This is a genomic window from Curtobacterium sp. MCLR17_040 (assembly GCF_003234735.1).
Taxonomy (GTDB): domain Bacteria; phylum Actinomycetota; class Actinomycetes; order Actinomycetales; family Microbacteriaceae; genus Curtobacterium; species Curtobacterium flaccumfaciens.
This window is the reverse complement of the sequence record NZ_QKTE01000003.1, coordinates 1-113,537: the sequence shown is the minus strand read 5'-3', so window position 1 is coordinate 113,537 and position 113,537 is coordinate 1. Positions and strand designations below refer to the sequence as shown.

Here is a 113,537-nt window from a genome sequence, read left to right as displayed (position 1 = left end):
CGGTGACGCCCGCCAGGCCGTCCGCCGCCTCGGCGGCGCGGTCGACGGCCTCGCCGTCGGGGAACGCCGGGCGGTACGCGCCCAGGATCGCGGCGATCTCGAGGGTGGTGTCGGCCGCCTGCCGGAGGTCGGCCGTGTCGCCGGAGCGGAGCCGGGCCTCCTGGCCGAGCAGCGCGACGCGCAGCTTGCGCACCCGCTTCGCCAGGATGCGTGCGGTCGTGCCCTTGGCCGGCTTCTCCTCGGTCTGGAGGCGCGGTGCCGGTGCTCCTGCCAGCCCGCGTGCCAGCTTGGACGCGACGGCGGCGGGGCCGGCGCCGACGGCCGCGAAGCGTCCGTCGAGGGCCGCGAACAGCTCGTGGGCGATCTGCGGGTCGACGCCGTGGACGGTCTCGACCTCGACCTCGCGCCAGGTGCGCGGGGTCTCGGGGGCGTCGTCGTCGAGACGCTGTGCGGTGACCTGGTCGTCGGCGAGCTCGGCGATCTGGTCGCCGTCCTCGTCGAGCAGTCGGGTGACGGTGCGGGTGGTGGTGATCCGGACGACGGGACGCAGCCCGCGACCGCGACGCTCCGTGAAGAGCGCGGCGAGGACCTCGTCGGGCACCGTGTCGGCGTCGTCGGTCAGGGGGAACTGCTGCTCGTGGCGGACCGTGTCCGACTCCGAGCGCTTGATGTGCCAGCCGGCGTCGGGGCCGCCCGTGCGGCGGCGGACGGTCACCCGCGCGGCCACCAGGTCGTACCGCTCGGTGTCCCAGTAGGTCGCGTCCAGTTCGAACGGCTCCTGGTGCTCGGTGCGGAGGATGCCGCCCGCGCCGACGAGGTCGGGGAGGGCACCGCCCTCGGGCAGGTCGTAGGTGCGCTCGATCTCGAGGTGCGTGTGGCTCACACGCTCTTGTCTACCAGGCACTGCGGGGTTTCCCCGCACCCGGGGTTAGCCTGCAGGGATGAGCGACACGATCACCCGCGAGCAGTTCACGCCCGAAGCCGGCGGCGTCACGATGTTCACCACCACGTGGTGCGGCTACTGCGCCCGGCTGAAGAACCAGATGTCGAAGGCCGGGGTGCCCTTCACCGAGGTCGACATCGAGCAGACCCCCGGTACCGCCGAACTCGTCGCCGAGGTCAACGGCGGCAACCAGACCGTGCCGACGCTGGTGTTCCCCGACGGCTCGACGGCGACGAACCCGTCCCTGGCCGAGGTGCAGTCCCGCATCTGAGCAGGTTCCCCTCGCAAAACACCGGTGTTCACGCTCCGAACACGCGCATGACGCGGTTCAGAGTGCGAACACCGGTGTTTTGCTGTCAGCGCCGGACGCGCCGGCGCTAGCCGCCGAGCGCCTCGGTCAGCAGCGCAGCCATCGCGTCGAGCTGGATGTCACCGGAGTCGACGACCTCTTCGTCCGAGCCGTCGAGCGCGCGGGCGGCCAGGGACGCCTTCGAGTCGATGAGCTCGGCGATCTTGGTGTCGATCGTCTGCGCGGCGATGATGCGCCACGCGGTGACGGGCTCTTCCTGCCCGATGCGGTGCACGCGGTCGATCGCCTGGGTCTGCTCGGCGCTCGTCCACGACAGCTCGGCGAGCACGACGTTCGACGACACCTGCAGGTTCAGCCCGACCCCGGCCGCGGTCAGCGAGCAGACGATGACGGCGACGTCGGGGTCGTTCACGAACGAGTCGATCTCGGCCGTGCGCTGCGTCGGCGTCTGGTCGCCGCGGATCGTGGCGGTGCGCAGCCCGCGACGGGCGAACACCTCTTCCGCCTGGTCCATCACGTCGAGGTGCTTCGCGAAGAACACGACCTTGCCGACGTTCGAGGCGAGCTGCGCCGCGTAGTCGGCCGCGAGCTGGGCCTTGGCCCGGCCGATGCGGCGGACCATCGAGAACACGTTCTCGCCGGTCGACGAGGCGTCCTGGTCCTCGAGCTCCCAGCGTGCGACCTGGCGGACCAGCTTGTGGTCGATGCCGACGACCGGGTCCTGCCCGGTGCGGGCGTCGAGCGCCTGGTGGTAGCGGCGGACGAGCTTCGCGGTGAGCTCGCGCTCGGCGTCGCGGATGGAGCGACCCTCGTCACCGTCGAGCTCGACGGGGATGTCGGCGATCCGGCGGGCCGGGATGTCCGCGGCGACGTCGACCTTGCGGCGTCGGACGATGCCCTGGTCGATGACGGCACGGCGGGCCTCGACGAAGAACCCGGGGTCGGCCGGCGTCAGGCCGATCTCCTCGAGCTCGTTCATGAGCTTCGCGCGCGGCTTCTTGTCGTCGATCCAGCCGAGGTACTCCCAGATGGTGCGGAAGTCCTCGACCGAGTTGATCAGCGGGGTACCGGTCAGCGCCATGAGCAGCGGTGCGGCGGTGCGCTGCCGGATGCGCTCGGCGATCTGCAGCACGAACCGGGCGCGCTGCGAGTCCCTGTTCTTGATGAAGTGCGCCTCGTCGACGACCATCCCCTTGAACCCGAAGTTGCCGAGCCACCCGGCGTGCCGGTCGAGGATCTCGTAGTTCACGATGACGATGTCGGCGAACCCGTCGAGGTCGTTGCCGTCCCCGTGGATCACCGTGGCGCGGTGGTTCGGCACCCAGCGCTCGGCTTCACGCGCCCAGTTCGTCTTGACGACGTTCGGCACGACGACGAGCAACGGGAACGCGTTCGCGGCGTCGGCGGCGAGCAGCGACTGTGCGGTCTTGCCGAGGCCGGGCTCGTCGGCGAGCAGGAAGGTGCGGTGCCCCTGCGACGCGGCGGCGACGAGTTCCGCCTGGTGCTTCATGAGCGTGGTGCCCGAGCGCGAGTGCAGCGTCGTGGGCTCCGGCAGCGGCATCGTCGCCGCTCCCCCGCCCGCGCCGTACTCGAACGACTTGAACAGCGGCCCGAACAGTTCCCAGTTCGCCAGGCGACGCGGGTGCGCGACGGGCTGGTCGGCGAGGGCGAAGTCCGGTGGCATGAAGGGGTTCGCCAGCTGGCGCTGCACGACCGCCTGCGGCACGACGGCCCGCACCGGGGTCTCGACCACCGCGGCGGGCTCGGACGCGATGACGAGGTCCTCCGGCTGCAGTTCCATGCCGCCCGCGATCATCATGTCTCGCTTGACCGCACGCGTCGCCTCGGACACCTGCACCTCTTCGGCGAGGAGCTGGATGACGCTGGTGTCGCGCGCCGCCGTCTTCGCCAGGATCGTGGCCACGCCGTCGAGCCGCTTGAGCTGCTCGGCGCGCTGCGCGTCGGTGAGCTCCGTGTCGGCCTTCACCCGCGCGCGCTCTTCGCGCATGAGCAGGGCGACCGCCTGGAACTTCGTCCGGTTCGATGCCTTGAGCGGTCCGCGCTGCGCCGCGGCCTCGACCTCGCGCACAGCGCGGGCGAGGACGGGGATGACGCCGTCGTTGTCCAGCGGCCTGGTGCGACGTGACGCGGTCCGCGTCCCGCCGGCAGCACGCCGGGTGCCTGATCGAGCCAACGCTCCTCCTGTTCCGCCCACACGTCGGGGCGATCCGCCCGTGGGGCGGGAAGTCCTGCACCGGTGCCTGGCGCGGCTCCGGTTCAGCTGCGGGCCACCGTGGCCCACCGCATCGCCGGTCCCCGCATCGGGACGTCCGGTGGACTCCCGCGAGCCGTTCCACACGAGCACCTGCCGGGAGCAGGTTCGGACGGTCCGCGCCGGGATCCGGCGTCGTCACACGCACGTGATGCCCTCTCGGGGCGGTCACGGCCCGGTCCCCGCGTCGATCAAGTGATCGACGGCTGCGTCCGGAATCGACGCGGCACGCGGGAACGCGGTGCGTGCGCGCTCAGTTTACTCCCGGACCACCGACGGAGGCGACCGGCGCGTTGCCCGCGCGCGTCGCGACGGCGGACGGGAGGCCCGTGGCGGGCCCGACCCGCGCCTCCAGTCCGTCCTCCGGTCGTGTTCACCCCACCGAAGCGACACGTCTCCGGTTCCCTGCCCCGGTGACCCCGCGAAAGCGACAGGACGCCGCGGATGTTCCGCGCAGAACTGTCGCTTTCGCGACAGCGGCTTCGCTTCTCAGACCTGCGGTGCGGACCGCGGGCGGGTCGAACCACCGGTCGGGAGGCTCGGGGCCGCGTCCGCCAGGGCGGCCTGCGTCGCGGCGAGGAGCTGCTGGGCCGTCTGGATCCCGTTGGCGGAGCCGGTGGTCGCCTGGCCGCCGGCGTGGGCGAGCAGCTGGGCGCCGATGGCGGGTCCGATGCGGACGGCCTCGCGCGGGTTGCGCGCGACCCAGTCGCGGGCGATCGCGTCGGCGAGGCGCTCGGCGGCGGCGCCGCGCTCGGCGTCGCCTCGGGACCGGTGCCAGAGCCCGGTGACCACGAGGTGGGCGACGACGGCACCGACGTCACGGACCGGGAAGCCCCAGCCCGCGGTGTCGATGTCGAGCAGGCCGGAGATGCGCCACGGCTCGTCCTCGTCGACGAAGACCTGCTCCAGGTGCAGGTCGCCGTGCACGACCTGCTTGGTCGAGCTCGACCAGCCGATGGAGCGGCGGCCGATGGCGTCGTACAGGCGGTCGATCTCCTCGGCGTCACGCGGCAGGGCGGCGATGAGCGTGCGACGGTGCCAGTCGGCGTGGTCCATCGCGTCGGCGCGCGCCTGCTGGGTCATCGGGACGGTGGCGACCCGGCCGCTCAGCGCGGCGAGCGACGCCACGAAGCGGGGGTCGTCGGCGATGTCGAGGATGCGGCTGCCGGCGGGCACGCCGCGGATGCGCTCGAGCACGAGCAGGCCGTCGCCACGGCTGGACAGCACACGCGGCACCGGCAGACCGGCCGCGACGAACTGCTCGTGCGACTGCACGATCGGTGCGACCCGGTGGGGACGGACGATCTTCAGGAACAGGGTGCGCTCGGGGGCGTCCACGCGCACGACCGCGCGCTTGCCGGGCCGGTACGCCGCCACGGTGAGCACCGGGTCGGTGACGGGCATGCCGAGCGTGGTCAGCAACTCGGCGACGGCGTCGCGGTACGTGACCTGCGGCAGCACGGGCAGGCCGGGGTCGTTCGGGTACGCCCACACCGACACCGGTTCGCCCGTCGCCGGGTCGGTGACGATCGCGCTGTTCTGGTCGTGGGTGCCGCCGGTGTCGACGTAGGTCAGGACCGTGGCGCGCTGGCCGTTGCGGTCCACCGTGTCGACCTCGTAGCCGTACAGGTACCCGTTGCCGGAGGGCTCGACGGAGTGCGCCCGCGCGGCCACCACGGAGGTCCCGGAGCCGGCGAAGGCCTGCGGGATGACGCGCTCATGGTTGGGCCACACGACATCAGTCAACCGTGTCGCGCGGGTTTCGTCGCGTTCGTGCACGGCTCGGCGCGCGGCCGGTGGCTACCGTGGTCGGTGTGAACCCGGTCGCGCGTCTCCGCAGCTCCAGTCGCACGCCGTTCCTGCAGGTCGTGAAGACCGCCGTCGCGGTGGTCGCCGCCGTGCTCCTCTGCCGCCTGGTCATCCAGGGGCCGTTCCCCACCTTCGCCGCGATCGCCGCGCTGCTCGTGGTGCAGCCGAGCATCAACCAGTCGTTCGTGAAGGGGCTCGAGCGGAGCGCGGGCGTCGTGATCGGCGTCGTGCTGGCCACCGGGTTCCACCTGCTGCTCGGCGACGGCGTGTTCGTCGTGCTGCTCGTCATCGTGCTCGCGATCCTCATCGCGTGGGCGCTCCGGCTCACCCCGACCTCGGCCACCCAGGTCGGGATCAGCGGGATGCTCGTGCTCACCGCCGGGGTCGTGACGCCGAACTACTCCGCCGACCGGATCCTCGAGACCGTGATCGGTGCGATCGTCGCCCTGGTCGTGAACGCGCTCATCGTGCCGCCCGTGCTGCTCGAACCGGCGCACCTCGCCGTCGCCCGGCTCGCCCGTGACACCGCGGTGGCGTTCGAGCGGATCGCGATCGGCCTGACCGAGGGGTGGGACCGCGAGCGCTGGGACGAGGCGCTCGTCGCGGCCCGCGCACTGCGGCAGCAGCACGCCAAGGCCGAGGCGTCCCTGGGGTCGGCGCGCGAGTCCCTGACGATGAACCCGCGCAGTGGCCGGCACCGGACGATCCTCGACCGCGACGTGGTGACCACCGACCACCTGCGCGTCCTGGTGACCCGGGTCACCGGGATGACCCGGGCGATCCGCGACAACACCGCACCGGACCTGCGCGACGACCCGGTGGTGCACGGCATCGCGACCGAGGTGGCACGGATCGGTGCGGACGTCCGGGCGCTGAGCGCTCGGGTGGAATCGACACGGCTCGACCCGGTGGACGGGGTCGGCGGAGCGGACACTGCTGCCTCCGGGCCGGACGTCGGACCGTGGGCGGAGGCCTCCGAGCCGGCGCTCACCGCGCCGCTCGAGGTGGTCCGGCCGAACTCCCGGCACTGGGTGCTCATCGGGGCGCTGCTCGAGGACATCCGACGGGTGCGTGGCGAGCTGCTCGGGGAGGACGACTAGTCAGTCCGCGTCAGCGCACTGCGCAGGCCGCTCGGTCTGCTTCAGCGCGCTGCGCAGGCCGCTTCCGACGCCGTCCGCACGACGTCCGACCAGATCACCGCGGTCGGCACGACGTCGGTCGCGGTCGCACCCGGGATGCCGGCGTCGGCGTACCGGCTGATCTCCGCGACGACGGCCTCGGTGCCGACCTCGCGTGCAGCACGGCTCGCCACGTCCGGCACGGCCGTCCGCAGTTCCGCGACCACGCGGTCGCGCGGTGCGTCCTCGAGTTGCGCGAGCGCGCCGATGCCCTTCCACGCGGCGTCCAGTTCGGCGCGCAGGCGCACGATGGCCGGGTGGTCGATCGAGTCGTTCATGATCCCCCAGTGCGGGCGGCGCATCGGGTCGCGCTGTCCGCTGCCGGAGCCTAGCAACGAAGCAAGCGGGGCTCACGTCCCTAGAACGTGGGACAGACCGTTCTGCCTTGTCCTGTGACGAGATTCAGCGAGTCGGACCCGCAGAACGGCCGTCCGCGCCGGTTCGATGCCACGATGGGTCCGAGGAGGTCCACTATGCGGCTGTTGGTGGTCGAGGACGACGACGAGATGCGTGCCCTGATGGAACGCGGACTCGCGGCCGAGGGGTACCGGGTCACGGCCGTCGAGAACGGTGTCGAGGCGCTCATCGCCCTCGGCGAGCAGGCGTTCGACCTTGCGGTCGTGGACGTGATGATGCCCGGCATGTCCGGCTTCGAGCTCGCCCGGCGGATCCGTGAGCGCGAGGACCCCGTGCGGATCCTGCTCGTGACCGCGCGCGACGCCGTCGACGACCGCGTGTTCGGGCTCGACGCGGGCGCGGACGACTACCTCACCAAGCCCTTCGCCTTCGCCGAGCTCACCGCTCGGCTGCGTGCGCTCGGCCGTCGTGAGTCCGCCGGGGCACCCCGCACGATCGAGGTCGGGGACGTCTCCATCGACTCCGAGGCCCGCCGCATCTCGATCAAGGGCCAGCGCGTCGCCGTGAGCCCCACCGAGTTCGCCCTGCTCCGACTGCTCGCCCGGTCCGCCGGCAGTGTCGTCGACCGCCCGAAGATCCTCGAAGAGGTCTGGGACGGTTCGCAGCACGTCGACCCGAACGTGGTCGAGCAGTACATCTCGTACCTCCGCAAGAAGCTCACCGCGCACGAGGCCACCGTCGCCATCGCCACGGTCCGCGGTCGCGGGTACCGCCTGGATCTGCTCGGGGCGTGAGCGGGGCCGACGACGCCCCACGATCGGACCGCCGACGCGGCGGTCCGATCCGGCCGCTGCGTCTGCTGTCGCTGCGTGCCCGGATCACGATCGGGTCGACGGCGATCGCCGCGATCGTCATCCTGCTGCTCGTCCTGGTGATGCGGTTCCAGGTGGTGAGCGTCGTCGCGAGTGCGACCCGCACCCTGCTCGACGCCGATGCCGACCCGTACGTCGCCACGCTCGAGGTCGACAGCGACCCCGACCTCTCGCCGCCGGGCAACGCGCAGCTCGTCGCCGTCGTGTCCCCGTCCGGCGAGATCGTGCTGTCGACGATGCCCGATCGTGTCGAGCAGGCGCTCGGCAGTCTGCGATCCACCCCCGCCGGCACCTCGATCATCACGGCATCCGGCTCGGAGTACCGCGTCGTGGTGGAGCACCCCGTCAACGAGGCCGGCCGCTGGACCGTCGTCGCCGCCCGCAACTCGCAGGCCGAGGCCATCGTGGTCGACGACCTCACGACGACGCTGTCGCTGACCGGCCTGGCCATCCTGCTCGCGTTCGGCGTGGCGTCCTGGGTGCTCGCGACCACCGCGCTGCGCCCGGTGAACCGGATGCGCCGCGAGGCCGAACGGCTCTCCGTGGCCCCGGAGCGTGCCGAGCTGCCGGTGGGCCCCGCCCAGGACGAGCTGGCGTCCCTGGCGACCACGCTCAACGCCTTCCTCGCCCGGACCCGGCAGGCGACCGAGCGCGAACGCCAGATGGTGTCGGACGCCAGCCACGAGCTCCGGACGCCCCTGGCCATCCTGACGACCCAGCTCGACCTCGCCTCGCTCGACGGCAACGACGCCGCCGCCCTCGCCGCCCACATCGAACGCGCCAAGCACAGCGTCGCGCGGTTGTCGCGGCTGGCGAACGACCTGCTCGCCCTGTCGCGGATCGAGGAGTCGGAGCGCCGTGAACAGGACGGCGACCGGCGCCCCGAGACCGCGTGGTCGGACCTCGGCGACGAGGTGATGGCCGCGGTCGACCGCGTCCGACTCATCGCGTCGGCGAAGGACGTCACCGTCGACTTCGACCTCGAGCCGCCCGTCGCCGTCGGCGGTTCCGGCCCGGGCATCGGCGGCGGCACCGTCGAACCGCGGTACCGGATCGACACCGGAGGGATGGCCCAGCTCGTCACGAACATCGCGGGCAACGCCGTGGCCGCACTCCCCCGCGGCGGCGGCATCTTCGTGTCCTGGCGGAGCACCGGCGGCGAGGGCGTGCTGCAGATCACCGACGACGGCCCCGGCGTGCCCGAGTCCTTCATCCCGGTGGCGTTCGACCGATTCACCCGTCCGGACGAGGCCCGGACGTCCCGCCCGAACCCGGACCCGTCGACCGGTGCCGGCGCCCTGCCCGGCGGCTCCGGGCTGGGACTCGCGATCGTGCGTGCGGTGGCGGAACGGGCGGGAGGCACGGCGTCGCTCCGCAACGTGCCCGCCGGTGGGCTCGAGGTCACGATCCGCCTGCCCGAGGTGCGCTGAGCACGACCGCTCACTGGAAGTCCCGCGAGCGGGTGCGGACGGACAGCGACAGGTGCTCGATGCGGTCCGCCACCAGGTTGACCACCCCGTCGGGCGAGCGCTCGAGGATGCCCCGGACGATCACCGCCGGGGACTCCCGCGCCACCCGGCGGAAGCGCCCCCAGACCCCGACGCTGCAGATGACGTTGACCAGCCCGGTCTCGTCCTCGACGTTCAGGAACGTGATGCCGGAGGCCGTCGCCGGACGCTGTCGGTGCGTCACGATCCCGCCGACCTCGACCCGTCGTCCGGTCTCGGCGGTCGCGGTGTCCTGCACGCTGAGCACCCGGCGGGCTGCGAGCCGGTCGCGCACGTGCCGGACGGGGTGGTCGTCGGTCGTCATGCCCGTCGACCACATGTCGGCGATGAGCACGTCCCCGCTCGTCATCTGCCCGAACAGCGGCGGCTGCACGAACACCTGCGTGTCCGGCAACTGGTCCGGACGCTCGGCGGCCGCCTGGGCAGCCGACCACATCGCACCGCGGCGGTCGATGTCGAACGGGGCGAAGGCGTCGGCGGCGGCGAGGGCCTCGAGCTGCGGCGTGGTGAGCCCGACCCGCCGGGCCAGGTCCGACATGTCGCGGAAGGGACCGTTGGCGTCCCGCTCCGCGACGATCTTCTCGGCGCTCTTCCGGCTGAGCGACGCGACCTCGGCGAGCCCGAGCCGCACGGCGAAGGCCCCGTCGCGTCGGTGGCTCGCGGTGTCGTCGGGGAGCGCCTTGTCGAAGGGCAGCACCGGTGGCTGCTCGGTGGCCAGGCACGCGTCGTCACCGGCAGGGGCGTCCCCGTCCGGCAGCGGTTCGAGCGTGGCGTCGACCCCGGACCGCAGGATGTCCGGTCGCAGTACGCGGACGCCGTGCCGCCGGGCGTCGGCGACCAGGGTCTGCGGTGAGTAGAACCCCATCGGCTGCGCCCGGAGCAGTGCCGCCAGGAACGCCCCCGGGTAGTGCAGCCGCATCCACGCACTCGCGTAGACGATGAGGGCGAAGCTGATCGAGTGGCTCTCCGCGAAGCCGAAGTTCGCGAACGCCTGGATCTTCGCGTAGATCGCGTCGGCATCTGCACCGTGGATGCCGTTGTCCGCCATCCCCGTGTAGAGCTTGTCGCGCAGCCGGTCGATCTTCTCGTGCCCGCGCTTCGACCCCATCGCCCGTCGCAGCAGGTCGGCGTCGTCACCGGAGCAGTTGCCGACCGCGATCGCCATCTGCATCAGCTGTTCCTGGAACAGCGGGACCCCGAGGGTGCGTTCGAGCACGGGTTCGAGCGCCGGGTGCATGTAGGTGATCGGTTCCTCGCCCGTGCGCCGGCGGATGTACGGGTGCACCGCGCCGCCCTGGATCGGCCCGGGTCGGACGAGTGCGACCTCGATCACCAGGTCGTAGAACCGCCGCGGGAGCAGTCGGGGCAGGGTGCCCATCTGCGCGCGGGACTCCACCTGGAACACCCCGATCGTGTCCGCGCGGCAGAGCTGGTCGTAGACCCCCTGTTCCTCCTTCGGGATGGAGTGCATCTCCCAGCGCTCCCCGCAGTGCTCTGCCGCCAGGTCGAACGAGTACTGCAGGGCCGCGAGCATGCCGAGCCCGAGCATGTCGAACTTCACGAGCCCCATGTAGGCGCAGTCGTCCTTGTCCCACTGCAGCACGGTGCGGCCGTCCATCCGGGCGTGCTCGATCGGCACGACCTCGCCCACCGGGCGGTCGGTCAGCACCATGCCGCCGGAGTGGATGCCGAGGTGCCGCGGGAACCCGAGGACGTCGCTCGCGAGCCCGACGACCGCCGGCGGGATGTCGTGGTCCTGGCTCTCGGTCACCGACCCCCACCGCTCGACCTGCTTCGACCAGGCGTCCTGCTGCCCGGGGCTGTGGCCGAGCGCCTTCGCCATGTCGCGCACCGCGCCCTTGGGGCGGTAGGTGATGACGTTCGCGACCTGGGCGGCGTTGTGCCGGCCGTACTTGGCGTACACGTACTGGATCACCTCTTCGCGTCGGTCCGAGTCGAAGTCGACGTCGATGTCGGGTTCCTCGTCGCGCATCGCCGACAGGAACCGCTCGAACGGCAGCCCGTACCGGATCGAGTCCACCGCGGTGATCTCGAGCAGGTAGCAGACCGCCGAGTTCGCCGCCGAGCCCCGCCCCTGGCAGAGGATGCCCCGACCGCGGGCGTACTGCACCATGTCGCGCACGATCAGGAAGTACCCCGGGAAGTTCTTCTCCTCGATCACGGACAGCTCACGCTCGATGCGCTCCCGCTTGCGGGGGTCGACGCCGTCGGCGCTGCCGGGGTAGAACCGCCGGGCACCCGTCCACGTGAGCTCGCGGAGCCACGACATCGCGGTGTGCCCGTCCGGGACGTCGAGGTCGGGCAGCCCGGGCTGCACGGTCTTCAGCCGGAACCCGAGCTCGTCGGCGAGCTCCACGGTCCCCTCGATCGCGCCGGGGTAGCGCCCGAACCGTCTGGCCATCTCGGCGCCGGAGCGCAGGTGGGCGGTGTCGGCGGCCGGCAGCCAGCCGTCGATCTCGTCGAGGCTGCGGCGGGCGCGCACCGCCGCCAGCGCGGTCGCCACCGGGAACCGGTCGGGGGTGGCGTAGTGCACGTTGCCGGTGGCGACCAGGGGCAGCGCGTGCTTCGCGGCGAGGGTGGCCAGGGCGTCGTTGCGGGCGCTGTCGAGCGGGTCGCCGTGGTCGAGCAGCTCCACGACGACGTTGCGGCTGCCGAACCGGTCGAGCAGCACCCGGAGCGCGGTCTCGGCGGCCGACTCGCCACCCTGCTCGAGGGCCTGCCGTACGGAGCCCTTGCGGCAGCCGGTGAGGACCCGCCAGTGCCCGTCCGCCCGCGCGGCGAGGTCGTCGAGGTCGTACTGCGGGCTGCCCTTCTCGGACCCGGCGGCGAGGTGTGCGCTCGTCACCGCGCCGGCGAGCCGGTGGTAGCCGTCCTGGCCGTCGGCGAGCAGGAGCAGGTGCGAGCCCTCGGGGTCGGGCACACCGTTCTGCGGTTCGGTCAGTCCCAGAGACAGCTCAGTGCCGAACACGGTGCCGACCTGCGGGTACGACTCGGCGACCTCGGCCATCCGTGCGGCCCCGTAGAAGCCGTCGTGGTCGGTGAGCGCGAGGGCGTGCAGTCGGAGCCGAGCGGCTTCTTCGAACAGGTGCTCGGGTTGGCTGGCGCCGTCGAGGAAGCTGAAGGCCGAATGTGCGTGCAGTTCGGCGTACGGCACCACGGGCCCGCCGCCGGTGTCGAGCGGCGACGGGACGTACGGCTCGCGCTTCCGCGACCATGCCGGGCTGTCGCCGCCGTCGCCGTCGTGCGCCGTGCCCGGGCTCCGCTTGTCGGACAGCGCGCGCTCGAACTGCGACCACGGGATGGGTGGGTTGCTGTAGCCCATCAGGTCACGCTCCTGTCGGTGGTGGTGGTCGGGGTCACGTCGCGATCGCCTCTGCCCACCAGCGGTGGTCCGCCAGCACCAGGTACCAGGCACGCCCCTCGGCGTCGACGAGCTGCAGCCGGTGCAGGCGTCGGCCGCCGGACTCCCACCACCGGACGACGAGCGGCCACGGACCCGCCCATGCCGTCACGGCGGAGAACCCGCCGCCCCGGTCGCCCTCGGCACGGAACCGGTCGGGTGCGCCGGACAGCACGCCGCGCTCGTCGACGTCGACGCTCGCACCGCCGGCGGCGACGACGTCGACCGGTCGGGGGCGCTCGAGCACGGTGGCGGGGGGCGGGCCAGGCAGCTTGCCGGGCCACGGGCGGTCGCGGACGGTCGCCAGGGCTCGCTCACCGCCGGCGGGTGCGTCGCCCCACGGCACGAGCACCACGCGCTCGGACAGGGTGCGGCCCCCACCGATGCGCGGACTCACCACACCGTCGTGGCCGACCATGCCCTGGATCCGGGCGAGGCCGTGGTGCACGCGCTCGTCCGGGCCGGAGCCCCACAGCCCGCGCTCGTGGTTCGCCATGTCGTCGACGGCGACCGGCTCGAGCACGACCGAGGTGACCGGCGCCTCGAGCCCGCTGGGGTCCACCCCGCCGGCGAGCTGCCACCGCACCCGGTCGACCACGTCGGCGGCGTCGAACCAGCGCGGGTGCGCCCAGGTCCGTTCGAGCAGGATGTCGCGCTCGTCGACGATCCCCACGCGGATGGTCGTCGCCACGAGCCCCGCGGCCCGGAGTCGCTCGGCGAAGTCGTCGGCGGAACGCCGGAACGCGAACGCGATCTGGTCGGCACGGTCCAGCGGGGGCTCGAACGACGCCTCGACCCGGAGTTCCGGCGGGATCTCACGCGCCGCGATCTCGCGGGGGTCGCGGCCCCCGGCCAACCGGTGCAGGAACGCCCCGGCCACGCCGAAGCGGTCCCGCACCTGTTCGTCGCCGAGTGCCGCGAAGTCGCCGAGCGTGGTGATGCCGAGCCGGTCGAGCACCGTCGTGAGGTCGGGGTCGCCGAGCACGCCGAGCGGCAGGTGCGCGAGGAAGTCCGCCGATCCCCCGACGGGCACGAGCCGCACCCGTTCGCCGGGACGCACCGGACGGGCCCGGGCGGCCTGGTCCGCCGCGAACGGGGTGTCGGCCACCCCGGCCCGCACCGCGGGGGCGCCGTGGTCGGCGGCGATGCCGGCGAGGGTCGCCGCCGCCGCGCGCTCACCGCCGTAGTACCGGGCCGGCCCGCGGGCGCGGAGCGCGAGGGTGCCCGGCCGCAGCACCTCGACCCCGGGGACCGCCGCCTCGACCGCACGGATGACGGGCTCGAAGGCGCGGTGGTCGAGGGCGTCGTCGTAGGGCTGCACGAGGAGCTCGGGGCACCGCGCCTGCGCCTCACGCACGCGGAGCCCCCGCACGACACCCTGCTCACGCGCGGACGCAGAGCTCGCGAACACGAGCCCCTTCGCGGTCAGGGCGAGGGGCTGCTCCGGCGGGGTGCCACCGGCCCGAGCCGCCGCGATGACCGGCCAGTCCGGGCACCAGAGCACGATCGTCCGGGTCGGGGGTGGTTCGGGCAGTGCCGCCCCACGCGTGATCGCGTCGGTCCGGACGCGCCCGGAGGCGATCACGACGCCACCGCCACGGGCCGCAGGACGCGGGTGTCCCCGGAGCCCACCGTCGGCACCGCTGTGGCGGCCCGGACCGCACCGTCGGCCGCGGGCAGGAGCAGCTCGGCGGTCGCCGGACGCACCGCGCCGGCACGCCCGGTCGCGGTCACGGTGGCCCGGCGCTCCGTCAGGTGGCCGTGGCCCTGACCGATGCCGCTCCACGTCGAGGACGTGACCCGCAGCGTGACGTCCGCCCCGGGCCAGGAGCCGAGCGCGACGAGTGCGCCACCGCGCTGTCGCAGGCGGGCCGACAGCCGTGCCACGTCGCCCGGCACGACCCGGCCGAGCGGTCGGGTGAGGACGATCTGAGCGACGTCGGCCATCGCCGCCGTCACGGCGAGCCACTGGTCACCCGGATCGGGGACGAGCACGAGCCGTTCGAGGTCGATCCCCGCGGCGGCGGCGGCTTCGATCCCGAAGGACGGCACCCCGACGACCGCACACCACGCCCCGGCCGCCGAGGCCGCCTGCAGCATCGTGATCGCGAGCAGCACCGACTCGGGGACGGCGTAGGTGCCACCGACCCGGATCGCGCCACCGGGCAGCAGGGGTTCGAGCGCCGGGGCCGTGGGCAGCCCGGCGGTGTCGACCCGGGTGGACTCCATGTCGGCCACCCGCGACCGCAGGGACGTGATGCGGTCGAGCGCGGCCCGGGCATCGCTCAGGTGGTCCGGCCCACGGCGCGCACCGCCACCGCCCGCACCGCTGCCGCCGCGTGCAGCACCGCTCCGCCCGCCCCGGTCCGGGGTGGGCGACCGGAGTGCCGCCGCCGTCTGCATGCCCTCATATTCGAACATGTGTTCGATGATGTCAATCGCGTCCGACATCCGTGGATAGTCCTGGTCGAACACGTGTTCGGATCAGGGCAGCAGCTCACCAGCTGGCGACCGCCCCGACTCCGCCGAGCACCGACCGCGTCTTGGTCTCGACCTCGTCCGCCTCGTCCGCGGGCACCGACGACCAGGTCACCGCTCCCCCGGCTCCGAGGGTCCGGGATCGCACCGCCCCCGACTCGTCGAGCACGGTCACGAGGCTACGGATCGCCACCGACAGGTCGACCGCCCCGCTCGCCGAGAAGTACCCGATCGCGCCCGAGTACACCCCGCGCGGCGCCCCCTCGAGCCGGTCCGCGATCGCCGTGGCACTGCTCTTCGGCGCGCCGGTCATCGACCCCGGCGGGAACGCCGCGTGCACCACGTCGGCCCGCGACGTCCCCGGCGGCAGCAGCGCCCCGATCGTCGAGACCAGCTGGTGCACGCTGGCGTACGTCTCGACGGCACACAGCCGCTCGACGTGCACCGACCCGGGCACCGCGGTCCGCAGCAGGTCGTTCCGCAGCAGGTCGACGATCATCACGTTCTCGGCTCGGTCCTTCGGGCTCGCCGCCAGGTCGTCCCGCGCAGCCGCGTCCGCCACCGCGTCGGCGAGCCGCCGCCGCGTGCCCTTGATCGGCTCCGCGAGCACCGCTCCGGCAGCGTCGATCCGCAGGAACCGCTCCGGTGACCGGCTCGCCACGCGCAGCGGGCCGAGCCGCAGGAACGCGCCGAACGGCACCGGGTCGGCCGCCCGCATCCGCAGGTACTCGCCCAGGTGCGGGTCCGTACCGGGGCCGCCACGGGCCTCCAGTCCGACCGCGAAGGCGGTGGTGAGGCAGACCTGGAACGCGTTCCCCTCGCGGATCTCCGCGCGGCACGCGTCGACCGCCCGCTCGTAGGCGGCGCGCGTGACGCGCCCGGTCGCCGTGGACACCCCGGCCGGGAGGCCCGCGGCCGCGTCCACGACGCCGACCGACGTCGCGGGGGTGGGCACCTCCTCGAGCCACGCGCGGTTCCGCGCACTGGCCGCCGGTTCCGCGTCGGCGACGAGCGCGAGCACCCAGGCGCCACCGGTGTGGTCGACGACGACGGCTCGGTCGACGAACCGCAGGTCGGCGTCGGCGTGCCCGTCGGCGGTGCGGTCCGGGCCGCCGGACTCGCGGCCGAGCTCGTAGCCGAGGAACCCGACCCAGCCCAGCGCGAACCCGCACCCGACGACCGGCTCGGGCAGGCGGGGCGTGCGTCGGAGCAGGTCAGCCAGCACCGCGAAGGCCGGACGCTCCTCGGACCGGGCGGGCCCGAACCACCCCTCGGCGGGCGCGGCGACCGTCAGGTGCGCGCGACGGTCCTGGTGCCGGAACCGGGCGGCGAACGGCCCGTCCGTCCACGCCAGCACGGAGAAGCGCGCCCGGGGCCGAGCCGTGGCGGGAGCACCGTCGGGCAGGCCGGAGTCGAGCCACACCAGGTCTCCGGCGACCTGCGCCGCCAGGGCCGCGAGGTCGGGGACCGGGTCGAGTCGGCGGACCTCGACGCGGACGCCGGGGTCGGGGGTGCTCAGATCGCGGCGATCGTCCATGCGGCGGCGTGCGAGGCACCGGACACGAGCACCACGAGGCCACGGTCCTCGCCGTCGTTGAAGGCGTCGGGGGCGCACGTCATCGGCTCGACGGCGAGACCGGCGCGGTGGTACTCGGGGACGACGTGGTCGGCGGTGTGCACCTGGGCCCAGCCGCACTCCGGCCCGAAGGCCGCACGGACCCCGCGACCGTCCGCCGCCGTGACCGCGATGGTGGCGAGGCCGGCGGCATCACGGTCGAAGCCGGTGAAGGCGTGGTCGATGAACCGGTCGCCGATCAGCGTGGGCGTGCGCAGGTCGAACTCGTCGTGCACGGGGACCAGGTCGGTCGGGATGAGCCGGTCCGGCGTCACCTCGAGCACCTGGGCGGCGGGGAGCGTCAGGGTCCAGTCGTCGACGGTGCCGGTACCCGCGACGAGGTACGGGTGCGGGCCGGTCCCCCACGGTGCGTCCTCGGCCCCGGTGTTCGTCCCGGTGATCGTCGTGTGCAGCCCCTCGGCGTCGAGCCGGTACTCCACGGTGACCTCGACGCGGTACGGGTAGCCCTGCTGTGCCTGGACGGTCGTGGCGAGCACCACGCGGTCGTCCGCCTGCTCCTGCACGCGGAAGTCCGCCCACGCGACGAGTCCGTGCAGGGCGTGGTGCCGTGCGGGCTCGGTGAGGGCCAGCTCGTGGTCGACGCCGCCGAAGGAGTACTCGCCGTCGACGATCCGGTTCGGCCACGGGGCCAGGACGGCACCGCGGAAGACCGGACGGACCTCGTCGGCGTCGAACGGGACGACCAGGTCTCGGCCCTCGTGCCGCAGGGTCCGCAGTGTCGCTCCGACGGTGGCGATGTCGGCCGTGTACCCGGCGGAGGCGATCGTCAGCGGGGACCCGGACAGCGGCGCGTCGTTGCTCATGCGCTCAGCGTATCGGGCCGCCGAGGCCCGCCGGGTGCACGAAAAACCCCGCCGTTCCGAGGAACGACGGGGTTGAGGGTGGATCTGAGGGGACTCGAACCCCTGACCCCCTGCATGCCATGCAGGTGCGCTACCAGCTGCGCCACAGACCCAGATCGTGCTGCTTCCGTACCAACCGGTTCCCCGGAGGCACCATAGAAGCGTACACCATGCGAACGCCGGGCAACGAAATCGAAGCCGTCACCCGGGCGCGTCGCTGATCAGGCGGTGTGGTCCACCGGGAGCTCGAGCGGGATCGTCGGGCAGTCGGCCCAGAGACGCTCGAGCGAGTAGTACTGGCGGTCTTCGTCGTGGAAGACGTGCACGATGATCTCGCCGAAGTCGATGAGGACCCAGCGGCCCTCGGTACGGCCTTCGCGGCGGAGCGTCTTGGCACCGAGCTCGAGGAGGCGTTCCTCGACGGCATCGGCGATGGACTGCACGTTGCGCTCGTTCCGACCGGTTGCGAGCAGGAACACGTCCGTGAGCTGCAACGGCCCGGTCACGTCGAGAGCGACGAGGTCCTCGGCCTGCTTGGCGTCGGCCGCGAGTGCTGCGGCCTGCACGAGTTCCAGTGCGCGAGTGGAGGCGGTCACGGATTCCTTCCGGTCGTCGAACCGACGGACAGCCGGTTCGCTTGATGGGTCACGATCATAAGCCACCCCGCCGACAGCGGCCAGGCCAGGGTCGGCGGGGTGGTGGAGAACGGACGTCGAGGACGGCAGCGGTCAGCCGCCGAACGCGTGGGTGGTGAGCAGTGCGGTGATGATGACGCCGGCCGCGGCCAGCCCGACCGCACCGACCGTCACACCGAGGATCAGCGGCGTGCGCGACTCCTTCGGCTTGGCGGCGGCGAGCACGACCTGACGGGTCGAGGTGTGGCTGGACACCGCGCGGCTGGCCCGCACCGGGCTGGCGTCGGTCTCGGGCTGCTCGTCCTGCTGCTCGAGCAGGCGGTCGACCTCGGCGCCGTCGATCGGCCGGTGCGACCCCGTCGACGACAGCGACGCCGGCAGGTCGATCGATCCGGTCAGGATCACCTCGCCCGTCGCGTTGAGCGCCCCGGTGGGGTCGGCCAGGGCCGAGTTCGGCAGGATGATCGCGTTCGTGTTCGTCACCGCGACGCGGCGGGTGCCCGTCTCGGCGTCGTGCACCTCGGAGTCGTTCGAGTCGTGCGCCTGCTGCGACCAGTGGCCGGCGGGCGGCGCGAAGGCCGTGGTCACCGGCTTCGGCTCGGTCGGGCGCTGGAACGCGGCGGGGACCTTCGGGGCCTCGGTCGCGGGCTCCGGCAGCGGCACCTCGTTGGTGTCGTCGTCCTCGGCGTCGAGCGAGAGCGGGAACACCGCGGGGGTCGCTGCTGCGGCGTTCGTCGGGATCGGCACCGGCGTGACGGCGGCCTGCGACCCGGCAGCGGGAGCGTCGTCGGCAGACCGGGCCGGAGCGTCCTCGGACGACTCGTCCGCCGGTGCGACGTCGGTCGTCTCCTCCGCAAGGGCGTCGGTCGTCTCCTCCGCAAGGGCGTCGGAAGCCGGGGCGCCGGTCTCCGGCGCATCGGACTCGGGGACGTCGGTCGCGGACGCGTCGGACTCGGTGACGTCGGCGGGCGGCGACCACGTCGACCGGTGGCGGCGGGGCTCCTCGGCGTGCGCGGCGGCCTCGTCGAGGGGCTCGAGCGCGTCCGGGGACCCGTCGGCCTCGGTGGCCTGGGCGACCGCGGCCTGGTCGAGGACCGTCGGGGCAGCGGGCTGCTCGTCGTGCGCGGCCTCGGCGTCCAGAGCGCTCTGCGGCGCGGCGGAGGGGTCGATCGTGTCCACCGACCCGAGGACGTCCTCGACGGTGCGGTCGGACGACTGGGGCGTGGGGTTCTGCAGCGGGACCGGCAGGACCGCCTGGCGCTCGGCGGCACGGAGCTGACGGATCTGCCGACGGGTGAGCCCACCGCTGCCGGGGACGATCTCGGTCGCGGAGGCCGGCGGGAACGGCGGCACACCGCCCGCGGGTGCCGACACCGGGACGGACGCGGCGGATCCGGGGTCGGTCTGCGCCGATGCCGGCGCGGACGACTGGGCGGGGCCACCGGGGGCCGGGGCGACGTGCGACCCCGGACGGCGACGGGACTCGGGGGTCTCGGCGGCGGGTGCGGCGACGGTCGGGGGCGGCGTCGCGGGCTGCGAACCGGCCGCGGCGGCACGCTCCCGCTCGCGCGCCTGGCGCCGCGACAGGGGCGGCTGCGCGTCGGACGAACTCATGCAACGCTCCGATACAGATGGTGCTTGGAGATGTACTGGACGACACCGTCGGGAACCAAGTACCAGACGGGGAACCCCCGTCGAACCCGGTCACGGCAATCCGTCGAGGATATGGCCAGTGCAGGGACTTCAAGCAAGCTTACGTCCCGCTCGGGCAATCCGGTGAGGCTCAAGGCGTGTCCCGGACGCGTCACGGCCACGAAGTGCGCGAGGTCCCAGAGACCATCATGGTCTTTCCAGTCGACGATCTGCTGAACGGCGTCTGCGCCCGAGATGAAGACGAGCTGGGCATCCGGTCGTTGTTCGTGCAGGTCCCGCAGGGTGTCGACGGTGTACGTCGGCCCCGGGCGGTCGATGTCCACGCGGCTGACGGTGAACATCGGATTCGACGCGGTGGCGATCACGGTCATCAGGTACCGGTGCTCGGCGTCGGTGACGTCGGACTTCATGTACGGCTGTCCGGTGGGGACGAAGACGACCTCGTCGAGGTCGAACGCCCGCGCCACCTCGGACGCCGCGACCAGGTGCCCGTGGTGGATGGGGTCGAACGTGCCACCCATCACGCCGATGCGTGGCCGTCCGGTGGTCTCGAGCATCGAGTGGTCGGTCAGATCTTGGTGTGACCGAACTCGTCGACACCCGTCTCGTGGTGGCGGGTGGCCTCGAACTTCTGGGAGTGGCGGTAGGCCACGTCGCGGAAGCTCCAGGTCACGAAGCCGAGGAAGATGAAGAAGAGGGCGCCGACCATAGGGAACACGAACGCGGGCGCCCCGGAGGCGTGCTCAGCAGCTTCTGCGAGGAGGGTCATCGTTCGTGCTCCGTTCGGTCGGGGAAAGACGCCGTTCAGTCTAGCCGCGGATCTGCCCGGACCCGCGCACGATCCACTTCGTGCTCGTGAGCTCCGGCAGGCCCATCGGACCGCGCGCGTGCAGCTTCTGCGTCGAGATGCCGACCTCGGCACCGAAACCGAACTCGCCGCCGTCGGTGAACCGGGTGGAGGCGTTCACCATCACGACCGCCGAGTCGACGGTCGCCAGGAACCGTTCGGCGGTGTCGACGTCGTTCGTCACGATCGACTCCGTGTGGTGCGTCGACCACCGGGCGATGTGTGCCATCGCCGCATCGACGTCGGGCACGACGCGGATCGACAGGTCGAGGTCCATCGACTCGGTCGCCCAGTCGTCGTCGGTGGCGCGGAGCACCCCGGGCACGATCGCCCGCGTGGCGTCGTCACCGCGCAGCGTGACACCGGACGCCCGCAGCCGGTCGGCCAGCAGCGGCAGGAGCCGTTCGGCCGCGGCCTCGTGCACCAGGAGGGTCTCGAGGGCGTTGCACACGCTCGGCCGCTGCACCTTGCTGTTCAGGACGATGTCGACCGCACGCTGCTCGGGTGCGGACGCGTCGAGGAACACGTGCACGACGCCCGCACCGGTCTCGATGACCGGCACCTGCGACTCGGTGACGACGGTCTGGATGAGCGCGGCGCTCCCCCGCGGGATCAGCACGTCGACCAGGCCACGTGCCCGCATGAGCTCGGTGGCACCGGCGCGGCCGAACTCGTCGATGGTCTGCACCAGGTCGCGGGGCAGCCCCACCGACTCGACCGCGTCCTGGATCCGAGCGACGAGCACGGCGTTCGTGTGCTGGGCCGCCGACCCTCCGCGGAGCACGACGGCGTTGCCCGACTTGAGCGCGAGCGAGGCGATGTCGACGGTGACGTTCGGGCGTGCCTCGTAGATGGCCCCGACGACACCGAACGGCACGCGCACCTGGGTGAGCTGGAGTCCGTTCGGCAGCTGCGACCCGCGCACGTGCTCCCCCACGGGGTCGGTCAGCCCGACGACGTGTTCGACCGCGGCGGCGAGGGCCTCGATCCGGACGGGGTCGAGTCGCAACCGGTCGAGCAGCCCGGACGAGAGCCCGCCGTCCTCGCCGGCGACCAGGTCGTCGTGGTTCGCGGCGACGATCTCGTCGGTCGCGGCACGCACCGCCGAGGCGATCGCACCGAGGGCGGCGTCCTTGACGGCGGTCGTCGCGGTCGCGAGCGCCGACGAGGCGGCCCGTGCCGCCACGAGCTTGTCGGTGAGGGTCGGGGCGGGCGCGATCGACGACATGGACCGATTGTAGGTCCGCCCCTCGGTTCGTGACGGGCTTGCCGGACGCTCGCCGTGCCTCCAGGCCCGGTCCGCCGCTCCAGCGGGCACGACACGTCGTCACCCGCCTGCCGAGCGGTCACAGATCGTCGCTCCGCGCCGCCCATACCGACGGTTCCCGACCGTTCGACGGCGTCCCGACGGGGAGTCGTGACCGCCTGGAGGCCCGGCACCGGTCTCCGGACCCGCACCGGGCCTCCAGGCGGTCGCGTCCACCCCGCCGACCGGTCACGACACGTCGTCCTGCGCCACGCGAGCGGTCACAGACCGTCGCTCCGCGACGCCCCCACCGACGGCCTCCGACCAGTCGGCGCCGTCCCGACGGGGAGTCGTGACCGCTCGCTGCCGCCGGCGCGACGGGGCGCGGCGCACTGCGGACTGCGTCAGGGACGCGGCGCGGCGTGGAACCAGGTACCGAGGTGTTCGCCCGCCAGCGCGCGGTCGACCAGCGCCGTGTCGGTCACGAGCACCGCGGTGCCCGCCTCGGCCGCGAGTCGCGCGGCGGCGACCTTGGTCCCCGCTCCCCCGGTGCCGACGCCGGCGGTGCCGATCGAGCCGAAGGTGACCCCGGCGAGCTCGTCGCCGAACGGCACCTCGTCGATGCGGGTCGCGCCGGGCTGCTCCGGGGGTGCCGTGTAGAGCGCCTCGACGTCGGACAGCAGCACGAGGGCATCGGCTCCGAGCAGCCGGGCCACCAGGGCCGCGAGCCGGTCGTTGTCGCCGAAGCGGATCTCGTGCGTGGCGACGGTGTCGTTCTCGTTCACGATCGGGAGCACGCGCAGGGCGAGCAAGCGGTCGATGGCGCGCTGGGCGTTCACCCGGTGCGTGGGGTTCTGCAGGTCACCGGCGGTGAGCAGGATCTGCGCCGCGACGACACCGTGCCGGTCGAGTTCCTTCTGGTACCGGAACATCAGGACGTTCTGCCCGGTGGCGGCCGCCGCCTGCTGCGTGGCGAGGTCGTCCGGCCGGCCCTCGAGTCCGAGGAACGGGAACCCGGTCGCGATCGCACCGGACGACACGAGCACGACCTCGGTCCCCCGGCCGTAGGCGGCGGCCAGCGCGTCCACCAGGGGGCCGATCTGGCCGGCGGCGTCACCGCTGACCGAGGACGAGCCGACCTTGACCACGATCCGCCGCGCACGCGGGATGTCCTCGCGCCGTGTGACGGGTCCGAGGTCGGTGCGGGCGGTCGTGTCGGTCATGCCGCGGTCAGTCCTTCTGGTCGCTGGTCTCGACCTGGTCGGCGTCGAACTGGTCGCCGGTGCCGAGCTGGTCGCTGGTCACCACCTCGTCGTCCACCCAGAGCCCGGAGACGCGCTCCTGCTCGAGCTCGGCACGGGCGGCCGCCTTGGCGTCCATCCGCTCGAAGTACTCCTCGCGCCGCTCGTTGCGGGTCGGACGCGACGTCGCACCGATGCGGGCGTCGGTGCCACGGGCGCTCGTGATGAGCTCCGCGGTCGACGTGAGCGTGGGCTCCCAGTCGAACACCATGCCGCCGTCGCCACCGATGACGACGGTGGAGCCGGCGACGGCTCCGGCCTTGAACAGGCCGTCCTCGACGCCGAGCTTCGCGAGCCGGTCGGCCAGGTAGCCGATCGCCTCTTCGTTCGTGAAGTCGGTCTGCTGGACCCAGCGCTCCGGCTTGGCGCCGCGGACGCGGTAGAAGCGGTGCTCCTCGCCGCCCTCGGCGCGCACGGTGAACGGCTTCTCGTTGACCGAGCGGGGGCGGAGCACGATGCGCTCCGGGACCGGCTCGGCCGCACGGGCGGCGCGGGCCTGCTCGACGATGTCGGCGAGGGCGAACGTCAGCTCGCGGAGCCCCTTGCGGGACGCCGTGGAGATCGAGAAGACGCGGTAGCCGCGGCCCTCGAGCTCGGCGGTGACGAACTCGGCCAGCTCCTGCGCCTCGGGCACGTCGATCTTGTTCAGGGCGATGAGCTGCGGGCGCTCGAGCAGCGGCACCTGGCCCTCGGGGACCGGGTAGCGATCGAGCTCGCCGAGGATGACGTCGAGGTCGCTGATCGGGTCGCGGCCCGGGTCGAGCGTGGCGCAGTCGATGACGTGGAGCAGCGCCTCGCACCGCTCGACGTGGCGCAGGAACTCGAGCCCCAGGCCCTTGCCCTCGGACGCGCCCTCGATCAGACCGGGGACGTCGGCGACGGTGAAGCGGGTGTCACCGGACTCGACGACGCCGAGGTTCGGGGTGAGGGTCGTGAACGGGTAGTCCGCGATCTTCGGCTTGGCGGCGGAGACGGCCGCGATCAGCGAGGACTTGCCGGCGCTCGGGAACCCGACCAGGGCCACGTCGGCGATGGTCTTCAGCTCGAGGCTGATGTCCCCCGCCCAGCCCTCGGTGCCGAGCAGCGCGAAGCCAGGGGCCTTGCGCTTCGTCGTGGAGAGCGCCGCGTTGCCGAGGCCGCCCTGTCCACCGGGGGCCACGACGACGCGCATGCCGGGCTCGGTGAGGTCGGCGATGACCTCGCCGGACTCGTCGTACACCACGGTGCCGACGGGCATCGGGAGCTCGAGGACCTCGCCGCTGACACCGCTGCGGTGGTCACCCATGCCGGGCTGCCCGTTCTTCGACGAGCGGTGCGGCGAACGGTGGTAGCCGAGCAGCGTCGTCACCTGCGGGTCGGCCACGAGCACGATGTCGCCGCCGTCACCGCCGTTGCCGCCGTCGGGCCCGGCGAGGGGCTTGAACTTCTCACGGCGGACCGACACGCAGCCGTTGCCGCCGTGCCCCGCGCTGAGGTGCAGGGTCACGCGGTCGACGAAGGTCGCCATGGGTCCACTCCAGGTGTTTCGTTGTGCCGACGGGATCGTCGGCGGGAAAAGCGAAGGAGGGGCGGGCACTCGGCCCGCCCCTCCAGCTGCAGTCGTTCGAACGACTACGCGTTGACGATGTTGATGACCTTGCGGCCACCCTTGGTGCCGAACTCGACCGAACCGGACGAGAGGGCGAACAGCGTGTCGTCGCCACCGCGGCCGACGTTGGCGCCCGGGTGGAAGTGCGTGCCGCGCTGGCGGACGATGATCTCGCCGGCGTTGACGACCTCGCCACCGAAGCGCTTCACGCCGAGGCGCTGTGCGTTCGAGTCACGACCGTTGCGAGTGGAACTCGCACCCTTCTTGTGTGCCATGAGTTGACTCCCTTACGCGATCTTGGTGATCTTGACGCGGGTCAGCTCAGCGCGGAAACCCTGGCGCTTCTTGTACCCGGTCTTGTTCTTGAACTTCTGGATGATGACCTTGGGACCACGGAGGTCGTCGAGCACCTCGGCGGTGACGGTCACGTTCGCGAGCTCGGAAGCCGCCGACGTGATCTTGTCACCGTCCACGAGGAGCACGGGGGCGAGGTCGATGTTGCCCTTGTCGTCCGCCTTGGCACGGTCGATGGTCAGGATGGTGCCGACCTCGACCTTCTCCTGACGGCCGCCGGCGCGCACTACTGCGTAAACCACGTGGAAATCCTTACGTAACTCTGCTTGAGGGAAGTCTCGGGTGCCCACTTCTGCACGAGCGGCTCCCGGAAGGCCGGGCCCGATCGGCGACGCAGGCAGAACGGCCCGCTGACACCAGGGACCGAGAATACTCGATCACCCTGGGTCCGGTCAAACGGCGACACCCGTACGATTGCACGGTGACCGTGTTGATCGACCCACCGACGTGGCCCGCCCACGACACACTGTGGTCGCACCTCGTCAGTGATGAATCCTACGCGGAACTCCACGCGTTCGCTGCGCGGGCCGGTGTGCCGCGCCGTGCGTTCGACCACGACCACTACGACGTCCCGCTCTCGCGGTACGACGAACTGGTGGCCGCTGGCGCCTCGGCCGTGACCGGACGCGAGCTCGTGCTGCGGTTGATCCGCAGTGGGCTGCGCGTGGCGCAGCGGGACAAGCGCGGTCTCTGACCGACCGTCCGGACGCCCGGGAGGCGCGGTGCTGGCCCGCCCCGCCCGGCACCGCCCACGGTGCGCCGCCGGCTCGCAGGGCCGCGCGAACGGGCTCAGCGGGGCGCTGGACCGCCCCAGGGGTTCGCCGGGGGCTGCTGCTGGTCTGGGCGTGGCCCGGCGCCGTACTGGCCGCCGTACTGGCCGTGGGGGTCGGGCTGCACGCGCCCCTGCCCGTACGGTGCCGGCGGCTGCTGCTGTGGCTGCTGTGGTGCCTGCGGCTGGATCGTCGAGGGCGGGACCGCGTCGGCGGGTCGGACGGTCCCCGGCATCCCCGGGGTCGTCGACGTGCCTCGTCCGCGGCGCGGCCGACCGAGCCAGAGCCAAGCCGCCGTGGCGGTCGCCAGGAGCATCACGGTGAACGGCAGACCGTTCTGCAGCGGTCGTGTGAGCACGTCGATGACGAGCTGGGAACCGCCGGCGGTGGCCGCTCCGAACGAGCCGGTGAAGACCCCGACGAGCATCAGGGCCACCGTGCCCGCGGCGCCGGCGAGCACCACGCGGAGCAGGAGCCTCGGCAGCGGGCTGCGGCGGTCGATCGGCGTCAGGAACGCCAGGGCCAGGAACGCGCCGACGTAGTACGGGAACGGAGCCACGAAGACCCCGGTCGTGAAGCTGCCGAGCAGGCTCGTGCCGGCGCCGTAGTGCCGGAACGGACTGACCACGAGCGAGGTGCCGAGCAGCCCGAAGAGCCCGGACACGAACTCGACGAGCACCAGGGCCACCACGGCGATGAGCGCACCGGCCGTGTTCGTCACCGAGGCGCCGGGCGCGAAGGCCCGGCGGGGGTCGGCCGGGGCACGGGGCGGCCGCGGCGGGGCGTACGGCGCGCCGGCACCGGGCTGACGCCCGTACTGCGGCACACCGCCCTGCTGCGGCGGCACCGGGCCGCCGGGCTGCTGGGCACCCGGGCCGGGCGGTGCGGGCTGGGACCAGCCCGCACCGTAGTACCCACGCTGCTGCTGCGGGTCGCCCGGGTTCGTCACGTCAGTTCCCCAGGATCACTGCGCCGTCGGAGCCGTCGGCGTCGTCGGTCGACTCCTCCGTCGGCGTGGCGGGAGCGCTGATGCTCGGCGACGAGACCCGGCGGGAGCGCGAGCGCCCCTGTCCGGGCTGCTTCGGCTCCGGGAGCGCCTGGAGCACCGAGTCGAGCAGGGACTCGGCGTCCGGGGCGACCGCGCGGGGCTCGCGCTTGGGCGCCGCGGCGATCGGGATGTCCAGGATCGCCACGGTGTTGTCGGTCGGCGTCACGGTGGCGCTCGAGCTCACGCGACGGCGGGCCGGGGCCTTCGCCTTCGGTGCGGCTGCGGGCTCGGTGACGGCCGGAGCAGCGACCTTCGGCGCGCGAGCCTCGGACTCGACGATCACGGCGGGCTCAGCGGTGACCGACGACCCCGGCGCGTCCGACTGCTCGGCAGCGGGTGCCTGCGGTGCATCGGTGGCCCGAGCGTCGGCAGCGGCCTGCTGGTCGCCGCTCTGCTGGTCTCCGCTCTGCTGCTCTGCCCCGCGGCCGCCACGGCCACGGCGACGACGCTTCGAACCGGTCGGCTGCTCGCCACCCGTGCTGTCCGGGCCGGTCGACGCGTCGGCCGACGACGGTGCCGTGGCCTCCGTCGCGGTCACGGCAGCCGCTGCGGCCTCCTGCTCGTCGTGCGACAGGGTCGATGCGGCGATCCGCGACAGCGCGTTCTTCACGTCGTCGGTGATCTGGTGCGCCTGGCCGGAGGCACCGTTCGACTGCCCCGAGGAACCGGAGTTCCCCTTGCCGCCGTTGCCGTTGCCGTTGTCGGATCGGCCGTTCTCGTTGCCGTTCCCGCCGCGGCCCTTGCGACGGCCCTTGCTCGGGCCCGGGTCGGCGTTGTTGTCGTTGATCTTGGCGTTGACCTCGTCGAGGGACTCGCGCAGGCCGACACCGATCTTCTTGCGGGTCATCTGCACGAGGCCGAGCGAGGTGATCTCGGCGACCTGGTGCTTCGTGCGGTCGCGGCTCAGGCACTCGACCAGGCGGCGGAGCACGAGGTCGCGGTTCTCCTCGAGCACCATGTCGATGAAGTCGACGACGATGATGCCGCCGATGTCGCGCAGGCGGAGCTGGCGGACGAGCTCCTCGGCGGCCTCGAGGTTGTTCTTCGTGACCGTCTCTTCGAGGTTGCCGCCGGAGCCGACGAACTTGCCGGTGTTGACGTCGACGACCGTCATGGCCTCGGTGCGGTCGATGACGAGCGAGCCACCGGAGGGCAGCCAGACCTTGCGGTCGAGCGCCTTGTCGATCTGCTCGTTGAGGCGGAACTCCTCGAAGGAGTCCGGGCCCTCGTAGCGGACGACGCGGTCCTTGAGGTCCGGGGCGACGGCCGACAGGTACTCGTCGATGGTGCCACCGGCGGCCTCGCCGTCGATGATCAGCTTCGTGAAGTCCTCGTTGAAGACGTCACGCACGATCTTGATGAGCAGGTCCGGCTCGGAGTGCAGCATGACCGGGGCGTGGCCACCGGCGACCTTCTTCTGGATGGCCTCCCACTGGCTGGTCAGGCGCTGCACGTCGCGGGTGAGCTGCTCCTCGGTCGCGCCCTCGGCAGCGGTGCGCACGATGACGCCCGCGTGCTCCGGCAGGACCTCCTTCAGGATCTTCTTCAGTCGGGCACGCTCGGTGTCCGGCAGCTTGCGCGAGATCCCGTTCATCGAGCCGTTCGGCACGTAGACCAGGTAGCGACCCGGCAGCGAGATCTGGCTGGTGAGGCGGGCACCCTTGTGGCCGACCGGGTCCTTCGTGACCTGCACGAGGACCTTGTCGCCCGGCTTGAGCGCTGCTTCGATGCGGCGACCGTGGTTGCCGGTCTCGACGGAGTTCCAGTCGACCTCACCGGCGTAGAGCACGGCGTTGCGACCGCGACCGATGTCGACGAACGCCGCCTCCATCGAGGGCAGGACGTTCTGCACCTTGCCGAGGTAGACGTTGCCAATGAGCGACACGTTCTCGGACTTGGTGATGTAGTGCTCGGCGAGGATGCCGTCCTCGAGCACGCCGATCTCGATCGTCGACGAGCTGGAGCGGACGATCATCTGGCGGTCGACGCTCTCGCGGCGAGCGAGGAACTCGTCCTCGCTGACCACCTGACGGCGGCGTCCGGCATCGCGGCCGTCACGACGGCGCTGCTTCTTCGCCTCGAGTCGGGTCGAGCCCTTGATGCGCTGCGGCTCGGTGATGAGCTCCGGCTCGCGGCGGCGCGGCTCCTGGTGATCGCGCGGCTCGCGGGCCTCGCGGTCGGCGCTCGAACCACGGCGACGCGAGCGACGGCGCGAGCCGCCCTGGTCGTCGCGGTCGTCGCGGTCGCGGTCGAAGCGGTCCTCGCGGTCGTAGCGGTCGTCCTCGTCGCGGTCGTGGTCGCGGTCGCGGTCGCGGTCACGATCGCGCTCGAACCGGGGCGCGCGCTGCGGCAGCTCCGGCAGCACCGGCGCGTGGAAGATCAGGCTGAGCGTGCTCGTGGCCTTCGGCACGAACGGCTCGTCGGCGGGTGCGGCGTCGCCGCTCACCTCGGCCGTCGGTGCGGCGTCGGCCGGACGGGAGGCGCGGTCCGCGTCCGCCCCGTCGGTCGCGGTGGCCGACCGGTCGCCCGTCACGACCGGCAGGTCGCCGGTCAGCGTGCTCACGTCGTGCGGCTCGGCACCGCTGTCGGCGACCGCCTCGACCGCGACGGAGACCGCCCCGGTGTCGGTCGGCTCGACGGGCGACGCCGGCGATGCCGGGGAGTCGGGCGAGTCCGGCGAACCGGGAGAGTCCGGCGAACCGGCCGACGCGACGCTGGCCGCGGGACGGGCGTCAGCGCCGCCCGTCAGCGCGAGGGTCTCGTCGGCGTGGGGTGCCTGCTCGGCGCCCCCACGGGCCTCCTGGCCGGACGACCGGGCGCGGCGACCGCCGAACAGGCGGCTCCGGCGCTTCGGCGCGTTCTCGTCGTTGGTCGTGTTGTCGTTGTTCTGCTCCACCATGGACTGGTGCACTCCTCGGCCCCACTCGCACCCTTTCGGGTGGCGGGAATTCTGTGTCGTGGCGGGCGGCGTCGACGCCCCCGCGCTCGCTGTCTCGTGATCGGTCCGCGTCAACTTCTCGTTGCGTCCGCGCCCGTTCCGGTCCGGGCACCCGGCCCGTTCCGGCTCGGCATCGGAGTGACGCTGCCCGACCACAGTGCGCTCTCACCGCACCGGATCGTCCGGGTTCGGCCCGGTGGGGCGTCACTCGGAAAGCTCTCTTCGGTGTGCGGTTGGCCGCACGACCTCCAGGCATTATCGCATGCCGCACCCGGAAAGCACCGGAACCCGCATGCGATGATGACCGCGTGACCGCGTCTGCACCTGCCCCCCGTCGTCCGATCGCGATGGCGGTCTTCCTGCTCGTCACCGGGATCGTCGGCCTGTTCGGCTCGTTCCGGCTCGTCCTCGACGAGTTCACGAAGTACGAGAACCCGAAGGCCGTCCTGAGCTGTGACGTGAACCCGTTCATCAACTGCTCCGACGTGATGGCCAGCTGGCAGGGGCACCTGTTCGGGTTCCCGAACCCGCTGCTCGGCGTCATGGGGTTCGTCGCCCCGATCGCGGTCGCCGTGCTGCTGCTCGCCGGGTTCCGGAACGGTTCGCGCTGGTTCTGGATCGTCTTCAACGCCGGGGTCTTCCTGGCGTGGGTGTTCGTGACCTGGCTGTTCACGCAGACCGTCTTCGTCATCGGCGCCCTGTGCCCGTGGTGCATGCTCGTCTGGTCGATGACGATCCCGATGTTCTGGGTGTTCACGATCTGGAACGCCGCCCAGGGGCGCTTCGGCGCCGGGGCACAGCGTGTCGGGCGGTCGCTCCTGCCCTTCAGCTGGGCGTTCGTGCTGGCGAACTACCTGGTCATCATCGTCACGATCATCATCAAGTTCCCCGCGGTCCTCACCAGCTTCTGAGCCGTCCCCGCCGCCCCTACGCTCGGGATCGATGAGCGAGCACGAGAGCAGCAGGGCGCGCCGCGACGCCGCACGGGAACGCGCGCGAGCGGCACGGGCGGCGGAGCAGTCGCGCCGTCGTCGCCTCCGCACACTCGGCATCAGCGGGATCATCGTCGGGGGCCTCGCGGTGGTCGCGGTGGTCGTCCTGGTCATCGCGAACTCCGTGCAGCCCGCCGGGCCGGGTCCGCGGAACGCGGCGAGCGACGGTGTCCTGCTCACCGGGGTGCACGGCAGGATCGTGCCCGTCGAGACGCGAGCGGTGCCCGACGGCGGGACCCCGACGCCGACCGAGCAGGACGGCTCGAAGACCGCGATCACGATCTACGCGGACTACATGTGCCCCTACTGCAACCAGTTCGAGACGGCCCAGATGCCCCGGATCCGGCAGTGGGTGGAGGACGGCACCGCCACCCTCGAGCTGCATCCGCTCGGGCTGCTCGACCGCGTGTCGCTCGGATCGCGGTACTCGACCCGCTCCGCTGCGGCTGCCGCGTGCGTCGCGGACCACGACCCGGACGCGTTCCTGGCCTTCAACAGCTCGCTCTACGACCACCAGCCCTCGGAGAGCACGCGCGGACTCACGAACGACGAGCTGGCGTCGCTCGCGCGCGAAGCCGGAGCGACGGACCCGGCCGTGACACCGTGCATCACCCGGCAGGACTTCGCCGCGTGGGTCGCCGACGCCACGAACCGGGCGATGAACGACCCGGTGCCGAACTCGGCGCTCGACGGGATCACGAGCACGCCGACGATCATCGTCGACGGCGAGCAGTACAACGCGGACGGTGCGGCATCCCTCGCCGACGTCGACGCGTTCGCGGCCTTCGTCCGGGAGCACGGCGGGGCGTCCTAGCCTTCTCCGCGCACGACGAACGGCCCCCGCTCCCGGATGGGAGCGAGGGCCGTCGGTCGTTCGGGGAGTGCTACTTCGCCGCGGCGTCGATCGCGGTGATGACGGTGCTCAGGTCGTCCAGGCGCTTGCCGTCGACGACGATCGTCGGCGTGCCGAAGCCCTGCGTGCCCGCGAGCGCCTCGTTCGTGGTGACGGCCTGCGTCGACTTCGTCACCCAGCCCTTGAACTGCTCGGACGACAGGCACTGGGACAGGTCCGAACCGGTCGCGCCGCCCGCCTTGACGAGCTTCGCGATCTCGGAGTTGGTCAGGCCCTTGGTGCCCTCGGCCGGCTGGTTCTCGAAGAACTGCGTCTGCACGTCGAGGAACTTGTCCGGCGCGTAGTTCGCCACGCACATGGCGGCGTTCGCGGCACGGCTGGCGTAGCGGGAGCCCGCGTAGCTGCGGTCCAGGATCGACACCGGCTGGATCGCCAGGGTCGCGTCGCCCGACTTCACCTTGTCGAGGATCTGGTCGGAGTAGGCCGCCTCGAACTGCTTGCAGACCGGGCAGGCCCAGTCGACGTACTCGGTGACCGTCACGGCACCGTCGCTGTTGGCCGTCGGGACCGGCGAGGCCGAGCCCGTCGCGGACACGGCCGGCGTGGTCACCGGGGTGACCTTGCCGTCCTGGCCGGTGAACTGGATCGCGCCGGTGGCCATGTTCTTCGGCCCGGCTGCGGACACCACGGGCGCGTTGTTCACGTTCACCGCGACGATCGCGATGATCGCAGCGATCGCCAGGATGCCCAGGCCGATGCCGCCCTGCAGGAACCACTTGTTGCGGCGCTTGCGGCGCTTCTCGGCGTCGGCGCGCTGCCGTGCGACCTCTCGGGCGTGCTGACGCCGCTCGTTCTTGGTGGGTCGGTCGTTGTTCGTCACGTCGTCCCCGTCGCTCAGGCGAACCAGAGCGCGAGCTCGCGCGCGGCCGACTCGGGGCTGTCCGAACCGTGGACCAGGTTCTGCTGCACCTTGAGGCCCCAGTCGCGGCCGAGGTCACCACGGATGGTGCCGGGCGCGGCCGAGGTCGGGTCGGTGGTGCCGGCGAGCGAGCGGAAGCCCGCGATCGCACCGTTGCCGGCGACGCGCACGGCGACGACGGGACCGGACTGCATGAACTCGACGAGCGGCTCGAAGAACGGCTTGCCCTGGTGCTCCTCGTAGTGCGCGTCGAGCAGGTCACGCGGCGCGGTGAGCATCTTCAGGTCGACGAGCTCGTAGCCCTTCGCCTCGATCCGGCGGAGGATCTCACCGGTCAGCTGGCGGGCGACGCCGTCGGGCTTGACGAGGACGAGGGTCTCTTCGAAGTCGGACACGCAGTACTCCCTGTGTTCGGGGTCGAATGTGGTGGTCAGTCCTCGCCCATGGCCGCTCGGCGCGCGGCGTTCTGACGGTCCAGTTGACCGCCCTTGACGAAGCAGAAGACCCACAGCGCCAGGAACACCACGGCGACCGCGAACATGAACGGTTCGATGAACCCGGTGGCGAGGATGGCCGCCTGCAGCAGCCACCCGAACCATACACCGGCCCGGTTGCCCGTCAGACGTGAGGCAGCTGCGAGGACGATGATCGCGCCGATGCCCCCGCCGAAGGCCGCTGCGGGCGGCAGCGTGCCCTTGCCGAAGACGACGAGCATGGGGAAGAAGAACATGATCGCCTCAAGCACGAGCGTGATCGAGAGCAGGCTCTCCTGCGCCCCGCGTTCGCGGCGCGGCTTCCGGGTTCGCGGTGCGCGGCCCGGCCGGGAGGCCCGTGGTGCGTCCGTCACTTCGCCTCACCTTCGCGGTGCACGAGGTCCATGACCGCGCCCACCATCACGATGGAGCCCGCCACGAGCACGAGGGCGTCCTCGGCGTCCGCCTCGTCGGCCAGGCTGCGCGCTTCCTGCAGTGCGGACGCCAGGGAGGGCTCGACGACGACGCGGTCCTCACCGACCTCGTCGACGACGACCCGGGCGAACTCGTCCGCGTCGAGCGCACGCTCCCCCGGCGGCTGCGTCACGACGAACGTGGCGACGGTGTCCTTGAGCGCGCGGACGAACCCGCGGGCGTCCTTGTCGCCGAGGATCCCGACGACGCCGACGACGTGCTCGGACGGGAACGCCACCGGCAGGGCCTCGGCCAGGGCCTTCGCACCGTGCGGGTTGTGCGCGGCGTCGACGACGACGGTCGGGTCGGTCGCGATGGGCTGCAGGCGACCGGGGCTGGTCGTGCCGGCGATGCCCTCGGACAGGACGTCCTCGTCGAGGGCCTGGGCCCCGCGGCCGAGGAACGACTCGACCGCCGCGATGGCCACGGCGGCGTTCTCGGCCTGGTGCCGGCCGAACAGCGGCAGGAACAGGTCGTCGTAGCGGCCGGCGATGCCCTGCGCGGTGATGAGCTGTCCGCCCACGGCCGGGGTGACGTCGACGACACTGAATCCCGTACCTTCGACGGCCAGGGTGGACTCGGTGAGCTCGGCGGCACGCTCGAGTTCGGCGAGGGCCTCGGGGACCTGCCGGCTCGAGACCACGGCGGACGACGGCTTGACGATGCCCGACTTGGTGCGGGCGATCTCGGCCACGGTGGCACCGAGCTGCTTCGCGTGGTCGATGGCGATCGGCGTGAACACCGACACCTGGCTCTGCACGACGTTGGTGGAGTCCCACTCGCCGCCCATGCCGACCTCGATCACGGCGACGTCCACCGGCGCCTCGGCGAAGCACGCCAGGGCGAGGACCGTGAGCGCCTCGAAGAAGGTCAGCGGGAGTTCGCCCTTGTCGGCGAGCTCGCGGTCGGTGATCTCGAGCACCGGGGCGATGTCGTCCCAGTTCTCGACGAACCGGTCCGCCGCGATCGGCTGACCGTCGACCACGATGCGCTCCCGGATCGACACCAGGTGCGGGCTCGTCATCAGACCGGTCCGCAGACCGTGGGCCCGGACGATGCTCTCGATGGTGCGCGCGGTCGACGTCTTGCCGTTCGTGCCCGTCACGTGGATCACCGGGTACGCCAGGTGCGGGTCGCCGAGCAGCTCGACGGCGCGGCGCGTGGCGGTCAGCCGGCGCTCGGGGGCCTGTTCGCCGATGCGGGCGTACAGGGCGGCCTCGACGCGCCGGACCTCGTCGTCGTCGCCGCCGTAGGGCACGGCGTCGGCCGGAGCGTCGCCGGAGGGGCCGACCGGGATCCGGATGCCGTCCTCGTCGCGCCCATCAACACCGTGACCGTCGAGCTCGTCGTGTCCGACGAACTCCTCGTTCGCCTCGTGGTCGTCGTACTGGTCGTGGTCACTCATGCGCGTGCCACCTTCAGCTCAAGGAAGTTCTGGTCATCAAGCCGGAGGTCTGGAGCTACGTCAGCCTGATCAACGACTTCGACCCGAACATGCTCAGCAAGAGTCTCTCTGGCGAGCTGACGAAGTAGTTCGGAGTTGGTGAGCATTTCTCGCCAGATTCTGCCGCTTTCAGAAATTTCATCCTGTTTCAGCGACTCCGCCGCCCTCGCACTCGATACGACCGTCAAGGCTGTGCGACGGGAGTCGAGAACTTGCTTCGCAAGTGCTCGCACGACCGGAGCAAGATTCCGACGAACCGATTCTGTGGAGGCTTGCAAGGCAGAAGCGATTGCGTCGACCGATGGTTGAGAAGCTGCTCGAAGAGCAGAATCCAGAGATCTACGAACGTCTTCTTCAACCGGCTGGACAGACAACTTGAGCGCCGCTGAAGCTGCCTCGGCTGCGGCCTCAATTGCCTTCGCTACCGGTTCCGTGGCGCGAGAGGCTGCTACCCGGATTTCCAAAGTGATTCGATCACTCACGTCGAGGTGCGACTGCTTTCGCACCTGCTGCACTTCGCGGACGACGTCACGGGCGAGCCCCTCGGCCTCAAGCTCGGGCGTCGTCACGGTGTCGAGCACGACGAAGCCGCCCTCGTCGAGGAACGCCACGGCCACCGAAGAGTCGGCCACGGTGAGGTCGAGCGAGTACTCGCCCTCGATCAGGTCGACGCCGCCGACGGTCACGCCGGAGTCGGTCGCGGTCCAGTCGCCCTTCTTGGCGGCCGGGATCACCTGCTGCACCTGCTTGCCGATGCGGGGGCCGGCGACGCGGGCGTTCACGGTGAGCTTCCGCTCGATGCCGTACTGCGCCAGCGATTCCTCGGCCTGGGCCTCGAGCACCACGCGCTTGACGTTGAGCTCGTCGCGCAGGATGTCGGCGAACGGTTCGACCGCGGCCGGGTCCGGCACTACCAGGGTCAGCGTGGCCAGGGGCAGGCGAACGCGCTTGCCGGTGGCCTTGCGGAGCGCCAGTCCCTTCGAGGCGACGTCGCGCACGCGGTCCATCGCGTCGACGAGGGCGTCGTCGGCGGGGAACTCGTCGGGGTCCGGGAAGTCCGTCAGGTGGACGCTGCGTCCGCCGGTCAGGCCCTTCCAGATCTCCTCGGTGACGAGCGGCGCGAGCGGGGCGGCGACCCGGTTCAGGGTCTCGAGCACGGTGTACAGCGTGTCGAACGCCGCACGGGTCTCGGCGCCGGCGTCCGCGTCGGCCCCGGTCCAGAACTTGTCGCGCGAGCGGCGGACGTACCAGTTCGTGAGCACGTCGGCGAAGTCGCGGACGGCCTGGGCTGCGAGCGGGGTGTCGAGCGCGTCGAGGTGTGTCCGGACGTCGGTGACGAGGACCCGGGTCTTCGCGAGCAGGTACCGGTCGAGCACGTCGGTCGAGTCGGTCCGGCGCTGGGCCCGGTACCCGTCGGGGCCCGAGGCGTTCGCGTACAGGGTGAAGAAGTAGTACGTCGACCACAGCGGCAGCATGAACTCGCGGACGCCCTGGCGGATGCCCTCTTCGGTGACGACGAGGTTGCCGCCGCGGATCACCGACGAGGACATCAGGAACCAGCGCATGGCGTCGGCACCGTCGCGGTCGAAGACCTCGGAGACGTCCGGGTAGTTCCGGAGCGACTTCGACATCTTCTGGCCGTCCGAGCCGAGGACGATGCCGTGGCTGATGACGTTCTGGAACGCCGGCCGGTCGAACAGCGCGGTGGAGAGCACGTGCATGACGTAGAACCAGCCGCGCGTCTGCCCGATGTACTCGACGATGAAGTCGGCCGGGCTGTGCGACTCGAACCACTCGCGGTTCTCGAACGGGTAGTGCACCTGGGCGTACGGCATCGAGCCGGAGTCGAACCACACGTCGAACACGTCGGTGATCCGGCGCATCGTGGAGTTGCCCGTCGGGTCGTCGGGGTTCGGCCGCGTCAGGTCGTCGATGAACGGCCGGTGCAGGTCGACTTCACCCTCGGCGTTCACCGGCAGGCGACCGAAGTCGCGCTCGATGTCGGCGAGCGAGCCGTACACGTCGGTGCGCGGGTACTCGGGGTCGTCGGACTGCCACACCGGGATCGGCGTGCCGAAGTAACGGTTGCGCGAGACCGACCAGTCGATGGCGTTGCCCACCCACTTGCCGAACTGGCCGTCCTTGACGTTGTCCGGCACCCAGTTGATGTCCTGGTTGAGCTGGCCCATGCGGTCGCGGAGCTCGGTGACGCGGACGAACCACGACGAGACGGCCTTGTAGATGAGGGGCTTCCGGCACCGCCAGCAGTGCGGGTAGCTGTGCTCGTAGGACGCCTGGCGGAGCAGTCGCCCGGCGTCGCGGACCGCCTTGGTCAGTGGCTTGTTCGCGTCCGACCAGAGCATGCCGGCGACCTCGCCGAACTGCGACGTGAAGACGCCGCCCTCGTCGAGGGACAGCACGACGGGGATGCCGGCGGCGGCGCAGACCTCCTGGTCGTCGGCACCGTAGGCCGGGGCCTGGTGCACGATGCCGGTGCCCTCACCGGTCTCGACGTACTCGGCGACCAGGATGCGCCACGCGTTCTCGTAGCCCTCGGCGTCGGCCAGGAAGTTGAACAGACGCTCGTACTCGACGCCGTCGAGCTCGGTGCCCGTCAGCGTGCGCGCGACGGCGGCGAGCGCCTCGTCACCCGAGGCGTAGCCGAGCTCCTTCGCGTGCGCGGCCACGGTGTCGGACGCGAGCAGGTAGGAGACGGAACCGGCGTCGGCACCGTCAGCCGCGCCTCCAGGCCCTGCCGGGACGACCGCGTACTTGATCTCCGGACCGACCGCGAGGGCGGCGTTCGTCGGGAGGGTCCAGGGGGTCGTCGTCCAGGCGAGCGCGCGCACACCGGTCAGGTCGAGCGCGGAAGCGCGGTCGCCGTGCAGCGGGAACGAGACGGTGACGGACTGGTCCTGGCGCATCTTGTAGACGTCGTCGTCCATGCGCAGCTCGTGGTTGGACAGCGGTGTCTGGTCGTTCCAGCAGTACGGCAGGACCCGGAAGCCCTCGTACGCCAGGCCCTTGTCCCAGAGCTGCTTCCACGCCCAGAGCACGCTCTCCATGAAGGTGACGTCGAGGGTCTTGTAGTCGTCCTCGAAGTCGACCCAGCGCGCCTGGCGGGTGACGTACTCCTGCCACTCGTCGGTGTACTGCAGCACCGACTTCTTGGCGGCGGCGTTGAAGACGTCGATGCCCATGGCGTCGATCTCGTGCTTCTCGGTGATGCCGAGCTGCCGCATCGCCTCGAGCTCGGCGGGCAGGCCGTGGGTGTCCCAGCCGAAGCGGCGGTGCACCTGCTTGCCGCGCATGGTCTGGTAGCGCGGGAAGACGTCCTTGGCGTACCCGGTCAGCAGGTGCCCGTAGTGCGGCAGGCCGTTGGCGAAGGGCGGGCCGTCGTAGAAGGTCCACTCCGGGCAGCCCTGTCGCGCGTCGATGGACGCCTGGAACGTGTCGTCGCGCTTCCAGAAGGCGAGGATGCCCCGCTCGACGGCGGGGAAGCTCGGCGAGGGGACGACGCCATCGGCATCGGCGTTCAACGGGTACGGCACCGGGACTCCTTGTGGGTTCGCTCGATCTCCACGAGGACGGAAACAGGTTCCGCGGTACCACCTCGTTTGCCGCCCAACGTGCGCTGTGCGACCACTCTGTGTCGGGGGTGGTGACGGTCCCGAACCCGCCCGGTTCTACTGACGGAGGCGCTGGTGCGCCCCGTGTTCTTCCGGAAGCTCCCCGGTGATGGCCGGATCGACGCTCTTGGAACACGACTTTACCGGACGGGAGCATGCTTGAGTGATGCCCGCAGAAGAACGCCCCGAGTCACTCGTCACCGTCCTGATCGCGTTCGGGGCGAACCTGCTCGTCGCGATCGCGAAGACCGTCGCCTCGCTCGTCTCGGGTTCGGCCTCGATGGTGGCCGAGGCGGCGCACTCCTGGGCGGACACCGGCAACGAGGTGTTCCTGCTCGTCGCGGAACGACGGGGCGGCAAGAAGCGGGACACCGCGCACCCGCTCGGGTACGGACGCGAGACGTACATCTGGTCGATGTTCGCCGCGTTCGGCCTGTTCACGGCCGGGGCGATCGTCTCGATCTACCACGGCATCTCGGAGTTCGGGGACACCGGGCCGGCCGAGGACGTGGTGCTCAACTACGTCGTGCTCGGGGTCGCGTTCCTGCTCGAGGGCACGAGCTTCCTGCAGGCGTACCGGCAGGCGCACGGCGCCGCGACGAAGCGCAAGGTCCCGGTGCTGCGGCACGTGCTGCAGTCGTCGAACCCGACGCTCCGTGCGGTGTTCGCCGAGGACGCGGCGGCGCTGATCGGCCTGGTCGTGGCGTTCCTCGGGGTGTTCCTGCACCAGGTCACCGGGCTGGCGGTCTTCGACGCGCTCGGCTCCATCGCGATCGGTGTGCTGCTCGGGGTCGTCGCGATCGTCCTGATCGACCGCAACCGCCGGTTCCTGCTCGGCGAGAGCACGTCCCCGGAGCTCGAGAACGCGGTGCTCGTCGAGCTGCTGGGCCGGTCGCAGGTCGAGCGGGTCACCTACCTGCACCTGGAGTTCGTGGGGCCGTCGCGGGTGTACCTCGTCGCGGCCGTCGACCTGACGGGTAACGAGACCGAGGAGCACGTGGCGGTGCGGTTGCGTGACGTCGAGCAGTCGCTCGAGGACAGCCCGTACATCGAGGAGGCCGTCCTCACCCTGAGCTACCCGGGCGACGAGTCGCTGGTGCCGACCGACGGCGACGTGCCCGAGGTCGTGCGCGACGGGACGGCGTCGGACGTGGCGTCCGGTGGCGCGGGGACCCTGCGCACGGACTGAGCGTCGACTGGGTGGGTGGCCGGCGGCGGAGTTCGTGGCGCAAGACGCCGGCGTGTCAGCAAGACGCCGGCATGTGCTCGAGACGCCGCCGGTTTCAGCGGCGTCTCGCCGTCGAGGCGGCGTCGCGCGAAGACGCCGACTAGTCAGCGGGCGTCGAGGCCCGCGACCACCGGGGTGAGCGCCGCCGCGACGTACTCGACGAGCGCACGGCGGCCGACCCCGTCGGTGACCCACACCCCGAACGCCGCGGCGGCGGCACCGAGCATCGCGCCGGACACCGTCTGCGGCCAGAGCGAGCGCGGCTGCTCCCCCGTGCGGCCCGCGACGAAGGCGGCGACGGCCTCGTGCTGCGCCGTCACCCGGACCGCGACGCCCGCCACCAGCTCGGGCCCGATGCCCATGACCTCGGCCTGCGCGACGGCCCACGGCACGCGCTCGGGGTCGTGGGCACGGGCTGCGGCGAGGAGCGCCTGCTCGACGGCCCGCACGACGCTCGGCTCGGTCGACGCGGCGAGGTACCCGGGCAGCCCGGCGACGGCGGCGTCGAGTTCGAGCCACATCACGTCGGCCTTCGCCGGGAAGTAGTTGAAGAACGTCGCACGGCTGACCCCGGCGCGGGCGGCGATCTGGTCGACCGTGGTGCGTCCGTACCCCTGCTCGAGGAAGAGCTCGGCGGCGGCGTCCGCGAGCACCTCGGCGCTCGAGCGTCGGGGTCGGCCACCGCGGCGGATCGGTTCGTCCATGGGCCCCAGTAAACCGCTAGACTCGTTCAGCCATGATCTTGGACTCAGTACAGAAAACCCTCACCGCCGTCGCGGGCGCCTCGGCGGTCCTGCTCGTCCTGGCTGCCTGCAGCGGACCGGGCACGAGCACCGGGAGCAGCACCCCGGTCGCGGGCGGCACGCTCACCTACGCCTCCGGCGACGCCGAACCGACCTGCCTCGACCCGCACGTCGGCGGCAACTACCCGCAGGCGCTCCTGGCGACGCAGTACATCGAGGAGCTCGTCGGGCTCGAGGACGGCAAGCCCACGCCGGAACTCGCGACGAAGTGGAGCACGAGCGACGACGGGAAGACCCTGACGTTCACCCTGCGTGACGACGTCTCCTTCACCGACGGCACCCCGTTCGACGCCGCCGCGGTCGTGGCGAACATCGAGCACGTGCAGGACCCGGCCACCGCCTCGAGCACCGGGTACCTGGCGCTGCAGTCCATCACGAAGGCGACCGCCACCGACGAGCACACCGTCACGCTGACGCTGAGCCGGCCGGACAGCGCGCTGCTCGAGTCCTTCTCGCAGCCCTGGGTCGGCATGGAGTCCCCGAAGGCGCTCGAACGGAAGCAGGCGACGAACTGCGAGTCCCCCGTCGGCACCGGCCCCTTCGAGGTCACCGGTTGGAAGCACGGCGACCGCGTCACCCTGACGAAGAACACCGACTACTGGGGCGCGACGAAGCCGCGCCTGTCCGGCATCACGTGGCGGTTCCTGCCGGACTCGACCTCGCGCTACGCCGCACTGCAGTCCGGCCAGGTCGACGTGATCGACAACGCCCAGCCCGACCAGCTCAAGGCCGCGTCGGCGAAGGGCGCCATCCGCGACCTCGACGCCCCGCGCCCCGGCGCCTCGAACCGGCTCGAGCTGAACTCCGGGCACGGGGTCTTCCGTGACGAAGCAGTGCGCCAGGCCTTCATCGCCGGTGCCGAGATCGACCCCGGCCTGCAGTCGCTGTTCCTCGGCACCGCGAAGCGCTCGTACTCGGTGCTCTCGAGCGCTGAGCCGCTCGCGTACTCGGAGAAGAGCCGGTTCGACTACTCCCCCACCAAGGCCAAGCAGCTCCTCGACGACGCCGGGTGGAAGGTCGGGTCGGACGGCATCCGCGAGAAGGACGGCCAGCAGCTCACCGTGACGTTCCCCGTCTCGACGAACCAGTCGGTGCCGGCCGAGCGCAGCCTGTTCCAGCAGATCCAGGCGTCCGAGAAGGCCGTCGGGTTCAAGGTCGTGCTCGACGAACTCGACCTGTCCAGCTGGTACGCCGCCCTCGCCGCGAACGAGTACGACGTCGTCAGCGCCCCGTACACGAAGGTCGGTCCCGACGTCCTGCGCATCCTGTACGACAGCGCGAGCATCGAACCCGCACCGTCCGGCTACTTCGCGAACCTTGCCCAGCTCGACGACCCCGACGTCGACCGGCTGCTCGAGCAGGCCGCCCGCACCTCGGACGCCGACGAGCGCGCCGACCTGTACGAGCAGGCCCAGAAGGCGATCCTGGCGAGCGACACCGTGCTCCCCCTGTACGACCAGCAGAACCACTTCCTGGTGCGCTCGTCCGTGCACGGCATCCGGACCACCCCGGTCTCGACGCCCTGGTTCGGCACCGCCTGGATCGACCGCTGACGCGGATGCGATGGGTTTGGTGGGCCCTCCGGCGGCTCGCCGGGGGCACCGGCGTGCTCTGGGCCGTCGCGACGATCGTCTTCGTCGCGATCCGGCTCATCCCCGGTGACCCGGCGCTCGCGATCCTGGGCGGACCGGGGTCGCAGGCCTCGGCCGAGGCCGTCGCCCAGGTCCGCCACGAGTACGGCCTCGACCAGCCGGTCCTGGTGCAGTACGCGGTGTTCCTCGGACGCCTGGCGACCGGGCAGCTCGGCGACTCGTACGCCTTCCGCACCCCGGTCGCGACGCTCCTCGCCCAGCAGCTGCCCGTCACGCTGACGCTCGCGGTCGCCGGCCTCGTCGTCGCCTGGGTGCTGGCGATCGTCGCCGCGTGGGCCTCGACGCAGCGCGGCCGGATCGCCGCCGGGCTCACCAGCGCCCTGAGCGTCACCGCGAGCGTGATGCCGCACTTCTGGCTCGGCAGCGTGCTCATCGTGGTGTTCGCCACGTCCCTGGGGTGGGTGCCGGCGGTCAGTGACGGCACCGCTCGCGGCTGGGTGCTCCCGGTGCTGACCGTGGCCGTGCCGGTCGCCGGGTACCTGGCCGAGACCGTGCGCGACGGCGTGGTCGACGCGCAGCGTTCCGCCTTCGCACTCGCCGCCCGGGGCCGGGGTGAGACCCGCCTCGGCCTGTTCGGACGGCACCTGCTCCGGCACGCCGCCCTGCCCGGGATCGCGCTGTCCGCGTGGGCCTTCGGGTCGCTCGTCTCCGGAGCGGTGGTCGTCGAGTCCGTGTTCGCCCTGCCCGGCATCGGCCGTGCCCTGGTCACCGCGGTCACCCAGCGGGACATGCCGCTCGTCGCCGGCATCGCGATGGTGTCGGCGGCCGCGTACGTCGTCGTACTGGCCGTGGCCGACCTGGTCGAGCGTGCCGTCGACCCGCGCAGCACCGCACGGAACGCGACCCCGCGCCCCGGTGCTGCGCGACGCCGTGGGCCCGGCCGTCCGGCGGACGCGCGGTGAGCGGGATCGCCGACCCGGGCCTCCAGACCGGAGCGCCCGGCCACCAGACCGCCGCCGGCACCGAGCGCGTCCGTGGGGGGACGCTCGGCGCCGGCGGCATCGCCGCGGGGGTGGTCGTCCTGGTCGCCGTCGTGGCGGCGGTGTGGCCCGCCCTGCTCGGCGGCGGGGACCCGCTCGCGGTGCACCCCGCAGATGCCCTGGCCGCGCCGAGCGGCGCGCACCCGTTCGGCACCGACGAGTCCGGACGCGACGTCCTGGCGCGGGTGGTCGCAGGGACCCGGGCATCGCTCGTCGTCGGCGTCGCCGCGACCCTGATCGGCGGCGGCGTGGGCGTCCTGCTCGGCGTCGTCGCCGGGCTCGGTGCCGGGGCCGGACGACCCGGACGCCTGCTCGACGCCGTCATCGGCCGCGTCACCGAGGTCGCGTTCACCCTGCCGCTGCTGCTCGTCGCCCTCGTCGTCATCGCCGTGACCGGTCCGGGTCCGGTGCCGGCGGTGCTCGCGGTCGGGTTCGCGACCGCTCCCGGCTACGCCCGGATCGTGCGCGGCCTGGTCCGGGCCGCCCGGAGTTCGCAGGTGGTCGAGACGGCGGTGCTGCTCGGCCGCTCCCCCGCCCGCACCGTGGTCCGGCACGTGCTGCCGACGGCGCTCTGGCCCGTCGTCGCCGTCGCCACGCTCGGGGTCGGGCAGGCGGTCGTGTGGGCCTCGGCGCTGAGCTACCTCGGGGTCGGCACGCCCCCGCCCGCGCCGGAGTGGGGCGCGATGCTCGCCGACGGTCGCACCTACCTGCAGACCGCGCCGTGGATGAGCACCTTCCCCGGACTCGCGATCGTGGTGCTCGCGACCGCCGTCACCGTGCTCGGCCGGGCGATCCGACGGACCGGGGCCGCGCGGTGAGCGCCGTCCTCGACGTCCGCGGGCTCACCGTCGCCATCGGCGGCACCCCGATCGTGCACGGTGTCGACCTGCGCGTCGACGCCGGCGAGTGCGTCGCCCTGGTCGGGGCGTCCGGTTCCGGCAAGACCGTCACCGCCCGCGCCGTGCTCGGCCTGTCCGCGCCCGGCGCCGCCGTGCACGCCGACGTGTTCACGGTCGACGGCGTCGACGTTGACGGGTACACGGACCGGCGGTGGCGTCGGCTGCGGGGAGCGCGGGTCGGCTACGTCGGCCAGGAGGCCCTGGGCGCGCTGGACCCGCTGCGCCCGGTCGGGCGCGAGGTCGCCGACAGCCTCCGCCTGCACACCGAGATGCGTGCGGCCGAGCGCGTGGACGCCGTGCGCGACGCCCTGGCCGCGGTGGGCCTCGACCCGGACATCGCGACCGACGGCCGGCTCGCCGGGACACTGTCTGGTGGGATGCGACAGCGGGCCCTCATCGCCGCGGCCACCGTCGGGTCCCCCGCGCTGCTGGTCGCCGACGAACCGACGACGGCGCTCGACGCCGGGGTCGCCGTCACCGTGATGGAACAGCTGCGAGCCGCGCAGGCCCGCGGTGCCGGACTGCTCGTCATCACGCACGACCTGGGGCTCGTCGCGGGGTGGGCCGACCGGGTCGCCGTCGTGCACGAGGGCCGCATCGTCGAGCAGGGTGCGGTCGCCGAGGTCTTCGCGGCGCCGGTGCACCCCGCGACCCGGGCGCTGGTGCGTGCTGCCGGTGCTGCTGCGGCGGCTGCCGGTGCTGCCGCGGCGGCTGCGCCCGCGCCGGCGCACGGTGCCGATCTCGCAGACCGGTGCGAGGTCGATGGCTCCGTGCAGCCGTCTGACGATGCACCGAGCGGCCAACCTCGCACCGACCGCACGACTCCGCACCGTGCGGCGATCGGCAGCCGCGGCACCGAGCGGGCAACCTCGCACGGTGCGAGGGCCGTGCTCGCGGCGCAGGGGCTCTCGCGGGAGTACGACGGGGTGCTCGCGGTCGACGACGTGTCGTTCGGGCTCGAACGCGGCCGGGTGCTCGGGGTGATCGGCGCGTCGGGCTCGGGCAAGACGACGCTGGCGCGGATGCTCCTCGGGCTCGAGACACCCGACGCCGGCACGGTCACGCTCGACGACGAACCGTGGGTCCCGCTGCCCGAGCGCGAGCGACGCCCCCGACGGCACCGGGTCGCGGCCGTCGTGCAGGACCCCGGCGCGACCTTCGACGAACGGTGGAACGTGGAGCGGGTCCTCGCCGACGCGTTCTCACGCGGTGACGAACGGCGGGCGCGCGGTGCGCTCGGCGACCGGGTCGACGCGGCCCTGCGGCAGGTCGACCTCGACCCCGTGCTGCGGCCCCGCTCCCCTCGCACCCTGTCCGGCGGGCAACGACAGCGGCTCGCGATCGCCCGTGCGCTGGCGACCGACCCCGAGGTGATCGTGCTCGACGAGCCGGTGACCGCCCTCGACGCCACGGTGCAGGACGCCGTGCTGCGGCTGCTCGAACGGCTCCGCGACGAGACCGGCGTGGCGATGGTGTTCGTGTCGCACGACCTGCGGGCGGTCCGGCGGATGGCCGACGACGTCCTCGTGGTGCACCGCGGCGCGGTCGTCGAGCACGGCCCCGCCGCCGAGGTCTTCGCGCGCCCGGCGCACCCGGTGACCGCGCGGCTGCTGCACGCCGCGGAGCGGCTGGCAGCCGGCCCCGCAGCGGGGACCGCAGCCGACCTCGCGGGCTGAGCGACACTCCACGCGCGCTCGCACCCGTGGACTGTCGCTGCGCGCGTGACGTCACCGACGGCCCTGGAACGGCCAGGAGGCCCGGGGCGCGTTCCGAGACGGAACGTGCACCGGGCCTCCTGGCCGGGTTGCCGCGGGGCGGCCCCGTGGTCAGGAACCGGAGGGTTCCTTCTGGGCGTCGGCCGAGATGATCGGGATCTCGCTCGTCGAGAAGTCCTTCGCCCAGTCGGACTGCGCGAGCTCCGACGTCGGGTCGTTGTAGTCCTCGATCACGCCGGCGATCTCGTCCTCGGAGCCGACCGTCGGGCCGGAGCCCATGAGCGGGCTCGCGGCGGTCTCCTTGGTGAAGTACACCGCGACCAGGCCGATCACGGCGGCGAGCATCAGGTAGAACGCGGGGATGTCCTCGGCCCAGCCGTACCCGGCGTCCTTCGCGGCGTTGATGAGCGCGGCGGTCGCGAGCGGGGTGGTCCCGCCGAAGAGCGACACGGACACGTTGAACGCGATCGCCAGGGCGCCGTAGCGGATGATCGTCGGGAACAGCGCGGGCAGCGTCGACGGCATGGTCGAGGTGAACGTGACCAGGACGACGCCGAGGATCAGCAGGCCGGCGAAGACGCCGACACCGGTGCCGGTCTGGACCAGCTTGAGGGCCGGCCAGGACAGCAGGATGAAGCCGATGCAGCCGGCGGCGAGCACCGGACGACGCCCGAACCTGTCGGACAGCCGGCCACCGAAGGTGATGACGACCATCATGAGCAGCATCACGATGACGATGAGGATCAGGCCGAACGTGGCGTTCTGGCCGAGGTTCTGCTCGAGGTAGGTCGGCATGTACGACAGCAGCATGTAGTCGGTCACGTTGAAGACCAGGACCAGGCCGATGCAGATGATGAGCGAGCGCCAGTTCTCGGCGAAGAGCTTGAGGAACGGGGTCTTCTGGCCCTCGCGCTCGGCGGCCTGCTCCTGCTGCTTCTGGAACGCCGGGGTCTCCTCGAGCTTGAGGCGCAGGTAGAGGCCGATCAGGCCGAGGGGGCCCGCGATGATGAACGGGATGCGCCAGCCCCAGCTGAGCAGGGCGTCCTCGGACAGGCCGAACTGCAGGCCGGTGACGATCGAGGCGCCGAGCACGTAGCCGGCGAGGGTGCCGAACTCGAGCCACGAGCCCATGAACCCACGGCGCTTGTCGGGCGAGTACTCGGCGATGAAGGTCGCGGCGCCGCCGTACTCACCACCGGTCGAGAAGCCCTGCACGAAGCGGGCGACGAGCAGCAGGACCGGGGCCCAGAAGCCGATCGTGTCGTACGACGGGATCAGGCCGATCATGAGCGTGCCGGCGGCCATCAGGATCATCGTCAGCGCGAGGACCTTCTGTCGGCCGATCTTGTCGCCGATCGGGCCGAACACGGCGCCACCGATCGGGCGCACGATGAACGCTGCGGCGAAGAAGCCGAACGTGGCGACGATGTTCGCGGCCGGGTCGCCCTGCGGCAGGAACACCTGCGAGATGGTGACCGTCAGGTACGCGAAGATGCCGAAGTCGAACCACTCCATGGCGTTGCCGAGCGCGGCAGCCGCGACGGCACGCTTGAGCAGCGACTCCTCGACGACCGTGACGTCGTCCTTCGTGAGGTCGCGACGAGCGCGCTTCGCGGCGCCCTTCGTGCGCAACGGCCGATCGCCGTGCGGGTGGGGTGCGTTGTTCGGTGCCAAGTCGTTCCTCCGGGGTGCGGTGCTTCCTTCGGGCGTCCGGCGGACGGCGACGTTGCAGCTCCTGCGAACCCTGCGCTCGCCGGACAAACCCAGGAAGACTAGCAGGCTCCGGGCGTGTCCGACAGTTCGGTGTGCTAGGCGCTGCTCGGTGATGGCCGCGTCCGACCGGTTCGTCCGCCTGCGTGCGCGTGCGCGGCCGCTACGATTGGGGCACCGCGCGTCAGGCGCGGAACACTCAGGCACCTCATCACGGACTCGGTGCCGCACACACGTACGGAAGGCACACCCATGACCAAGCCCATGCCCGAGAAGCCGAGCGTCGACGGACTGGAGCAGGTCTGGGGGCCGGTCTGGGAACAGGACGGCACCTACCGCTTCGACCGCGACGCCGCCGGTCACCGTGACGCCGTCTGGTCGATCGACACCCCGCCGCCCACCGCCTCCGGCTCGCTGCACATCGGGCACGTGTTCTCGTACACGCACACCGACCTCAAGGCCCGGTTCGAGCGCATGCGCGGCAAGCACGTCTTCTACCCGATGGGCTGGGACGACAACGGTCTGCCCACCGAGCGCCGTGTACAGAACTACTACGGCGTCCGCTGCGACCCGACGCTGCCGTACGACCCCGAGTTCACGCCGCCGTTCGAGGGCGGGGACGGCAAGTCCTCGAAGGCCGCCGACCAGCTGCCCGTGTCGCGCCGCAACTTCATCGAGCTGTGCGAGCGCCTGACCGTGCAGGACGAGCAGCAGTTCGAGGAGCTCTTCCGCACGCTCGGCCTGTCGGTCGACTGGACCCAGTCGTACCGCACCATCGACGACACCTCGCGGGCCAGCGCCCAGCGCGCGTTCCTGCGCAACCTCGAGCGCGGCGAGGCCTACCAGGCCGACGCCCCGACCCTGTGGGACGTCACGTTCCGCACCGCGGTCGCACAGGCCGAGCTCGAGGACAAGGAGATGCCCGGCGCGTACCACGGCATCGCCTTCCACCGCACCGACGGCGGCGACGACGTCGTCATCCAGACCACCCGCCCCGAGCTCCTGCCGGCCTGCGTCGCCCTGGTCGCGCACCCGGACGACGAGCGGTTCCAGGACCTCTTCGGCACCACGGTCCGCTCCCCCCTGTTCGACGTCGAGGTCCCGGTGCTCGCACACCACCTGGCGCAGAAGGACAAGGGTGCCGGCATCGCGATGGTCTGCACCTTCGGTGACACCACCGACGTCGTGTGGTGGCGCGAGCTGCAGCTGCCGAACCGCGCGATCATCGGCTTCGACGGCCGCGTGCGTTCGGACGAGCCCGCCTGGATCGAGTCCGCGACGGGCCGGGAGCTCTACGCCGAGATGGCCGGCAAGACCGTGTTCTCGGCCAAGAAGGTCGTCGTCGACGCGCTGACGGAGTCCGGCGAGCTGATCGGTGACGTCAAGACCATCCAGCACCCGGTGAAGTTCTTCGAGAAGGGCGACAAGCCCCTCGAGATCGTGTCGACCCGCCAGTGGTACATCGTCAACGGCGCGCGCGACGAGCAGCTGAAGAGCACGCTCCGCCAGCGCGGCGAGGAGATCGCGTTCCACCCGGACTTCATGCGCGTCCGCTACGACAACTGGGTCGGGGGCCTGTCCGGCGACTGGCTCATCTCGCGCCAGCGCTTCTTCGGCGTGCCGCTGCCCGTCTGGTACCCGCTCGACGCCGACGGCAACCCGGTGTTCGACCAGCCGATCGTCCCGACCGAGGCGCAGCTGCCCGTCGACCCGGCCTCCGAGCCCGCCCCCGGCTTCACCGAGGACCAGCGCGGCGTGGCCGGCGGGTTCCAGGGCGAGCTCGACGTCATGGACACCTGGGCCACCTCGTCGCTCACCCCGCAGCTCGCGGGCAAGTGGGAGACCGACCCGGCGCTCTACGACCTGGTGTACCCGTACGACGTCCGCCCGCAGGCGCAGGACATCATCCGCACCTGGCTGTTCACGACCGTGCTCCGCAGCCAGCTCGAGGCCGACGTGGTGCCGTGGAAGCACGCCTCGATCTCCGGCTTCATCGTCGACCCCGACCGCAAGAAGATGTCGAAGTCGAAGGGCAACGTCGTCACGCCGCTGTCGATCCTCGAGCAGCACGGCGCCGACGCGGTCCGCTACTGGGCGGCCTCGTCCAAGCTCGGCACGGACGCGGCCTTCGACCCGCAGAACCCGAAGCAGATCAAGGTCGGCCGTCGTCTGGCGATCAAGGTGCTCAACGCGGCGAAGTTCGTCTACGGCTTCCCGCTGCCCGAGGGCGCCACGAGCGTCACCGAGGCGCTCGACGTCGACATGCTCGCCGAGCTCGGTGCGGTCGTCGAGCAGGCCACCGCGGCGTTCGACGGGTTCGACCACGCCCGGGCCCTCGAGATCACCGAGCGCTTCTTCTGGACGTTCTGCGACGACTACCTCGAGCTCGTGAAGGAGCGCGCCTACGGCACCGCGTCCGACGCGACGCACGAGACGCAGGCGAGCGCGGTCCTGGCGCTGCGCGGCGCGATCGACGTGCTGCTCCGACTGCTGGCACCGTTCCTCCCGTACGCGACGGAGGAGGTGTGGGCCTGGACCCACGACACCAGCGTGCACCGGGCCTCCTGGCCGACCGCGGCCGACCTGCCCACCGACGCGGCCCCCACCGGGCTGCTCGCGGCCGTCGGACAGGCGCTCATCGGGATCCGCGGTGCGAAGACGGCGGCGAAGGCGTCCCAGAAGACGCCCGTGACGCGTGCGGTCGTCGCGGCGCCCGCCGAGACGCGGGTGCTCATCGAGCGCGCGGCGGTCGACCTGGCGGCCGTCGGCCGCATCGAGAACCTGTCGTTCGTCGACGGCGACGAGCTCGCCGTCACCGAGATCGAGCTCGCGGAGCAGCAGGCGTAACGTCGCCTGTCCGGGCCGGGTCGCCTTGGTGACCCGGCCCGTCAACCACCGGACTGGAGGCACGGATGCAGTTGGGCACACGCTGGAACGTGGGTGGGGAGCCGCCTGCGCGACTGCCCGAGACGATGGTCGTCGCCGTGCGCGGGGTCGAGGACGAGCTCGCGGCGGAGTCCGTCGACACGGGGACCTGGGGGTGGACCCTGACGTTCCTGGAGGGCAAGCCGATCGTCGAGCTCGACGACGGCACCTCGATCCACCTCGACGACGCCGGGCACGCCCAGGTGACGAACCCCGACGACGCAGGCGAAGAGGACTAGCGCGCGGCGCGGGGGCGCGCGGCGCGCGGCGCGCGCTGCGCGCGGTTCGCTTGGAGTGCAGAAATGGTCGGGTCCCCGGTGGGAACCCGACCATTTGTGCTCACGATGCGGGCGCCCCCGCCGGGGAGCGCCCGCGTGATCGCCGAGGGATCAGGACTCGGCGAGCCAGGTGCGCAGGACCTCGTTCACCTCGGCGGTGTGCGTGGTGAGCAGGCCGTGCGGGGCGCCCTCGATCTCGACGTACTCCGCCGCGGGCAGCGCCTGGGTGAAGCGTCGGCCGGTGGCGTCGATCGGGAGGATGTTGTCCGACGTGCCGTGCACGATCAGGGCGGGGACGGTGACCTTCGGGATGTCCTGGCGGAAGTCGGTCGGCCAGGTCAGGGGTGCTGCGGCGGACGCGATCGAGCCGGAGCCGGCCGCGATGTTCCAGGCGTTGCGGACCTGCTCCTCGGAGATGCGGGTGCCGAGGTTCTCCGACAGGTTGAAGAAGTCCTGGTAGAAGTTCGTGAAGTACGCGTAGCGGTCCTTCGCCACCTCGGCGGCGATGCCCTCGAAGAACGACATCGGGCCGGCGCCGTCGGGGTTGTCGTCGGTGATGGCGAGGAACGGCTCGAGCGAGGCGAGGAACGCGACCTTCGCGATCCGGTCCTCACCGTGGCGGCCGATGTAGCGGGCGATCTCGCCGGTGCCCATCGAGAAGCCGACGAGGATCACGTCGCGCAGGTCGAGGGTCGTCAGGACCGTGTGCAGGTCGTCGGCGAAGGTGTCGTAGTCGTAGCCGGTGGACGGCTGCGAGGACTGGCCGAAGCCACGGCGGTCGTACGTGATGACGCGGTAGCCGGCCTCGAGGAGCATCGGGACCTGCCCCTCCCACGAGTTGCCGTCGAGGGGGAAGCCGTGGATCAGCACGATCGGCTGCCCCTGGCCCTTGTCCTCGTAGTGGAGTTCGATGTCGACGCTGTTCTCGGTTCCGACGGTGATGGCACCCATGATCGTTCCTTCCCTGAGTATCGCGGAGAACGATCGTTCTCCGCCGATGTGGACTACAGTAGAGAACGCCCGTTCCCAGCGCAACTCGAGAACGGTGAACACTCAGGGAACGGGGTACACACATGGCCACCAGCACCGTCGAGCCGAACGTCCGAGCACACATCGTCGAGGTCGCGGACCAGCTGTTCTACACGCGCGGGATCCAGTCCGTGGGGATGGACGAGATCCGCACGGGCGCAGGGGTCTCCCTCAAGAAGCTGTACGCGGCGTTCCCCGGCAAGGAGCAGCTCATCGCCGCGGTGCTCGCCGGCCGCCACGACATGTGGGAGCAGGGTGTGCACGGCGCGGTCGAGGCTGCGGCCAGCCCGCGCGACAAGCTCCTGGCGGTCTACGACTTCCTGGAGTCGTGGTTCGGCGACGACACGTTCCGCGGCTGCGGGTTCATCAACGCGTTCGGCGAGCTCGGCGCGACCTCGCCCGCCGTCGCCGAGATCGCGCGCGAGCACAAGGACTCGTTCCAGCAGTTCGTGCAGCGACTCACCGCCGAGGTCGTCGCCGACCCCGAGCACGCCGAGGAACTCGCCGCGCAGCTCGCACTGCTCGCCGAGGGCGCGCAGACCACCGCGGCCATCGCCGGCACCACGGCGCCGGCCGCGCACGCGCGTCGTGCCGCGGTGACCCTGATCGACGCCGCGATGCGCTGACACGCGACCGCGATGCGGACGGGAAGCCCGTGGCGGCGCCGCCACGGGCCTCCCGTCCGTCTGCTGGTCGCGCTGGGCGCGGGTGCGCGTGCCGGGTCGTTCCGGGCGTACCTGGTCGTTCCGGGCGTACTCGGTCGGTTCTTTCGACCAGGTATGCCCGATCCCGCTTCCCAGTCCGGGTGTCATGGGAAGGAACGGACTCCAGCACCCGTGCATAGGGTGGGCAGATGGCAACCCCGTTCGACGTCCCGAGCACCCTCCCCTACGCCCTGCCGCCCTTCGGCGACGTGCGACTCGAGCACTACCGACCGGCGTTCGAGGCCGGCATGGCCGAGCAGCGCGCCGAGGTCGAGGCCATCGCCACCGACCCGCACGCCCCGACGGTCGAGAACACCCTGGTCGCACTCGAGCGATCCGGGCAGCTGCTGACCCGCGTCAGCCACGTGTTCTTCACGCTGTCGTCGGCCGACTCGACGCCGGAGCTGCACGACCTCGAGGCCGAGGTCTCCCCGCTCCTCGCCGCCCACCGTGACGCGATCACGCTCGACTCCCGCCTGTACGCCCGCGTACAGGAGGTGCTCGACGGCGCCGCGGCCGCCGGGCTGACCGGTGAGGCGCTGCGCCTGGTCGAGCGGACCCACGCCGAGATGACCCTGGCGGGCGCGGGCCTCGACGACGCGGGCAAGGAGCGTCTGACCGCGATCAACCAGGAGCTCTCGACCCTCACGACGACCTTCGAGCGGAACCTGCTCGAGGACACCAACCACTCCGCCGTGCACGTGACGAGCGAGGACGAGCTCGAGGGGCTCGACGACGGGGCGAAGTCCGCCGCGGCCGCCGCTGCCGCCGACCGGGGCCTGGACGGCTGGCTCATCACGCTGCCGCTCTACACCGGACACCCGTGGCTGTCCTCGCTGGCGAACCGCGACCTGCGTGAGCGGATCATGCGCGCCTCGCTCGCCCGCGGTCGTCGCGGCAACGAGTACGACAACCGTGAGGTGCTGCTCCGCATCGTCCGGCTGCGGGCCGAGCGCGCCGAGCTGCTCGGGTTCCCGAACCACGCCGCCGTGGTGACCGCCGACGAGACGGCGAAGACCCCCGAGGCCGTCGACGGGCTGCTGTCCTCGCTCGTCGGCGCCGCGGCACGGAACGCCGACGACGAGCGCGCGGTCCGGTCGCGCACGGTCGGGTTCGACATCGAGTCGTGGGACTGGGCGTACGCCACCGAGATCCTGCGTGGCGAGCAGTTCGCCGCGGACAGCACCGCGCTCCGCCCGTACTTCGAGGCCGACCGGGTCCTGCACGACGGGGTCTTCCACGCCGCCGGTGTCCTGTACGGTCTGAGCTTCACCGAGCGCCCGGACCTGCACGGCTACAACGACGAGGTCCGGGTCTTCGAGGTCACCGGCGACGACGGCGACCCCGTGGGGCTGTACCTGCTCGACCTCTACACGCGTGACGGCAAGCGCGGCGGCGCGTGGATGAACCCGGTCGTCGAGCAGTCCGAGCTGCTCGGCACCCTGCCCGTCGTGGTCAACAACCTCAACGTCGCGAAGCCGTCCGCCGGCTCCCCCACCCTGCTCATCCAGGACGAGGTCGAGACGCTCTTCCACGAGTTCGGCCACGCCCTGCACGGCCTCATCGCCCGCACCACCTACCCGCGGTTCTCCGGCACGAACGTCGAGCGGGACTTCGTCGAGTTCCCGAGCCAGGTGAACGAGATGTGGCTGTCGTGGCCGTCCGTGCTGGCGAACTACGCGAAGCACCACGAGACCGGAGCACCCCTGCCGCCCGAGCTCGTCCTGGGGCTCAGCGAGTCCGAGGGGTTCAACGAGGGCTTCGGCACGACCGAGTACCTCGCCGCAGCACTGCTCGACCAGGCGTGGCACCGGTTGTCGGCGGCCGACGCCGCAGCGGTGACGTCCGTCGAGGACTTCGAGCGGGACGCCCTGGACGCCGCCGGCATCGCGGTCGAGGCCGTGCCGCCGCGCTACTCGTCGACGTACTTCGCCCACACGTTCTCGGGCGGGTACGACGCCGGGTACTACGGGTACATCTGGTCCGAGGTGCTCGACGCCGACACGGTGGAGTGGTTCCGCGACAACGGCGGGCTGGACCGGGAGGCCGGCAAGCGGTTCGCCGAGCGTCTGCTCGGGGTCGGCGGGGCGAAGGACCCGCTCGAGGCGTACCGGGACTTCCGCGGCCGCGACGCCGAGGTCGGCCCGCTGCTGCGGCGCCGCGGGCTCGAGTAGGCGCGCCGGCGCAGGCCGCCGCGCGCCGTCGCCCCGCACCGCACCGCACCGCACCACGAAACGGACACAGCACCACGGAATCCCGTGGTGCTGTGTCCGTTCGCTGGTTCCGGAGGGCTACGCCGACTTCTCGACGCGCTTGGCCCGGGGACGCGGCACGATCGTGGGCGCCGCGTTCTCGAGCACGGACTCGCGGGTGATCACCACGCGGGCGACGTCGTCGTCGGACGGGACGTCGAACATCACCGGGCCGAGGACCTCTTCGAGGATCGCCCGGAGCCCGCGGGCACCCGTCTGGCGCAGCACCGCGAGGTCCGCGATGGCCTCGAGCGCGCCCTGGTCGAACTCGAGCTCGACGCCGTCGATCTGGAACATCCGCTGGTACTGCTTGACCAGCGCGTTCTTCGGCTCGGTCAGGATCTGCATGAGCGCCGCCTGGTCGAGCTGCGACACCGTGGTGACGACGGGCAGACGACCGATGAACTCGGGGATCAGACCGAACTTGTGCAGGTCTTCCGGCAGCACCTCGGAGTACAGGTCCTGGTGGTCGGTCGCACTGTGCAGGGGTGCCCCGAAGCCGATCCCGCGCTTGCCGACGCGCGAGGACACGATGTCCTCGAGCCCGGCGAACGCACCCGCCACGATGAACAGCACGTTCGTCGTGTCGATCTGGATGAACTCCTGGTGCGGGTGCTTGCGGCCGCCCTGCGGCGGGACCGAGGCGACCGTGCCCTCGAGGATCTTGAGCAGCGCCTGCTGCACGCCTTCGCCCGAGACGTCGCGGGTGATCGACGGGTTCTCGGCCTTGCGGGCGATCTTGTCGACCTCGTCGATGTAGATGATGCCGGTCTCGGCACGCTTCACGTCGTAGTCGGCGGCCTGGATGAGCTTGAGGAGGATGTTCTCGACGTCCTCGCCGACGTAGCCGGCCTCGGTCAGGGCGGTGGCGTCCGCGACGGCGAACGGCACGTTGAGGCGCTTGGCCAGCGTCTGCGCCAGGTACGTCTTGCCACAGCCGGTCGGGCCGATGAGCAGGATGTTCGACTTGGCGATCTCGATGTCGTCGCGGTCTTCGGCGGCGGTGATCTGGCCCTGCGCACGGATGCGCTTGTAGTGGTTGTAGACGGCAACGGCGAGGGCGCGCTTCGCCGGGTCCTGCCCGATGACGTACTCCTGCAGGAAGTCGAAGATCTCCCGCGGCTTGGGCAGTTCGAAGTCCCCGCTCGAGGTGTCCTCGCCGGCTTCGGCCAGACGTTCCTCGATGATCTCGTTGCAGAGCTCGACGCACTCGTCGCAGATGTAGACGCCCGGTCCGGCGATGAGCTGCTGGACCTGCTTCTGGCTCTTGCCGCAGAACGAGCACTTGAGGAGATCGCCGCTCTCTCCGATGCGTGCCATTCCCGTGCCTCCCTGATTGGACATGCCGGCCGCGCTGTCGCACCACCGCTGGTGCACCGCTGCTGGTGGGCACCTCGTCGTGGACACGAGCCTAACCGCAACCGGTGACACCGACCGCGATGCCCCTCCGGAATCCGCCCGCGCGTTCGCCCAGGGCGTGCGAGCCTGCTACGGTGATCCGGACTTCTCTACATCTTGTAGAACAGCAGGTGCAGAACCACCCCGGAAGGAACCCCATGCAGAAGCGTCTCGCCGCCGGCGGCGCCGTCACCCTCGGTGTCGCAGCCGTCATCGTCCTCGGCAGCGCCACGGCGGCCAGCGCGCACGTGTCCGCCACGGCCACGTCGACCGCAGCGAACTCGTACACCACGGCGACCTTCTCGGTCCCGCACGGCTGCGACGGCTCCCCCACGACGAAGATCCAGTTCCAGGTGCCGGAGTCCGTCATCGAGGTCACGCCCACCGTGAACCCGAACTGGACGATCACGAAGGCGACCGAGCCCTACACCGACCCGTCGGCGTCGGCATCCGACGAGGACCACGCCGAGACGGCCGCCGAGCGCGTCACCAGCGTCACGTACACCGCGAAGACCCCCCTGCCCGCCGACGAGCGCGACACCTTCGCGCTCTCGTTCTCGCTGCCGGACGGCAAGGCCGGCGACCTGGTCGAGCTCCCCGCGATCCAGACCTGCGAGAAGGGCAGCGTCGAGTGGAACCAGGAACAGAAGGCCGGCGAAGCCGAGCCCGAGCACCCGGCCCCCTCGATCACGCTGACCGCCGCCGAGGCGACGGACGACGACGGCGACCCGATCGCCGCGACCCCGACGGCCGAGGCCGCCGGCTCGACCGCCTCAAGCGACCCCGACCTGGTCGGTCGCTTCCTCGGCCTCGGCGGCCTGGTGCTCGGCGCCGTCGCCCTGGTCGTCGCCGTCGCCGGCACGCGTCGTCGGAGCTCCGCCAAGTGACGCAGCGCGGCTCGCGTCGGTCCCGGTCGCGGTTCTCTGCCTGGAGGCTCGTGGCCGGGACCGCCGCGGCCGTCGCGATCGCCGGTGGTGCGGTCCTCGGGCTCGCGGGTCCGGCCAGCGCGCACAACTACCTGATCTCGTCCGACCCGGAGGTCGGCGGCACCCTGACCGAGCTGCCGGAGAACTTCGACATCACGACGAACGACAAGCTGCTCGACATCGGCGACTCGGGGTCCGGGTTCGCGTTCCGCATCGTCGGCCCGGACGGCAAGTACTACGAGGACGGCTGCGTCGACGTCGAGGGGCCGTCGATGACCACGGCCGCCGCACTCGGCGACTCCGGCAAGTACACCGTCGAATGGCAGATCGTCTCCGCCGACGGGCACACCGTGTCCGACGAGTACCCCTTCACGTGGAAGGCACCGTCGGGCTTCACCCCGGCCTCCGGCGCGGCGAAGCCCCCGACCTGCGCCACCGCCGGTGACGACGACGCCGGCTCGGACACCACCACCGGCACCGCCTCGGGGTCGAGCGACTCGGCGGCATCCGACGCGATCTGGATCGGCGCCGGTGGCGTCGTGCTGGTCGGCGTGGTCGTCGCGGTGCTGCTGCTCCTGCGCCGCAAGCCGGCCCCGGAGTCCGACGACACCGAGGACTGACCACCGCGCAACGACGAAGGCCCCGCACCGTTCGGTGCGGGGCCTTCGTCGTTCCTGCTGGTACTACTTGACGAGCGCCGGCAGGTTCTTGCGGCTGGTGAGGACCTGGTCGATCAGGCCGTACTCCACGGCTTCCTGCGCGGACATGATCTTGTCGCGCTCGATGTCGTGGTTGATCTCCTCCGGCGTCTTGTTGGAGTGCTTCGACAGCGTCTCCTCGAGCCAGGTGCGCATGCGGAGGATCTCCGCCGCCTGGATCTCGATGTCGGACGCCTGACCGCCACCCTGCTGGGTCGCGGGCTGGTGGATCAGCACACGGGCGTTCGGCAGCGCGAGGCGCTTGCCGGGGGTGCCACCGGCGAGGAGCACCGACGCGGCCGAGGCAGCCTGTCCGAGGCAGACCGTCTGGATCTGCGGACGGATGTACTGCATCGTGTCGTAGATCGCCGTCATCGCGGTGAACGAGCCACCGGGCGAGTTGATGTACATCACGATGTCGCGGTCGGGGTCCATCGACTCGAGCACGAGCAGCTGGGCCATGACGTCGTCAGCAGACGCGTCGTCGACCTGCACGCCGAGGAACACGATGCGGTCCTCGAACAGCTTGGCGTACGGGTCCTGGCGCTTGTAGCCGTAGGCCGTGCGCTCTTCGAAGCTCGGCAGGATGTACCGATTGGACGGAGCCGGGACGTTCTGCGCGCCACCGAGCATGGGGAGATGCATTCTCGTTTCCTTTTCTTCGGTGGTGATCAGGACTGGGCGTCGGGCTCGGCTGCGCTGGTGGGCGTCTCGCCGTCGCCGACGGTGCCACCACCGCCGATGACCTCGGCGCTCGAGGCGCGGAGGTGGTCGACGAAGCCGTACTCGAGCGCTTCCTGCGCCGTGAACCAGTTGTCGCGGTCGTTGTCCTTGAGGATCTGCTCGACCGACTTGCCGGTCTGCTCGGCCGTGAGCTCCGCCATGCGCTGCTTCATGTCGAGGATGACCTTGGCCTGCGTCTGGATGTCGGCAGCGGTGCCGCCGAAGCCACCGGACGGCTGGTGGAGCAGCACGCGCGCGTTCGGCGTGATGTAGCGCTTGCCGGGCGTGCCGGAGGACAGCAGGAACTGTCCCATCGACGCGGCGAGGCCGATGCCCACGGTGACGATGTCGTTCGGGACGAACTGCATCGTGTCGTAGATCGCCATGCCGGCGGTGATCGAACCACCGGGCGAGTTGATGTAGAGGTAGATGTCCTTCTCAGGGTCCTCGGCGGCGAGCAGCAGCAGCTTGGCTGCGATCTCGTTCGAGTTGTCGTCGCGGACCTCGGAGCCGAGCCACACGATCCGGTCTCTCAGAAGGCGGTCAAAAACACTGGGGTTCAGTGTTGCTTCGGCCATGGAAAAGCTCCCGTTCAGTTGTCGCTTGTTGTCGAACTTATCGGGTGCAACGCACCAGTTCTCGTCTGTTCGCCGACAGCAATGCGGTGGTGCGGAAATACGGACGGGAGGCGCGGTGCCAGCTGGCACCGCGCCTCCCGTCTGTCGTACTGGTGGCGTCGAGATCGTTACTCGGCGTCCCCTGCCGGCTCCTGCGCGACGCCCGCCGTGAAGGCGGAAAGGTCGACTGCGTCGCCGTTGGTGTCCTTGACGGTCACCTTGGACAGGACGGTCGCGACCGCCTTCGAGCGGGCGACCTCGCCGACCATGCCGGGGATCTGGCCGTTCTGGTCGATGACCTTGATGAACTCGGCCGGCTCCATGCCGTACTGCGCGGCGGCCTGGATGAGGTACTGGGTCAGTTCCTCCTGCGAGACCTGGATCTCTTCCTTCTCGGCGATCGCGTCGAGGAGGATCTGCGAGCGGAAGGCGGTCTCGCTGGACTCGGAGACCTCCTTGCGGTGCTCCTCGTCCTCGAGGCGGTTCTCCTGCTCGAGGTGACGGTGCACCTCGTCGGCGATGAGCTGCTCCGAGATCGGGATGTTGACGTCCTCGGTGAGCTTCTCGACGAGCTTGTCGCGAGCCGCGGCGCCCTGACCGAAGGTCTTGGACTTCGCGATCTGCTCCTTCAGGTCGGCCTTGAGCTCGTCGATGGTGTCGAACTGGCTGGCGATCTGGGCGAACTCGTCGTCGGCCTCGGGGAGCTCGCGCTCCTTGACGGCGGTGACGGTGACGGCGATCTGAGCGGTCTCGCCCTCGCGGTCGCCACCGACGAGCTTCGACTCGAAGGTCGTCGACTCACCGGCGGTCAGGGACTCGAGCGCCTCGTCGATGCCCTCGAGCAGGTCGCCGGAGCCGATCTCGTAGGAGACGCCGGTGGCCGAGTCGACCTCGTCGTCGCCGATGCTGGCGGTGAGGTCGATCTGCGCGAAGTCGCCGGTCTTCGCCGGACGGTCGACCGTCACGAGCGTGCCGAAGCGGGTGCGGAGGTTCTGCAGCTCCTCTTCGATCTCGTCGTCCGACACCTCGACGGCGTCGACGGTGAGCTCGTACGAGGAGTAGTCCGGCAGGTCGAACTCGGGGCGGACGTCGACCTCGAAGGTGAGGACGAGGTCGCCGGTGAAGTCCGCGACGTTCGGCAGCTCGGCGACGTCGGCCTCGGCACGGCCGAGGATGCGCAGCTCCTGCTCTTCGACCGCCTGGCGGTAGAAGTTGTCGATGGCGTCACCGACGGCGTGGTTCAGGACCTCGCCGCGGCCGACGCGCTGGTCGACGATCGCCGGCGGGACCTTGCCCTTGCGGAAGCCGGGGATGTTGATCTGCTCGGCGATGTGCTTGTAGGCGTGGTCGATGCTCGGCTTGAGATCGTCCGGCGTCACGTTCACGGTGAGCTTGACGCGGGTGTCGCTCACCTTGTCGACGGTGCTGGTGGCCAAGGGATGTTCTCCTGTTGGTTGACGTTCGTGTGGTCGGTGGTGCTCGGAGGACCTGGTCGGGGCGACAGGATTTGAACCTGCGACCTCCCGCTCCCAAAGCGGGCGCTCTACCAAGCTGAGCTACGCCCCGTTGCTTCGTGCCAGGGATCAGCCGCGCACGCCGAGGGGCGCATGCGACCCCGGTGAGTCTAGCGGTCCGACGGCGCGCTGTTCCCGGGGGTTGCTCAGTCGTCCTCCGCGGCGCGTCGCAGACCCCGCCGCCACCGGATCCCGACGGCCACCTGGACCCCGAGGGCAGCCACCGCGAGCAACAGTCCGACGACGATCCGCCAGACGTGCAGCAGGGCATGCGCGGGTTGCGACTGCGGATCGCCGAACAGGTCGGGGCGCAGGGACAGCACCGCGGCGGCGAGAACCACCAGCACGTACGAGACCACCCGCGACCAGCGGATGGTGCGCTCGGCACCGGCGTCCGGCTTCGGAATGACGCGCGTCGGCATGTCGGTGCTCGTTCGTCCGCTACGATGGTCGGGCTGCGCCTGGTGCGCAGGCGCGGGGATGTAGCTCAATGGTAGAGCCCCAGTCTTCCAAACTGGCTACGCGGGTTCGATTCCCGTCATCCCCTCCACAGAACCCCTCGGCGCACGCGCGTCAGGGGTCGGCGAACTCGAGGGTGATCTCCGGGGAGTCGCCGAGTTCCACCCGAGCACGCTTCCGCTCCGCCGCACGCAACGGCACGAGGTACCCGCCGTCCTTCGGGAACAGCGACGTCGTCCACGTCACCGAGCCGATCGTCACGCGGGCCGGGATCACACCCCACCCGTAGGTGAGCACCGGCGCGAGGTCGGCGATGACCTCGGCAGCGTCCGGCGGCACGACGACGAAGAAGAACGGTGACGGGCCGCGCCACTCGATCACCTCGCCGCGGAACTCGAGCTCCATGCGGCGATCGTACGGCCGCTGCGTCGGGCGCGCCGGGTCGGGATTCGTTCTCGGTGGATGACGGTTCCGGTTCACGATCGCCGGGGTCTGCGAACCGGAACCGTCACGGGCGAGGAAGAACTGGTGCCTCCCCCGGACAGCGGGAGCCGGACGACGGACGCGCCCCGTGCCTCCAGGCCGGAGCCGGGCAGCACGGGGCGCGAGCCGCCGTCAGGACGCGAGCGTCAGCGGTACGACGCGGCCTGTCCGTACAGCACCTTGGTGAAGGAGGAGACGGAGGCGGACTCGTCGCCTCCCGGCAGGTTGTACGTCATGAAGACGCCGTACCCGTCGGCCTTCGTGCGCTGCGCGAGCGACACTGCCGTGGCCTGCGGGGTGTTCTGGATGTCGACCGCGGCGGCGGAGATCTTCGACTTCGGCAGGCCCGGGATCGTCGGCGCCGTGTAGGTGCCGTAGTACGGGTTCCAGGCGTAGTCGAGCTTCCCGCCGATCGACGGGTTCGCGGTCTTCAGGGCATCGGAGGACGGGCCGATGTCGTAGAACGAGATGATCTTGCCCGGCATGTCCGCACGCAGGGCACTGATGAGCCAGCCGATGGACTGCTGGTTCGGCTGCGGGGTGCCGTTCACGCCGTAGTCGGAGTACTCGTCGTCCAGGTCGACGCCGTCGAGTCCATACTTCTTGACCGTCGCGGAGACCTGCGCCGCGAAGTCCCGCGCCGCGGCCTTCGTCGGGAAGTTCGCCAGGCCGGCGCCCTGGTGGTTGCCGAGCACCGAGAGCGTCACCTTGATGCCCTTGGCCTGCAGCGGGCGGATCTGCGTAGCGGCCTGGTCGAGGGTCCGCTGCACGTTCTCGTTGTTGTACAGGACCGCCTTGCCGTCCTCGTAGTTGATGTTCGCGGCGAAGATGATCGCCACGTCGAACGCGTTCGCGCCGTTCTCCAGCGTGTACCGCCCGACGTTGGCGAGCTCGTCGTTGTTCACCTCGACGTAGGCGATGCTCGTCGGCCCCGACTTGGTGGGCGCGGCGTGGTGCCCGTGGCCATGACCGTGACCGTGCCCGCCGCCGCCGTGGGACGATCCGTGTCCGTGCCCGTGGCTGGACCCGGACGAGGAGGGCGCCGCGGACGCTGCGGCGGGCACCAGTGGTGCCGCGAGCATGGCGACCAGTGCGGTCGCGATGCTGAACTTCGTGGACTGCTTCATGTGGTTCCTCCTTGGGTGGGACGGTCGGTCAGTCGGTCGGTCAGTTGCGCGGGAACCGGAAGGTGCGGACCTCGTAGGCGTCGACGGCGAACGAGGACGCGGGCGCGTCGGACGACGGCACGGCGTCACCGAGCGGTTCTTCGAGCAGGGTCACCTCGACGCCAGCGCCGAAGGTCGCCTCGTCGGCCGACACCGCGATGCCCCCGGTCCCCCGCTGCCCGGACGGCTCGTAGACGCGCACGACCAGGTCACCCGACCGGTCGTCGGCGAGCTTGACGCTCGACAACACGACGTCGCCGGAGACCTGCACCAGCGGCTCGAAGCCGTGCGCCCCGGTGATCGTCCGCGCGCCCGCGTTCATCCGCACGCCGGCCGACGTGGCACCGAGCTGGTCGGTGCCGATGACGATGCCGTACCGGTGCGTCTGCACGCCCTGGTCGGTCTCGGGGTCCGGGAACCGCGGTGCCCGCAGCAGCGACAGCCGCACGGTCGTGGTGACGTGCCCGTCGACGGCGTCGCGCGTGGTGTCGAAGCCGTGGATCGAGTCGTTCACGAGGGCGACGCCGAAGCCCGGCTCGGACACCAGCACGTAGCGGTGCATCGAGGTCTCGAACTTCGCGGCCTCCCACGAGGTGTTCGTGTGTGTCACCCGCTTCTGCGCGCCGAACTGCGTCTCGGCGACGGTGTGCTCGGCGCGGACGTCGAGCGGGAACGCCACCTTGAGGAACTTCTCGGTCTCGTGCCAGTCGGTCACCTGGTCGAACTCCAGGGTGCGGGACCCCGGTGCCAGGACGATCTCCTGCGTCACCGTCGAGTCGCCGAACGCCCGGGACACGACGACCCGTGCGACCCCGGACTCGTCGACCGACGCGGTCAGCCCGGTGGTCGACACGAGGTCCTCGACGCGGTTGCGGTAGTACCGGTCGACGTCCCACGCGTCCCACATGTTCGGGAAGTCCTGGTGCAGCTGCAGCAAGTTCGCCGCCTGGCCGGCCGCGATCGCCTCGCGCCCGCTCGCCAGGTCGACGGCGCTCATCACGAGCCCTTGCGCGTCGACCACGACCCGTACCAGGTCGTTCGCCAGCACGAACCCGCCGTCCTGCTCGGTCAGGGACACGGCGGTCGCCGCCACCACGTCGGTCGCCACGACCGCGCCCTGCGCGGGTGCACCGGCCTGGAGGAACGGGGCCGGGTTCACGACGACGGCCGCGTCCCCGGTACCGGCGAGCGCCGAGAGCGCCCGGTCGATGATCGCCGTCAGCGCCGCGGCCGTCTCGCCGTACCGCTCGACCGCTTCGCGGTGCACCCACGCGATCGAGGTGCCCGGCAGGATGTCGTGGAACTGCTGGAGCAGGACCTGCTGCCACAGGGCGTCGAGCTCGTCGTAGGGGTAGGCGAAGTCGGTGCGGGCAGCGGCGGTCGCGGCCCAGAGCTCGGCCTCGATGAGCAGCTGCTCGCACCGACGGTTGCCCTGCTTCGTGCCGTGCTGCGACGTGAGCGTGGCCCGGTGCAGCTCGAGGTAAAGCTCCCCCACCCACACGGGCGGATCGGTCAGCTCGGACTTCGCCCGGTCGAAGAACGTGTCCGGGTGCTCCCAGCGGACCTTCGCGCTGCCCTCGAGGTCGGCCAACCGTGCGGCGGTGCCGGTCATCTCGCGGGTGGTGCCACCGCCGCCGTCGCCCCAGCCGACCGGGGCGATCGAGCCGCTGGCGAGCCGGTTCTCGCGGAACTGGCGGGAGGCCTTCGCGACCTCGCTGCCGGACAACCGCGAGTTGTAGGTGTCCATCGACGGGAAGTGCGAGAACACCCGCGACCCGTCGATGCCCTCCCACAGGAACGTGTGGTGCGGGAACTTGTTCACCTGGTTCCACGAGATCTTCTGCGTGAAGAACCACTCGAAGCCCGCGCGGCGCATCAGCTGCGGCAGCGCCGGCGAGTACCCGAAGCTGTCCGGCAGCCAGACGCCCTTGGGCCGGATGCCGAACTCGCGCTCGAAGAACCGCTGGCCCTGCGAGAACTGCCGGACGATGCTCTCGCCGGTGGGCATCACGGTGTCGGACTCGACCCACATGCCACCGATCGGCAGGAACCGGCCGGCCTCGACCGCTGCCTTGACCCGGGCGTAGACCTCGGGGCGGTGCTCCTTGATCCACGCGTACTGCTGCGCGCTCGACATGCCGTACAGGAAGTCGTCGGTCTGGTCGATGAGCTCGGTCATGGTCGACGTGGTGCGGGCGACCTTACGGATGGTCTCGCGCACGGGCCAGAGCCAGGCGGAGTCGATGTGGGCGTGCCCGACGGCCGAGATCGTGTGCGCCGAGGCCTCGGCGGGAGCGGCCAGCACCTCGGCGAGCGCCGTACGGGCGTCCCCGGCGGTCTCCGGGATGTGCTGCAGGTCGAGCGCGTCGAGGGCGTCGTCGAGGGCCTGCAGGATCCGCATGCGTCGGGGTCCGGCGGGCAGCTCGGCCTGCAGTTCGAGCAGGACGTCGATGTCGAGGGCGAGTTCGTGCACCTCGGACTCGAAGACGGCGAGCTCCATCCGGCGGGTGGCGTAGAGGCGCTTCGAGGACGAAGTCTGCACGTCACCCTCCTGCGTCGGCAGGAAGGGGTGGTAGTCGAGCAGGACGGGGTTCGACGCGGCCTCGACGAACAGTTCGACGGTCTCGCCGCCCTCGGCCCGCTCGGTGACCAGGACCCACTGGTTGCGCGGGTTGATCGACTTCACGGGGGTACGGTCGGCCAGGTAGACGAGTCCCTCGCACTGGAACCCGGGCATGTTCTTGTCGAAGCCGAGGTCGATCACGGCCTCCACCCGGCGTCCGGCCCACTCGGTCGGCACGGTCCCGGTCAACCGGAACCACGTCGTGCCCCAGGCCGCGCCCCACGGGGTGCCGACCTCGTAGGGCTCGAACGTGAGCGCGAGCCCCTCGGTCGGCGGGACCGGCTCCCCCGGCAGCTCGTGCCACGCGGCCTCGAGGGCCGTCGTGGTCGCGTGCACCGCGGGGGTGATCCGCTCGTCGAGCACCCGTCGGGCGCGTCCGGTGGTGAGGGGGATGTCGTCGTGCATGGGGCCTTCCGGGGTCAGGGCGTGGTCGCCGGGTGGGCGACGCGGACGGTGGTGGTGTCGAGGTCGGACGGCACGTCGACGCAGCGGTCGATGCCCCGCGCGGCCAGCAGCGCGGTGTCCGACAGTCGGGAGCGCAGGACGACCTGGGGGCCGCGGCCGTCCGGTGCGGCCTCGGCCAGGGCGAGCCAGGCGGCGGCGAACCGACCGCCGGGGGCGCAGTCGGCACGGGTGCCGTGCCGGTCGGTGCCGTCGGACAGCACGTCGTCGAGGACGAGCGCGGTGGCCGACGGCGCGGCGCGGGCGTCGCGGGTGTGCTCGGCGCGGGCGAGGGCGGCGAACGCCTCGCCGGCGGGCTTCAGCCGTCCGTCGTTCGTGAACAGCCCGAGGTCGTACTCGAGCTCCGGGAAGTCCGCGAGCGACCGGGCGACGTCGTGGGAACACCACCACGTCACCCCGAGCACCTGCTGCGCGTCGAGGACGTGCCGGATGGTCTGCTCGGTGAACGCGGCGGCGTCGGCGGGGTCGACGACGTTGGTGGGGGCGCCGACCTCCTGCAGCCAGTTCGGTCGGGCGGCGTCGCGGTTCCAGGCCGCGGCGAGCTGGAGCAGGTACTCCCCGTGCCGCACCGACCCGGCTCCGAGGGCGCCGTGCAGGGCCGCCGAGCCGTTGAACACCCACGAGTGCGTGACCGTGGCGTCACCGTGGTCCGCCGCGTGCTCGGGGCCGAAGGGCTGGGCGTCGTCGTACCAGGCCGCGTCGTACTGCGCGACGGTGACCAGTGGCCCGGGGCGCGACCCGGTGGCGGGCGGGACCGACGAGCCGGGGTCGAGCCGCGCCTCCAGGCCGACCGAATCGGACGACGCAGGCGACGCCGACGACCCGTCCGACAGCCCCGCCCGCGCCGCCGCGACCATCGCCGCCGCCCACGCGTGCCCCTGCTCCCCCGTGATCGTGTGCGGTGCGGGGTGCGGCGCGTGTGCGAACTGGTTGACCTCGTTGCCGATGGTGATGCCGAGCAGGTTCGGCTTGCCGGCGACGGCTCCGGCGAGCGCCCGGACGTACGCGGCGGTCGACGCGACGACGTCCGGGTCGGTGAACATGTTGCGGCGGTGCCAGCTGTCCAGCCAGGACGGCACGAAGTCGAAGCTCGACAGGTGCCCCTGCAGCGCGTCCACGTTGACGTCGAGTCCGAACGACCCGGCGAGGTCGACGACCGTCGCGACGTCGTCGAGGGCCTGCTGCCGGATGAGTGTGCGGTTCGGCTGGACGACCGGCCAGAGCGGGAAGATCCGCACGTGGTCGGCACCGATCGACGCGATCGCCTCGAGGTCCCTCGCGGTGTCCGACCGCGAGAAGTCGAGCCACGAGTGGAACCACCCGACCGAGGGCGTGTAGTTGACCCCGAACCGCATCAGCCCTTCACACCGCCCTCTTCGACGCCCTTGAAGAAGAAGCGCTGCAGGACGGCGAAGATCACGGCGATCGGGATGAAGGCGATCATGGTGCCGGCCGCGATCATCCGCTGGTCGGTGGCGAACGTACCCTGCAGGTACTGCAACCCGACGGTCAGGGTGAGGTTCTCGGGCGACTGCAGCACGATGAGCGGCCAGAGGAAGTCGTCCCACGCGCCGATGAACGAGAAGATCGCGATGACCGCGATGGTCCCCTGCACGGCGGGCAGCGAGATGTAGCGGAGGCGCTGCATCGCGTTCGCACCGTCCATCACCGCGGCCTGGTCGATCTCCTCGGGGATCTGCCGGAACGCGTTGAACATCAGCAGGACGTTGAGCGCCGCGATCATGCCGGGCAGGGCGACGCCGACCAGGTTGTCGGCGAGGCCGAGGTCCTTCACGGTGACGAACTGCGAGATGATCGTCGCCTCGCCGGGCAGCACGAGGGTGCCGAGGAACAGGCCGAGCACGAGCTTCCGGTGCCGCCACTGCAGGCGGGCGAGGGCGAAGCCGGCCAGGGTCGCGAACACGATGTTGCCGAGCACGTCGATCGCGGCGACGAGCAGGGAGTTGCCGATGTACCGCCACACCGGGATCGCGGCGGCGACCTTCAGGTAGTTCTCGATGGTCGGCTCGGACGGGATGAACGACGGGTTCGCCGTGTAGATGTCCTCACCGGCGCCCTTGAGCGACGTGGACAGCTGCCACAGGAACGGGCCGATCGTGATGAAGAGCACCACGATGAGCAGGACGTAGCGGACGACCTTCTCGCGGGTGGACATGACGCCCCAGACCGCGCGGCGCCGCTTGCGTCCGTCGCGTCCGCCCCGTCCGTTCTGCCTGGAGGCCCGTCCAGCGCCCGTCGCGCCGGTCACGTCCGGCGTCGGGCTGGCTGCGCCCTGCGCGCCGCCGATGACGGGTTCGGTCGTGCTGGTCGTGTTCGTCACTTGTCCGCCTTGCTGTTCATCCGGGCGAGGGCGAGCATCGGCACGAGCGTCACGACGAAGAGCAGGAGGCTCAGGGCGGACGCGTAGCCGAGGTTGCCGGTGAAGCCGCGGGCGTACTGCTGGATGAGCATGACGAGCGAGTTGTCCTGCCCGCCGGGTCCGCCGGTGCCGTTGGTGAGGATGTAGAGCTCGCTGAACACCCGGAGCGCCGAGACGCACACCAGGATCCCGACGAGTGTCATGGTGCCGCGGACCCCGGGCATCGTGACCGACCAGAAGCGTCGGACGGCGCCGGCACCGTCGAGGGCGGCGGCCTCGTGCAGGTCCTTGCCGACGTTCCCGAGGGCGGCCAGGAAGATGATCATGTAGTAGCCGAGCCCCTTCCACACCGTCAGGCTGATGGCGCTGAGGAGCAGCAGCCACCGGTCGGTCAGGAACGGGACGCTGCCCTGTACGACGCCGAGGGCCTGCGCCATCTCGTTGATGACACCGCGGTCGTCGAGGATCCACGTCCAGATGAGCCCGACGACCACCGCGGACGCGATGACCGGCGTGTAGAACGCGGTGCGGAAGAACGCGATCCCGGGCAGTTTCTGCTGCACGAGCACCGCGATGAGGAGCGGGAGGACCGTCAGCAGCGGCAGGCACACCGCCATGTAGATGACGCTGTTGAGCAGCGCCTCCCACACCTGCGGGTCGGCGAGCAAGGTCTCGAAGTTCTGCACCCCGACCCACTGGCTGACGCCGCCGAGGGGGCTGGCGTTCGTGAACGACAACCGCACCGTGTTGATCGAGGGCCACAGGCTGAACGCGACGAGCCAGATCAGTGCCGGCAGGACGAGCAACCAGGGCGTGTACCAGCGGTTCGCACGCATCAGCCGTTGGCCAGCAGGCTGTTCATCTTGGTCTGGGCGGTCTGCAGTGCCTTCTCGGGCGCCACCTGGCCCTTCATCGCGAGGGCGATCTGCTGGTCGAGGAAGTCCGTCATCGCGGAGTTCGCCTCGACCGGGTTGATGACCTTCGCCGTCTTCAGGGCCTCGTTCGCGAGGACCCGGGCCTCGCCGTTCACGGTGCCGTCGTCCTTCGAGAAGTACGGGTCGGACTGCGACGACGTGGTGGACGGGAAGATGTTGACCTTGTGGGCGAACGCCTCCTGGTTCTCCGCGTTCGTCATGAACTTCGCGAAGGCCTCGGCGGTGGCGAGGTGCTTCGACTTGCTCGAGACCGACAGGCCCTGCACGTAGAGCGGCGGGGTGTCGAGTGCGGGGCTGACGGTGACCTTGCCCTTGAGCGACGGGTTGTTCTTCTCGAAGTCGGCGAGCGAGGTGGCGCCACCGGTGGTCCAGGCGACCTTGGCCTGCGTGAACAGGGTGGAGTTGCCGAGGTAGTCGCTGTTCAGCACGTTGGAGGGCATGTAGCCGTCCTGGTACGCGTCCTTGTAGCGGTCGATCAGGTCGGCGGCCTTCGACGAGTCGGCGAAGGTGAACTTCGTGCCGTCGGCGTTGAGCACCTTGACGCCGGCGAGCGTGAAGTCGCCGAGGCCGGGCTTCCGGCTCATCAGGTAGTCGGTCGGGCAGTTGTCGTGCATGGTCTTCGCCTGCGTGAACAGCTCGTCGGTGGTCTTCGGCGGGTTCTTCGCGTCGAGGCCGCACTTGGCGAACATCGTCGAGTTCCAGTAGTTCACGTCGGTGTTGAGGTACCAGGGGTACCCGAACGTGCCGTCGACTCCCTTGTACTTGTAGGAGTCCAACGCGCCGGCGACGTACGTGCTGGCGAGCTTCGAGTCGTCCTTCGCGACGTCCTGCAGGAACCCGCGCTTCGCGAGCGGCAGGGCGATGTCCGGCGGCAGGTTGATCACGTCGGGCAGGCTGTTCGACGAGGCCTGGCTGAGCACCTTGTCGGCGTACCCGTCGCCGGGCTGGTCCTGCAGCTTGACCTTCGCGTCCGGGTGGGCCTGCTCGAAGTCCTTGATGACCCCGTTGAGGTAGCCCGTGTAGGTCGGCGTGAGCGCCCAGGTCTGCAGGGTGATGGTGCCGCTGATCTCGCCGCCGCCGTTGTCGGCCGCGTTCCCGCCGCTCGAGCAGCCGGTCAGGACGAGCGCCGTGGCGGCGGCCGTCGCGAGCAGCGCGGTGGCGCGGCCCCTCGTCATGCGTGTGGTGGTCCTCATGGCGTCTGACTCCCTCGTCATAGCTGAACCGGTTCAGCAGCAGTCACCGAACCCGTGTGTGGCAGCCACTGTGGATGACTAAAGCGCTATAGTCAACCCCGTGGCCACCAAGCGTCGAACGACGATCGCCGACATCGCCGCGCGGGCCGGCGTGTCCATCAGCGCGGTGTCGTTCGCGTTGAACGACCGCCCCGGCGTCTCCGACGAGACCCGTCGCCGCGTTCGCGAGATCGCCCGCGAGCTCGACTGGCAGCCGCACACCGCGGCCCGGGCACTCGGCGGCGCGAAGGCCGGTTCCATCGGCTTCGTGCTGAACCGCCCGGCCCGGACCCTGGGCACGGAGTCGTTCTTCGGCGACCTGATCTCCGGCATCCAGCTCGGGCTCGCCGGCACGCACGTCGGCATGAACCTGCTCGTCGCGCGCGATGCCGAGGAAGAACTCGAGACCTACCGGGACTGGTGGCGCGGACACCGCGTCGACGGCGTGATCGTGATCGACCCCCGTCGCGACGACGCCCGGCTCGCCCTGCTCGCCGACCTCGGCATGCCCACCGTCGTCGTCGGCTCGCACCCCTCCCCCGACGGCGCAGCACCCACGGTCTGGATCGACGACTCGGACGCCACCGACACCGTTCTGCGGTACCTGCACGCCCTCGGGCACCGACGCATCGCGCACGTCGCCGGCCGGCCCGAGTTCGAGCACACCGCCATGCGCATGGACCGGCTCCGGGCGTTCGCTGCCGACGAGGGGCTCGACGACACGGTCTCGGTGCCGACGGACTACTCGGCGGAGGCCGGCGCCAGCGCCACCCGCACCCTGCTGTCGAGGAGCATCCGACCGACCGCGATCGTCTACGACAACGACGTGCTCGCCGTCGCCGGGCTGGGCGTGGCGAGCGAGATGGGCGTCGCGGTGTCCGGCGACGTCTCGATCGTGTCCTTCGACGACTCGGCGATGATCCGACTCGTCCGCCCGGCGATCACCTCGCTCACCCGCGACACGGTCGAGCTCGGACAGCGTGCGGCGACCCTGCTGCGCGCGCAGATCGACGCCAGCGCCCCGCTCCCCTCACACCCGGGCCCCTCGCTCACCCTGAGCGTCCGCGAGTCCACCGGCCGCGCCCCCGCCTGACCCGCTCCGGACGTCGGCGCCGACGACCCGCTCCCGCCGCTCCCGCTCCCGCAGCGCGGCGCGGCTGCCTGCAACTGGCGCACGCACCGCACTGCACTGCACCGACGCGGGACGACGTGGTCTTCTCCGCGCCGTGACGGTTCTGGTTCACGAAACCCGAGGATCGTGAACCGGAACCGTCATCGATGCGGAGCGGAACCTCCTACCCCCGCGGGCGACGGTCACCGGCGGTTCGTCGGGGGTCGGACCCGCTCGAGGGCTCGACGCATGGACGACGTCGTGCTGAAGCCGAAGCGGGTCGCGACGTCGGACGGGCGGTCGCCTCGGGTGAGTGCGCTGCGGACGGCGAGACTGCGGTACCAGCGGCCGAGCTGCGCGGGCGAGCATCCGGTCGCTGCGGCGCACCGACGCTCGAGGGTGCGCTCCGACATCCGGACACCGACGAGGAGGGCCTGCAGAGACGACGGACCGGCCGGATCGAACAGGCGGTCGAGGATCCGCGCGAGACCGTTGTCGCCGAGCATCGGGGGCGGGTTGTCGCGGAGCACCGTCGTGACGACGAGTCGGGCGAGGGCCTGCTGCTGCGCGCCGTGCCACCTCCCGCCGTCGAGGTGCCCGACGTGGCGGAGCGCGAGGCCGACGTCGGGCGAGGGAGCCCCGGGCGGGCCGGTGGTCGCGACGGGTGGGAGTGCGAGGACCTCGTCGGCGAGCGGGCCGAGCGTTGCGGCGCCGACGAGGACACCGGTCAGCGCGAAGAGTGCCTCGTGCGGGAACGCGTACGTCTCCGCGACGCGGGGCGGCCCGGAGCGCTCGGGGCCCGTGCTGATCGTGATCGTCGCGTGCCCTTCGACGAGGGCGGCGGTGCCGGCGTCGACGATCGCGATGTCGTCTCCGCGCCGGATCCACACGGAACGGGACCGCGTCGCCACCCAGACGTGGGTGCCCGTCGGTTCGACGTCGAGCGTCCACGCCTCGTCGTCGGACCGGACCTCGGTGCCCGGCCCCACCTGGAGCCCGACGGCGTCGATCAGTGCTCGGAGCGCGTCACCCATCCGACGAGCGTGATCCACGGGCAGGACGCGCGGGCGTGGACCGGGCGACCTGTGGAAGAGGGGGGATAACCCCACCCGGGGTGGGGAGAGGGCAGGATGGGGGAACGGCTCCGCGATCGCGAGGCTGGATGCATGACCGACACCGACCGCCTCGACCAGGCGCGAACCGTCCCGCTGGACGACGTCACGCCTTCGCCCGACCAGGCCCAGACCGTCCCGCTGGGCGGCTCCGTGCCCCCTGGAGCCACCAAGCCGATGCCCCAGTACCCGCGCCAGCACCAGCAGGACCCCCAGGACGCCCCGCAGTCCCCGCCGGCGTCGTGGAGTGCCACCCCGCGGGTCGGGTCCGGTCCGGTCGGTGGTTCCGGTCGCGGTTCAGGCATGACCGCCGGGCAGTTCTACCGCGACGCGTGGAAGCGCCTGCCGCGGGACTTCGGCTACATGGCGCTCACCGCCGTGCTGCTCTGCACGCTGTACTTCGCGTTCCCGACGGCGATCTTCGGTGGCGGGTTCCGCGACCTCTTCAACCCCTTCGTCCTGCTCATGTTCTTCATCGCGCTGTTCGTGGCGCGGTGGCTCGGACAGTTCGAGAAGCTCCGCATGAGCTGGGCCGACCGACGCCCGATCCGCCCGGTGGACTGGACGCCCCGGTGGCAGCAGAACTGGTGGACCCGCACGGGGTCGGCCGTCGCCAACCCGCACTACTGGCTCTACCTGCTGCACGCCGCGGTCGTCTACCCGCTCGTCGCGGTCGTGACCGTCGGGGCCGGTGCACTGCTGCTCGTCGGCTTCGCCTGGCCGATCGTCGTGGGCGGACTGTACTTCGCGAACAACGTCCGGGTCGGCTACTTCCCGGACAGCGTCGGGTTCGTGACCGGCGTCGGCGCCCTCGGGCTGCTGTCGATGGCCGCCTCGGTCGTGCTCTTCCCGCTCTGGGCCCGCGGGTCCGTCCTGGCGCACTACTGGGTCGACTTCGGCCTGCTGGGTGGCTTCCGTGCCGAGCAGCTCGAGCAGCGCGTCGCCGGCCTGCAGGCCTCCCGTGCCGGTGCCGTGACCGCCGAGGGGCAGGCGCTCCGCCAGATCGAGCGCGACCTGCACGACGGCCCGCAGCAGCGGCTGGTGCGGCTCCGCATGGACCTGTCCGCCGCCGAGCGCGCCTTCGAGAAGGACCCCGAGAAGGCCAAGCAGCTCATCGGTGAGGCGTCCGAGCACGCCCAGGACGCCCTCGACGAACTGCGCGCACTGTCCCGCGGCTTCGCCCCGCCGATCCTGCTCGACCGCGGACTCGTCGCGGCGCTCGAGGCACTGGTCGCCCGCACCCCGATCCCGGTGGGCCTGGACGTCCGGCTGCCCGAGGGCCTGGAACTCGCCACGGAGATCCAGCGCAACGTGTACTTCACGGTGAGCGAGCTGCTGACGAACACCATGAAGCACGCCGGCGCCACCACCGCCGGGGTGTACCTCGGCCTGGTCGTCGACGCCTCGGGCCTCTGGTACCTGACGGTCAGCGTCACCGACGACGGCCGGGGCGGTGCCCGACCGCAGCAGGGCCACGGGATCGAGGGCCTGATCGGCCGCATGCGGGCCCTCGACGGCGACCTGGTCGTCTCGAGCCCCGAGGGTGGCCCGACCGAGGCCACCGCCCGGATCCCCCTCGGTGCCCTGAACGGCGTCCCGACGGCGGCGAACCAGCGGTCGTGACCCCACGGGGGCGTCCGCGCTCCCACTAGGCTGGTCGGCATGACAGACGGCCCGGATGCAGCACGCATCCGGGCCGTCGTCGTCGACGACGCCGTCCTGCTGCGCGAGGGCCTGGCACGCGTGCTCGACGAGGCCGGCATCGACGTCATCGGGCAGTACTCCGACGCCCGGGCCTTCCTGGCGACGCTGCCCGAGGGTGCGCCCGACGTCGTGGTGATGGACGTGCGGATGCCACCGACCTTCACCGACGAGGGTGTCCGCGCCGCCGTCGAGACCCGCCGGATCGCTCCACGGACGGGTGTGCTCCTGCTCTCCCAGTACGTCGAGGCCACCTACGCCGAGGACGTCCTCGCGGCCGGCGCGACCGGCATCGGCTACCTGCTCAAGGACCGCGTCACCCGGCTCGAGGAGATCGACGACGCCGTCCGCCGCATCGCCGCCGGGGGCACCGTGCTCGACCCCGAGGTCGTCACGCAGCTGATGAGCCGCCGCCGCGACCCGCTCGCAGCCCTGACCCCGCGCGAGCGTGACGTGCTCGGGCTGATGGCCGAGGGCCGCACGAACGCCGCGATCGCCCGCGCCCTGGTGATCGGTACCGGTGCCGTCGAGAAGCACGTGTCGAGCATCTTCGGCAAGCTCGCACTCGAGGACACCGGAGAGGACCACCGCCGCGTCCTCGCCGTCCTCGCCTACCTCGGATGAGCCGAGCCCGAGGATGAACCGAGCCCGAGGATGAACCGGGTCCCCGCACCCTTGCTGGCCCTCACCGCGATGGTGTCCGTCCAGCTCGGCGCCGCGATCGCGAAGACCCACTTCGACGACGTCGGCGCGGTCGGGGCCGCCACGCTCCGGCTCGTCATCGGTGCCGTCGTGCTCGCCCTGGTGGTCCGTCCCCGCGTCCGGCACTGGACGCGGGCGCAGTGGCTCGGTGCGGTCGGCCTCGGCCTGGCGCTCGGCGGCATGAACGTCTTCATCTACCTGTCGTTCGCGAGCATCCCGATCGGTGTCGCCGTGACGATCGAGTTCCTCGGGCCGCTCGCCCTGTCGCTCGCGCACACCCGGCGCTGGCGCGATGCACTGTGGGCCGTGCTGGCGCTCGCCGGGGTCGTGCTGCTCGGCGTCGGGCCGACCGCGGTGACCGAGGTGGGCGGGGTCGTCTGGGCGGTCCTCGCCGCCGCGTGCTGGGCGGGCTACATCGTGATGAACCGGCACGTCGGCGCCGCGATCCCCGGCGTCGACGGGCTCGTCGTGTCGATGGTGGTCGCGATGCTCGTGTCGTTGCCGTTCGGGCTCCGCTCCGCGGTCGACGGCGTCGTGCACGAACCGACGCTCCTGCTCGTCTTCGGCGCCGTCGCCGTGCTGTCCAGCGTGCTGCCGTACGCCCTCGAGATGCTCGCGCTCCGCCGGATGCCGACACGGGTGTTCGGCGTGCTGCAGAGCCTCGGCCCGGCGATCGCCGCCCTGGCCGGTCTCGTCGTGCTGGCCGAGGGGCTCTCGGTGCTCGAGACGGTCGCCCTGGCGTGCGTCACCGCCGCGAGCGTCGGCGTGACGCTCTCGGCCCGTCGCCGACGCGGCGGACCGGTGGGATGAACGAAGAGGAGGCCCGGATCACGTCCGCCGACGGCGGTGCGTGATCCGGGCCTCCTGAGAAGACCGTCTACTCGTCGCGCAGGAAGTCTGCGTACGTGGGTTCCGACTGCTCACCCGACAGGAGGGACGGATCGTTGATCCGCCGCTCGACGTAGGCACTGATGACCTCGGGCGGGGTGAGCACGTGGGCGACCCAGGACGGCACCGCTGCGTTCTTCATGGTGCCTCCTTCGTGGGTACGGGTCCGGATCGAATGCCTCGATCAGTGAGTTACTTGCTGAACCCGCGTTCGCTAAACCATCCTCGGGGTGCGGGTGGAAGTCAACGCAGTGCGTTCTGCGGACTCCGGTTCGCGCTGTCCCGGTCGGCACGGAGCGTGCGGTGCTTCACCGCGGAGCGCCACACCCATGCCTCGGCCTGCTGCCCGAACTGCGCCCACTCCACCAGCACGGCATCCCGGGTCCAGCTCTTCGCGAAGGCCTTCACCCGGACGTGGAAGGTCGGGAACTGGATCCACGCCCAGACCGGCTTCGGGGTGACGGCATGGCAGACGTCGCCGCCGCGGGCGTCCTCGGACAGGGAGTACGCGCGCGGACGCTCGACCTCCGGGTGTTCCGGGGGCTGCCACCGGTTCTCGCGACGCCGTCCCACGACGGTATTCGAACGTGTGTTCGAACGACAGTCAAGTCGACCGCGCCGTCTGGACGACGACCTGGCATCGGACGGGCGTGTCGTCGTCGGGCGGCGGGGCGGGGCGGACGGGCACGCGTTCCCGTGTCGTTGACGGTTCTGGTTCACGATCCCCGGGCGGCGCGAACCGGAACCGTCATCGCGCGGACACGAACGTCCGTCCCTCGCCGAGGGGAGGGGTGTTCCGCTGGCGGGGTCCCGGGGCATAGTGTGCGGGCTTGCAGAGCAGCACGGGGGTACGGGTGGTGTCGGCGGCCGCGGTGGTGGCGGCGCTGGTGTTCGGAGCGGCCGGACTGGTCGGGACGGTCTGGTTGGCGCCCTGGGACCTACCCCGCGGGCTGCTCCTCGGCGCCACGGTCCTCGGGGGCATCGCCGCCGTCGTCGTGCTCGTCGCCGCGGTGCGTGCTCGAGACCGCCGGGCGCTCACGTTCGCGGTGTCCGTGCTCGCGTTCGCGCTCGTGTCGCTGGTTCCCGGACTGTTGATCGATGTGTTCCTCGTCGTCGCGCAGGCGGCGCTCGTGGCCTTCGGCGTCGTCACCGTCCGGAGTGAACCGGGTGTGCAGCGTGCCTCGGCTGGATCGTCACGGTGGCGGCTGCGGCGTGGTTCGTCACCGCACTGCTGTCGGAGACCGTGCTCCTCACGGCGCTCCCGCAGGAGTCGCTCGGTGTCGCCTTCGCGGTCCCGGGCCTGCTGCAGACCGTCGCCTACCTGGCCGCGGCCGTGCTCGTCGCCGTGCCGCTGCTGCGCCCGGTGGGCCGCGGGGCCGGCGTGCTGTGGGCCTCGGCCGAGGTGCGCTGACCCGGACTCCCGCCCACCTCAGCCCGCGCGAGCGGCCAGGCGCTCGGAGCGTCGGCGTGCCTGCTCCGCGGGGTCCGGCACCGGGGCGGCCTGGATGAGCCGTCGTGTGTACGGGTCCTGTGGCGAGCGCAGGATGGCGTCGCGGGTGCCGTGTTCGGCGACCCGGCCGCCGTGCAGCACGACGACACGGTCGCACAGGGTGTCGACCACGGCGAGGTCGTGCGTGACGAACAGGCACGCGAACCCGAGGCGCTCCTGCAGCTCGCGGAACACGTCGAGCACGCGGGCCTGCACCGACACGTCGAGTGCGCTCGTCGGCTCGTCGGCGATCAGGAGCGCGGGGTCGAGCGCCACCGCGCGGGCGATCGCGACGCGTTGCCGTTGGCCGCCGGAGAGTTCGTGCGGGTAGCGCTCGGCGTACCCGCCGTCGAGACCGACGTCGGCGAGGAGTCGCTCGACACGCTCCTCGACCTGCACCGCCGGCAGCCGGAGGATCTGACGGAGCGGCTCGGCGACGGTCTGCCCGACGGTGTACCGGGGGTTGAGCGACCGGAGCGGGTTCTGGAACACCACGCCGACGTGCTGGCGCATCTGCCGGCGGGCGGCTCGCCGTGCGCCGGCGACGTCGGTGCCGTCGACGACCACCGAGCCGGAGGTGATCGGCGCGAGGCCCACCGCGGCCCGGCCGATGGTGGTCTTGCCACTGCCGGACTCCCCCACCAGGCCGACGATCTCGCCACGGCCGACGGTGAACGACACGTCGTCGACGGCACGGAAGCGCCCGCGCAGGGCGCCGCCGTACTCGACCACGAGGTGCCGGACGTCCAGGACGGCGGCCGGGGGCGTCGTGGCGGAGCCGAGCCGGGCCTCCAGACCGGACCCGGTGCCCATGCGCGGGACCGCAGCGAGGAGTTCGCGCGTGTAGTCGGCGGACGGTGCGGCGAAGACCGCCTCGGCGGTGCCGGTCTCGACGACGCGGCCTCGGCGCATCACGACCACGCGGTCGGCGAGGTCCGCGACGACGCCCATGTCGTGGGTGATGAGCAGGATCGCGGTGCCGGTGCGCTCGCGGAGCGCGCGGAGGACGTCGAGCACCTCGGCCTGCACGGTGACGTCGAGGGCGGTCGTCGGCTCGTCCGCGATGAGCAGGTCCGGGTCGGCGGCGAGCGCCATCGCGATCATCACGCGCTGGGCCTGACCGCCGGAGAGCTCGTGCGGGTACTGGCCCAGGCGGCGTTCCGGTTCGGGGACCTCCACGGCGCGGAGCAGCTCGAGCGAGCGCTCCCGGACGGCGTCGCGGTCGTGCTGGCCGTCGGTGCGTCGGACGGCCTCGGCGAGCTGGAACCCGATGGTGAACACGGGGTTCAGCGCCGCGGACGGGTCCTGGAAGATCATCGACACGCTGCGGCCCCGGACCGACCGGAGGGTGCGCTCGTCGGTGCCGATGACCTCGAGGTCGCCGAGCCGGATGCTCCCCGAGGCGCGCGCACCGTCGGGGGCGATGCCCATCGCGGTCATCGCGGTCATGCTCTTGCCGGAGCCGGACTCCCCCACGACCGCGACGACCTCGCCCCGGGCCACGGTGAACGAGGCGTCGTCGACGGCGCGGACCACCTCGCCGTCGACGTCGAAGGTGACGGTGAGGTGCTCGACGGTCAGGACGTCGGTGGTGCCGCTCATGGGGTCTCCGGGGGGTCGGTGTCGTCGCGGGCGGCCTTGAAGGCCTCCCACTCCTCGAGCATCTTGCGGTGGTAGCCCTGCAGCCACTGCATGTAGTCGCGGCCGTTGAGCAGACGCTCGCGGACCTCGGCGTCCACGTCGCCCGTGCCGGTGCGGCCGGCACCCTCGACGACGGCGAGCCCGCGGCCGATGATGTCGCGCTGCCGGTCGAGGTACTTCCGTTCGCTGGCGAGCCAGGAGCCCCAGACGTCGGCCTCGGCGCGGAAGTAGTGACTGCGCTCGCCGGGGACGATGTGGCGCTTCACGAACCCGGAGTCGACGAGCCGCCGGGTGGCCATCGACACCGACCCCGAGCTGGCGCCGAGCGCTGCCTGCAGGTCGGACGACGACGAGTGCGGTGCGCGGGTCATCATCAGGTAGCCGAGCACCCGGGCGTCGGTGAGGGGCATGCCCGCGCCGTCGTTGAGCATCAGGGCGAACTCCTCGACGAACGCCTGGCGCTCCGGTCCGAGCAGCCGGTCGTCGTCGGCGTCGATGCCGACACCGTCGGTGCCGTCGGTGCCCCTGTCGTCGGTCACGAGGCCAGCCCGGCGGCCACCTCGGGTCGCTCGTCCGGGATCGACCACGGCTCCTGCGACATGCCGCCCCCGCCGCGGATCGCCCGCACGGTGCCGTCCTCGTCGCGGGTGTAGGTGATGTCCTCGTCGACCGAGCCGAAGCGGTTGCCGTGGGTCATCCGCAGGGTGTCGGCGTCGACGATCTCGAGCCGGGTGGGGGTGTCCATCGGCTCGGGGCCGGACGGGTCGACCTCGACGAGCCGGTCACCGATCCGGGCGACGTCGGTGACGCCCCACGGGTTGGCGAAGCGCCCGGTGAAGGCGGCGGTGTCGACGTCGTCGGGTACCGGGGTCCCCGGGGCGTCGGCGTCGGCCGCGGCGTCGAGCATGGCGATGACCGCGGTGGCGATGAGCGTGGCGGGTCCGGCGGCGGCACTCGTGAGCACGGACACGACGAGCCCGGACGCCGGGTCGAACATCGACTGGGTGATGTGCCCCGGGAACCCGCCCGAGTGGCCGCGGATCTCGCGCCCGCCGATCCGGTCGACGATGAACCCGGCGCCGTAGCCGCGGGCCGCGGGGTCGTCGGTGGCGCTCCAGGCCTTCCGCTGCGCGAGGCGCTTGGAGTGGTCGTCGAGCAGGGTGCCCTGCCCGATCACGTGGTGCGAGAAGTAGCGGACCAGGTCGGACGCGGTGCCGTGGAAGCCGGTGGCGGCGGCCATCGCGCGGGTGTCGACGTGGTCGATGCGCTGCCGGTGCCGCGCGGTGTGGAAGCCGGTGTACCCGACCACGAAGTCGTCGGCGCGTGCGGGGTCCCAGTCGGGGCCGGTGTTCCGGAGGCCCAGGGGTTCGGTGATCGACTCGCGCACGAAGTCGTTGTACGACTGCCCGGACACCGCGGCGATGACCAGGCCGAGCAGGGAGTAGCCGAGGTTCGAGTAGTTGAACGACGAACCGGTCGGCACCTTCTGGCCGCGGTCGAGCACGAGCGCCAGGAGTTCCTGCTCGTCGGGGAACGGGCGGAGCAGGGACCAGTAGTCGCCGTCGTGTCCGTCGCGGATGACGCCGGCGCCCATCTCCATGAGCTCGCGCAGGGTGGCGTCGGCGAGCGGGGAGCCGCCGTCGACCAGTGCCGGGACGTACGTGCCGACGGTGTCGTCGAGCCGGAGCGACCCGCGCTCGGCGAGCTGCAGCAGGGCCGTCGCGGTGAAGGTCTTCGAGTGCGAGGCGATGCGGAACAGGTCGGTGGTGGTCAGGCGGCGCCCCGCCTCGACGTCGGCGTAGCCCCAGGCCTCGTCGAACAGGACCTCGCCGCCGTACCCGACGGCGACCTGCACGCCGGGCACCCGCAGCTGCCACACCTTGTACGACACCCACTCACGGATGTAGGGCAGGGTCTTCCGGTACGCGGAGAGGGTGTCGGTCACGGTGGTCCTTTCGAAGGGCGGTGGTTCGAGTCTGGCGCGTCGGTCGCGACGGTGCCCGCCGCGACGCGGCGTGTGCCGTGCCGGTCAGCGCCGACGTGGGTCGAGCGCGGCGCGCAGCGTGTCGCCGAGCGCGATGACGGCGAGCACCGTCACGGCGAGGAACGCCGCCGGCGCGATGAGCATGTGCGGGGCCCGGAGGAACTGCGACGTCGCCGCGGACAGCTGCAGCCCCCACGAGATCGCCGGACGTTCCAGCCCGATGCCGAGGTAGGTCAGCGACGACTCGGACACGATGACCCCGCCGACGGTGATGGTGGCGAGCACGAGCAGTGGCGAGATCGACGACGGCAGCACGTACCGGGTGGTGATCCGCCACGTCGACAGCCCCATCGTCCGGGCGGCGAGCACGAACTCGGCGCCCCGGACGCTGCGGACACTCGACCGCACGAGCCGGGCCATCGTCGGCCACCCGAACAGGGCGAGCACGAGCGACACGGTGAGCACCGACCGCTCCCCCACGCTGTTCAGCACGACGACGGCGCCGAGCAGGAACGGGAACCCGAGGAACACGTCGGTGAGCCGGGCGAGGACGGCGTCGACCCACCCGCCGACCATGCCCGCGACGGTCCCGACGACGACCGCGACCATGCCGGCGAGCAGGGTCGTGAGCACCGCGACGGCGATCGACGACCGGGTGCCCCAGATGACGTTCGCGTACACGTCGCAGCCCTGCAGGTCGAAGCCGAACGGGTGCCCGGCGGTCGCTGACGCCCCGCTCCGGCCGAGGTCGCACACCCGGGGGTCGCCGTGGCCGAACAGCCCGGCGAACAGCTGCGGGAACGCCGCGATGAGCAGGACCACCACGAGCACCGACGCGGGCACCCAGAACCCCGGCGTCCGTGCGGCGGCGAGCAACGGGCGGCGCCGGACCCCGACGACGGGGTCGACGGTGGCGCCGAGGGCTTCGGTGGTCATCGGGAGGCTCCTGTCCGGACGCGCGGGTCGAGGGCGGCGTGCAGCAGGTCGACGAGCACGCTCGTGACGAGGAACACCAGGATGAGGGCGGTCGAGATGCCGACGACGACGGCACCCTCGTGCGAGCGGATGCCCTGGAACAGCAGGTTCCCGACGCCCGGCAGGTTGAAGATGCCCTCGATGATGACGGTGCCGCCCATCAGGTACCCGAGGTCGGTCGCCAGGTAGGTGGCGGTGGGGATGAGCGAGTTCCGCAGGACGTGCACGCCGACGATCCGGCCCGGAGCGAGCCCCTTGGCGCGGGCCGTCCGGACGTAGTCGGCGTCGAGCGTCTCGATCATCGACGTCCGGGTGAGCCGGGACACCGCGGCCAGGCCGAACAGGGCGATCACGAACGCCGGCAGGACGTACGCGGTCGGCCACCCGGCGGTGACGCCCGCCACCGGGAACCAGTGCAGCCGCACCGAGAACACCAGCTGCAGGGCCACGCCGAGCACGAACACGGGGACCGCGCCGACGACGATGGTGCCGACGAGCACCGTCTTGTCGAGCACGGTGCCGCGCCTGAGCGCCGAGACCACGCCGAGCCCGATGCCGAGGACGATCTCGAGCGCCCACGCGCTGAGCGCCAGCGTGATCGTCACCGGCCACCGCGAGGCCATCTGTTCGCCGACGGACTGCCCGTTGAAGTCGGTGCCGAAGTCACCCCGGAACAGGCCGCCCAGGTACTGCACGTACTGCAGCCACAGCGGCTGGTCCAGGTGGTACTCCGCCCGCAGCGCCCGCACGACCGAGTCGGTGAGGGGGCGCTCGCCGCCGAGCGCCTTGATGGGGTCGCCGGGCAGCGCGAACGTCATCGCGTAGATGAGGAAGGTCACCCCGAGGAACACGATGACCAGGCCGCCGAGTCGGCGACCGACGGCGAGCGTCGGACGCATCACGCGCCTCCCGACACGGCCGCCGACACCGGACGGGAGGCGCGGGTCGGGTCCGCCACGTGCGCCGCGCAGGCGAGGATCGCCCCGTACTGCACGCCCACGAGCTTCCCCACCGGGATCGGCTGCGCACCCGTCGACGCGTCCGCCTGCCAGCGCGCGTAGCGCTCGGCCAGGCGGTCGCGGAGCCGCCGGAGCGGCGCGGACGCCGTACCGGCGGTCGTCTCCGCCTCGACGGCGCGCAGGAGCATGCCGCCGTAGCGCAGGCGGAAGCAGCGGACGAGGTCCTCGCAGCCGAAGCGCTCCGCGACGGTGGCCGTCCGGTCCGCCGGTTCCCGTTCGGCGCGGCGGCGGTCGGTGTCCGCCATCCCGACGAGCATCGGCACGAACGCCCGGGAGGCTTCGACGAACGGGGACGGGATCGAGAGCATCGGCGACGCCTCGTCGAGGAATGCCTGCAGCTCCGCACCCGAGGCACCGAGCTCGTCCGCGCACCGGCGCAGCAGGTCGGCGTACGGCTCGTCGGTCGGGGTCTGGTCGTCGGCGTCGGGGTGGCTCCAGTACGGCAGCTCGGCCACCATGCAGAGGGCCCCGTGCCGCATCGCCCACGCCGCGCTCGACCCGCCGTGGATGTGCTCGCCGGGGTCGACGCCGAGTTCCTCGAGGTAGGCGTACGCCGTCTCGATGCCGTCCATCGCGAACACCGCCGGGGCGAGCTCCCGCAGGTACGGCGACTCCGGCTCGCCGGTGTCGAGCGGCAGCCCGAGTGCGGCCGGCACCGCGTGCAGGGTGTCGACGACGGCGGGCAGGTCCTCGGACAGGTAGTAGTAGACGCCGCCCATCTCGCCGTTGTGCAGGCTCACGAGCAGGTCCGGCTCGGTGTCGTCGATGAGCCGCATGAACGCGAGCGTCTCGGGCAGCACCTGGTCGAAGTACACCGACTTGTAGCTGTTCGGGAACGTCCACTCGACCTGGCTGTCCGGGGCCGGCCGGTAGAAGTGCCGCGAGTAGAACACGCGGTCGTGCGGGTCGTGGAACCACGCCTCGTTGAGCCGCATGCCGTCCGGGTCGATCGTCGGGACGATGTGCCAGGTGACGTCGAGCCCGGCCACCCGCTCGTCACCGAGGGCCGTCTCGGCGAGGTGCAGTGCCGTCCACGAACCGATCGGCTCGTTCGGGTGCACCCCGCCGACCACGACGGCCGCGTGCGACCCGGTGCCGATGCGGTAGCTGTGCAGGGGTTCGCCGAGGCGGCTCGTGCCGATCCGGGTGACCGTGACCCGGTCCGGGTGCGCCGCGGCGAGCGCGGCGAACCGGGCGTGCAGGTCGTCGACGAGCGGGAAGCCGTCGCGGTCGGGGACGTCGCGGACCAGGTCGAGGACGGTGTGCTGCTCCATGCCCCGCCCTACTTCACGGCGATCTGCGCGATCACGGGGCTGCCCGCCACCGCCGGCAGCTTCGCGATCTTGTCGCTCGTGACGTACGAGTACTTGTCGAAGAAGGTCGGGACGATCGGGAAGTCCTGCAGGACGGCCTCCTGCGTCTTCGTGTAGTACCCGTTCGCCTCGTCCTGGGACCCGGCGGAGTCGGCCTTCGCGAGCAGCGAGTCGACGTCGTCGGACTGGTAGTAGCCGGTGCACGGGGAGCAGCCACCGGCCGTGGTGAACAGCGCACGGAGCGTGTTCTGCTGGCTGATGTACAGCGCGCCCCAGTGGCCGAAGTGCGGGCCGGCGACGGTCTTGTCGGTGAGCTCCGAGTAGTAGGACGCCCAGTCGGTGGTGGCCTTCGCCTCGGCGTCGACGCCCAGGTTCTGCCGGATCTGGTTGGCGTACGCCTCGTACAGGGAGTCGAGGCCGGTGCCGCCCGGGTAGACGAGCGTCATGGTGCCGTCGAACCCGCCGGCGCTGGCGAGGAGCTTCTTCGCCGCTGCCGGGTCGAACTCGCAGGCGTCGCCGCAGATGCCCTCCTCGGTGCCGGACATCGACGGCGGGGTCAGCGCGGTGGCCGGGTCGTACAGGCCGCCGTAGATCGCGTCGTTGACCTCGTCACGGTCGATCGACATCGAGATCGCGCGGCGCACGTCGGGGTCGGAGTACCGGTCGTCCCACAGCGGGAACCCGAGGTAGTCGATGCCGGGGGCGTCGAAGGAGTGCAGGCGGTCGCCGAAGTCGGCCTTCGCGCTCGTCATCTTGTCGGTCGGCAGGAACAGCACGTCGGCGTTGCCGGCCAGGACGTCGGTGTACGCGGTGTTCATGTCGGAGTAGCTGCGGAAGGTCACCTCGTCGGTGGCGGGCTTCGTGCCCTCGTAGTCCTTCCAGGCCGTGACGGTGAACTCCTGGTCCGCCTTCCACGCCTTCGTCATCTCGTACGGGCCGTTGCCGATCGGCTTCTTGTCGTACGCCTTCAGGTCGTCGTACGCGGCCTCGGGCATCGGGTAGAACGCCGTCTGGGCCTGGCTGAGCTGCAGGGGGAACTGGCTGTCCGCGTGGGTGAGCGTGACCGTGAAGGTGTCCTTGCCGGTGACCTTCAGCCCCGACATCTCCTTGGTCTTCGGGGTGCCCTTCGCCGGGTTGAGGTCGGTGTACCCGACGATCCCGGCGAGCTGACCGCTGTTCTCCCACGCGTTCGGGCCGTAGGCGACGTGGTTCCAGGCCTTTACGTAGCTCTCCGGCGTGACGGCCTCGCCGTTCTGGAACGTCCAGCCGTCCCGCAGCGTGATCGTCCACGTGGTGGCGTCGTCGCTCTCGACGCTCTTCGCCGCCACGTCCTGCAGGTCACCGTCGGCGTCGGTCTGGGTCAGCGGCGCGAAGACGCTCATCACCTGGTCGAAGGCCACGGTCTGCCGGCCCGGGGTCAGGTGGTCGGGTTCGCCGGTCGCGTAGACCAGGCTCGAGGGAGCGTCGTCGTCGGCCGCGCCGCCCGCCGAACAGCCGGTCGCCACCAGTGCCAAGGTTGCCGCCGCGGCCAGCGCGGCGATCGTCCTGCGTCGCATGATCTCTCCTCGATCGGGTGCGGCCGGATCCCAGCCCGGTCGTCGTGGTGGGAAAGCTAGGACGGTTCGAATCCCGACCACAAGACTTCTTTCAATGCCCTCTGAGAGTTTTACCGCGCAGAAACACTGACGAAACGACACCCGTCGCGCGACCGGGCCCGTTGTGCCACGCTCGGAACATGCGCCACACACCGCACTTCCTGATGACCGACGTCGACGAGGTCCGACGCCTCATCACCGGGAACCCGTGGGCGACGATCGTGTCCCACACCGCGGCCGGGCTGGTCGCCTCGCACTACCCGGTGCTGCTCGAGGCCCCCGGCCCCGACGACGACCCGGACGCCCTCGTGCTGGTGTCCCACGTCGGCCGCCCCGACGAGGTCGCGCACGAACTCGGACAGCACGAGGTGCTCGTCGTGTTCCAGGGTCCGCACGGCTACGTCTCCCCCGCCTGGTACCCGCCGGAGCAGTTCGTGCCGACCTGGAACCACGTCACCGCCCACGTCTGGGGCACCCCCGAGATCCTGTCCGACGACGAGAACTTCCGGGTGCTCGGCGAACTCGTCGACCACTTCGAGCGGGTCATGCCCTCGCCCGTGTCGTTGCAGATCGACGAGGAGACCGCCCGCCGGATCGCGAAGGGCACCGTGGGCATCCGGATCCGCGTCACCCGGTTCGACGCCCGCGCCAAGCTGTCGCAGAACAAGGCTCCCGAGGTGATCGACCGCATCGTCGCCGGGCTGCGGGGCGACGGCCCCTACGCGTCGCCGGCGCTCGCCGACGAGGTCGAGCGGGTCCGGCCCGTCCCGTCCCCGGCGAACGGCCTGGAGGCGTCGTGACGGACATCCTGCTCCGCACCGTCCGGCGGGTGGGCACCTCCGGAGCCCCTGCCGACGTCCGCATCGTCGACGGTCGCGTCACCGAGATCGCGCCGACCGGCACCCTCGACCCCACGAGCGTCGACACCGACGTCGTCGAGGCCGCCGGTGCCTGGCTCGGCCCGGGGCTCCGCGACCACCACACGCACTTCGACCAGTGGGCACTCGTCCGTCGCCGTGTCGACGTCACCGGCTGCGACTCCGCCGAGGCGACCGCCGACCTGCTCGCCGCCGTCGCCCGGGCGGGCGTGACGGACCGCGTCCTGGTCGGACACGGCTACCGCGACGGGATGTGGCCGCGCCCGGCACGACGCGAGCTGCTCGACCAGGCCGCACCGGGCCTCCCGGTCGTCGTCATCAGCGCGGACCTGCACGCGGTGTGGTGCAACGCGCTCGCGCTCGCACACTTCTCGGCCGCTGTCGGCCGCCCGCTCGAGGCGGGTGAGGACGGGGTCCTGCGCGAGCAGGACGCGTTCGACGTGACCGGAGCGCTGTCGCAGGTGCCGGACGACCTGCTCGACGCCTACGTTGCGGACGCTGCCGAGGCCGCGGCAGCCCGCGGGGTGACGGGCGTGGTCGACCTCGAGATGCGCTTCGGGCTCGACCGCTGGCGCCGCCGGATCCACGCCGGCACCGACGCGATCCGGGTCGCGTCCGGGGTGTACCCGGCCGAGCTCGACGAGGCCATCGCCCGGGGACTGCGCACCGGCGACGTGGTCGACGGCACGCGGGGCCTGCTCACGATGGGGCCGTTCAAGGTGGTCACGGACGGGTCGCTCGGCACCCGGACCGCCGCCATGACCGACGGCTCGGGTGTGCTCGCCTGGCCGTTCGAGGACCTCGTCGCGATCACCCGCCGTGCCGTCGACGCCGGACTCGTCCCCGCGATCCACGCGATCGGCGACCGGGCGAACACGCTGGCCCTCGACGTCTTCGAGACCGTCGGGACCCGCGGCACGATCGAGCACGCGCAGTTGCTCGTCGACACCGACGTCGACCGGTTCGCCCGGCTCGGGGTCGCCGCGTCCGTGCAGCCCGAACACGCCATGGACGACCGGGACATCGCCGACCGGCACTGGGCCGGGCACACCGACCGGGCGTTCGCCTTCGCGTCGCTCGCACGGGCCGGAGCGCGCCTGCTGCTCGGCTCGGACGCGCCGGTGGCGCCGCTCGACCCGTGGGTGTCGATGGCGGCGGCCGTCGGGCGGGACCGCGACGGGCGAGACCCGTGGCACCCGGCCGAACGGCTCTCGGCACTCGTCGCGTGGCAGGGGTCGACCGACGGGCGCGTCGGGGTGTCCGTCGGCGACGTGGCGGACCTGGTGCTCGTCGAGTCCGACCCGCTGGCGTCCTCGTCCGCCGCACTGCGCGGCATGCGGGTTCTGGGGACGGCCGTCGCCGGACGGTTCACGTACCGGGAGCTGTGAGCAGGAGGGCGGGCGGCTGCGTCTGTGCCCCGTGGACTACTTCTGGTCCTTCGGGCACCAGTAGAGCTTCCGGCCGGCCATGTCGGCCATCCGGATCTCGGTGCCGCAGACCCGGCACGGCTCGCCCTGCCGGTGGTACACCCAGTGGCGGTCCTTGCGGGAGCGCAGGGCCTTCTTGTGGTCGGCCTCGGACAGGTCGTCCATCGTCATCATCAGGCCGTCGCGGACGCCGTCGTGCAACAGCTTCGACCAGTCGGCCCAGAGCGCCTTGGCCTGCTTGACGGTGATCTTCTTGCCGGGCTTGTACGGGTCGATGCGCTGCCGGAACAGCAGCTCGGCGCGGTAGATGTTGCCGATGCCGGCCACGACGGACTGGTCCATGAGCAGCTGCCCGATCGCGACGTTCCGACGGCGGACGTTGTCGACGAAGGTCTTCTCGGCTTCGGGCCCGTCGTCGTTCATCGGGTCGGGGCCGAGCTTGTCGAGCGCACGCTGCACCTCGGCCGGGGTCTCCACGACACACGCGGTCGGGCCACGGAGGTCGGCGACGGTGTCCTCGGTGAGGATCCGCACCCGGACCTGGCCGACGGGGTCCGGCGGGAAGGACTCGATCGGGTCCTCCGCCTTCTCCTGCTCGGCCATCCGGTAGCGGGCGAGCCGCGGTGCGCCGATCGAGCTGAGCGACTCTTCGCGGTCGTCGTCGTCGGACAGTGCCTCGGCGGTGGAGATCACGCCCGCGAAGTCCCACGCCCCGTACAGGCCGAGGTGGACGCGGAGGAACAGGTCGCCCTCGAACTCCAGGAACATCTGCTTCGCCACCGCACGCGCGGCGATCATCCGCTTGCCGTCGAGCTGCGCGGCCCCGGCGGCGAAGCGCCCCTGGGGGCTCGACACCTCGCAGCTCTTGCCGACGAAGTGCCGGGTGAACTGGTTGGCGATGCGGTGGACGGAGTGACCCTCGGGCATGACTACCGTTCTACCCGGTACCCCTGACGAGCCGGGCTACGCGTCGATCTGGCGGCCGGCGATCAGCCCGGTGGTCTCGTACTCGGCCAGCTGGGCGATGCGGCGGGCGTGGCGCTCTTCGCCCGAGAACGGCTCGGCGATGAACAGGTCGACGAACCGGATCGCCTCGTCCTCGGTGTGCTGGCGCGCACCGATGGAGATGACGTTGGCGTCGTTGTGCTGACGGGCGAGCAGGGCGGTCGACTCGTTCCAGACGAGCGCGGCGCGGATGCCCTCGACCTTGTTGGCGGCGATCTGCTCGCCGTTGCCGGAACCGCCGAAGACGACGCCGAGGGCCTGGACACCGGCGCGCTGGTCCTGCACCACGGCGTGCGCGGCGTTGATGCAGAACGAGGGGTAGTCGTCGAGCGCGTCGTACTCGGTCGGACCGTGGTCCACCACCTCGTGCCCGGCTTCGGTCAGGTGGGTTGCGAGGGTCTTGTTGAACTCGAGGCCGGCGTGGTCCGTTCCGAGGTGGATGCGCATGGAACCGATCCTATTCCTGCGGCTCCGGGGCCCGGACCACGACGGACTACGGTGCGCGGACCACCACCACGAGGTACCGGGTGGGGTCCTCGCCCGGGTTGCGGTAGACGACGTCGGCGGGGTCGCCGAGCTCGATCCGGTCCCCCGCCGCCAGACGCGTCGGCTCGCCGCCGACGACGACCTCGAGCACGCCCTCGACGACCCAGATGCAGTGCCGCAGGAACGCGTAGGCGGACGCCGGGTAGGCCACCTCGCGGCCGGCCGGGAGGCGCACCTCGGTGACGTCAGCGGGGAACGCCGCGCTCGAGACCGGACGGCGGCGGTACCCGGTGTCGGGATCGGTCCAGGAATCGGCGGTCGCGCCCCGTTGCACCCCGCGCGCCTCGTCGGGGTCCGTCACCCTGGGCACCTCGTGCTCCAGGGCATCGTCGAGGAGCTGCGAGATCGTCAGGCCGAAGGCACCGGACAGGCGACCGAGGATCGTCGCGGTGGGGCTGGAAACTCCGCGTTCGACCCGGTTGATCATCGCGCGGGAGACGCCGGACTCCTCGGCGAGCTCGGTGAGGCTCCACTTCCGCTCGGTGCGGAGGCGCTGGAGGCGTTCACCGAGCGCCCGCTGCTCGGCGACCGAGGTGTCGTCGGCGCCGGTTGCGGGATCGGCGTGCGCGTCGTCTACGATGTGAGACATGACGACAGCATATGCGACGAACGGGGTCGTGATCCGCGACTGCACCCCGACCGACCTCGACGTCGTGCACGCCCTGCACGTCGATGCCGTCCTGCACTCCACCGCCATCTGGCAGGACACCCCGCACCCGCGTGCGTACTTCGACGGGTGGCTCGCCGAGCGGCAGGGCGGCGGGTACCCGGTGGTCGTGGCCGAGGTCGACGGCACCGTGGCCGGCTACGCCACGTACTCGCAGTGGCGGCCGCACCAGGGGTACCGGCTGACCGTCGAGCACAGCGTCTACGTGGTCGAGGCGTTCCGCGGCCGGGGCATCGCGACGACCCTGATGGCCGAGCTGGTCGCGCGGGCCACCGCCGAGGGCCGGCACGTCATGATGGCCGGGATCTGCAGCACCAACACGGGGTCGATCGCCCTGCACGAACGCCTCGGGTTCACCACGGTCGCGGTCGTGCCCGAGGTCGGACGCAAGTTCGACCGCTGGCTCGACCTGACGCTCATGCGCCTGCCGCTCGTCTGACGCGACGGGCGGGGCGGGCGCACCACGGGCCTCCCGGCCGCCCGTCGACGAACGGAACCTGGTTCCGGACACGGAACCACGCGACCCCGCGGTGCTGTGTCCGGAACCTGGTTCCGGAGCGTCAGTCGGTGGTGTCGAAGATCGGGCCGACGGTGCGCGAGCGCTTGAGCTCGAAGAAGCCGGGGTACTTCGCGACGGCGACGACGCCGTCCCACAGGTCGAGCGCCTCCTGGCCCTTGGGCGCCGGGGAGATGACCGGTCCGAAGAACGCGGTGCCCTCGACGGCGATGACCGGCGTGCCGACGTCCTGTCCGACGCGGTCGATGCCGTCCTGGTGGCTGACGCGCACGGCGGCGTCGACCTCGTCCGTCCAGGCGTACTCGAGCAGGTCGGCGTCGAGGCCGAGCTCCGCGAGCACGGCGGGGACGACCTGCTCCGGGTCGGACTCCTGGCGGTGGTGGATGTGCTCGCCGAGAGCGTCGTACAGCGGCTTCACGACGTCCTGCCCGAGCCGGAGCCTCGCCGCCGTGACGATGCGCGGGTAGACCTGGCCGGCGTGCAGGCGCTCCTTGTAGCTCTCCGGCACGTCCTGGTCCTCGTTGAGGACGAACAGGCTCATCACGTTCCAGGTCACGTCGAGGTCGCGGTGCTCGGCGACCTCACCCACCCAGCGGCTCGTCATCCAGGCCCACGGGCAGTTCGGGTCGAACCAGAACTCCACGGCGGTGCGCGCGGTGGTGGGGTCGGTCGGGTTGTCCACAGTCGTCTCGGTCACGATCCGAGCGTACGCGGCGTCGCTAGGCTGGAACCCATCGTCCCGCCGGCGCACGACGCCGTCCGGGGCCCCGTACGCGGACACCGATCGTCCGCGTCCCCAGCGAAGATGGAGCGTTGCGTGCCCGGAGAGAACCTCACCCGAATCGAAGCCCAGGAGCGCGCGGCCGTCGTCGCCGTGCAGACGTACGACGTCGAGCTCGACCTGACCCGCGGCGCCGACAGCTTCGGCAGCACCACGCGGGTGCGCTTCACCGCCACCGCCGGCGCATCGACCTTCATCGACGCCATCACGAAGACCGTGCACTCGATCACGCTGAACGGCACCGCGCTCGACGTCGCCGCGGTGAACGACGGCGTGCGCATCCAGCTCGACGACCTGCAGGAGCAGAACGAGCTCGTGGTCGTCAGCGACGCGCTGTACACGAACACCGGTGAAGGCCTGCACCGCTTCGTCGACCCGGTGGACGACGAGGTGTACCTGTACTCCCAGTTCGAGGTCCCGGACTCCCGCCGCATGTTCGCGGTGTTCGAGCAGCCCGACCTGAAGGCCGAGTTCTCCTTCACCGTGACGGCGCCGTCGCGGTGGCAGGTCGTCTCGAACTCCCCCACGCCGGAGCCGCACGTCGACGGCGACGTCGCGACCTGGGCCTTCCCGCCCACCGCGCGCATCTCGAGCTACATCACCGCGCTCGTCGCCGGCCCGTACGAGGTCGTGCGCGACGAGCTGACCAGCCGCGACGGCCGGACGATCCCGCTCGGCGTCTTCGCGCGCAAGTCGCTCGCCTCGTACCTCGACCCCGAGTACGTGTTCGACATCACGAAGAAGGGCTTCGCGTACTTCGAGGAGAAGTTCGACGTCGCCTACCCCTTCGACAAGTACGACCAGCTGTTCGTGCCGGAGTTCAACGCCGGTGCGATGGAGAACGCCGGCGCGGTCACCTTCACCGAGACCTACGTGTTCCGGTCGAAGGTCACCGACGCCATCAAGGAGCGCCGGGTCGTCACGATCCTGCACGAGCTCGCCCACATGTGGTTCGGCGACCTGGTCACCATGAAGTGGTGGAACGACCTGTGGCTCAACGAGTCCTTCGCCGAGTGGGCCTCCACGATCGCCACGGCCGAGGCCACCGAGTGGACCGAGGCCTGGACCACGTTCCAGGCGATGGAGAAGTCCTGGGCCTACCGCCAGGACCAGCTCCCCTCGACGCACCCGATCGTCGCGACGATCAACGACCTCGAGGACGTCCAGGTCAACTTCGACGGCATCACCTACGCGAAGGGTGGCTCGGTCCTCAAGCAGCTCGTCGCCTGGGTCGGCATCGACGCGTTCTTCGCCGGTGTCTCCGCGTACTTCAAGAAGCACCACCACTCGAACACCGAGCTCCGCGACCTGCTCGTCGAGCTCGAGGCGACGAGCGGCCGTGAGCTGACCGAGTGGTCGAAGCTCTGGCTCGAGACCGCGGGCGTCAACACCCTGCGCCCCGAGATCGAGACCGACGAGTCCGGCGTCATCACGTCGTTCACCGTCCTGCAGGAAGCCCCCGCCGACTACCCGACGCTGCGCCCGCACCGTCTGGCGATCGGCGTGTACGCCTTCCGGAACGACGAGTCCGCGCCGTTCGGTGCCGACACGGCCTCCGCCGGCGGCAAGCTCGAGCGGGTCCACCGCGTCGAGATCGACGTCGACGGTGCCCGCACCGAGGTGCCCGAGCTCGTCGGCGTCCAGCGCGGCGACCTCGTGCTGCTGAACGACGACGACCTGGCCTACGCCAAGATCCGTCTCGACGAGCACTCCCGGCGCACCGCCATCGAGCACCTCGCGTCGATCGCGAACCCGCTCGCCCGCTCGATCGTCTGGGGTTCCGTGTGGGACGCCACGCGCGACGCCGAGTCCCCGGCCAGCGACTACGTCCGCCTCGTGCTGGGCAACATCGCGACCGAGACCGAGTCGACGACCATCCGCACGACGCTCTCGCAGCTGCTGCTCACCGCACGCAACTACGTGGCACCGGGCTCGGTCGAGGCCACGGTCCGCACCGTCGGCGACACGCTCTGGCAGCTCGCGTCCTCGGCTGAGGCCGGCTCGGACGCGCAGTTCCAGTTCGTGAAGTTCTTCGCGCAGGTCCCGTCCACGCCCGAGCACGTCGCGACCCTGCAGGGCCTCCGCGACGGATCGGTCACCCTGCAGGGCCTCGAGATCGACACCGACCTGCGCTGGGAGCTGCTCGAGGGCCTCGTGCTCGCGGGTGCTGCGGACAACGCCGAGATCGACGCCGAGCTCGCCGCGGACAAGACCGCGTCGGGCGAGCAGGCCGCGGCCCGCGCCCGGGCGACGATCCCCACGGCCGAGGGCAAGCTGGCGGCGTTCTCGTCGCTGGTCGACTCGTCCGAGCTGCCGAACGCCATCGTGCGCCAGACCACGGTCGGGTTCCAGCACGTGAACAGCCCGGTACTGCTCGAGGGCCTCGTGCCGAAGTACTTCGAGGTGCTCACGCGCATCTGGGCCGAGCGCAGCTACCACATGGCGGACACCATCGTCTCGGGCCTCTACCCGGCGCCGCTCGCGTCGGCCGAGCTCCGTGACGCCGCCGCCGCGTGGCTCGAGGAGCACCCGGAGACGCCGGCGCTGCGCCGCATCGTGTCCGAGAGCCTCGCGGGCACCGAGCGCGCACTCCGGGTCCAGGCCGCCGACGCCTGACCCCTGCTCTGATCCGGCGGGGTCTTGGTGTTCCTCCAGGGATGCCGAGGCCCCGCCGCTTAGCATCGACCGGATATGAACTTGGCTGCAACGACCGAAGACACGTCCAAACTGGTCTCGAACGCGTTCACGGACTTCGTCGACACCTGGCAGGCACCGATCACGATCGTCATCACGATCATCGCCGCGATCATCCTCCGGCTGATCCTGCGCCGGATGATCAAGCAGGTCGTCGACCGGATCGTGAACGGCGTCAAGAAGCGCCAGGGAGCCGCTGACACCCAGGCCCTCATCGCGTCGCCCGTGCAGACCGCTCGGGTCGTCCAGCGCACCCGGACGCTCGGCAGCGTCCTCGAGAACCTCGCCACCGTCGTCGTGGTCGCGATCGCACTCGTCATCATCGCCACTGCTGTGTGGAAGGGCGCCGCGGTCGGCATCGTCGGTGGTGCGTCCCTCGTCGCAGCCGGCCTCGCCGTCGGCGCCCAGTCCATCGTGAAGGACCTGCTGTCCGGCATCTTCATGATCCTCGAGGACCAGGCCGGCGTCGGAGACGTCGTCGACACCGGTCAGGCCACCGGCGTCGTCGAGAACGTCGGGCTGCGCGTCATGCAGATCCGCGACGTGAACGGCATCCTGTGGTTCGTGCCGAACGGCCAGATCCTGCGCGTCGGCAACCTCTCGCAGGGCTGGTCGCGCGTGCTGGTCGACATCACCGTGCCCTACGACACCGACATCGACGCCGTGCAGGACGCCCTGCTCAAGGCGGCCGTCACGATGTCCCAGGAGTCCCGCTGGCGGCAGCGGATCGTCGAGAAGCCGGAGATCTGGGGCCTGCAGTCGATCACCGACGCCGGCATGGTCTTCCGACTGGTCGTGAAGACCCGGGCGTCCGAGCTCGACGTCGTGGGCCGGGAGCTCCGCACCCGCCTGAAGCACGCCGTCGACGAACTCGGCATCACCCTGCCGGCGATGGCGATGATCATGCCCGAGGGCTGGGAGAACGCCACCTCGATCAACGGCCTGCGCACCGTCCGCACCCAGCCGACGCCGGCACCCACCAAGCCCCGGCGGACCAAGCGCAACATCCTCGGGCAGCCGATCCGCACGGACGACCCCGACAGCGGGAAGGACCCCCGATGACCGACCCCACACCCCCGAGCGGCACGGGCGGGCCCGCAGCACGCGGCTCGCTCGGCATGCCCGGCTCGGTCGGCGTCCCGGCGCAGCCGATCACCCTGCGCGTCGGGGAGCACGGCGCCTCGGCCACCGGGTCGCTGTACGAGCGGATCGGCGGCGCCCCGACCTTCGACCGGCTCGTCCGGCGTTTCTACGAGGGCGTGCAGCAGGACGAGGTCATCTGGCCGATGTACCCGGCCGACGACCTCGAGGGTGCGATCTGGCGCCTCTCCGCCTTCCTGCAGCAGTACTGGGGCGGCCCGGGCACCTACAGCGAGCAGCGCGGCCACCCCCGCCTGCGGATGCGGCACAACCCGTTCCGCATCACGTCCGAGGCGCGGGAACGCTGGCTCCACCACATGCACGAGGCGGTCGAGTCGCTCGAGCTCGCACCCCTCGACGAAGCCGAACTCTGGGGCTACCTCGACCGCGCTGCCCACGCGATGACGAACACCTTCGACTGACGCGCGCGGCACACGCCGTCGTGTCGTCGAGACGCCGCCGAATCCGGCGGCGTCTCGACGCTCCCGCGGCGTCGTCCGCTGACGCCGGCGTGCAGTGATCGTCGCGAGCGGCGAACGGGAGGCCCGTGGCGGCGCCGCCACGGGCCTCCCGTCCGTCGGTTCCCGCGTCTCGTGCCCGCGGGACGCCGGCGTCTTCGGGCAGCGCGGGTCAGCGCACGGACGAGCCGGAGGCGAGGTCCTCGACCAGGGACGGCCGCGACGGCCGCCAGCCGAAGGCCGACCGGGCGTGTGCGCCGGACGCCTCCTGGTGCAGCAGCAGGGCGTCGGCGAAGTCCCGCCCGAGCCGTTCGCGGCTCGCGTCGACGCTCTCGGCGACGACCGGTGCACCGTGGGCCCCGGCCTCGGCGATCTGCCGGACGGTCGGGTTGTCGCCGGTCGCGGCGACGATGTACCCGTCGGGCTCGCCGCGGTGCAGCGCGAGGACGTAGAGCTCGCCGAGGTCGTCGACGTGCACCGTCGTCCAGCGCTGCGAGCCGTCGCCCACCAGCTGCACCGGCTGCTCGCCGTCGCTGACGAACATCGCCGGGATGCCGGCGCCGCGCCCGTACACGATGCCGGGGGCGACGATGGTGCTCCGCACGTCGCTTGCCCGAAGCAGCGCCTCGTTCGGTCCGCGCCAGGCGGTCAAGGGCGGCGGGTCGATCGGCGACTGCTCGGAGATGTCCGTCGAGTCACCGAAGGTGAAGATGCCGCCGGTGTGCACGAACGGCTTCGGTGTGCCGGCCAGGGCACCGATCGCGGTGCGGATGAAGTCCGGGTCGACGTCCGGAGCCGATGCCGTGTGGACGACGCCCTCGCTCTCGTGCAGCAGGCGTTCGACGACGTCGGTGTCGGTGACGTCGCCGACCAGGGCCCGGCCACCGGCGTCACGGACGTGCTGGGCCTTCTCGTCGGACCGGACGAGCGCGGTGACCTCGTCGCCGTGGGCCACGAGGGAGCGGAGGACGGAGGAGCCGATGTACCCGGACGCACCGGTGAGGAAGACGTGCATGCGGCCAGCCAACCACGGCGCCCGGGCGGCGTCGCGGTCGTCGTTGCCGTCGTCTTTGCTAGGAGCTCAGGGTCCAGGCGCGGCGCTTGACGAGCACGTGGCCGCGCGAGGTCGTGAGTCGGCTCCACGGACCCGTCTCGAACAGCCGGACCGGGTCGTGCCCGAGGAACCCGAGGCTCTCGCCCGCGAAGCCCGCACCGGCGGGCAGGTGCTCGACGCCGGGAACCGGTCGGCCCCAGACCTCGGCACGGATCCGTCGGACGATGGCCTCGCCGGCGTTGGACGGCACGGCGTCGGCGACCTCGGCGATGCCGTCGCGGGTGGCGCGGCGGAGGAGTTCCGGTGAGACGTCCGGCAGCGGGACCCAGCCACCGCGGGGCGGGGAGATGGCCGCCCACGTCACGGTGTGCACCTCGTGCGGCAGCTCGACCTCGATCGGGGTGGCCCGCGTGGGGTCGGCACCCTCGGCGTGTTCGGCGTCCTGCGCCTCGGCCAGCAGGCGGAGGCGCTCGAGGAGCGACTGCAGCGGGACCACGGTGTCGATCGACGCCGGCTCGGTGAGCGAGAACGTGCGGAGCCCGAGCACCGTCGGCAGTTCGTCGAGCAACCCGAGCGGGTAGAGGATCGCCGTGTAGACGGCCAGGACGCCGGAGTCGGCGATGAGCCGGACCGAGCCGTCCTCGATCCGAGCGGCACGTCCGAGGTACGTGCGGAGGTCACCGAGTGAGGCGGCGTCGGGAAGCGTGAACGAGTTGCCCATGTCGTCCTCGATCCTACTGGCCGTCGACGCCGCCGCACCTGAGCGCGACGACCTGCGACGGGGTCGGGCGGCCGTTCGTAGACTGCACAGCGTGAACGGCGAACCCGACTTCCTGCGGACCCTGCGACTCGAGGACACCGGCGCGAGCACGGGCGAGACGATCCTGACCGGTGCCAGCCACTGGTCCCCCGGCGGACGGGTGTTCGGCGGGCAGGTGCTGGCGCAGTGCATCGTCGCCGCGCAGCGCACGATCGAGGGACGCGACGTCCACTCGATGCACGGCTACTTCCTGCGGCCCGGCGACATCGACGTGCCGATCACCTTCGGGGTCGAGCGCATCCACGACGGTCGTTCGTTCGCGGCCCGACGCGTGCAGGCGTACCAGCGCGGTGTCCCGATCTTCTCGATGATCGCGTCGTTCCAGGTGCCAGACACCGGCATCGAGCACCAGGACCCGTACCCGGTGGACACCCCGGACCCGGAGTCCCTGCCGTCGGCCGCGTCGATCCTGTCCGCGATCGACCACCCGGTCGCACGTGCCTGGGCCGCGCGGTCCATCGACCTGCGCCACGTCGAGGGCCCGGTGTTCGTCGACGTGCAGGGCGAGCACGTGCCGCACCAGGCGGTCTGGTTCCGCGTGCAGGGCGACCTGCCGGACGACCCGGCGCTCCACCGTGCGGTGCTCGGGTACGCGAGCGACCTGTCGATCCTCGAGCCGATCATGCGGCGGCACGGCGTCGCCTGGGGCACCCCGGGGGTCAAGAGCGCGAGCCTCGACCACGCCATGTGGTGGCACCGCGACGGTCGCGCCGACGAGTGGATCCTGTACACGCAGGAGTCCCCGAGCGCACAGGGCGGACGGGGACTCGCGTTCGGCCGGATGTTCTCCCGCGACGGTCAGCTGCTGGCCACCGTCGCCCAGGAGGGCATGATGCGGGTGCCTACGGCCGGCTGAACTGCACCGGTGCCTCGAGGTAGCGCTCGCACGCGGCACGCTCGGTGTCGGTCAGCCGACGCGGACGGTTCGTCGCCGCGTCGACCATCACGAGTGCCGTCGTCGCCCGGGTGTACAGGACGGCGGGGTGCTGCCCCACCGGCGACCAGACCTCGTACGAGACGTCGATGCTCGCGCCCCCGAGCCGCCCGATCCACATCTGGATGTCGAGCGGTTGGCGGAGGTACGGGATCGACGCCAGGTACTCGAGGCGCTGGCCGGCGATCACCGTCATGGTGCCGGAACCCGGCCGACCGTCGATGATCGGCTCGGGCAGGTCACCGTCGGGGTCCTCACCGGGGTCAGCACCCCAGAACCCCACGATGCGCGCCTCTTCGAGGAGGCGCAGCATCGCGGAGTTGTTGACGTGACCGTAGGCGTCGATGTCGCTCCACCGCATGCGGATGGGAGCGTGCAGTCTCGCCACGAGGATCAGTCGCGGGTGAGCTTGCGGTACGTCGCGCGACCGGGCTTCGCGGCATCGGCACCGAGGCGCTCGATCTTGTTCTCCTCGTAGGCCTCGAAGTTGCCCTCGAACCAGTACCAGTTCGGCGTGCCGTCCTCGTTGAGGCCCTCCCACGCCAGGATGTGCGTGGCGATGCGGTCGAGGAACCACCGGTCGTGGGTGATGACCACGGCGCAACCGGGGTACTCGAGCAGGGCGTTCTCGAGGCTGCCGAGCGTCTCGACGTCCAGGTCGTTGGTCGGTTCGTCGAGGAGCAGCAGGTTGCCGCCCTGCTTGAGCGTCAGCGCCAGGTTCAGACGGTTGCGCTCACCACCGGACAGGATGCCGGCGCGCTTCTGCTGGTCCGGGCCCTTGAAGCCGAACTGCGACACGTAGGCGCGGGACGGGATCTCGGTCTTGCCGACCTGGATGTAGTCGAGTCCGTCGGACACGACCTCCCACAGGTTCTTGTTCGGGTCGATGCCACCACGGCTCTGGTCGACGTACGAGATGTCGACCGTGTCGCCGATCTTCAGCGTGCCGCCGTCGAGGGGCTCGAGGCCGACGATCGTCTTGAAGAGCGTGGTCTTGCCGACACCGTTCGGGCCGATGACGCCGACGATGCCGTTGCGGGGCAGCGTGAACGACAGGTCGCCGATGATGACGCGCTCACCGAACTGCTTGCGCAGGTGCTCGGCGTCGATGACCTGCGAACCCAGACGCGGGCCGACCGGGATCACGATCTCCTCGAAGTCGAGCTTGCGGGTGCGCTCGGCCTCGGTGACCATCTCCTCGTACCGGGCGAGACGGGCCTTCGACTTCGCCTGGCGACCCTTGGTGTTGCTCCGGACCCAGTCGAGCTCGGACGACAGGCGCTTCGCGAGCTTGGCGTCCTTCTTGCCCTGGACCTCGAGGCGAGCACGCTTCTTCTCGAGGTAGGTCGAGTAGTTGCCCTCGTACGGGTACAGGCGGCCGCGGTCGACCTCGGCGATCCACTGGGCGACGTGGTCCAGGAAGTACCGGTCGTGGGTCACGGCGAGGACGGCACCGTGGTACTGCTGCAGGTGCTGCTCGAGCCAGAGCACGCTCTCGGCGTCGAGGTGGTTGGTGGGCTCGTCGAGGAGGAGCAGGTCGGGCTTCTGGAGCAGCAGCTTGCAGAGCGCGACGCGGCGCTTCTCACCACCGGACAGGTGGGTGACGAGTTCGTCCCCCGGAGGGCACTGCAGCGCGGCCATGGCCTGCTCGAGCTGGGAGTCGAGGTCCCACGCGTCGGCGGCGTCGATGTCCTCCTGCAGGGTGCCCATCTCGGCCAGGAGCGCGTCGAAGTCGGCGTCCGGCTCGGCCATGAGCGCCGAGATCTCGTTGAAGCGTGCGAGCTTGCCGTGGATCTCGCCCACGCCCTCCTGCACGTTCTCGAGCACGGTCTTGCTCTCGTCGAGCTCCGGCTCCTGCATGAGGATGCCGACGCTGAAGCCCGGCGTGAGCTTCGCCTCGCCGTTGGACGGCTGGTCGAGACCCGCCATGATCTTCAGGATCGTCGACTTGCCCGCGCCGTTCGGTCCGACGACGCCGATCTTGGCACCGGGGAGGAACGACATCGTGACGTCGTCGAGGATCAGCTTGTCGCCGACCGCCTTGCGGGCGCGGACCATCTGGTAGATGTACTCAGCCATATCGGCCCCAAGTGTAGTGACACCGTCGGAGCACCGCTCGCCCGACGCCGGATCGCCGCTTCCCGCACCTGTACGAACAAGCCTGTTGTTCGCGACACGGACGACGTAGCTTGGCCTCACCCCGCTACCTCGGGCCCGTCGCCCACCACGACGAGGACCAGGATCAGGACCACGGACAGGACGAGGACCATGACCACGCACACGACCACGACCCCGTCGCGGCTCCGCCGCCTCGCACTCCCCTTCGTCGGAGCGATCGCACTCACCGTCGCGCTCATCGCCCCGGTGTCGCCGGCATCGGCCGCCGGTGCCGTGCCGAAGGGCAGCCCCTACCTGCTGTACACGGCGAGCATCAGCGCCAACGGCACGGGCACCGGCTACTCGTCGTACATCAACGTGCACGACGCCCACAACAACGCCTACGCGTTCGGGATCCAGTCGGACAAGGGCTCCCCGCAGAGCAAGGGCAAGCCGCGCTACATCTGGGAGCGCGTGCAGAACGGCAAGTTCACCTACGGCTACCTGGGCCCGGCCACCAACAAGCTCACGCCCATCGGCATGCGCTGGTACAAGAACGACGTCGCGACGATGATCGTGAACCACAAGACGATCGGCACCCTCAAGCTCAACCTCGACGGTCGCCTGTTCTTCAACGCCGAGGCCAACGCCCGCCTGAACGGTGACGTCGTGCACTCGACGGTGCAGAACACCCGCATCACGGTCGGTGACCGCAAGTCGAACACGGGCCTGAACGGCAAGTGGGACACGAGTTTCTCGTTCCACGGACTGAAGGCGAAGCAGACGAACAGCCCGCGGGTGCAGGGCGCCAGCTTCACGATCGACGGCCGCGTGACCGGGCTGCCCCGCGGCGGCAACTGGGACACCGCCCAGGTCTCCGGCATCGGGATGATCGCCCAGAAGTGGTGACCGACGCGACGCGGTGAACCGCACGCGTCCCCGGCGGCCTGACGCGCACCCCGACTCCGGTCGGCGTGCGGGTCAGGACGCTTCGGCGTCGTGGGCGTGGTCGTCGAGGGGTGGCGCGGGGTCCCAGGGGGCGGCGTCCTGTTCGAGGACGTGCTCGGACGGCCCCGCGGGCTCCTCGCCGTCGCCGAGCGGCGGTGCCCCGTGCTCCCCGTCGACGTCACCGTCACCGTCCGGACCGTGCTCGGTCGCCGGTGCGTGGTCGTGCGGACCGTCCGGCTCCGCCCCGTGACCGGCGCCGTGCCCCACGGGGTCGCGGACCTCGCCGGTGCGGGGGTCCACCCCGCGCAGACCACCCTGCCCCGAGGCGCCGTCGCCGACCTGCCGCGGCACCCGCAGCCAGTTGCTGATCCCCCACGCCAGGTCGTGGCCGATTCCGTCGGCGTCGATCTCGACCGAGGTCCCGCCGCGACCGTCGCGTTCCCACGTGCGGATGCGGACCCGTCCGGCGACGACGATCCGGTCGCCCTTCTTCAGGGACTTGTACACGTTCGACGCGAGCGACCGGAACGCGGTGACGGTGTACCAGTTGGTGGCGCCGTTGACCCAGGCGGCGGTGGCCCGGTCCCAGCGGCGCGAGGGTGAGGCGAGTCGGAGACTCGTGATGGCGATGCCGGTCTCGGTGACGAGGTGCCGGGGCTCGGTGGCGACGATTCCGCAGACGGTGATGATGTCGTTCATGCGTCGATCGTCACGGAGCCCGGGGTCGTGTCAGCGACCCCGGGCTCGATCTGTGGCGTGTGGACCCGTTCAGGCGACCTGTGGAGGACGAGTCCCCCGGGCCTCCTGTCCGGACCCGGTCAGTGCGCTCGGAACTCGGGCCGGGCGGCCAACGGTCCGAGCGCGGCGTGGACCGCGCCCTTCGCGGACTCGAGGGACGGGTACGGCCCGCCCGCCCGTCGTCGCCCGTAGAGCTCGACCTGGAACCCGTCCGCCGCGCGGTGGATGCTGCCCACCGCTCCGGCCGGACCGATCGCGACCCAGGTTCCCGTGTTGTCCGTCATGTCGAACCACCTCCTCGTGGCCCTGCCGCCCCGGGGTCAGGACGCCAGGATGTACTGACTGTAGGCCTTCCGGACCTTGTTCACCTTGGGCAGCGCGACTGCGAGGCAGTAGCCCTGCCCGGGGTTCTTCGCGAAGAAGTCCTGGTGGTACTCCTCTGCCGTGTAGACCGTCGAGAGCGGCTCGATGGTGGTGACGATGCCGCCGTCCCAGATGTCCGACGCCCGCTCGATGGCGCGCTCGAACAGCTCGCGCTGCGTGTCGTCGGCCGGGAACATCGCCGAGCGGTACTGCGTGCCGACGTCGGCCCCCTGGCGGTTCAGCTGCCGGGGGTCGTGCAGCGTGAAGAAGACGTCGAGGATCACGTCAGCCGGGATCACCGACTCGTCGAACGTCACCGCGACCGCCTCGGCGTGGCCCGTCGTCCCGGTGCACACCAGTTCGTACGAGGGGTCCTCGACCCGTCCGCCGACGTAGCCCGACACCACGTCCTGCACACCCTGGAGCGTGCGGTACACGGCGTCGAGACACCAGAAACATCCACCTGCGAGCACGAACGTGGTCATGTCCACAACCTCTCTCCGGGCTGCCCGTGCAGCCCCGTCGTTCCTCCACAACAGTGTGCGCGGGGACCCTGTTCCCCAGATCGGACGTTGCCCCTCGGCGTGTCGGTGGTCCCCCGTAGCGTCGGCACCACACCGACCAGGAGGCCAGCGATGCAGACCATCACCGAACCCGCACTGCGGATCCGCACCGTCCCGCTGGCCCGTGCCCGGGGCGACTACCGCATCCTGGACGTCCGCGACGACCTGAGCCGGGTCACCCGGGCCAACGGAGAGATCGTCGGGTACGTCGACCGCATCGACGTCGCCGGCGACACCGCCTACCGTGCCCGCCGGTACGTCGCGACCGAGCGCCGGTTCGTCGAGCTGCCGAGCGTGTGGTCCGCCGACGACGCCGTGGACACCCTGCGCTGGTCATGATGTTCCACATTGGAATCATCTGCGCCGGGATGCACGGAACGCCGTCCGGCCTCCCCGACGCCTGACCGTTCCGTGGGTATGGTGCGCGCATGGACTGGTGGAACGACCTGACCGACTGGACTTCGTCCGACACGGGTTGGCGGGTGCTCTCGGGCGCTGTGATCCCCTTCGTCGCCATCGTCGTGGCGGGCGTCATCGCGGCGCTCATCGGGCGCAGCGCGACCAAGCGGGTCGTGGCGCTCCAGGAGCGGGAATCGAAGAACGCGGCCGTCGCCGCGATCCTGACGGCTGCGCGCAAGGCAGCGGCGTGGGGATCGCTCGGACACGACGAGCGTGCGTACGCGGACCACCTCGCCGAGGACGCCGACATCCGGCTGCGCCTGCTCCCCGTGCAGGGTGCGCCGCTGGCCGCCAACTGGGCCCAGCACGAGATCGCCGACATCAAGAAGAACTCGTCGACGTTCAGCTTCCAGGCCGACCAGTCCCTCGCCGAGTTCCGTGACCGCCTGCTCGACTGGCAGGCGCGGCCGAGCCGTGCGCGCAAGCTCTTCAAGGCCGACCTCGAGCGCTGGAAGTTCGAGTCCCCGGACCCCGACGCCGACCTGATCAAGCGCCAGCAGGACTGGAACGCCGACCAGGCCGAGCCCCCGCGCACGCAGGCACAGGCACAGGCACAGGCCCCGGCGCCGGCTGCTCCCGCCGAGCGTCCCACCCCGACGACGACTTCCTTGCGTCCGGCGCAGCGCCCAGCGTCCGCACCCTCGACTCCTCCGGCGCCGACCGCTGCCGCTGCCGCTGCCGCAGCCGCAGCCGGTGCTGCCGCGCCCGCTGCGTCTGCCGGGGCCGCCGGCGGGTCGACCCCGTCATTCTCCGTGAACCGTGGTGCCGCCACGAACCCGAACCGCGGCAGCGCCGACCAGAACGCCACGCGCTCCTTCGGTGAGAACACCACCCGCGTCTACGGCGACGACGAGGCTGCACCCCCGGTCCGTCCGGCGCTCGGCACCCCGACCTCGCCCGCCCGCTCCGTCCAGGGCCGCGGCACGGACGACACCGAGGTCGTGGACGATGGCAGCGCCACGCGGGCCTTCGGCGACGCGAGCGCCACTCGCGCGTCCGGCGACGCTGGCGCCACCCGCGCCTTCGGTGACTCCGACCGCGCTCCGCGGAACGACCGTCCGTCCTCGTCCGACCGCCCCGTCGCGACGCCCACCGCGGCCGACGCCCACGTCAACCGGGCGCCCGCGAACGACGTCCCGCCCGCATCGGCACCCCGGGTCGACACCCCCGGCGCGACGAACACCACGTCCGTCCCGACGCGTCTGAACCAGGCCCCTGCCGAGCCCGCCGACGCGAACGAGACCTCGGAGGCGCCGTACACGCAGCCGATCAGCGCCGCCGAACTCCGACGCCGCGCCGCGGACGACGACGAGTAACCACCCCCACGACGAGAACAGGGCCGCCATCCGGAGAGGATGGCGGCCCTGTTCGTCTTCGGCGCCCCCGGCAGGAATCGAACCCGCGGCACGGTGGGTAGAAACCACCTGCTCTATCCACTGAGCTACGGAGGCGAGCAGCGTCGATTGTAGCCGCGAGCGGCCACCGGACGCTCGATGCGCGCCCCGCCGCGTCTCCGTGACAGGACCCGGCGGTCGCCCAACGGTCGGCCACCGTCTGCTCCCCGTTCCCCTGCGCGACACCCGCGCTTCGTAGCGTCCGGGGCATGCGCACCACCGGTTCCGTCCTCGCCGTCGTGCCCGCACGTGCCGGGTCGAAGGGGATCCCCGGCAAGAACCTGCGCACGGTCGCGGGACGTTCGCTGGTCCGTCGGGCGGTCGACTCGGCACGACGTGCAACGCGCATCGACCAGGTGGTCGTCACGACCGACGGCGACGCCATCGCTGCCGAGGCCGTCGCGGCCGGTGCCGCCGTGGTCCGCCGTCCGGCCGAGCTCGCCGGTGACGAGGCGTCCTCGGAGTCCGCCCTGCTGCACGTCCTCGACGCGATCAGCACGCCGCTGCCCGAGGTCCTCGTGTTCCTGCAGGCGACCTCGCCGTTCATCGACCCGGCCGACCTCGACGCCGCCGTCGCGCGCGTGATCGACGGGCACGCCGACGCAGTGTTCGCCGCCACGCCGTCGCACGCGTTCCTGTGGCGGACCGCCCCGGACGGCACCGCGGTCGCGGTGAACCACGACGCTGCGACCAGGCCCCGCCGGCAGGACCGGGAGCCCGAGTACCGCGAGACCGGCGCCTTCTACGTGATGCGGACGGCGGGGTTCCTCGAGAACCGGCACCGGTTCCACGGCCGCGTCGAGCTGGCCGTCGTCGACGGTGCGGGCGCGATCGACATCGACGACGAGGCCGACCTGGCCCTCGCCGAAGCCCTCGCCGAAGCGCCGGGCGCGCCCGGCGCGCTGACCGACGCACGCGTCGGCGACCCGGCCCCAGCACCCACCACGACCCGAGACCCATCCCCGACGCGGGCCACCCCCGCACCGAACGGAGCACCATGACCGTCACCATCGGTACGTCCACGATCGGCGCGGGCCACCCCGCGTACCTCATCGGCGAGATCGGCCTCAACCACAACGGCGACGTCGACATCGCGAAGCAGCTCATCGACGTCGCTGCCGACGCGGGCCTGCAGGCCGTGAAGTTCCAGAAGCGCACTCCCGCGATCTCCACGCCGGAGCACATGAAGAACACCCCGCGCAGCACCCCGTGGGGCGACATGACCTACCTGGAGTACCGCTACCGGGTCGAGTTCGACCGCGACCAGTACATCGAGATCGGTGACCACGCGACCCTCCGCGGGCTCGACTGGTTCGCGTCGCCGTGGGACGAGCCGTCGGTCGACTTCCTCGAGGACCTCAACGTCGTCGCCTACAAGATCGCCTCGGCGTCCGTCACCGACCTCGGCATGCTCGCCGCCGTCGCCGCGACCGGCAAGCCCGTCATCCTGTCGACCGGCATGTCCACGCTCGAGCAGATCGACGCCGCCGTCGAGGCCCTCGGCACCGACCGCCTCGTCCTCATGCACGCGACGTCGACCTACCCGCTGCCGGCCGAGGAGGCGAACCTCCGCATGATCGACACCCTCGCCCACCGCTACGCGGGCGTCCCCGTCGGCTACTCCGGCCACGAGCCCGGCCTGCAGATCTCCATCGCCGCGGTCGCCCTCGGTGCCACGGCCGTCGAGCGCCACATCACGCTCGACCGCACGATGTGGGGCTCCGACCACGCTGCATCGCTCGAGCCGCACGGCCTGAAGACGCTCGCCCGTGACATCCGCATCATCGAGACCGCCCTCGGCGACGGCGTCAAGAGGATCTTCCCCGGCGAGCAGGCACCGCTCGCGAAGCTGCGTCGCGTCGGCGCGTGAGCGGATGCAGTCCCCATCCGACCGCCGGCGAGCAGGCACCGCTCGCGAAGCTGCGTCGCGTCGGCGCGTGACCGGCCCGGTCGACGGGACCAGCGCCCTGGACGCGCCGGCTGACGGCGGTGGGTCGACGGGCGGACGGGAGGCGCGCCTCCCGTCCGCCGCGTCACCACGCGTCCGACGCGTGGTCGGCCTGGTCGACACCGACTCGTTCGCGAAGTGGGGCGCCCACCTGCTGGCGAGCGCCCCGGCGGACTGGGACCTGGAGCTGCGCACCGTGGCGACCCCGCGGTCGGCGAGCACGAAGCAGCTGCGGTCGGCGTTCCGCGGGCTGGACCGGCGCCTCGCCCACCTGCACCGCGAACCGCCCGCGCCGAAGGACGTCGACGCCGTCGTCGAGGAGCTCCGACAGGACCCGCCGGACGCCGTCCTGGTGTCGTTGATCGGACCGGTGGCCGAGCTCGTGATCGACGAGGTGCACCGGCGGATCCCGGACCGGCCGGTGCTGGTGTCGGGGCTGCCGGGGATCTCGTTCCCGTCCAAGTGGAAGGGCATCTTCTTTCGTGCCCGGGCCGACCTGTTCGTGCTGCACAGCCATCGTGAGGTCCGCGCGTACGAGGAGATGGCGCGCGAGGGCGGCGTCGAGCCGCACTTCGCGCTCGCCACGCTGCCCTTCGCGCGGGGTGCCGGCGCGACCGGCGGTGCCGGCGCAAGCGATGGTGCGGGCTCGACGGGCCGCGACTCCGTCGTCTTCGCTGCGCAGCCGAGTGTGCCGTTCGAGCGGGCCGACCGGGCACTCGTCGTGCGGTGGCTCGTCGAAACGGCGCGGGCGCACCCGGAGTGGCGCGTCGTCATCAAGACGCGCGCTGCGGCCGGTGAGCACCAGACGCACCGCGAGGAGCACCCCTACCCGGACCTGGTGCCCGCGGACGCGCCGACCAACCTCGTGGTGGAGAGCGGCCCGATGGCCGAGCACCTCGACCGGGCGGTGGCGCTCGTGACGATCAGCTCGACCGCGGTGCTCGAGGCGGCGGCGCGAGGCGTGCCCGCGCTCACGCTGACCGACTTCGGGATCGGGCGGCACCTGATCAACGAGGTGTTCGTGGGGAGCGGCCTCGAGGGTGACGCCGTCGACCTGGTCGACGGACGGTTCGGTGTCGTCCGGCCGGAGTGGATGCGGGACAACTACTTCCACCCGGCCGCGGAGGACGACTGGCAGCACCGGCTCGTGGAGCTCATGGCCCGACGGGACGCCGGCACGTTGGTGGACCGAGCACCGGCACGGCGGAGTCGTGGTGGGGTGCTGCGACGCGCGTGGGAGCGGAAGAACGCCCTCGGTGGGGCCGATCGCAGCCCGCTCGGGCTGGTGGCACTGGGCATCGGGGCGCCGATCCGGGGCGCGAAGCGTCTGGCACGACGCGTGCGGGCGCTGGTCGATCCGCCGGAGCCCGTGGTGGTGGCGGCGCCGACGTCGCAGCGTGCGGGGGCGCGGGCCGCTGTGCCCGCGCCGGGGACCGCCGCTGGGACGGCTGCGGCGGCGGCTGCCCCGGCCGCGGCGGCGGCTCGTTCAGAGCGCCTTGGCCACCGCGAGCAGGAGTTGGTCACGGGTCGGGACGCCGGGTGAACGGAAGACCTCGGTGCCGTCGTCCTGCCGCACGATGATCGTGGGCGTGGACCGGATACCGAGGTCTTCCGCGTCGTCGGGGTGTGCCGCCACGTCGCGTTCGGTCACGGTGAGCCCGGGGACGAGCGCCGAGGCCTCGGCCGACACCCGGCGGGCGGCGGCGCACGGCGCACAGAAGGCGGACGTCCAGAGGTCGAGCTGCATGTGGTCCTGCAACGCGGCGGGTGGGGGTTCTACTCCCGGTCGAACTCGCCGCTGCGGTCGCCGCGGTCCTGCAAGTCGTCGACCGGGTCGGACTCGCCGGGCTCGTAGGTGAACTCGACCGAGATCTGGTCGAGGACCTGGCGGGACTTGGTGGCGCGGTAGGTGAAGGCCGTCTGCAGGCCCTCGACGTCGGCGAACACCGTGACCTCGTCGTCCAGCGCGTCGCTCGTGGCGGTGCGGGTGTCGGTCGTGCCGTCGAAGGGGCCGCCGTGGAAGATCGCGGTGTACTCGTCGCCTTCGTGGATGGTGATGTCGCTCATGCCTCCCTTCTACCAGGCGGCGGCTGGTGCAGTCTGTCCAGCCCGTCGTTGCGCTATGCATAGCACGGCTATATAGTTCAGCTATGGAAACACCGCGTGAGCAGACGATCGAGACCCTCCTCGTCTCCGTCAACCGCCTGATCCGCAGCGCCGTCCAGTCGACGGGCAACACCACGTCCACCGCGGTCTGGCGCACGCTCGGCATCCTCGAGACCGACGAACCCCTGCGACTCGGAGAACTGGCCGCCGCCTCCCGTGTGGCGCAGCCCACGATGACCCGACTCGTCGCCGGCATGCTCGCCGACGGCCTGGTCAGCCGCAGCGTCGACCCGGACGACTCCCGCGGGCAGCTCATCGAACTCACCGAGGCCGGACGCGAACGACTCGCTTCCTGGCGCTCCACCCTCACCAGCACGGTCGGTCCGTTGTTCGCCGACCTGACCGACGACGACTGGGACGTCCTGCACCACGCGGCGAACCTGATCGCCCAGCGCACCCGGACAACCCCCAACGGAACGGAGATCCCCGCGTGAACGCCCACGCACCCGCCGGCCAGTCCGGCTCCATCCTCAAGCAGTCGTCCGCGGTCTGGGCGATCGCCTTCGCCTGCGTCGTCGCGTTCATGGGCATCGGGCTCGTCGACCCGATCCTCCCGGCGATCGCGGCGTCCCTCAAGGCGACCCCCGCGCAGACCGAACTGCTCTTCACGAGCTACCTCGCCGTCACCGGCGTCGCGATGTTCTTCACCAGCTGGGTCTCCAGCCGCATCGGTGCGAAGCGCACCCTGCTCATCGGACTCGCCCTGATCGTGCTCTTCTCGGTGCTCGCGGCGACGTCGAACAGCGTGTGGAGCATCATCGACTTCCGTGCCGGCTGGGGCCTCGGCAACGCGCTCTTCATCTCCACCGCGCTCGCGACCATCGTCGGGGCAGCGTCCGGCGGCACCGCCTCGGCGATCATCCTGTACGAGGCAGCACTCGGCCTCGGCATCGCCGTCGGTCCCCTGGTCGGAGGTCTGCTCGGCTCGGTGAGCTGGCGCGGCCCGTTCTTCGGCGTCACGACCCTGATGGCCGTCGCGTTCATCGCCATCGTCGCCCTGCTGAAGACCGGCAGCCTCGAGAAGCCCACGCCGACGAAGCTCTCCGCTCCCTTCCGCGCCCTGACCCGTCCGGCACTCGCCGCCCTCGCCGCGACCGCGCTGTTCTACAACATCGGCTCCTTCGTCCTGCTGGCGTACACGCCGTTCCCACTCGGCTTCGGCGCCCTCGGCATCGGGTTCACGTTCTTCGGCTGGGGTGTCGGTCTCGCGATCACGTCGGTGTGGGTCGCCCCGATGCTCACCGCCCGGATGCGGAGGACGACGGTGTTGAAGATCGCGCTGCCCTTGCTCGCGCTCGACCTGTTCGCCGCGGCCCTCGTCGTCCGCTCCCAGGTCGGCCTGATCATCTGCGTCGTCATCGGTGGCCTCGTGCTCGGTGTCCTGAACACCGTGCTCACCGAGTGCGTCATGGAGGCCACCGACCTCCCCCGCTCCGTCGCCTCGAGCGCCTACTCCGCCGTCCGCTTCATCGGCGGCGCCATCGCCCCGCCCGTCGCGACCCTGCTCGCCGACGCGTACTCCCCCTCGGCCGCGTACGTGTTCGCGGGTGCATCCGTCGCGGTCGCCTTCGTCGTGATCCTCTGCACCACCAGGGTCCTCCGCCGCGTCGACGACGGTCCCGAGCCGGAGCGCGTCGAGGCCGAGGCCATCACCGCCGGCGACATGGCCTAGCCGCCGAGGGGCGCGGTGGGGGCCTTCCCCCTTCCCCCCCTTTTCCCCACTTCTCCACGAACGGGCGAAATGCCGGAGTGTCCCCCGTGGGCACCCCGGCATTTCGCCCGTTCGTGCGTCCGCGCGGGGGCTCGCTCGCCCCTCGTTCCACGCTCCACCCGCGAGCGGGCGAAATGCCCGGCTTCGACCGCAGAGCGAGTCCGGCATTTCGCCCGCTCGTGCGGGGCTGGCCAGAACCGTGCGGCAGGCGGGGTGGAGAGCGACTGCCGGGAGGCGCGGGGCGGCCTGCCGGGGTCGCCACGGGCCTCCAGGGAGCCGCCTGCGGTGCCCGCGGCTCGCGTCCCGGACGAGCGGGCGAAACATCCGGGTCCGTCCGCAGGGCGACCGCGGCATTTCGCCCGCTCGGCTGGACGCGGGCGGGGCGGAGCCGCGACCGCAGCGCGGCCGCAGTCGGCGAGCGGGCGAAATGCCCGGGTGCGTCCGCCGGGCGACCGCGGCATTTCGCCCGCTCGTGGTGAGGAGGCGGGAGCGGGCGGGATCGGCGCGGCAGGCGGGGTGGAGGGCGACCGCCGGGAGGCGCGGGTCGGCCTGCCGGGGTCGCCCCGGCCCTCCAGGCGGCCGCCTGCACCGCATGCGGCTCGCGTCCCGGACGAGCGGGCGGAATGTCCGGGTGCGTCTGCAGGGCGACCGCGGCATTTCGCCCGCTCGCGCATCCGACGCACGGAACGGGCGGGCACGCGTGGGCGGGCGCAGCGGCACGTACGGGACGCACGCGGGTCGGGAATAGGATCGAGGACATGGCAACCGCGAATGACCGCCTCGTCTGGATCGACTGCGAGATGACCGGCCTCGACCTCGAGGTCGACGAACTCGTCGAGGTGGCCGTGGTCATCACCGACTTCGACCTCGAGCCCGTGCACCCCGGGTTCGACATCGTCATCAAACCGGACCAGTCGGCGCTCGACAACATGAACGAGTTCGTGACGAACATGCACGTCACCTCGGGGCTCATCGACGAGATCCCGAACGGCGTGAGCCTGGCGGACGCCGAGTACCAGGTGCTCGAGTACATCCTCGAGCACGTCCCCGCCGAGGGCTCCGCCCCCCTCGCCGGCAACACCATCGGCACCGACCGTGCGTTCCTGTCGAAGTACATGCCGCGGGTCGACGGGCACCTGCACTACCGCAGCGTCGACGTGTCGAGCATCAAGGAGCTCTGCCGCCGCTGGTTCCCCCGCGTGTACTTCAACGCGCCGGAGAAGCACGGCGGACACCGGGCCCTCGCGGACATCCTCGAGTCGATCCGCGAGCTCGAGTACTACCGCCGCGCCGGCTTCGTCGCCGAGCCCGGCCCGAGCACGGACGACGTGCGTGCCGTCCAGGCCGACGTCGTTTCGAAGTGGGAGTCACGGCTGGCGCAGCCCGCGGCCGAGTAGTGACACGGGTGGTCCGCACCCCGTCCCGCATGTACTACTATTGAGTGGTCGCGCCGGTCCGCCGGTTCGAACATGGTGGATATAGCTCAGTTGGTAGAGCGCCTGGTTGTGGTCTAGGAGGTCGCGGGTTCGAGACCCGTTATTCACCCCAGTCGAGGGAGAGTCCTGTTGCGTGTGACGCAACCGGGGCTCTCCCTCAGTGTTTTTCTGGTCGCCTCCGGCGCCGTGCGGCTTCGCCGCGAGTGGTCAGCGCGGTGTGGGACGATCCACCCGTGATGGAGATGTCCGCCGACGCGTTCGAGCAACTCGTGACCGACGAACTCGACCTGCTCCCCGACGAGATGGTCGACGGGCTCGACAACGTGGTGTTCGTCGTCGAGGACGAACCGGAGAACGGCGAAGAGCTCTTCGGCGTGTACGACGGCATCGCAGCCACCGAGCGCGGACAGTACGGCTTCGGCGAGCTGCCCGACCGCATCGTGGTGTTCCGCAAGCAGCACCTGGCCGAGTGCGACACCGTCGAGGAGCTCAAGGACGAGGTGCACACCACCCTCGTGCACGAGATCGGCCACTTCTACGGCATCGACGACGAGCGGCTGCACGAGCTCGGCTGGGCGTAGCGGCAGCCGCCGCAGCCCCGGCAGCCCACGCACCTCAGAACCGCGTCGGCCCCACCTCGTGGTACTTCTCCCACGCCCCCTGTCTCTTATACACATCTCCG

At 71.4% G+C, this 113,537-nt stretch carries 103 protein-coding genes and 5 tRNA genes (1 of these 108 running past the window's edge); 42 read left to right on the top strand and 66 right to left on the bottom strand.

The window, feature by feature from the left end; genetic code table 11:
- Positions 1-883, bottom strand: the 5' portion of a protein-coding gene (locus tag DEJ01_RS04460; protein WP_181438354.1) for a CYTH domain-containing protein. It extends 647 nt beyond the left edge of the window; 883 of the gene's 1,530 nt are visible here — the first part of the coding sequence; its start codon is at positions 881-883; the stop codon falls past the left edge of the window.
- Positions 884-941: 58 nt separating this feature from the next.
- Between DEJ01_RS04460 and DEJ01_RS04455 the strand changes: the two genes are divergently transcribed.
- On the top strand, positions 942-1,214 hold the full coding sequence (locus DEJ01_RS04455) for a mycoredoxin (protein WP_071405571.1): 273 nt from the start codon (positions 942-944) through the stop codon (positions 1,212-1,214).
- A gap of 106 nt (positions 1,215-1,320) precedes the next feature.
- On the opposite strand, the gene DEJ01_RS04450 is transcribed toward DEJ01_RS04455, so the two are convergent.
- Both DEJ01_RS04450 and DEJ01_RS04445 read right to left on the bottom strand, forming a co-directional pair.
- Positions 1,321-3,447, bottom strand: coding sequence for a DEAD/DEAH box helicase (locus DEJ01_RS04450; protein WP_181433242.1), 2,127 nt, complete (start codon positions 3,445-3,447; stop codon positions 1,321-1,323).
- Between the two features lie 567 nt (positions 3,448-4,014).
- Positions 4,015-5,259 (bottom strand): phosphotransferase enzyme family protein, encoded by a 1,245-nt coding sequence (locus DEJ01_RS04445; protein WP_111092304.1) that lies wholly within the window; start codon positions 5,257-5,259, stop codon positions 4,015-4,017.
- A gap of 80 nt (positions 5,260-5,339) precedes the next feature.
- Here DEJ01_RS04445 and DEJ01_RS04440 point away from each other — a divergent pair, with 80 nt between their 5' ends.
- Positions 5,340-6,434: an aromatic acid exporter family protein gene (locus DEJ01_RS04440; RefSeq protein ID WP_111087568.1), complete on the top strand. Its 1,095-nt coding sequence runs from the start codon at positions 5,340-5,342 to the stop codon at positions 6,432-6,434.
- Positions 6,435-6,475: 41 nt separating this feature from the next.
- On the opposite strand, the gene DEJ01_RS04435 is transcribed toward DEJ01_RS04440, so the two are convergent.
- On the bottom strand, positions 6,476-6,814 hold the full coding sequence (locus DEJ01_RS04435; protein ID WP_027464726.1) for a hypothetical protein: 339 nt from the start codon (positions 6,812-6,814) through the stop codon (positions 6,476-6,478).
- Between the two features lie 171 nt (positions 6,815-6,985).
- On the opposite strand from DEJ01_RS04435, the gene DEJ01_RS04430 reads away from it, so the two are divergent.
- Together DEJ01_RS04430 and DEJ01_RS04425 are read left to right on the top strand one after the other, a co-directional pair.
- Positions 6,986-7,663, top strand: a complete 678-nt coding sequence (locus DEJ01_RS04430) for a response regulator transcription factor (RefSeq protein WP_017885962.1) — start codon at positions 6,986-6,988, stop codon at positions 7,661-7,663.
- Entirely contained in the window at positions 7,660-9,171 is a 1,512-nt protein-coding gene (locus tag DEJ01_RS04425; protein WP_111030518.1) for a cell wall metabolism sensor histidine kinase WalK, read from the top strand. The genes DEJ01_RS04430 and DEJ01_RS04425 overlap by 4 nt, the downstream gene beginning before the upstream one ends.
- A 10-nt stretch (positions 9,172-9,181) precedes the next feature.
- On the opposite strand, the gene DEJ01_RS04420 is transcribed toward DEJ01_RS04425, so the two are convergent.
- The 15 genes from DEJ01_RS04420 to rplU all read right to left on the bottom strand — a co-directional run bounded on the left by DEJ01_RS04420 (position 9,182) and on the right by rplU (position 25,492).
- Positions 9,182-12,592 carry an error-prone DNA polymerase gene (locus DEJ01_RS04420; protein WP_111092303.1) on the bottom strand — a complete coding sequence of 1,137 codons (3,411 nt, stop codon included), beginning with the start codon at positions 12,590-12,592 and terminating at the stop codon, positions 9,182-9,184.
- A 34-nt stretch (positions 12,593-12,626) separates the two neighbouring features.
- Complete coding sequence (locus DEJ01_RS04415; protein WP_111030520.1) at positions 12,627-14,255, bottom strand: DNA polymerase Y family protein; 1,629 nt, start codon at positions 14,253-14,255, stop codon at positions 12,627-12,629.
- Positions 14,252-15,091: a hypothetical protein gene (locus DEJ01_RS04410; RefSeq protein WP_181438353.1), complete on the bottom strand. Its 840-nt coding sequence runs from the start codon at positions 15,089-15,091 to the stop codon at positions 14,252-14,254. The genes DEJ01_RS04415 and DEJ01_RS04410 overlap by 4 nt, the downstream gene beginning before the upstream one ends.
- Before the next feature lie 76 nt (positions 15,092-15,167).
- Positions 15,168-16,685, bottom strand: a complete 1,518-nt coding sequence (locus DEJ01_RS04405) for an anthranilate synthase component I family protein (protein ID WP_111092302.1) — start codon at positions 16,683-16,685, stop codon at positions 15,168-15,170.
- On the bottom strand, positions 16,664-17,587 hold the full coding sequence (locus tag DEJ01_RS04400) for an aldose 1-epimerase family protein (RefSeq protein ID WP_111092301.1): 924 nt from the start codon (positions 17,585-17,587) through the stop codon (positions 16,664-16,666). The genes DEJ01_RS04405 and DEJ01_RS04400 overlap by 22 nt, the downstream gene beginning before the upstream one ends.
- Positions 17,588-17,666: 79 nt before the next feature.
- Positions 17,667-17,739: transfer RNA gene (locus DEJ01_RS04395), tRNA-Ala, on the bottom strand.
- 108 nt (positions 17,740-17,847) lie between these two features.
- On the bottom strand, positions 17,848-18,222 hold the full coding sequence (rsfS, locus tag DEJ01_RS04390; protein WP_027464721.1) for a ribosome silencing factor: 375 nt from the start codon (positions 18,220-18,222) through the stop codon (positions 17,848-17,850).
- A 132-nt stretch (positions 18,223-18,354) separates the two neighbouring features.
- Entirely contained in the window at positions 18,355-19,875 is a 1,521-nt protein-coding gene (locus DEJ01_RS04385; protein ID WP_111092300.1) for a hypothetical protein, read from the bottom strand.
- Positions 19,872-20,471, bottom strand: a complete 600-nt coding sequence (gene nadD, locus DEJ01_RS04380; protein WP_027464719.1) for a nicotinate-nucleotide adenylyltransferase — start codon at positions 20,469-20,471, stop codon at positions 19,872-19,874. Before nadD ends, DEJ01_RS04385 begins: the two co-directional genes overlap by 4 nt.
- 11 nt (positions 20,472-20,482) lie before the next feature.
- Entirely contained in the window at positions 20,483-20,683 is a 201-nt protein-coding gene (locus tag DEJ01_RS04375) for a hypothetical protein (protein WP_035807661.1), read from the bottom strand.
- Between the two features lie 40 nt (positions 20,684-20,723).
- Positions 20,724-21,989 carry a glutamate-5-semialdehyde dehydrogenase gene (locus DEJ01_RS04370; RefSeq protein ID WP_071405563.1) on the bottom strand — a complete coding sequence of 422 codons (1,266 nt, stop codon included), beginning with the start codon at positions 21,987-21,989 and terminating at the stop codon, positions 20,724-20,726.
- A gap of 422 nt (positions 21,990-22,411) precedes the next feature.
- Positions 22,412-23,230, bottom strand: a complete 819-nt coding sequence (proB, locus tag DEJ01_RS04365; protein ID WP_217499638.1) for a glutamate 5-kinase — start codon at positions 23,228-23,230, stop codon at positions 22,412-22,414.
- A 7-nt stretch (positions 23,231-23,237) separates the two neighbouring features.
- The gene (gene obgE, locus DEJ01_RS04360) at positions 23,238-24,815 is read right to left on the bottom strand and encodes a GTPase ObgE (protein WP_111092299.1); all 1,578 of its coding nucleotides are present in this window, start codon (positions 24,813-24,815) and stop codon (positions 23,238-23,240) included.
- A 104-nt stretch (positions 24,816-24,919) separates the two neighbouring features.
- Complete coding sequence (rpmA, locus tag DEJ01_RS04355; RefSeq protein ID WP_017885976.1) at positions 24,920-25,171, bottom strand: 50S ribosomal protein L27; 252 nt, start codon at positions 25,169-25,171, stop codon at positions 24,920-24,922.
- A gap of 12 nt (positions 25,172-25,183) precedes the next feature.
- Positions 25,184-25,492: a 50S ribosomal protein L21 gene (rplU, locus tag DEJ01_RS04350; RefSeq protein WP_027464715.1), complete on the bottom strand. Its 309-nt coding sequence runs from the start codon at positions 25,490-25,492 to the stop codon at positions 25,184-25,186.
- 179 nt (positions 25,493-25,671) lie between these two features.
- Between rplU and DEJ01_RS04345 the strand changes: the two genes are divergently transcribed.
- A complete protein-coding gene (locus DEJ01_RS04345) occupies positions 25,672-25,944 on the top strand; it encodes a DUF4031 domain-containing protein (RefSeq protein WP_071405560.1) in 273 nt (90 codons plus the stop codon).
- A 95-nt stretch (positions 25,945-26,039) separates the two neighbouring features.
- Here the strand turns inward: DEJ01_RS04345 and DEJ01_RS04340 are convergent, their stop codons facing one another.
- Both DEJ01_RS04340 and DEJ01_RS04330 read right to left on the bottom strand, forming a co-directional pair.
- On the bottom strand, positions 26,040-26,969 hold the full coding sequence (locus DEJ01_RS04340; protein WP_111092298.1) for a hypothetical protein: 930 nt from the start codon (positions 26,967-26,969) through the stop codon (positions 26,040-26,042).
- A 1-nt stretch (position 26,970) separates the two neighbouring features.
- Complete coding sequence (locus DEJ01_RS04330) at positions 26,971-29,967, bottom strand: Rne/Rng family ribonuclease (protein ID WP_181438352.1); 2,997 nt, start codon at positions 29,965-29,967, stop codon at positions 26,971-26,973.
- A 347-nt stretch (positions 29,968-30,314) separates the two neighbouring features.
- On the opposite strand from DEJ01_RS04330, the gene DEJ01_RS04325 reads away from it, so the two are divergent.
- Positions 30,315-30,917, top strand: coding sequence for a vitamin K epoxide reductase family protein (locus DEJ01_RS04325; protein ID WP_164941242.1), 603 nt, complete (start codon positions 30,315-30,317; stop codon positions 30,915-30,917).
- A gap of 31 nt (positions 30,918-30,948) precedes the next feature.
- Positions 30,949-31,812: a thioredoxin domain-containing protein gene (locus DEJ01_RS04320; protein ID WP_111092297.1), complete on the top strand. Its 864-nt coding sequence runs from the start codon at positions 30,949-30,951 to the stop codon at positions 31,810-31,812.
- A gap of 70 nt (positions 31,813-31,882) precedes the next feature.
- Here the strand turns inward: DEJ01_RS04320 and DEJ01_RS04315 are convergent, their stop codons facing one another.
- From DEJ01_RS04315 to ileS, 5 genes are read right to left on the bottom strand one after another with little or no spacing between them, the layout of a single operon-like run.
- Positions 31,883-32,731 carry a thioredoxin domain-containing protein gene (locus DEJ01_RS04315; RefSeq protein ID WP_111033477.1) on the bottom strand — a complete coding sequence of 283 codons (849 nt, stop codon included), beginning with the start codon at positions 32,729-32,731 and terminating at the stop codon, positions 31,883-31,885.
- Positions 32,732-32,745: 14 nt separating this feature from the next.
- Entirely contained in the window at positions 32,746-33,165 is a 420-nt protein-coding gene (ndk, locus tag DEJ01_RS04310; RefSeq protein ID WP_017885984.1) for a nucleoside-diphosphate kinase, read from the bottom strand.
- A 35-nt stretch (positions 33,166-33,200) separates the two neighbouring features.
- Positions 33,201-33,617 (bottom strand): DUF4233 domain-containing protein, encoded by a 417-nt coding sequence (locus DEJ01_RS04305; protein ID WP_051596525.1) that lies wholly within the window; start codon positions 33,615-33,617, stop codon positions 33,201-33,203.
- Positions 33,614-35,122, bottom strand: a complete 1,509-nt coding sequence (locus tag DEJ01_RS04300; RefSeq protein WP_181438351.1) for a folylpolyglutamate synthase/dihydrofolate synthase family protein — start codon at positions 35,120-35,122, stop codon at positions 33,614-33,616. The genes DEJ01_RS04305 and DEJ01_RS04300 overlap by 4 nt, the downstream gene beginning before the upstream one ends.
- Positions 35,119-38,712: an isoleucine--tRNA ligase gene (gene ileS, locus DEJ01_RS04295; RefSeq protein ID WP_309147056.1), complete on the bottom strand. Its 3,594-nt coding sequence runs from the start codon at positions 38,710-38,712 to the stop codon at positions 35,119-35,121. The genes DEJ01_RS04300 and ileS overlap by 4 nt, the downstream gene beginning before the upstream one ends.
- A 244-nt stretch (positions 38,713-38,956) precedes the next feature.
- Here ileS and DEJ01_RS04290 point away from each other — a divergent pair, with 244 nt between their 5' ends.
- Complete coding sequence (locus DEJ01_RS04290) at positions 38,957-39,979, top strand: cation diffusion facilitator family transporter (RefSeq protein WP_111039264.1); 1,023 nt, start codon at positions 38,957-38,959, stop codon at positions 39,977-39,979.
- A 143-nt stretch (positions 39,980-40,122) separates the two neighbouring features.
- Here DEJ01_RS04290 and DEJ01_RS04285 read toward each other — a convergent pair whose 3' ends face one another.
- Positions 40,123-40,722, bottom strand: coding sequence for a TetR family transcriptional regulator (locus tag DEJ01_RS04285; RefSeq protein ID WP_027464707.1), 600 nt, complete (start codon positions 40,720-40,722; stop codon positions 40,123-40,125).
- A gap of 32 nt (positions 40,723-40,754) precedes the next feature.
- On the opposite strand from DEJ01_RS04285, the gene DEJ01_RS04280 reads away from it, so the two are divergent.
- Genes DEJ01_RS04280 through DEJ01_RS04265 form a run of 4 tightly spaced genes read left to right on the top strand, consistent with a single transcriptional unit; the run spans position 40,755 to position 46,028 of the window.
- Positions 40,755-42,374 (top strand): ABC transporter substrate-binding protein, encoded by a 1,620-nt coding sequence (locus DEJ01_RS04280; RefSeq protein WP_111092296.1) that lies wholly within the window; start codon positions 40,755-40,757, stop codon positions 42,372-42,374.
- Positions 42,375-42,379: 5 nt separating this feature from the next.
- Positions 42,380-43,375 (top strand): ABC transporter permease, encoded by a 996-nt coding sequence (locus DEJ01_RS04275; RefSeq protein WP_111092295.1) that lies wholly within the window; start codon positions 42,380-42,382, stop codon positions 43,373-43,375.
- Complete coding sequence (locus DEJ01_RS04270; protein ID WP_111092294.1) at positions 43,372-44,271, top strand: ABC transporter permease; 900 nt, start codon at positions 43,372-43,374, stop codon at positions 44,269-44,271. Before DEJ01_RS04275 ends, DEJ01_RS04270 begins: the two co-directional genes overlap by 4 nt.
- Complete coding sequence (locus DEJ01_RS04265; RefSeq protein WP_111092293.1) at positions 44,268-46,028, top strand: ABC transporter ATP-binding protein; 1,761 nt, start codon at positions 44,268-44,270, stop codon at positions 46,026-46,028. Before DEJ01_RS04270 ends, DEJ01_RS04265 begins: the two co-directional genes overlap by 4 nt.
- A gap of 150 nt (positions 46,029-46,178) precedes the next feature.
- Here the strand turns inward: DEJ01_RS04265 and proP are convergent, their stop codons facing one another.
- Complete coding sequence (proP, locus tag DEJ01_RS04260; protein WP_258375638.1) at positions 46,179-47,741, bottom strand: glycine betaine/L-proline transporter ProP; 1,563 nt, start codon at positions 47,739-47,741, stop codon at positions 46,179-46,181.
- A 288-nt stretch (positions 47,742-48,029) separates the two neighbouring features.
- Between proP and valS the strand changes: the two genes are divergently transcribed.
- Together valS and DEJ01_RS04250 are read left to right on the top strand one after the other, a co-directional pair.
- Positions 48,030-50,624, top strand: a complete 2,595-nt coding sequence (gene valS / locus DEJ01_RS04255) for a valine--tRNA ligase (protein WP_258367134.1) — start codon at positions 48,030-48,032, stop codon at positions 50,622-50,624.
- 65 nt (positions 50,625-50,689) lie between these two features.
- A complete protein-coding gene (locus DEJ01_RS04250) occupies positions 50,690-50,941 on the top strand; it encodes a hypothetical protein (protein WP_111092292.1) in 252 nt (83 codons plus the stop codon).
- 150 nt (positions 50,942-51,091) lie between these two features.
- On the opposite strand, the gene DEJ01_RS04245 is transcribed toward DEJ01_RS04250, so the two are convergent.
- Positions 51,092-51,931, bottom strand: a complete 840-nt coding sequence (locus tag DEJ01_RS04245; RefSeq protein WP_111092291.1) for an alpha/beta fold hydrolase — start codon at positions 51,929-51,931, stop codon at positions 51,092-51,094.
- A gap of 122 nt (positions 51,932-52,053) precedes the next feature.
- On the opposite strand from DEJ01_RS04245, the gene DEJ01_RS04240 reads away from it, so the two are divergent.
- Positions 52,054-52,635: a TetR/AcrR family transcriptional regulator gene (locus tag DEJ01_RS04240; protein WP_111092290.1), complete on the top strand. Its 582-nt coding sequence runs from the start codon at positions 52,054-52,056 to the stop codon at positions 52,633-52,635.
- Positions 52,636-52,862: 227 nt separating this feature from the next.
- Positions 52,863-54,887, top strand: a complete 2,025-nt coding sequence (locus DEJ01_RS04235) for a M3 family metallopeptidase (RefSeq protein ID WP_111092289.1) — start codon at positions 52,863-52,865, stop codon at positions 54,885-54,887.
- 117 nt (positions 54,888-55,004) lie between these two features.
- Here the strand turns inward: DEJ01_RS04235 and clpX are convergent, their stop codons facing one another.
- Positions 55,005-56,285 carry an ATP-dependent Clp protease ATP-binding subunit ClpX gene (gene clpX / locus DEJ01_RS04230; RefSeq protein ID WP_017886000.1) on the bottom strand — a complete coding sequence of 427 codons (1,281 nt, stop codon included), beginning with the start codon at positions 56,283-56,285 and terminating at the stop codon, positions 55,005-55,007.
- Between the two features lie 236 nt (positions 56,286-56,521).
- On the opposite strand from clpX, the gene DEJ01_RS04225 reads away from it, so the two are divergent.
- Positions 56,522-57,250 (top strand): YcnI family protein, encoded by a 729-nt coding sequence (locus tag DEJ01_RS04225; protein WP_181438350.1) that lies wholly within the window; start codon positions 56,522-56,524, stop codon positions 57,248-57,250.
- 50 nt (positions 57,251-57,300) lie between these two features.
- Positions 57,301-57,909: a copper resistance CopC family protein gene (locus tag DEJ01_RS04220; protein WP_181438349.1), complete on the top strand. Its 609-nt coding sequence runs from the start codon at positions 57,301-57,303 to the stop codon at positions 57,907-57,909.
- A gap of 63 nt (positions 57,910-57,972) precedes the next feature.
- Here DEJ01_RS04220 and DEJ01_RS04215 read toward each other — a convergent pair whose 3' ends face one another.
- The 5 genes from DEJ01_RS04215 to DEJ01_RS04195 form a co-directional block, all read right to left on the bottom strand.
- On the bottom strand, positions 57,973-58,632 hold the full coding sequence (locus tag DEJ01_RS04215) for an ATP-dependent Clp protease proteolytic subunit (RefSeq protein WP_027464696.1): 660 nt from the start codon (positions 58,630-58,632) through the stop codon (positions 57,973-57,975).
- Between the two features lie 26 nt (positions 58,633-58,658).
- Complete coding sequence (locus tag DEJ01_RS04210) at positions 58,659-59,288, bottom strand: ATP-dependent Clp protease proteolytic subunit (protein WP_035807635.1); 630 nt, start codon at positions 59,286-59,288, stop codon at positions 58,659-58,661.
- Between the two features lie 167 nt (positions 59,289-59,455).
- Positions 59,456-60,763 carry a trigger factor gene (gene tig / locus DEJ01_RS04205; RefSeq protein WP_027464695.1) on the bottom strand — a complete coding sequence of 436 codons (1,308 nt, stop codon included), beginning with the start codon at positions 60,761-60,763 and terminating at the stop codon, positions 59,456-59,458.
- 53 nt (positions 60,764-60,816) lie between these two features.
- Positions 60,817-60,893: transfer RNA gene (locus DEJ01_RS04200), tRNA-Pro, on the bottom strand.
- A 94-nt stretch (positions 60,894-60,987) separates the two neighbouring features.
- On the bottom strand, positions 60,988-61,263 hold the full coding sequence (locus DEJ01_RS04195; protein ID WP_111054863.1) for a hypothetical protein: 276 nt from the start codon (positions 61,261-61,263) through the stop codon (positions 60,988-60,990).
- Between the two features lie 54 nt (positions 61,264-61,317).
- Here DEJ01_RS04195 and DEJ01_RS04190 point away from each other — a divergent pair.
- A tRNA-Gly gene (locus DEJ01_RS04190) sits at positions 61,318-61,391 on the top strand.
- 23 nt (positions 61,392-61,414) lie between these two features.
- Here the strand turns inward: DEJ01_RS04190 and DEJ01_RS04185 are convergent.
- The 7 genes from DEJ01_RS04185 to DEJ01_RS04155 form a co-directional block, all read right to left on the bottom strand.
- Positions 61,415-61,705: a DUF1905 domain-containing protein gene (locus DEJ01_RS04185; protein WP_111092286.1), complete on the bottom strand. Its 291-nt coding sequence runs from the start codon at positions 61,703-61,705 to the stop codon at positions 61,415-61,417.
- 224 nt (positions 61,706-61,929) lie between these two features.
- Entirely contained in the window at positions 61,930-62,910 is a 981-nt protein-coding gene (locus tag DEJ01_RS04180; RefSeq protein ID WP_111092285.1) for an endo-beta-N-acetylglucosaminidase H, read from the bottom strand.
- Positions 62,911-62,950: 40 nt separating this feature from the next.
- On the bottom strand, positions 62,951-65,977 hold the full coding sequence (locus DEJ01_RS04175) for a glycoside hydrolase family 38 C-terminal domain-containing protein (RefSeq protein ID WP_111092284.1): 3,027 nt from the start codon (positions 65,975-65,977) through the stop codon (positions 62,951-62,953).
- A 14-nt stretch (positions 65,978-65,991) separates the two neighbouring features.
- Positions 65,992-67,389: a glycosyl hydrolase gene (locus tag DEJ01_RS04170; RefSeq protein WP_111092283.1), complete on the bottom strand. Its 1,398-nt coding sequence runs from the start codon at positions 67,387-67,389 to the stop codon at positions 65,992-65,994.
- Positions 67,389-68,375 (bottom strand): carbohydrate ABC transporter permease, encoded by a 987-nt coding sequence (locus tag DEJ01_RS04165; RefSeq protein ID WP_204166197.1) that lies wholly within the window; start codon positions 68,373-68,375, stop codon positions 67,389-67,391. Before DEJ01_RS04165 ends, DEJ01_RS04170 begins: the two co-directional genes overlap by 1 nt.
- A complete protein-coding gene (locus DEJ01_RS04160) occupies positions 68,372-69,250 on the bottom strand; it encodes a carbohydrate ABC transporter permease (RefSeq protein WP_027464687.1) in 879 nt (292 codons plus the stop codon). The genes DEJ01_RS04165 and DEJ01_RS04160 overlap by 4 nt, the downstream gene beginning before the upstream one ends.
- Entirely contained in the window at positions 69,250-70,524 is a 1,275-nt protein-coding gene (locus DEJ01_RS04155) for a sugar ABC transporter substrate-binding protein (RefSeq protein ID WP_111030546.1), read from the bottom strand. The genes DEJ01_RS04160 and DEJ01_RS04155 overlap by 1 nt, the downstream gene beginning before the upstream one ends.
- A gap of 118 nt (positions 70,525-70,642) precedes the next feature.
- Here DEJ01_RS04155 and DEJ01_RS04150 point away from each other — a divergent pair, with 118 nt between their 5' ends.
- Positions 70,643-71,674 carry a LacI family DNA-binding transcriptional regulator gene (locus tag DEJ01_RS04150; protein WP_111092282.1) on the top strand — a complete coding sequence of 344 codons (1,032 nt, stop codon included), beginning with the start codon at positions 70,643-70,645 and terminating at the stop codon, positions 71,672-71,674.
- A 221-nt stretch (positions 71,675-71,895) separates the two neighbouring features.
- Here DEJ01_RS04150 and DEJ01_RS04145 read toward each other — a convergent pair whose 3' ends face one another.
- Entirely contained in the window at positions 71,896-72,726 is an 831-nt protein-coding gene (locus DEJ01_RS04145) for a helix-turn-helix domain-containing protein (RefSeq protein ID WP_111092281.1), read from the bottom strand.
- Positions 72,727-72,858: 132 nt separating this feature from the next.
- Between DEJ01_RS04145 and DEJ01_RS04140 the strand changes: the two genes are divergently transcribed.
- Genes DEJ01_RS04140 through DEJ01_RS04130 form a run of 3 tightly spaced genes read left to right on the top strand, consistent with a single transcriptional unit; the run spans position 72,859 to position 76,017 of the window.
- A complete protein-coding gene (locus DEJ01_RS04140) occupies positions 72,859-74,427 on the top strand; it encodes a sensor histidine kinase (RefSeq protein WP_111092280.1) in 1,569 nt (522 codons plus the stop codon).
- A gap of 39 nt (positions 74,428-74,466) precedes the next feature.
- A complete protein-coding gene (locus DEJ01_RS04135; RefSeq protein WP_027464682.1) occupies positions 74,467-75,129 on the top strand; it encodes a response regulator transcription factor in 663 nt (220 codons plus the stop codon).
- 30 nt (positions 75,130-75,159) lie between these two features.
- The gene (locus DEJ01_RS04130; RefSeq protein WP_111092279.1) at positions 75,160-76,017 is read left to right on the top strand and encodes a DMT family transporter; all 858 of its coding nucleotides are present in this window, start codon (positions 75,160-75,162) and stop codon (positions 76,015-76,017) included.
- 67 nt (positions 76,018-76,084) lie between these two features.
- Here DEJ01_RS04130 and DEJ01_RS18060 read toward each other — a convergent pair whose 3' ends face one another.
- Both DEJ01_RS18060 and DEJ01_RS04125 read right to left on the bottom strand, forming a co-directional pair.
- Positions 76,085-76,237 (bottom strand): hypothetical protein, encoded by a 153-nt coding sequence (locus tag DEJ01_RS18060; RefSeq protein WP_163343414.1) that lies wholly within the window; start codon positions 76,235-76,237, stop codon positions 76,085-76,087.
- Positions 76,238-76,338: 101 nt separating this feature from the next.
- Complete coding sequence (locus DEJ01_RS04125; RefSeq protein WP_035807629.1) at positions 76,339-76,668, bottom strand: hypothetical protein; 330 nt, start codon at positions 76,666-76,668, stop codon at positions 76,339-76,341.
- Positions 76,669-77,293: 625 nt separating this feature from the next.
- Here DEJ01_RS04125 and DEJ01_RS04120 point away from each other — a divergent pair.
- The gene (locus DEJ01_RS04120; RefSeq protein WP_111092278.1) at positions 77,294-77,506 is read left to right on the top strand and encodes a hypothetical protein; all 213 of its coding nucleotides are present in this window, start codon (positions 77,294-77,296) and stop codon (positions 77,504-77,506) included.
- An 18-nt stretch (positions 77,507-77,524) separates the two neighbouring features.
- On the opposite strand, the gene DEJ01_RS04115 is transcribed toward DEJ01_RS04120, so the two are convergent.
- The 7 genes from DEJ01_RS04115 to DEJ01_RS04085 all read right to left on the bottom strand — a co-directional run bounded on the left by DEJ01_RS04115 (position 77,525) and on the right by DEJ01_RS04085 (position 86,072).
- On the bottom strand, positions 77,525-79,186 hold the full coding sequence (locus DEJ01_RS04115; RefSeq protein ID WP_111092277.1) for an ABC transporter ATP-binding protein: 1,662 nt from the start codon (positions 79,184-79,186) through the stop codon (positions 77,525-77,527).
- Positions 79,183-79,764, bottom strand: a complete 582-nt coding sequence (locus DEJ01_RS04110) for a GbsR/MarR family transcriptional regulator (protein WP_111092276.1) — start codon at positions 79,762-79,764, stop codon at positions 79,183-79,185. Before DEJ01_RS04110 ends, DEJ01_RS04115 begins: the two co-directional genes overlap by 4 nt.
- Positions 79,761-81,170 carry a serine hydrolase gene (locus DEJ01_RS04105; protein WP_258375637.1) on the bottom strand — a complete coding sequence of 470 codons (1,410 nt, stop codon included), beginning with the start codon at positions 81,168-81,170 and terminating at the stop codon, positions 79,761-79,763. The genes DEJ01_RS04110 and DEJ01_RS04105 overlap by 4 nt, the downstream gene beginning before the upstream one ends.
- A gap of 84 nt (positions 81,171-81,254) precedes the next feature.
- A complete protein-coding gene (locus DEJ01_RS04100) occupies positions 81,255-82,145 on the bottom strand; it encodes an ABC transporter permease (RefSeq protein ID WP_110864890.1) in 891 nt (296 codons plus the stop codon).
- Positions 82,142-83,083, bottom strand: coding sequence for an ABC transporter permease (locus DEJ01_RS04095; protein ID WP_027464675.1), 942 nt, complete (start codon positions 83,081-83,083; stop codon positions 82,142-82,144). The genes DEJ01_RS04100 and DEJ01_RS04095 overlap by 4 nt, the downstream gene beginning before the upstream one ends.
- Positions 83,083-84,477 (bottom strand): M14 family zinc carboxypeptidase, encoded by a 1,395-nt coding sequence (locus tag DEJ01_RS04090; protein WP_111092275.1) that lies wholly within the window; start codon positions 84,475-84,477, stop codon positions 83,083-83,085. The genes DEJ01_RS04095 and DEJ01_RS04090 overlap by 1 nt, the downstream gene beginning before the upstream one ends.
- Before the next feature lie 8 nt (positions 84,478-84,485).
- Positions 84,486-86,072, bottom strand: coding sequence for an ABC transporter substrate-binding protein (locus tag DEJ01_RS04085; protein ID WP_258375506.1), 1,587 nt, complete (start codon positions 86,070-86,072; stop codon positions 84,486-84,488).
- A 179-nt stretch (positions 86,073-86,251) separates the two neighbouring features.
- Here DEJ01_RS04085 and DEJ01_RS04080 point away from each other — a divergent pair, with 179 nt between their 5' ends.
- Together DEJ01_RS04080 and DEJ01_RS04075 are read left to right on the top strand one after the other, a co-directional pair.
- Positions 86,252-86,911, top strand: coding sequence for an FMN-binding negative transcriptional regulator (locus DEJ01_RS04080; protein WP_111092273.1), 660 nt, complete (start codon positions 86,252-86,254; stop codon positions 86,909-86,911).
- A complete protein-coding gene (locus DEJ01_RS04075) occupies positions 86,908-88,377 on the top strand; it encodes an amidohydrolase (RefSeq protein WP_111092272.1) in 1,470 nt (489 codons plus the stop codon). The genes DEJ01_RS04080 and DEJ01_RS04075 overlap by 4 nt, the downstream gene beginning before the upstream one ends.
- Positions 88,378-88,413: 36 nt before the next feature.
- Here DEJ01_RS04075 and DEJ01_RS04070 read toward each other — a convergent pair whose 3' ends face one another.
- Genes DEJ01_RS04070 through DEJ01_RS04060 form a run of 3 tightly spaced genes read right to left on the bottom strand, consistent with a single transcriptional unit; the run spans position 88,414 to position 90,556 of the window.
- Positions 88,414-89,343: an Fpg/Nei family DNA glycosylase gene (locus tag DEJ01_RS04070; RefSeq protein WP_111092271.1), complete on the bottom strand. Its 930-nt coding sequence runs from the start codon at positions 89,341-89,343 to the stop codon at positions 88,414-88,416.
- A 36-nt stretch (positions 89,344-89,379) separates the two neighbouring features.
- On the bottom strand, positions 89,380-89,868 hold the full coding sequence (locus DEJ01_RS04065; protein WP_027464669.1) for a ribose-5-phosphate isomerase: 489 nt from the start codon (positions 89,866-89,868) through the stop codon (positions 89,380-89,382).
- 46 nt (positions 89,869-89,914) lie between these two features.
- Positions 89,915-90,556: a helix-turn-helix domain-containing protein gene (locus DEJ01_RS04060; RefSeq protein WP_111054847.1), complete on the bottom strand. Its 642-nt coding sequence runs from the start codon at positions 90,554-90,556 to the stop codon at positions 89,915-89,917.
- Here DEJ01_RS04060 and DEJ01_RS04055 point away from each other — a divergent pair.
- Positions 90,555-91,073 carry a GNAT family N-acetyltransferase gene (locus tag DEJ01_RS04055; protein ID WP_111030558.1) on the top strand — a complete coding sequence of 173 codons (519 nt, stop codon included), beginning with the start codon at positions 90,555-90,557 and terminating at the stop codon, positions 91,071-91,073. The two genes, DEJ01_RS04060 and DEJ01_RS04055, sit on opposite strands and share 2 nt — an antisense overlap.
- 121 nt (positions 91,074-91,194) lie before the next feature.
- On the opposite strand, the gene DEJ01_RS04050 is transcribed toward DEJ01_RS04055, so the two are convergent.
- Entirely contained in the window at positions 91,195-91,848 is a 654-nt protein-coding gene (locus DEJ01_RS04050) for a DsbA family protein (protein WP_375342375.1), read from the bottom strand.
- Positions 91,849-91,968: 120 nt separating this feature from the next.
- Here DEJ01_RS04050 and pepN point away from each other — a divergent pair, with 120 nt between their 5' ends.
- The 3 genes from pepN (at position 91,969) to DEJ01_RS04035 (ending at position 96,188) form a co-directional block, all read left to right on the top strand.
- The gene (gene pepN / locus DEJ01_RS04045) at positions 91,969-94,548 is read left to right on the top strand and encodes an aminopeptidase N (RefSeq protein WP_111024196.1); all 2,580 of its coding nucleotides are present in this window, start codon (positions 91,969-91,971) and stop codon (positions 94,546-94,548) included.
- Between the two features lie 75 nt (positions 94,549-94,623).
- Complete coding sequence (locus DEJ01_RS04040) at positions 94,624-95,688, top strand: mechanosensitive ion channel family protein (protein ID WP_111057866.1); 1,065 nt, start codon at positions 94,624-94,626, stop codon at positions 95,686-95,688.
- A gap of 56 nt (positions 95,689-95,744) precedes the next feature.
- Positions 95,745-96,188, top strand: coding sequence for a globin (locus DEJ01_RS04035; RefSeq protein WP_258375645.1), 444 nt, complete (start codon positions 95,745-95,747; stop codon positions 96,186-96,188).
- Between the two features lie 208 nt (positions 96,189-96,396).
- Here DEJ01_RS04035 and DEJ01_RS04030 read toward each other — a convergent pair whose 3' ends face one another.
- Complete coding sequence (locus DEJ01_RS04030) at positions 96,397-97,239, bottom strand: NAD(P)H-binding protein (protein ID WP_111092270.1); 843 nt, start codon at positions 97,237-97,239, stop codon at positions 96,397-96,399.
- Between the two features lie 58 nt (positions 97,240-97,297).
- Positions 97,298-97,999: a hypothetical protein gene (locus tag DEJ01_RS04025; RefSeq protein WP_071405518.1), complete on the bottom strand. Its 702-nt coding sequence runs from the start codon at positions 97,997-97,999 to the stop codon at positions 97,298-97,300.
- A 91-nt stretch (positions 98,000-98,090) separates the two neighbouring features.
- Here DEJ01_RS04025 and DEJ01_RS04020 point away from each other — a divergent pair, with 91 nt between their 5' ends.
- Positions 98,091-98,954, top strand: coding sequence for an acyl-CoA thioesterase II (locus tag DEJ01_RS04020; protein ID WP_111030580.1), 864 nt, complete (start codon positions 98,091-98,093; stop codon positions 98,952-98,954).
- On the opposite strand, the gene DEJ01_RS04015 is transcribed toward DEJ01_RS04020, so the two are convergent.
- Positions 98,941-99,393, bottom strand: coding sequence for a thioesterase family protein (locus DEJ01_RS04015; protein ID WP_111092269.1), 453 nt, complete (start codon positions 99,391-99,393; stop codon positions 98,941-98,943). The genes DEJ01_RS04020 and DEJ01_RS04015 overlap by 14 nt on opposite strands.
- A gap of 32 nt (positions 99,394-99,425) precedes the next feature.
- Positions 99,426-101,111: an energy-dependent translational throttle protein EttA gene (gene ettA / locus DEJ01_RS04010; RefSeq protein ID WP_111030561.1), complete on the bottom strand. Its 1,686-nt coding sequence runs from the start codon at positions 101,109-101,111 to the stop codon at positions 99,426-99,428.
- 189 nt (positions 101,112-101,300) lie between these two features.
- On the opposite strand from ettA, the gene DEJ01_RS04005 reads away from it, so the two are divergent.
- Positions 101,301-102,038, top strand: coding sequence for a hypothetical protein (locus DEJ01_RS04005; RefSeq protein ID WP_111054842.1), 738 nt, complete (start codon positions 101,301-101,303; stop codon positions 102,036-102,038).
- A gap of 72 nt (positions 102,039-102,110) precedes the next feature.
- Here the strand turns inward: DEJ01_RS04005 and DEJ01_RS04000 are convergent, their stop codons facing one another.
- The 3 genes from DEJ01_RS04000 to msrA form a co-directional block, all read right to left on the bottom strand.
- Positions 102,111-102,776, bottom strand: coding sequence for a single-stranded DNA-binding protein (locus tag DEJ01_RS04000; protein WP_111092268.1), 666 nt, complete (start codon positions 102,774-102,776; stop codon positions 102,111-102,113).
- A 119-nt stretch (positions 102,777-102,895) separates the two neighbouring features.
- Complete coding sequence (locus DEJ01_RS03995) at positions 102,896-103,099, bottom strand: hypothetical protein (RefSeq protein WP_027464651.1); 204 nt, start codon at positions 103,097-103,099, stop codon at positions 102,896-102,898.
- A 36-nt stretch (positions 103,100-103,135) separates the two neighbouring features.
- Positions 103,136-103,663: a peptide-methionine (S)-S-oxide reductase MsrA gene (msrA, locus tag DEJ01_RS03990; RefSeq protein WP_111092399.1), complete on the bottom strand. Its 528-nt coding sequence runs from the start codon at positions 103,661-103,663 to the stop codon at positions 103,136-103,138.
- A gap of 150 nt (positions 103,664-103,813) precedes the next feature.
- Here msrA and DEJ01_RS03985 point away from each other — a divergent pair, with 150 nt between their 5' ends.
- Both DEJ01_RS03985 and DEJ01_RS18055 read left to right on the top strand, forming a co-directional pair.
- Positions 103,814-104,080 (top strand): hypothetical protein, encoded by a 267-nt coding sequence (locus tag DEJ01_RS03985; RefSeq protein WP_017886047.1) that lies wholly within the window; start codon positions 103,814-103,816, stop codon positions 104,078-104,080.
- 89 nt (positions 104,081-104,169) lie between these two features.
- Positions 104,170-105,516, top strand: a complete 1,347-nt coding sequence (locus DEJ01_RS18055) for a hypothetical protein (protein ID WP_181438348.1) — start codon at positions 104,170-104,172, stop codon at positions 105,514-105,516.
- Between the two features lie 62 nt (positions 105,517-105,578).
- Here DEJ01_RS18055 and DEJ01_RS03975 read toward each other — a convergent pair.
- Positions 105,579-105,651: transfer RNA gene (locus DEJ01_RS03975), tRNA-Arg, on the bottom strand.
- Between the two features lie 152 nt (positions 105,652-105,803).
- Between DEJ01_RS03975 and DEJ01_RS03970 the strand changes: the two genes are divergently transcribed.
- The 3 genes from DEJ01_RS03970 (at position 105,804) to DEJ01_RS03960 (ending at position 109,085) form a co-directional block, all read left to right on the top strand.
- Positions 105,804-106,595, top strand: a complete 792-nt coding sequence (locus DEJ01_RS03970) for a cytidylyltransferase domain-containing protein (protein WP_111092267.1) — start codon at positions 105,804-105,806, stop codon at positions 106,593-106,595.
- A complete protein-coding gene (locus tag DEJ01_RS03965; protein ID WP_071405510.1) occupies positions 106,592-107,464 on the top strand; it encodes an N-acetylneuraminate synthase family protein in 873 nt (290 codons plus the stop codon). Before DEJ01_RS03970 ends, DEJ01_RS03965 begins: the two co-directional genes overlap by 4 nt.
- A 67-nt stretch (positions 107,465-107,531) precedes the next feature.
- Complete coding sequence (locus tag DEJ01_RS03960; protein ID WP_111092266.1) at positions 107,532-109,085, top strand: DUF6716 putative glycosyltransferase; 1,554 nt, start codon at positions 107,532-107,534, stop codon at positions 109,083-109,085.
- On the opposite strand, the gene DEJ01_RS03955 is transcribed toward DEJ01_RS03960, so the two are convergent.
- Complete coding sequence (locus tag DEJ01_RS03955) at positions 109,029-109,289, bottom strand: thioredoxin family protein (protein ID WP_027464648.1); 261 nt, start codon at positions 109,287-109,289, stop codon at positions 109,029-109,031. The genes DEJ01_RS03960 and DEJ01_RS03955 overlap by 57 nt on opposite strands.
- A gap of 29 nt (positions 109,290-109,318) precedes the next feature.
- A complete protein-coding gene (locus DEJ01_RS03950; protein WP_071405508.1) occupies positions 109,319-109,609 on the bottom strand; it encodes a hypothetical protein in 291 nt (96 codons plus the stop codon).
- 83 nt (positions 109,610-109,692) lie between these two features.
- Here DEJ01_RS03950 and DEJ01_RS03945 point away from each other — a divergent pair, with 83 nt between their 5' ends.
- From DEJ01_RS03945 to DEJ01_RS03925, 5 genes are all read left to right on the top strand, one after another.
- Positions 109,693-110,142 (top strand): MarR family winged helix-turn-helix transcriptional regulator, encoded by a 450-nt coding sequence (locus DEJ01_RS03945; protein ID WP_110864908.1) that lies wholly within the window; start codon positions 109,693-109,695, stop codon positions 110,140-110,142.
- Entirely contained in the window at positions 110,139-111,380 is a 1,242-nt protein-coding gene (locus DEJ01_RS03940) for an MFS transporter (RefSeq protein WP_111092265.1), read from the top strand. The genes DEJ01_RS03945 and DEJ01_RS03940 overlap by 4 nt, the downstream gene beginning before the upstream one ends.
- Before the next feature lie 797 nt (positions 111,381-112,177).
- The gene (gene orn / locus DEJ01_RS03935) at positions 112,178-112,816 is read left to right on the top strand and encodes an oligoribonuclease (protein WP_111092264.1); all 639 of its coding nucleotides are present in this window, start codon (positions 112,178-112,180) and stop codon (positions 112,814-112,816) included.
- Between the two features lie 75 nt (positions 112,817-112,891).
- Positions 112,892-112,967: transfer RNA gene (locus DEJ01_RS03930), tRNA-His, on the top strand.
- A 124-nt stretch (positions 112,968-113,091) separates the two neighbouring features.
- Positions 113,092-113,436, top strand: coding sequence for a metallopeptidase family protein (locus tag DEJ01_RS03925; protein WP_035807616.1), 345 nt, complete (start codon positions 113,092-113,094; stop codon positions 113,434-113,436).
- Positions 113,437-113,537: the final 101 nt, after the last annotated feature.

Bases quoted from the DNA above. Each gene is read 5' to 3' on its own strand.
- DEJ01_RS04015 (WP_111092269.1), bottom strand. From the start codon at position 99,393: ATGCGGTGGAGCGACATCGACGCCTACGGTCACGTCAACAACTCCGCG.
- DEJ01_RS04405 (WP_111092302.1), bottom strand. From the start codon at position 16,685: ATGGACGATCGCCGCGATCTGAGCACCCCCGACCCCGGCGTCCGCGTC.
- DEJ01_RS04100 (WP_110864890.1), bottom strand. From the start codon at position 82,145: ATGACCACCGAAGCCCTCGGCGCCACCGTCGACCCCGTCGTCGGGGTC.
- DEJ01_RS04185 (WP_111092286.1), bottom strand. From the start codon at position 61,705: ATGGAGCTCGAGTTCCGCGGCGAGGTGATCGAGTGGCGCGGCCCGTCA.
- clpX (WP_017886000.1), bottom strand. From the start codon at position 56,285: ATGGCACGCATCGGAGAGAGCGGCGATCTCCTCAAGTGCTCGTTCTGC.
- DEJ01_RS04245 (WP_111092291.1), bottom strand. From the start codon at position 51,931: ATGGGTGCCATCACCGTCGGAACCGAGAACAGCGTCGACATCGAACTC.
- DEJ01_RS04290 (WP_111039264.1), top strand. From the start codon at position 38,957: ATGCCCGCAGAAGAACGCCCCGAGTCACTCGTCACCGTCCTGATCGCG.
- DEJ01_RS03925 (WP_035807616.1), top strand. From the start codon at position 113,092: ATGGAGATGTCCGCCGACGCGTTCGAGCAACTCGTGACCGACGAACTC.
- msrA (WP_111092399.1), bottom strand. From the start codon at position 103,663: ATGACCACGTTCGTGCTCGCAGGTGGATGTTTCTGGTGTCTCGACGCC.
- DEJ01_RS04160 (WP_027464687.1), bottom strand. From the start codon at position 69,250: ATGCGTGCGAACCGCTGGTACACGCCCTGGTTGCTCGTCCTGCCGGCA.
- DEJ01_RS04035 (WP_258375645.1), top strand. From the start codon at position 95,745: ATGCCCGGCTCGGTCGGCGTCCCGGCGCAGCCGATCACCCTGCGCGTC.
- DEJ01_RS04210 (WP_035807635.1), bottom strand. From the start codon at position 59,288: ATGGCCGAAGCAACACTGAACCCCAGTGTTTTTGACCGCCTTCTGAGA.
- DEJ01_RS03945 (WP_110864908.1), top strand. From the start codon at position 109,693: ATGGAAACACCGCGTGAGCAGACGATCGAGACCCTCCTCGTCTCCGTC.
- DEJ01_RS03955 (WP_027464648.1), bottom strand. From the start codon at position 109,289: ATGCAGCTCGACCTCTGGACGTCCGCCTTCTGTGCGCCGTGCGCCGCC.
- DEJ01_RS18055 (WP_181438348.1), top strand. From the start codon at position 104,170: ATGGACTGGTGGAACGACCTGACCGACTGGACTTCGTCCGACACGGGT.
- nadD (WP_027464719.1), bottom strand. From the start codon at position 20,471: ATGCTCGAGACCACCGGACGGCCACGCATCGGCGTGATGGGTGGCACG.
- DEJ01_RS04330 (WP_181438352.1), bottom strand. From the start codon at position 29,967: ATGGTGGAGCAGAACAACGACAACACGACCAACGACGAGAACGCGCCG.
- DEJ01_RS04225 (WP_181438350.1), top strand. From the start codon at position 56,522: ATGCAGAAGCGTCTCGCCGCCGGCGGCGCCGTCACCCTCGGTGTCGCA.
- DEJ01_RS04000 (WP_111092268.1), bottom strand. From the start codon at position 102,776: ATGAACGACATCATCACCGTCTGCGGAATCGTCGCCACCGAGCCCCGG.
- DEJ01_RS04040 (WP_111057866.1), top strand. From the start codon at position 94,624: ATGAACTTGGCTGCAACGACCGAAGACACGTCCAAACTGGTCTCGAAC.
- DEJ01_RS04435 (WP_027464726.1), bottom strand. From the start codon at position 6,814: ATGCGCCGCCCGCACTGGGGGATCATGAACGACTCGATCGACCACCCG.
- DEJ01_RS04090 (WP_111092275.1), bottom strand. From the start codon at position 84,477: ATGGAGCAGCACACCGTCCTCGACCTGGTCCGCGACGTCCCCGACCGC.
- DEJ01_RS04370 (WP_071405563.1), bottom strand. From the start codon at position 21,989: ATGTCGTCGATCGCGCCCGCCCCGACCCTCACCGACAAGCTCGTGGCG.
- DEJ01_RS04420 (WP_111092303.1), bottom strand. From the start codon at position 12,592: ATGGGCTACAGCAACCCACCCATCCCGTGGTCGCAGTTCGAGCGCGCG.
- DEJ01_RS04170 (WP_111092283.1), bottom strand. From the start codon at position 67,389: ATGCGGTTCGGGGTCAACTACACGCCCTCGGTCGGGTGGTTCCACTCG.
- DEJ01_RS03970 (WP_111092267.1), top strand. From the start codon at position 105,804: ATGCGCACCACCGGTTCCGTCCTCGCCGTCGTGCCCGCACGTGCCGGG.
- ettA (WP_111030561.1), bottom strand. From the start codon at position 101,111: ATGGCTGAGTACATCTACCAGATGGTCCGCGCCCGCAAGGCGGTCGGC.
- DEJ01_RS04025 (WP_071405518.1), bottom strand. From the start codon at position 97,999: ATGGGCAACTCGTTCACGCTTCCCGACGCCGCCTCACTCGGTGACCTC.
- DEJ01_RS04430 (WP_017885962.1), top strand. From the start codon at position 6,986: ATGCGGCTGTTGGTGGTCGAGGACGACGACGAGATGCGTGCCCTGATG.
- DEJ01_RS04005 (WP_111054842.1), top strand. From the start codon at position 101,301: ATGACCACGCACACGACCACGACCCCGTCGCGGCTCCGCCGCCTCGCA.
- orn (WP_111092264.1), top strand. From the start codon at position 112,178: ATGGCAACCGCGAATGACCGCCTCGTCTGGATCGACTGCGAGATGACC.
- DEJ01_RS04385 (WP_111092300.1), bottom strand. From the start codon at position 19,875: ATGAGTTCGTCCGACGCGCAGCCGCCCCTGTCGCGGCGCCAGGCGCGC.
- DEJ01_RS04275 (WP_111092295.1), top strand. From the start codon at position 42,380: ATGCGATGGGTTTGGTGGGCCCTCCGGCGGCTCGCCGGGGGCACCGGC.
- DEJ01_RS04375 (WP_035807661.1), bottom strand. From the start codon at position 20,683: ATGACCCTCCTCGCAGAAGCTGCTGAGCACGCCTCCGGGGCGCCCGCG.
- DEJ01_RS04080 (WP_111092273.1), top strand. From the start codon at position 86,252: ATGCGCCACACACCGCACTTCCTGATGACCGACGTCGACGAGGTCCGA.
- DEJ01_RS18060 (WP_163343414.1), bottom strand. From the start codon at position 76,237: ATGAAGAACGCAGCGGTGCCGTCCTGGGTCGCCCACGTGCTCACCCCG.
- obgE (WP_111092299.1), bottom strand. From the start codon at position 24,815: ATGGCGACCTTCGTCGACCGCGTGACCCTGCACCTCAGCGCGGGGCAC.
- DEJ01_RS04280 (WP_111092296.1), top strand. From the start codon at position 40,755: ATGATCTTGGACTCAGTACAGAAAACCCTCACCGCCGTCGCGGGCGCC.
- DEJ01_RS04070 (WP_111092271.1), bottom strand. From the start codon at position 89,343: ATGCCCGAGGGTCACTCCGTCCACCGCATCGCCAACCAGTTCACCCGG.
- DEJ01_RS04130 (WP_111092279.1), top strand. From the start codon at position 75,160: ATGAACCGGGTCCCCGCACCCTTGCTGGCCCTCACCGCGATGGTGTCC.
- DEJ01_RS04400 (WP_111092301.1), bottom strand. From the start codon at position 17,587: ATGAGCAACGACGCGCCGCTGTCCGGGTCCCCGCTGACGATCGCCTCC.
- DEJ01_RS04060 (WP_111054847.1), bottom strand. From the start codon at position 90,556: ATGTCTCACATCGTAGACGACGCGCACGCCGATCCCGCAACCGGCGCC.
- DEJ01_RS04410 (WP_181438353.1), bottom strand. From the start codon at position 15,091: ATGTTCGAATATGAGGGCATGCAGACGGCGGCGGCACTCCGGTCGCCC.
- DEJ01_RS04140 (WP_111092280.1), top strand. From the start codon at position 72,859: ATGACCGACACCGACCGCCTCGACCAGGCGCGAACCGTCCCGCTGGAC.
- DEJ01_RS04155 (WP_111030546.1), bottom strand. From the start codon at position 70,524: ATGACGAGGGGCCGCGCCACCGCGCTGCTCGCGACGGCCGCCGCCACG.
- DEJ01_RS04115 (WP_111092277.1), bottom strand. From the start codon at position 79,186: ATGAGCGGCACCACCGACGTCCTGACCGTCGAGCACCTCACCGTCACC.
- DEJ01_RS04285 (WP_027464707.1), bottom strand. From the start codon at position 40,722: ATGGACGAACCGATCCGCCGCGGTGGCCGACCCCGACGCTCGAGCGCC.
- DEJ01_RS03995 (WP_027464651.1), bottom strand. From the start codon at position 103,099: ATGACGGACAACACGGGAACCTGGGTCGCGATCGGTCCGGCCGGAGCG.
- DEJ01_RS04240 (WP_111092290.1), top strand. From the start codon at position 52,054: ATGGCCACCAGCACCGTCGAGCCGAACGTCCGAGCACACATCGTCGAG.
- DEJ01_RS03965 (WP_071405510.1), top strand. From the start codon at position 106,592: ATGACCGTCACCATCGGTACGTCCACGATCGGCGCGGGCCACCCCGCG.
- DEJ01_RS04180 (WP_111092285.1), bottom strand. From the start codon at position 62,910: ATGAAGCAGTCCACGAAGTTCAGCATCGCGACCGCACTGGTCGCCATG.
- DEJ01_RS03950 (WP_071405508.1), bottom strand. From the start codon at position 109,609: ATGAGCGACATCACCATCCACGAAGGCGACGAGTACACCGCGATCTTC.
- DEJ01_RS04085 (WP_258375506.1), bottom strand. From the start codon at position 86,072: ATGCGACGCAGGACGATCGCCGCGCTGGCCGCGGCGGCAACCTTGGCA.
- DEJ01_RS04030 (WP_111092270.1), bottom strand. From the start codon at position 97,239: ATGCACGTCTTCCTCACCGGTGCGTCCGGGTACATCGGCTCCTCCGTC.
- DEJ01_RS04300 (WP_181438351.1), bottom strand. From the start codon at position 35,122: ATGAGTGACCACGACCAGTACGACGACCACGAGGCGAACGAGGAGTTC.
- DEJ01_RS04145 (WP_111092281.1), bottom strand. From the start codon at position 72,726: ATGGGTGACGCGCTCCGAGCACTGATCGACGCCGTCGGGCTCCAGGTG.
- DEJ01_RS04175 (WP_111092284.1), bottom strand. From the start codon at position 65,977: ATGCACGACGACATCCCCCTCACCACCGGACGCGCCCGACGGGTGCTC.
- DEJ01_RS04455 (WP_071405571.1), top strand. From the start codon at position 942: ATGAGCGACACGATCACCCGCGAGCAGTTCACGCCCGAAGCCGGCGGC.
- DEJ01_RS04320 (WP_111092297.1), top strand. From the start codon at position 30,949: ATGAGCGAGCACGAGAGCAGCAGGGCGCGCCGCGACGCCGCACGGGAA.
- DEJ01_RS04215 (WP_027464696.1), bottom strand. From the start codon at position 58,632: ATGCATCTCCCCATGCTCGGTGGCGCGCAGAACGTCCCGGCTCCGTCC.
- valS (WP_258367134.1), top strand. From the start codon at position 48,030: ATGACCAAGCCCATGCCCGAGAAGCCGAGCGTCGACGGACTGGAGCAG.
- DEJ01_RS04235 (WP_111092289.1), top strand. From the start codon at position 52,863: ATGGCAACCCCGTTCGACGTCCCGAGCACCCTCCCCTACGCCCTGCCG.
- DEJ01_RS04095 (WP_027464675.1), bottom strand. From the start codon at position 83,083: ATGCGTCCGACGCTCGCCGTCGGTCGCCGACTCGGCGGCCTGGTCATC.
- DEJ01_RS04250 (WP_111092292.1), top strand. From the start codon at position 50,690: ATGCAGTTGGGCACACGCTGGAACGTGGGTGGGGAGCCGCCTGCGCGA.
- DEJ01_RS04195 (WP_111054863.1), bottom strand. From the start codon at position 61,263: ATGCCGACGCGCGTCATTCCGAAGCCGGACGCCGGTGCCGAGCGCACC.
- proB (WP_217499638.1), bottom strand. From the start codon at position 23,230: ATGACCGACACGACCGCCCGCACCGACCTCGGACCCGTCACACGGCGC.
- DEJ01_RS03985 (WP_017886047.1), top strand. From the start codon at position 103,814: ATGCAGACCATCACCGAACCCGCACTGCGGATCCGCACCGTCCCGCTG.
- DEJ01_RS04065 (WP_027464669.1), bottom strand. From the start codon at position 89,868: ATGCGCATCCACCTCGGAACGGACCACGCCGGCCTCGAGTTCAACAAG.
- DEJ01_RS04055 (WP_111030558.1), top strand. From the start codon at position 90,555: ATGACGACAGCATATGCGACGAACGGGGTCGTGATCCGCGACTGCACC.
- DEJ01_RS04135 (WP_027464682.1), top strand. From the start codon at position 74,467: ATGACAGACGGCCCGGATGCAGCACGCATCCGGGCCGTCGTCGTCGAC.
- rpmA (WP_017885976.1), bottom strand. From the start codon at position 25,171: ATGGCACACAAGAAGGGTGCGAGTTCCACTCGCAACGGTCGTGACTCG.